The 115,343-nt window shown below is 58.4% G+C and carries 98 protein-coding genes and 1 pseudogene (1 of these 99 running past the window's edge); 46 read left to right on the top strand and 53 right to left on the bottom strand.

Annotation, left to right across the window (positions count from 1 at the left end):
* On the bottom strand, positions 1-671 hold the 5' portion of the coding sequence (locus PH562_RS26330) for an MFS transporter (protein WP_285176658.1). Its footprint begins 619 nt before the window's first position; 671 of the gene's 1,290 nt are visible here — the first part of the coding sequence; the start codon lies at positions 669-671; the stop codon falls past the left edge of the window.
* 726 nt (positions 672-1,397) lie between these two features.
* Between PH562_RS26330 and PH562_RS26325 the strand changes: the two genes are divergently transcribed.
* On the top strand, positions 1,398-2,957 hold the full coding sequence (locus tag PH562_RS26325) for a glycosyltransferase family 39 protein (RefSeq protein ID WP_285176657.1): 1,560 nt from the start codon (positions 1,398-1,400) through the stop codon (positions 2,955-2,957).
* Positions 2,958-3,029: 72 nt separating this feature from the next.
* On the opposite strand, the gene PH562_RS26320 is transcribed toward PH562_RS26325, so the two are convergent.
* The 10 genes from PH562_RS26320 to PH562_RS26275 form a co-directional block, all read right to left on the bottom strand.
* Positions 3,030-3,650, bottom strand: a complete 621-nt coding sequence (locus tag PH562_RS26320) for a YdeI/OmpD-associated family protein (protein WP_285176656.1) — start codon at positions 3,648-3,650, stop codon at positions 3,030-3,032.
* A gap of 114 nt (positions 3,651-3,764) precedes the next feature.
* Positions 3,765-4,196 carry an SRPBCC family protein gene (locus tag PH562_RS26315; RefSeq protein ID WP_285176655.1) on the bottom strand — a complete coding sequence of 144 codons (432 nt, stop codon included), beginning with the start codon at positions 4,194-4,196 and terminating at the stop codon, positions 3,765-3,767.
* Positions 4,193-4,516, bottom strand: coding sequence for an ArsR/SmtB family transcription factor (locus PH562_RS26310; RefSeq protein WP_113229016.1), 324 nt, complete (start codon positions 4,514-4,516; stop codon positions 4,193-4,195). The genes PH562_RS26315 and PH562_RS26310 overlap by 4 nt, the downstream gene beginning before the upstream one ends.
* Positions 4,517-4,600: 84 nt before the next feature.
* Positions 4,601-5,398, bottom strand: coding sequence for a glycerophosphodiester phosphodiesterase (locus PH562_RS26305; protein WP_285176654.1), 798 nt, complete (start codon positions 5,396-5,398; stop codon positions 4,601-4,603).
* A gap of 38 nt (positions 5,399-5,436) precedes the next feature.
* Entirely contained in the window at positions 5,437-6,327 is an 891-nt protein-coding gene (locus PH562_RS26300) for an ABC transporter permease (protein WP_483315382.1), read from the bottom strand.
* Between the two features lie 25 nt (positions 6,328-6,352).
* Positions 6,353-7,279: an ABC transporter permease gene (locus PH562_RS26295; protein WP_015343770.1), complete on the bottom strand. Its 927-nt coding sequence runs from the start codon at positions 7,277-7,279 to the stop codon at positions 6,353-6,355.
* An 11-nt stretch (positions 7,280-7,290) separates the two neighbouring features.
* Positions 7,291-8,160 carry an ABC transporter ATP-binding protein gene (locus tag PH562_RS26290; RefSeq protein ID WP_285176652.1) on the bottom strand — a complete coding sequence of 290 codons (870 nt, stop codon included), beginning with the start codon at positions 8,158-8,160 and terminating at the stop codon, positions 7,291-7,293.
* Positions 8,150-9,118 carry an ABC transporter ATP-binding protein gene (locus tag PH562_RS26285; RefSeq protein WP_285176651.1) on the bottom strand — a complete coding sequence of 323 codons (969 nt, stop codon included), beginning with the start codon at positions 9,116-9,118 and terminating at the stop codon, positions 8,150-8,152. The genes PH562_RS26290 and PH562_RS26285 overlap by 11 nt, the downstream gene beginning before the upstream one ends.
* 10 nt (positions 9,119-9,128) lie before the next feature.
* On the bottom strand, positions 9,129-10,736 hold the full coding sequence (locus tag PH562_RS26280) for an ABC transporter substrate-binding protein (protein ID WP_285176650.1): 1,608 nt from the start codon (positions 10,734-10,736) through the stop codon (positions 9,129-9,131).
* Positions 10,737-10,831: 95 nt separating this feature from the next.
* Positions 10,832-11,878: a LacI family DNA-binding transcriptional regulator gene (locus PH562_RS26275; protein ID WP_285176649.1), complete on the bottom strand. Its 1,047-nt coding sequence runs from the start codon at positions 11,876-11,878 to the stop codon at positions 10,832-10,834.
* Positions 11,879-12,239: 361 nt separating this feature from the next.
* Between PH562_RS26275 and PH562_RS26270 the strand changes: the two genes are divergently transcribed.
* Positions 12,240-13,979, top strand: coding sequence for a phospholipase D-like domain-containing protein (locus PH562_RS26270; protein WP_285176648.1), 1,740 nt, complete (start codon positions 12,240-12,242; stop codon positions 13,977-13,979).
* 709 nt (positions 13,980-14,688) lie between these two features.
* Here PH562_RS26270 and PH562_RS26265 read toward each other — a convergent pair.
* Positions 14,689-16,329, bottom strand: coding sequence for an FAD-binding dehydrogenase (locus tag PH562_RS26265; protein ID WP_285176647.1), 1,641 nt, complete (start codon positions 16,327-16,329; stop codon positions 14,689-14,691).
* Between the two features lie 294 nt (positions 16,330-16,623).
* Between PH562_RS26265 and PH562_RS26260 the strand changes: the two genes are divergently transcribed.
* The 4 genes from PH562_RS26260 to PH562_RS26245 all read left to right on the top strand — a co-directional run bounded on the left by PH562_RS26260 (position 16,624) and on the right by PH562_RS26245 (position 21,150).
* Positions 16,624-16,848, top strand: a complete 225-nt coding sequence (locus PH562_RS26260) for a hypothetical protein (protein ID WP_113229262.1) — start codon at positions 16,624-16,626, stop codon at positions 16,846-16,848.
* Positions 16,849-17,046: 198 nt separating this feature from the next.
* Positions 17,047-17,424, top strand: a complete 378-nt coding sequence (locus tag PH562_RS26255) for a hypothetical protein (protein ID WP_132720389.1) — start codon at positions 17,047-17,049, stop codon at positions 17,422-17,424.
* 158 nt (positions 17,425-17,582) lie between these two features.
* Positions 17,583-18,755: an acetate/propionate family kinase gene (locus tag PH562_RS26250; protein WP_285176644.1), complete on the top strand. Its 1,173-nt coding sequence runs from the start codon at positions 17,583-17,585 to the stop codon at positions 18,753-18,755.
* Between the two features lie 19 nt (positions 18,756-18,774).
* Positions 18,775-21,150 (top strand): phosphoketolase family protein, encoded by a 2,376-nt coding sequence (locus PH562_RS26245; RefSeq protein WP_285176643.1) that lies wholly within the window; start codon positions 18,775-18,777, stop codon positions 21,148-21,150.
* 54 nt (positions 21,151-21,204) lie between these two features.
* Here the strand turns inward: PH562_RS26245 and PH562_RS26240 are convergent, their stop codons facing one another.
* From PH562_RS26240 to PH562_RS26230, 3 genes are read right to left on the bottom strand one after another with little or no spacing between them, the layout of a single operon-like run.
* Positions 21,205-21,393 carry a DUF3008 family protein gene (locus PH562_RS26240; RefSeq protein WP_285176642.1) on the bottom strand — a complete coding sequence of 63 codons (189 nt, stop codon included), beginning with the start codon at positions 21,391-21,393 and terminating at the stop codon, positions 21,205-21,207.
* Between the two features lie 39 nt (positions 21,394-21,432).
* Positions 21,433-21,603, bottom strand: a complete 171-nt coding sequence (locus PH562_RS26235) for a hypothetical protein (protein WP_167078130.1) — start codon at positions 21,601-21,603, stop codon at positions 21,433-21,435.
* A 56-nt stretch (positions 21,604-21,659) separates the two neighbouring features.
* Entirely contained in the window at positions 21,660-22,121 is a 462-nt protein-coding gene (locus tag PH562_RS26230; RefSeq protein ID WP_069615147.1) for a YbhB/YbcL family Raf kinase inhibitor-like protein, read from the bottom strand.
* A gap of 142 nt (positions 22,122-22,263) precedes the next feature.
* Here PH562_RS26230 and PH562_RS26225 point away from each other — a divergent pair, with 142 nt between their 5' ends.
* Positions 22,264-22,521 carry a DUF2934 domain-containing protein gene (locus PH562_RS26225; protein WP_095438961.1) on the top strand — a complete coding sequence of 86 codons (258 nt, stop codon included), beginning with the start codon at positions 22,264-22,266 and terminating at the stop codon, positions 22,519-22,521.
* A 111-nt stretch (positions 22,522-22,632) separates the two neighbouring features.
* Here PH562_RS26225 and PH562_RS26220 read toward each other — a convergent pair whose 3' ends face one another.
* Positions 22,633-22,989 carry a hypothetical protein gene (locus tag PH562_RS26220; protein WP_285176641.1) on the bottom strand — a complete coding sequence of 119 codons (357 nt, stop codon included), beginning with the start codon at positions 22,987-22,989 and terminating at the stop codon, positions 22,633-22,635.
* Positions 22,990-23,486: 497 nt separating this feature from the next.
* Here PH562_RS26220 and PH562_RS30780 point away from each other — a divergent pair, with 497 nt between their 5' ends.
* The gene (locus PH562_RS30780; protein WP_350223787.1) at positions 23,487-23,927 is read left to right on the top strand and encodes a hypothetical protein; all 441 of its coding nucleotides are present in this window, start codon (positions 23,487-23,489) and stop codon (positions 23,925-23,927) included.
* A 174-nt stretch (positions 23,928-24,101) separates the two neighbouring features.
* Here PH562_RS30780 and PH562_RS26210 read toward each other — a convergent pair whose 3' ends face one another.
* Together PH562_RS26210 and PH562_RS26205 are read right to left on the bottom strand one after the other, a co-directional pair.
* Complete coding sequence (locus tag PH562_RS26210) at positions 24,102-24,653, bottom strand: BON domain-containing protein (RefSeq protein ID WP_285176640.1); 552 nt, start codon at positions 24,651-24,653, stop codon at positions 24,102-24,104.
* A gap of 65 nt (positions 24,654-24,718) precedes the next feature.
* Entirely contained in the window at positions 24,719-25,447 is a 729-nt protein-coding gene (locus PH562_RS26205; RefSeq protein ID WP_285176639.1) for an MgtC/SapB family protein, read from the bottom strand.
* Positions 25,448-25,691: 244 nt separating this feature from the next.
* On the opposite strand from PH562_RS26205, the gene PH562_RS26200 reads away from it, so the two are divergent.
* Positions 25,692-26,603, top strand: coding sequence for a DMT family transporter (locus tag PH562_RS26200; RefSeq protein WP_285176638.1), 912 nt, complete (start codon positions 25,692-25,694; stop codon positions 26,601-26,603).
* Positions 26,604-26,766: 163 nt separating this feature from the next.
* On the opposite strand, the gene PH562_RS26195 is transcribed toward PH562_RS26200, so the two are convergent.
* Positions 26,767-27,387 carry a hypothetical protein gene (locus PH562_RS26195; protein ID WP_285176637.1) on the bottom strand — a complete coding sequence of 207 codons (621 nt, stop codon included), beginning with the start codon at positions 27,385-27,387 and terminating at the stop codon, positions 26,767-26,769.
* A gap of 325 nt (positions 27,388-27,712) precedes the next feature.
* Here PH562_RS26195 and PH562_RS26190 point away from each other — a divergent pair, with 325 nt between their 5' ends.
* Positions 27,713-28,615 (top strand): alanine--tRNA ligase-related protein, encoded by a 903-nt coding sequence (locus PH562_RS26190; protein ID WP_285176635.1) that lies wholly within the window; start codon positions 27,713-27,715, stop codon positions 28,613-28,615.
* Positions 28,616-28,832: 217 nt separating this feature from the next.
* On the opposite strand, the gene PH562_RS26185 is transcribed toward PH562_RS26190, so the two are convergent.
* The gene (locus PH562_RS26185) at positions 28,833-29,429 is read right to left on the bottom strand and encodes an invasion associated locus B family protein (protein WP_285176633.1); all 597 of its coding nucleotides are present in this window, start codon (positions 29,427-29,429) and stop codon (positions 28,833-28,835) included.
* Between the two features lie 208 nt (positions 29,430-29,637).
* Between PH562_RS26185 and PH562_RS26180 the strand changes: the two genes are divergently transcribed.
* On the top strand, positions 29,638-29,973 hold the full coding sequence (locus PH562_RS26180; RefSeq protein ID WP_113228994.1) for a hypothetical protein: 336 nt from the start codon (positions 29,638-29,640) through the stop codon (positions 29,971-29,973).
* Between the two features lie 195 nt (positions 29,974-30,168).
* The gene (locus tag PH562_RS26175) at positions 30,169-30,459 is read left to right on the top strand and encodes a hypothetical protein (protein ID WP_285176632.1); all 291 of its coding nucleotides are present in this window, start codon (positions 30,169-30,171) and stop codon (positions 30,457-30,459) included.
* A gap of 17 nt (positions 30,460-30,476) precedes the next feature.
* Here the strand turns inward: PH562_RS26175 and PH562_RS26170 are convergent, their stop codons facing one another.
* The 5 genes from PH562_RS26170 to PH562_RS26150 all read right to left on the bottom strand — a co-directional run bounded on the left by PH562_RS26170 (position 30,477) and on the right by PH562_RS26150 (position 33,902).
* Positions 30,477-31,370 (bottom strand): CsgG/HfaB family protein, encoded by an 894-nt coding sequence (locus PH562_RS26170; protein ID WP_285176631.1) that lies wholly within the window; start codon positions 31,368-31,370, stop codon positions 30,477-30,479.
* A 143-nt stretch (positions 31,371-31,513) separates the two neighbouring features.
* Positions 31,514-31,822 carry a curli assembly protein CsgF gene (locus PH562_RS26165; protein WP_285176630.1) on the bottom strand — a complete coding sequence of 103 codons (309 nt, stop codon included), beginning with the start codon at positions 31,820-31,822 and terminating at the stop codon, positions 31,514-31,516.
* Positions 31,823-31,863: 41 nt separating this feature from the next.
* Complete coding sequence (locus tag PH562_RS26160; protein ID WP_285176629.1) at positions 31,864-32,376, bottom strand: hypothetical protein; 513 nt, start codon at positions 32,374-32,376, stop codon at positions 31,864-31,866.
* Positions 32,373-32,801 (bottom strand): curli-like amyloid fiber formation chaperone CsgH, encoded by a 429-nt coding sequence (csgH, locus tag PH562_RS26155; RefSeq protein ID WP_113228991.1) that lies wholly within the window; start codon positions 32,799-32,801, stop codon positions 32,373-32,375. Before csgH ends, PH562_RS26160 begins: the two co-directional genes overlap by 4 nt.
* A 27-nt stretch (positions 32,802-32,828) precedes the next feature.
* Complete coding sequence (locus PH562_RS26150; protein WP_285176628.1) at positions 32,829-33,902, bottom strand: hypothetical protein; 1,074 nt, start codon at positions 33,900-33,902, stop codon at positions 32,829-32,831.
* A gap of 347 nt (positions 33,903-34,249) precedes the next feature.
* Between PH562_RS26150 and PH562_RS26145 the strand changes: the two genes are divergently transcribed.
* The 3 genes from PH562_RS26145 to PH562_RS26135 are packed head-to-tail and all read left to right on the top strand — an operon-like array spanning position 34,250 to position 35,539.
* On the top strand, positions 34,250-34,714 hold the full coding sequence (locus PH562_RS26145; RefSeq protein ID WP_285176627.1) for a hypothetical protein: 465 nt from the start codon (positions 34,250-34,252) through the stop codon (positions 34,712-34,714).
* Complete coding sequence (locus tag PH562_RS26140) at positions 34,698-35,108, top strand: helix-turn-helix domain-containing protein (RefSeq protein WP_285176625.1); 411 nt, start codon at positions 34,698-34,700, stop codon at positions 35,106-35,108. The genes PH562_RS26145 and PH562_RS26140 overlap by 17 nt, the downstream gene beginning before the upstream one ends.
* A gap of 5 nt (positions 35,109-35,113) precedes the next feature.
* Entirely contained in the window at positions 35,114-35,539 is a 426-nt protein-coding gene (locus PH562_RS26135; protein WP_092714135.1) for a DUF6941 family protein, read from the top strand.
* 496 nt (positions 35,540-36,035) lie between these two features.
* On the opposite strand, the gene PH562_RS26130 is transcribed toward PH562_RS26135, so the two are convergent.
* From PH562_RS26130 to PH562_RS26115, 4 genes are all read right to left on the bottom strand, one after another.
* Positions 36,036-36,803, bottom strand: a complete 768-nt coding sequence (locus PH562_RS26130) for a response regulator transcription factor (RefSeq protein WP_069615132.1) — start codon at positions 36,801-36,803, stop codon at positions 36,036-36,038.
* 258 nt (positions 36,804-37,061) lie between these two features.
* Positions 37,062-37,733, bottom strand: a complete 672-nt coding sequence (locus PH562_RS26125; RefSeq protein ID WP_158225478.1) for a Crp/Fnr family transcriptional regulator — start codon at positions 37,731-37,733, stop codon at positions 37,062-37,064.
* 253 nt (positions 37,734-37,986) lie between these two features.
* A complete protein-coding gene (locus PH562_RS26120) occupies positions 37,987-39,207 on the bottom strand; it encodes a polysaccharide pyruvyl transferase family protein (RefSeq protein WP_285176624.1) in 1,221 nt (406 codons plus the stop codon).
* The gene (locus PH562_RS26115) at positions 39,204-40,628 is read right to left on the bottom strand and encodes a hypothetical protein (RefSeq protein ID WP_285176623.1); all 1,425 of its coding nucleotides are present in this window, start codon (positions 40,626-40,628) and stop codon (positions 39,204-39,206) included. Before PH562_RS26115 ends, PH562_RS26120 begins: the two co-directional genes overlap by 4 nt.
* Positions 40,629-40,700: 72 nt before the next feature.
* Here PH562_RS26115 and PH562_RS26110 point away from each other — a divergent pair, with 72 nt between their 5' ends.
* The 5 genes from PH562_RS26110 to PH562_RS26090 all read left to right on the top strand — a co-directional run bounded on the left by PH562_RS26110 (position 40,701) and on the right by PH562_RS26090 (position 56,162).
* A complete protein-coding gene (locus PH562_RS26110; protein WP_285176622.1) occupies positions 40,701-41,621 on the top strand; it encodes a glycoside hydrolase family 16 protein in 921 nt (306 codons plus the stop codon).
* A gap of 293 nt (positions 41,622-41,914) precedes the next feature.
* Positions 41,915-43,828 carry a non-ribosomal peptide synthetase gene (locus PH562_RS26105; protein WP_285176621.1) on the top strand — a complete coding sequence of 638 codons (1,914 nt, stop codon included), beginning with the start codon at positions 41,915-41,917 and terminating at the stop codon, positions 43,826-43,828.
* Positions 43,825-51,915 carry a non-ribosomal peptide synthetase/type I polyketide synthase gene (locus tag PH562_RS26100; protein ID WP_285176620.1) on the top strand — a complete coding sequence of 2,697 codons (8,091 nt, stop codon included), beginning with the start codon at positions 43,825-43,827 and terminating at the stop codon, positions 51,913-51,915. The genes PH562_RS26105 and PH562_RS26100 overlap by 4 nt, the downstream gene beginning before the upstream one ends.
* The gene (locus PH562_RS26095; RefSeq protein WP_285176619.1) at positions 51,912-54,398 is read left to right on the top strand and encodes a condensation domain-containing protein; all 2,487 of its coding nucleotides are present in this window, start codon (positions 51,912-51,914) and stop codon (positions 54,396-54,398) included. Before PH562_RS26100 ends, PH562_RS26095 begins: the two co-directional genes overlap by 4 nt.
* A 162-nt stretch (positions 54,399-54,560) precedes the next feature.
* Complete coding sequence (locus PH562_RS26090) at positions 54,561-56,162, top strand: glucosamine inositolphosphorylceramide transferase family protein (protein WP_285176618.1); 1,602 nt, start codon at positions 54,561-54,563, stop codon at positions 56,160-56,162.
* Here PH562_RS26090 and PH562_RS26085 read toward each other — a convergent pair.
* Both PH562_RS26085 and PH562_RS26080 read right to left on the bottom strand, forming a co-directional pair.
* Positions 56,132-56,869, bottom strand: coding sequence for a 4'-phosphopantetheinyl transferase family protein (locus PH562_RS26085; protein ID WP_285176617.1), 738 nt, complete (start codon positions 56,867-56,869; stop codon positions 56,132-56,134). The genes PH562_RS26090 and PH562_RS26085 overlap by 31 nt on opposite strands.
* Before the next feature lies 1 nt (position 56,870).
* Positions 56,871-58,055 carry a DegT/DnrJ/EryC1/StrS family aminotransferase gene (locus PH562_RS26080; protein ID WP_113229255.1) on the bottom strand — a complete coding sequence of 395 codons (1,185 nt, stop codon included), beginning with the start codon at positions 58,053-58,055 and terminating at the stop codon, positions 56,871-56,873.
* A 212-nt stretch (positions 58,056-58,267) separates the two neighbouring features.
* On the opposite strand from PH562_RS26080, the gene PH562_RS26075 reads away from it, so the two are divergent.
* Positions 58,268-59,986 carry a GMC oxidoreductase gene (locus PH562_RS26075; RefSeq protein ID WP_285176616.1) on the top strand — a complete coding sequence of 573 codons (1,719 nt, stop codon included), beginning with the start codon at positions 58,268-58,270 and terminating at the stop codon, positions 59,984-59,986.
* Positions 59,987-60,072: 86 nt separating this feature from the next.
* Here PH562_RS26075 and PH562_RS26070 read toward each other — a convergent pair whose 3' ends face one another.
* The 6 genes from PH562_RS26070 to PH562_RS26045 all read right to left on the bottom strand — a co-directional run bounded on the left by PH562_RS26070 (position 60,073) and on the right by PH562_RS26045 (position 69,605).
* A complete protein-coding gene (locus PH562_RS26070; RefSeq protein WP_285176615.1) occupies positions 60,073-60,909 on the bottom strand; it encodes a methyltransferase, TIGR04325 family in 837 nt (278 codons plus the stop codon).
* Between the two features lie 38 nt (positions 60,910-60,947).
* Complete coding sequence (locus tag PH562_RS26065; RefSeq protein WP_285176614.1) at positions 60,948-62,498, bottom strand: oligosaccharide flippase family protein; 1,551 nt, start codon at positions 62,496-62,498, stop codon at positions 60,948-60,950.
* 399 nt (positions 62,499-62,897) lie between these two features.
* Positions 62,898-63,590, bottom strand: coding sequence for a sugar transferase (locus tag PH562_RS26060; RefSeq protein WP_113228980.1), 693 nt, complete (start codon positions 63,588-63,590; stop codon positions 62,898-62,900).
* A gap of 132 nt (positions 63,591-63,722) precedes the next feature.
* Positions 63,723-65,030: a glycosyltransferase family 4 protein gene (locus tag PH562_RS26055; RefSeq protein WP_285176613.1), complete on the bottom strand. Its 1,308-nt coding sequence runs from the start codon at positions 65,028-65,030 to the stop codon at positions 63,723-63,725.
* A 4-nt stretch (positions 65,031-65,034) separates the two neighbouring features.
* Positions 65,035-68,292, bottom strand: a complete 3,258-nt coding sequence (locus tag PH562_RS26050; RefSeq protein WP_285176612.1) for a nucleotide-binding protein — start codon at positions 68,290-68,292, stop codon at positions 65,035-65,037.
* A gap of 29 nt (positions 68,293-68,321) precedes the next feature.
* Complete coding sequence (locus tag PH562_RS26045) at positions 68,322-69,605, bottom strand: polysaccharide biosynthesis/export family protein (protein WP_285176611.1); 1,284 nt, start codon at positions 69,603-69,605, stop codon at positions 68,322-68,324.
* A 365-nt stretch (positions 69,606-69,970) separates the two neighbouring features.
* Between PH562_RS26045 and PH562_RS26040 the strand changes: the two genes are divergently transcribed.
* From PH562_RS26040 to PH562_RS25975, 14 genes are all read left to right on the top strand, one after another.
* A complete protein-coding gene (locus PH562_RS26040) occupies positions 69,971-71,158 on the top strand; it encodes a glycosyltransferase (protein ID WP_285176610.1) in 1,188 nt (395 codons plus the stop codon).
* 392 nt (positions 71,159-71,550) lie between these two features.
* Positions 71,551-73,254 carry a putative bifunctional diguanylate cyclase/phosphodiesterase gene (locus PH562_RS26035; RefSeq protein WP_285176609.1) on the top strand — a complete coding sequence of 568 codons (1,704 nt, stop codon included), beginning with the start codon at positions 71,551-71,553 and terminating at the stop codon, positions 73,252-73,254.
* Positions 73,255-73,302: 48 nt separating this feature from the next.
* Positions 73,303-73,704, top strand: coding sequence for a ubiquinone biosynthesis methyltransferase UbiE (locus PH562_RS26030; RefSeq protein ID WP_483315381.1), 402 nt, complete (start codon positions 73,303-73,305; stop codon positions 73,702-73,704).
* Positions 73,701-74,876 (top strand): class I SAM-dependent methyltransferase, encoded by a 1,176-nt coding sequence (locus tag PH562_RS26025; RefSeq protein WP_113228975.1) that lies wholly within the window; start codon positions 73,701-73,703, stop codon positions 74,874-74,876. The genes PH562_RS26030 and PH562_RS26025 overlap by 4 nt, the downstream gene beginning before the upstream one ends.
* Entirely contained in the window at positions 74,873-77,233 is a 2,361-nt protein-coding gene (locus PH562_RS26020) for a SpoIIE family protein phosphatase (RefSeq protein ID WP_285176608.1), read from the top strand. The genes PH562_RS26025 and PH562_RS26020 overlap by 4 nt, the downstream gene beginning before the upstream one ends.
* Positions 77,234-77,237: 4 nt before the next feature.
* Entirely contained in the window at positions 77,238-77,792 is a 555-nt protein-coding gene (locus PH562_RS26015; RefSeq protein ID WP_285176607.1) for a slr1658 superfamily regulator, read from the top strand.
* A gap of 18 nt (positions 77,793-77,810) precedes the next feature.
* Positions 77,811-78,149, top strand: coding sequence for a slr1659 superfamily regulator (locus PH562_RS26010; RefSeq protein ID WP_075855018.1), 339 nt, complete (start codon positions 77,811-77,813; stop codon positions 78,147-78,149).
* Between the two features lie 584 nt (positions 78,150-78,733).
* Complete coding sequence (locus tag PH562_RS26005; RefSeq protein ID WP_113228972.1) at positions 78,734-79,747, top strand: UDP-glucuronic acid decarboxylase family protein; 1,014 nt, start codon at positions 78,734-78,736, stop codon at positions 79,745-79,747.
* Positions 79,747-80,733, top strand: coding sequence for a UDP-glucose 4-epimerase GalE (gene galE, locus PH562_RS26000; protein ID WP_285176606.1), 987 nt, complete (start codon positions 79,747-79,749; stop codon positions 80,731-80,733). The genes PH562_RS26005 and galE overlap by 1 nt, the downstream gene beginning before the upstream one ends.
* A 44-nt stretch (positions 80,734-80,777) precedes the next feature.
* Positions 80,778-82,559 carry a glycosyltransferase family 2 protein gene (locus PH562_RS25995; RefSeq protein ID WP_483315384.1) on the top strand — a complete coding sequence of 594 codons (1,782 nt, stop codon included), beginning with the start codon at positions 80,778-80,780 and terminating at the stop codon, positions 82,557-82,559.
* 38 nt (positions 82,560-82,597) lie between these two features.
* On the top strand, positions 82,598-84,016 hold the full coding sequence (locus PH562_RS25990; RefSeq protein ID WP_285176604.1) for a UDP-glucose dehydrogenase family protein: 1,419 nt from the start codon (positions 82,598-82,600) through the stop codon (positions 84,014-84,016).
* A complete protein-coding gene (locus tag PH562_RS25985) occupies positions 84,013-84,552 on the top strand; it encodes a DUF995 domain-containing protein (RefSeq protein WP_285176603.1) in 540 nt (179 codons plus the stop codon). The genes PH562_RS25990 and PH562_RS25985 overlap by 4 nt, the downstream gene beginning before the upstream one ends.
* 17 nt (positions 84,553-84,569) lie before the next feature.
* On the top strand, positions 84,570-85,517 hold the full coding sequence (locus tag PH562_RS25980; protein ID WP_113228968.1) for a glycoside hydrolase family 26 protein: 948 nt from the start codon (positions 84,570-84,572) through the stop codon (positions 85,515-85,517).
* A 30-nt stretch (positions 85,518-85,547) separates the two neighbouring features.
* Positions 85,548-86,045: a DUF995 domain-containing protein gene (locus PH562_RS25975; protein ID WP_113228967.1), complete on the top strand. Its 498-nt coding sequence runs from the start codon at positions 85,548-85,550 to the stop codon at positions 86,043-86,045.
* A 130-nt stretch (positions 86,046-86,175) separates the two neighbouring features.
* Here PH562_RS25975 and PH562_RS25970 read toward each other — a convergent pair whose 3' ends face one another.
* Positions 86,176-86,496: a hypothetical protein gene (locus PH562_RS25970; RefSeq protein ID WP_113228966.1), complete on the bottom strand. Its 321-nt coding sequence runs from the start codon at positions 86,494-86,496 to the stop codon at positions 86,176-86,178.
* A 510-nt stretch (positions 86,497-87,006) separates the two neighbouring features.
* Here PH562_RS25970 and PH562_RS25965 point away from each other — a divergent pair.
* The gene (locus tag PH562_RS25965; protein ID WP_285176602.1) at positions 87,007-88,137 is read left to right on the top strand and encodes a helix-turn-helix domain-containing protein; all 1,131 of its coding nucleotides are present in this window, start codon (positions 87,007-87,009) and stop codon (positions 88,135-88,137) included.
* A gap of 153 nt (positions 88,138-88,290) precedes the next feature.
* Here the strand turns inward: PH562_RS25965 and PH562_RS25960 are convergent, their stop codons facing one another.
* Positions 88,291-89,301, bottom strand: a complete 1,011-nt coding sequence (locus tag PH562_RS25960) for a LacI family DNA-binding transcriptional regulator (protein WP_285176601.1) — start codon at positions 89,299-89,301, stop codon at positions 88,291-88,293.
* Positions 89,302-89,625: 324 nt separating this feature from the next.
* Between PH562_RS25960 and PH562_RS25955 the strand changes: the two genes are divergently transcribed.
* The 3 genes from PH562_RS25955 (at position 89,626) to PH562_RS25945 (ending at position 93,306) form a co-directional block, all read left to right on the top strand.
* A complete protein-coding gene (locus PH562_RS25955) occupies positions 89,626-90,612 on the top strand; it encodes a sugar ABC transporter substrate-binding protein (protein ID WP_285176600.1) in 987 nt (328 codons plus the stop codon).
* 161 nt (positions 90,613-90,773) lie between these two features.
* Positions 90,774-92,300, top strand: a complete 1,527-nt coding sequence (locus tag PH562_RS25950) for a sugar ABC transporter ATP-binding protein (RefSeq protein WP_483315380.1) — start codon at positions 90,774-90,776, stop codon at positions 92,298-92,300.
* Positions 92,284-93,306, top strand: a complete 1,023-nt coding sequence (locus PH562_RS25945; protein WP_285176598.1) for an ABC transporter permease — start codon at positions 92,284-92,286, stop codon at positions 93,304-93,306. The genes PH562_RS25950 and PH562_RS25945 overlap by 17 nt, the downstream gene beginning before the upstream one ends.
* A 54-nt stretch (positions 93,307-93,360) precedes the next feature.
* Here PH562_RS25945 and PH562_RS25940 read toward each other — a convergent pair whose 3' ends face one another.
* Complete coding sequence (locus PH562_RS25940) at positions 93,361-96,387, bottom strand: alpha-mannosidase (protein WP_285176597.1); 3,027 nt, start codon at positions 96,385-96,387, stop codon at positions 93,361-93,363.
* A 204-nt stretch (positions 96,388-96,591) separates the two neighbouring features.
* On the opposite strand from PH562_RS25940, the pseudogene PH562_RS30775 reads away from it, so the two are divergent.
* Positions 96,592-96,788: pseudogene (locus tag PH562_RS30775) on the top strand (rhodanese-like domain-containing protein); the annotation flags it as partial.
* Between the two features lie 123 nt (positions 96,789-96,911).
* Here the strand turns inward: PH562_RS30775 and PH562_RS25930 are convergent.
* The 9 genes from PH562_RS25930 to PH562_RS25890 all read right to left on the bottom strand — a co-directional run bounded on the left by PH562_RS25930 (position 96,912) and on the right by PH562_RS25890 (position 106,495).
* Entirely contained in the window at positions 96,912-97,514 is a 603-nt protein-coding gene (locus PH562_RS25930) for an alkylhydroperoxidase domain protein (RefSeq protein WP_285176595.1), read from the bottom strand.
* Positions 97,515-97,537: 23 nt separating this feature from the next.
* A complete protein-coding gene (locus tag PH562_RS25925) occupies positions 97,538-98,167 on the bottom strand; it encodes a CMD domain protein (protein WP_285176594.1) in 630 nt (209 codons plus the stop codon).
* Positions 98,168-98,196: 29 nt separating this feature from the next.
* The gene (locus PH562_RS25920; protein WP_285176593.1) at positions 98,197-99,246 is read right to left on the bottom strand and encodes a putative FMN-dependent luciferase-like monooxygenase; all 1,050 of its coding nucleotides are present in this window, start codon (positions 99,244-99,246) and stop codon (positions 98,197-98,199) included.
* A 4-nt stretch (positions 99,247-99,250) separates the two neighbouring features.
* Positions 99,251-100,930 carry a dipeptide ABC transporter ATP-binding protein gene (locus tag PH562_RS25915; RefSeq protein WP_285176592.1) on the bottom strand — a complete coding sequence of 560 codons (1,680 nt, stop codon included), beginning with the start codon at positions 100,928-100,930 and terminating at the stop codon, positions 99,251-99,253.
* Positions 100,927-101,844, bottom strand: a complete 918-nt coding sequence (locus PH562_RS25910) for an ABC transporter permease (protein WP_285176591.1) — start codon at positions 101,842-101,844, stop codon at positions 100,927-100,929. The genes PH562_RS25915 and PH562_RS25910 overlap by 4 nt, the downstream gene beginning before the upstream one ends.
* Entirely contained in the window at positions 101,844-102,785 is a 942-nt protein-coding gene (locus PH562_RS25905; RefSeq protein ID WP_285176590.1) for an ABC transporter permease, read from the bottom strand. Before PH562_RS25905 ends, PH562_RS25910 begins: the two co-directional genes overlap by 1 nt.
* A 62-nt stretch (positions 102,786-102,847) precedes the next feature.
* The gene (locus tag PH562_RS25900; RefSeq protein WP_285176589.1) at positions 102,848-104,473 is read right to left on the bottom strand and encodes a TIGR04028 family ABC transporter substrate-binding protein; all 1,626 of its coding nucleotides are present in this window, start codon (positions 104,471-104,473) and stop codon (positions 102,848-102,850) included.
* A gap of 244 nt (positions 104,474-104,717) precedes the next feature.
* Entirely contained in the window at positions 104,718-105,920 is a 1,203-nt protein-coding gene (locus tag PH562_RS25895; protein ID WP_285176588.1) for a M20 aminoacylase family protein, read from the bottom strand.
* A gap of 44 nt (positions 105,921-105,964) precedes the next feature.
* Positions 105,965-106,495, bottom strand: a complete 531-nt coding sequence (locus tag PH562_RS25890) for an OsmC family protein (RefSeq protein ID WP_285176587.1) — start codon at positions 106,493-106,495, stop codon at positions 105,965-105,967.
* A gap of 418 nt (positions 106,496-106,913) precedes the next feature.
* Here PH562_RS25890 and PH562_RS25885 point away from each other — a divergent pair, with 418 nt between their 5' ends.
* The 5 genes from PH562_RS25885 to PH562_RS25865 all read left to right on the top strand — a co-directional run bounded on the left by PH562_RS25885 (position 106,914) and on the right by PH562_RS25865 (position 110,615).
* A complete protein-coding gene (locus PH562_RS25885) occupies positions 106,914-107,099 on the top strand; it encodes a hypothetical protein (protein ID WP_285176586.1) in 186 nt (61 codons plus the stop codon).
* Between the two features lie 12 nt (positions 107,100-107,111).
* Positions 107,112-107,303 (top strand): hypothetical protein, encoded by a 192-nt coding sequence (locus PH562_RS25880; protein ID WP_285176585.1) that lies wholly within the window; start codon positions 107,112-107,114, stop codon positions 107,301-107,303.
* Positions 107,304-107,762: 459 nt separating this feature from the next.
* Positions 107,763-108,476, top strand: a complete 714-nt coding sequence (locus tag PH562_RS25875; protein ID WP_483315383.1) for a hypothetical protein — start codon at positions 107,763-107,765, stop codon at positions 108,474-108,476.
* A 139-nt stretch (positions 108,477-108,615) separates the two neighbouring features.
* Entirely contained in the window at positions 108,616-109,461 is an 846-nt protein-coding gene (locus PH562_RS25870; protein ID WP_285176583.1) for a VOC family protein, read from the top strand.
* Between the two features lie 122 nt (positions 109,462-109,583).
* Positions 109,584-110,615 (top strand): NADP-dependent oxidoreductase, encoded by a 1,032-nt coding sequence (locus tag PH562_RS25865; RefSeq protein ID WP_285176582.1) that lies wholly within the window; start codon positions 109,584-109,586, stop codon positions 110,613-110,615.
* A gap of 39 nt (positions 110,616-110,654) precedes the next feature.
* On the opposite strand, the gene PH562_RS25860 is transcribed toward PH562_RS25865, so the two are convergent.
* The 4 genes from PH562_RS25860 to PH562_RS25845 all read right to left on the bottom strand — a co-directional run bounded on the left by PH562_RS25860 (position 110,655) and on the right by PH562_RS25845 (position 114,463).
* Positions 110,655-112,007: an FAD/NAD(P)-binding protein gene (locus tag PH562_RS25860; protein ID WP_095438438.1), complete on the bottom strand. Its 1,353-nt coding sequence runs from the start codon at positions 112,005-112,007 to the stop codon at positions 110,655-110,657.
* 128 nt (positions 112,008-112,135) lie between these two features.
* Positions 112,136-112,897, bottom strand: coding sequence for a gamma-glutamylcyclotransferase (locus tag PH562_RS25855; protein WP_285176581.1), 762 nt, complete (start codon positions 112,895-112,897; stop codon positions 112,136-112,138).
* 75 nt (positions 112,898-112,972) lie between these two features.
* Positions 112,973-114,163 carry a cystathionine beta-lyase gene (locus PH562_RS25850; protein WP_285176580.1) on the bottom strand — a complete coding sequence of 397 codons (1,191 nt, stop codon included), beginning with the start codon at positions 114,161-114,163 and terminating at the stop codon, positions 112,973-112,975.
* A 159-nt stretch (positions 114,164-114,322) separates the two neighbouring features.
* The gene (locus PH562_RS25845) at positions 114,323-114,463 is read right to left on the bottom strand and encodes a hypothetical protein (protein WP_285176579.1); all 141 of its coding nucleotides are present in this window, start codon (positions 114,461-114,463) and stop codon (positions 114,323-114,325) included.
* A gap of 390 nt (positions 114,464-114,853) precedes the next feature.
* Here PH562_RS25845 and PH562_RS25840 point away from each other — a divergent pair, with 390 nt between their 5' ends.
* Entirely contained in the window at positions 114,854-115,210 is a 357-nt protein-coding gene (locus tag PH562_RS25840; RefSeq protein ID WP_285176578.1) for a hypothetical protein, read from the top strand.
* Positions 115,211-115,343 lie beyond the last annotated feature (133 nt).

Genomic DNA, 115,343 nt, shown 5'->3' with positions numbered 1-115,343 from the left:
TTGAAGCCGCTCGGTTTCCTGTGTTTGGGAGACCCGGCCTCCCCCTGTGAGCCAACGGCGGCAAGGGTCGCACCACGCGCTTCGTCATCGTCGATCGCATCGGATGGGATCATCAGCACGGAAATGATGGTCAGCACGCCAAAGACGGCTGATAGCCAGAACACGGCGGTCAGCCCGAACATCCAGCCGAGCCATCCTGACAGCCCGGCGCCGGCCAGGTTGCCGGCATGATTGAGTGCCTGATTGTAACCATTCTGCCGATTGAAGCCCGCCTGCCGGACAATGCCAAGCGTAATGCCATTAAGCGCTGGCCCGATCGCGGCGCCGGCAATAGCGGTCGCAACCTGCGATAGCGCCACGACCCAGAAGAGCTGCGACAGCAATATGATCATGGAGGCGAGGACCGTGCAGACGCCAAGCACGATCACGCATGTGCGTTTGTGCGTCGTCTCATCGATGAAGGCTCCGGCAGGGGCCGTCATCACCATCCCGGCAATCCCACCGATCGTCATGACCGAGCCGATCGTTCCGCTTTGCCAGCCATGGGTGACGAGAAAAACCCCGAGGAAGGGTCCGATGCCCGCCTGAACATCGGCCATGAAGAAATTCAGAAATCCTAGAGGGATAAGAGCTCGGGCTTGCTGCTGGTCGGTGGGGGATGAGCGCGACAAATGACAACCACGTGGTTCCTGAAATCGTCAAATGAAAAGCGCTGGACGGAAAAAGGTTCCCTCTTTTAGATGAATGTGGCCCTACGTTCACGGCTCCAACTGCTCCGGCGAAATCGACCTTGCCGTCGGTGTTTGTCCGACATTGAAGCAACCGAGCCATCACGATCTCGATAGCACGCTGCTGTTCGAGGAGAGCTTCGCCTGCCGCGTCGACTCAAAAAAGAGAAGGATTCGGAGGGAAAGCCGAATCCTTCTCGTCTTGATCGGAGGTCAACCGATCGGGGTGGGCAGCCGCATCGGATTGGAACGATGGGCTGCTGCTACCGACACAATGTGTCGGATGGCGGTCGGACTCGGAGTTTGAAAATACCCCCTCGCCCAAACTTGAGTCCTTTATACATACATTCGGTATGTTTGACAACAAGTTCGATGCGGATTAAGGCAGCATCTGGAAAAAAATTCTTGTTGGCACGTGCCGCGGCATTCATATTCCTGCAGCCACAGGCAGTTATTTGACCAGGCGAATTCGCCCAACGTCATACGGGAGCGCTGAACGCGAGGAACGACGAGGATGCTTTGACGATCTGGCTACGCAAGGAATGATATCTGGTAAATCAGATCTGCCCTCGAGATGCCGCCCCTAAAATCTTACTGAAAACGATTGTGTCGTCGCGACATCTATGACATGGCGCCTGCGACGATAGTGGCAATCGCTGGGAGAACCGGATGAATCCTCTGGGAAAAGACAGTCTTGCGGGTACACGCCAGCGGACTGCATCAATCGACAGCAGGTCATCCTCCGAATATTGGTGGGTACCCGGGAGCCTGGCGATATATTTCATCGTCCAGGCAGCCATCCGCATCGCCATCTCCAGCTCGGTGCGGATCGACGAAGCACAGCAGTTCCTCGTCGGCCAATGGCTCGCCTGGGGCTATGACGCCCAACCGCCGCTCTACAACTGGATTCAATACGGCGTCTTCGAAATTTTCGGCACGAGTGTCGCATCGCTCGTCATCGTGAAGAACCTCCTGCTTTTCCTCGTCTATCTCGCCTATTACGAGCTTCTGAGGCTGCTCGTAGCCGACAAAAGGCTGGCGGCGGTCGGAACGCTATCGCTTCTGACGATGCCGCAGATGTTCTGGCAGGCGCAGAGAGACCTGACGCATACGGTCGGCACCCTGCTTGCGGTGCTCATGTTGATCTATTTCGTGGTGGTCACCATTCGTCGCCCGACGATTATCTCCTACGCGCTGATCGGCCTTTGGGGCGGGCTTGGCATGCTGACGAAGTACAATTTCGCTCTGGTGATTGGCAGCGTCCTCGTCGCGACCTTCTTTCATCCGATCGGGCGAAAAAGGCTCCTGGACTGGCGCCTCCTGCTGACGCTTGCAATCGCCGTTCTCGTGTTCCTGCCGCACGCGATATGGATGGTGTTCAACATGGATCGGGTCCTGACGACGACGGTCCAAACCATGTCGGAGCAAGGCGCCGGCGGAAAGCTTTCCGATATCGGTTTCGGACTTCTGGAGCTGATAAAGACGAGCGTCGCCATCATCGCTCCCACCAGCGTGATCTTTCTGTTGTTCTTCCGTAAATCATTCCTGCGTTCGCTGCGGGCCAGAAGCCAATGGAGCGATTTCGTCGGAAGGATACTTTTAAGCACGGTTGCGATCCTGCTGGTCTTGATACTGGTGATAACGCTCACGGAGTTTCGCGACCGCTGGCTGCTCCCCTTCCTGTTTCTGCTGCCGGCCTACTTCTGTCTGAAACTCGATGCCGCGGGACAGCAGAGCCAGGCCGATATAAAGAAATTCCTTTATGTACCCATCGTCATGATGATTGCGCTGCCTCTCATCATAGCCGGAGGTGTTCTTTTTGCGCGGTTTTTTCATTCTTATGAGCATCTGAACGCGCCTTATGCCACCTTCGTAGACAGAGTCGTTACCGCGCAAGGAAAACAACCCTCGGCGGTCGTGACGACGACCTGGCTGAAGGCCGGCAACCTCCGGGTAAACATGCCGCGCACATCGGTCATATCCACGGAATATCCTGCGTCGGATCTCAGCCGGCGGGTCATAGGAGATGGACCGGTCCTGTTGGTCTGGAACGAACGGGACGGGCATCAATCAACCATGCCGAACGCACTGAACCTATGGCTCACATCGAAATTCGGAACGGCGGCAGAACTGCCGCAGCAGCAGGACATTGCCCTTCCCTATTACTACGGGAAGGAGCCGGATCGTTATCACTTTGGTTATGCGTGGTATTATCCCAAACCGAACTGACGTGAGATTGCGCAGCTATTCGATCTCATCGGTGGATGAGACGATCGGGAAGCAGGAGACATCGACTGTGGGCTAGCGCTCCAGCGCACCCTTTCCGGCAAGAATATGATTGCGAAACTTCGCAATCCGTGCGGTCCGCGTTTCGGACTTCTTCACGGAGCCGAGGTTGATCACATAGCTTTTCTTTCGCCCCGGCGTCAGATCGTGGAAAGCCTCCGCCAGCTCGGGATCGGAATCCAGCGCCTCGACCAGCTCGTCGGGCAATTCGATTTCGCTCTGCTCTTTCAGCGGCTTGATGCCGGCCTCCGCATATCCCACCGCCTCCTTCAGATAGGCTCGGATGATGGGCTCCATCTTCACCACGGCATCATTGCTCACGAAACGGATCATATCGGGGTGCCGGGTATTCTGCCCTTGCTTTTCGAGAATGCCCTCAGGGTCCTTCATCAGTGCCGCGTTGAAGAAAGTGAGCCGAAAATCGCCACGAAAGGCGCCGATGATGACGATGTTGCGTCCCCCATGCATGTAACACGGATGCGCCCACTTCACCGTCTCGACGAGCCCCGCCTCCAGACAGATTCGACGCAGTTCGTTCAGACCGTCAATCCACAGCCTCGTCGAACAGTCCGGCGTCGCAAAGCGTTCGCAGCGTCCGCATCCCTTGATAAAGAAGTCCTCGATATCGGTAATCATGTCCTCATCCACTTCATATTCCGGCTATCTGCAGCATCCACACCGTCAGCTTGGTGAAAGCAAGCGGCCGGACATGCTCGCATGATTGTATTCCGAGCTTGCGAGCAATGGGTCTCACTTCACTTCCGCCAGCACCTGCTCCAGTCTTTCGAGGAACTGCCGCCATCCCGCCTTGGCACCTCCATAGGCCTGTTTCTGGTCCGGTCGGAAGCCGATCTGCTCCATGCGCAGATGGGTTCCCTTATCCGTCTGCGCGAGCGTGAAGGTCACAACGCTCCTCAGATCGAAAGCCGGATCATCATGTGCGAAATTCCATCGATAAGACAGCCTGGCGTTCGGCTCGACGACGAGCACTTCGCAATCCAGAACGCCGCCCCAATCGCTGCGAAAGCTAAACCGATGTCCCGGTATAGGAACGAAGTCGTTCTTCATCAGCCACTCTGCCATCAGATGCGGCTGTGTGAGTGCACGCCAGACCTTTGCCGGCGGATGCGCAATTTCGCGCTCGACCACGACAGCGCGCACCTCACCCGATGCCGCCTTCATTGATCCATCCGATCGAGCAGGTCTTCGAGATCGTCGAACTTGTCTTCCCAGAAACCGGCCATTTCGCTCGTCCAGTCACGCAACGGCGCAAGAGCGTTTCGTTGGGCGCTATAATGCGTCTGGCGGCCTTCGTGCCGGTCACGCACCAGCCCCGCCTGTTTCAGAACGGCGAGATGCTTTGAAACGCCCGGCTGGGAGACGCCGGCGTAGGCCGTAAGCGCAACGACGGTCTGATCGCCGTCACGGCACAATCGCTCGAATATCGCCCGCCGTGTAGGATCGGCGAGCGCTCGGAAAATAGGATCATGGGCGTTTGCCATAGCGATTCATAACTCTTTGACTATCGATTAGATCAATAGCTGACGGGCTATGAATAAGTCAAGCGCAGACCGGCCACGCTGTTCTCAGGCGCTCGTGCCCAGCATGCGGAGGAAATCCACATCGTCGCCGATAAGAGCATCGACCAGCCGGTCCTTGACGCAGCTGCGGATCATGGGAAGCAGGTCGCGGCCACCCTGCCAGAACATAGCAAGCTTTTCCGGCAGCGGCAGGCTGAGACGCACGGCAATGCCGGCCTGCTGCAGTGCCTCGGCGTCAGTGCGGTGAAAGCGGTTCAATTCCAGCGAGACGCCATCAATGCCGCCGACGCGCATCGAGGCGACGATGTCCACCGGACGATGGTGGAGGATCGCTTCCGTCTGCAGGCGTGGCTCGAGCTCCTTCACGCGCAACAGGTCAAGATGGTCGAAGGAGGATATGGCGACATACTCAAAAGCGTCGAGCTCTCGCAGCGTGCCGATCATGAGATCGATGAGGCGATTGGAACGTTCGGGCTCCTTCATCTCGATCGCAAGGCGCGTATCCGTTTGCTTGGCCCACAGCAGCGTATCGGCAAGCGTCGGCACATGGGTCCCAGCGAAGCGCGGGTCGAATTTCGCACCGGCATCGAGCGAAAGAATGTGCTGGAGATCGTGATCGGCAACAAAGCCGAAGCCGCTGGTCGTGCGATCAAGCGTTCTGTCATGGATCACGACGATCTGGTCGTCGCGCGTCAGCATGAGGTCAATTTCGCACTCGTTGGCACCTGCATTCACACCCTCCTGGAAGGCGAGAATAGTGTTTTCCGGGAAGCGTCGGCTGAAGCCGCGGTGAGCGGCAATGCGGAGCGAACCATGACGAGCAGCGTGAAGGGGCAAAGGCAATGCAAGTCTCCTTGGAAGTCGGTTCTTTACGGGGCAACCTAGTGAAGTGTCGGATCGAGAACGTCGCGCAGATAGTCGCCGATCAGGCTGATCGACAGCGACAGGATGAAGATCACGATGCCCGGCAGGATCGCGATCCACCACTCGGTCATCACATAGTCGCGGCCGGCACCGACCATGCTGCCGAGGCTGACGAGCGGTGGCTGGATGCCGAGGCCGAGAAAGCTCAGCGCCGATTCCTGCAAAAGGATCTCCGGCAGGACGATCGTCAGGTTGACGAGGACGACGGAGAGAATGTTGGGCAAGACGTGCAGGAAGGCGATGCGCCCGGTTCCTGCACCATTTCGTCTCAACGCCGCGACATAGCCACGCTCGAGTTCCAGCCCGGCCATGGTCCGAACCAATCGCGCGTAACGCTCCCAGCCGTAGAGGCCGAGCAACGCCATGAACAGCCAGAGATTGTCACCGAAGAAGGCGAGAACAGCGAGCGCAATGATCAGGAACGGCATTGATGCCTGAAAATCCACGGCAACGCGGATCAGCATATCGGCAAATCCGCGGCCGAAAGCGGCAACCAGCCCGAGCACAGTGCCGAGCGCAAGGCTGATCGCCGAAGCGCCGAGCGCGATCAATAGGCTGGTGCGCAGGCCATAGAAGATGCGGCTTAGAATGTCCCGCCCAAGCTCGTCGGTGCCGAGAATGTGCTTGAACGAGCCGCCGAACAGGATCGGCGGCGCCTTGCGGGCATGAAGATCGATCTGCGCAAAGCCGTGAGGCGCAAGCACATTGGCAAAGATCGCAACCGTGATGAAAGTCATGAGGATAGTGGCGCAAATGGCCGTCATCAGATCGAACCGAAGCCTGGGTCGAAAAGATCGCTCCGATCTGGTTTTGGGGGAGGCATCGGCGCCGGTCGCTGCATTCGCCATGGCTTTTACCTTTCGAGGCGGCCGATCAGGCCGATGCGCGATGCCGCAGACGCGGATCGGCGAGAATGTAGAGACAATCGATGAGGAGATTGGCAGTCACCATCGTCGCCGTGATGAGCAGCACGATGGTCTGCACGATGTTCAGATCGCGCTGCGCCACGGAGGAGACGAGAAAGCGGCCGACACCCGGCCAGGCGTAGACGCTCTCGACCACGGCCGCGCCGCCGATCATGCCGCCAACAAGGAAGCCGAGCATGGTCAGAAGCGGCAAGGCGGCATTCGGCATGATATGCCGCCACAGAAGAGCACTTTCGCCGATGCGCTTGGCGCGCGCCGCCAATATGAAACGCTGGCCCAGCACTTCCAGCACGCTCGAGCGGACGAAGCGGGCGATGATGCCGGCATTGTAAAGACCAATGACCAGAACGGGCATGACGAGATGCGCCATGGTCGATCCCCCGCCGCTCGGCAATATCCGCAAGGAGACGGCGAAAAGCTGAATGAGCAGGATGGCGATCAGAAAATTCGGCAGCGAATGCATCAGCACCGCAAGCGCCATGACGAAGCGATCGATCAGTCCGCCGCGGTTGCGCGCAGCCAGAATGCCGAAGGGCACGCCGGCGCCGAATGCCAATATCAGGGCGGCACCCATCAATTCCAGCGTTGCCGGGACTTTCGACAGAACCAGCGTCAGGGCATCCTGCCCATTCAGCAGCGATGTGCCGAAATCGCCGCGCAGAAGGTGGCCGAGATAGGCGAAATACTGGATGTAGAGCGGCTGATCGAGACCCCATTGCTGCCGCATCAGCGCCACGACTTCCGGCGGCGTCTCGATGGGCAACAGGGAATGCAGCGGGTCGCCGCTGACGCGCAGGATGACGAAGGTGAAGGTCATCGCCAGGAACAGCGTCACGAGTGCTCGCAGAAACGCCCGCAGGATGGATTGAAGCATTGCCTGTCCCTTCAGAGCGTTTCGAGTATCGCCGCTGCCTGCCGCACCCTGCCGCGCCGCCCGCGAGGAACGGCCGACAGAAGTTTTGCCGTATAGGGGTGGACCGGGTTGGCGAAGACTTCCTCCGTGGGGCCGGTTTCCACGATCTGCCCCGCCTCCATGATCGCGACGCGATGCGAGACATGCCGGACCACCCGCACGTCGTGGCTGATGAAGAGCAGCGACAGGCCGCGTGCCCGCTGCAATTCGAGCAGCAGGTTCAGCACCTGCGCCTGCACGGAAACGTCGAGCGCCGAGACCGGCTCGTCGCACAGCAGAATTTGCGGTTCGACCACGAGGGCACGGGCGATAGCGACGCGCTGGCGCTGGCCACCGGAGAGCTGATGGGGAAATTTCTGCAAGGCGGAGACAGGCAGGCTGACGGCCTTGAAAATTTCTGCAGCGCGATCGAGCCGGCTTGCCGGATAGCCTATGCCGTGGATGGTGAGCGTTTCCACCATCTGATGACCAACGCTCCGACGCGGATCGAGCGCGCCCATCGTATCCTGCGAAATAACCTGCAGGTATTTTGCCAGGCCACACCGGTTCGGCTTCATCAGGCTCTTGAAAGACTGGCCGAACAGCGTGATTTCGCCTGATGTCGGCATACGATCGCCGCAAAGCAACGAGGCAAGCGTAGATTTGCCGCAACCGGACTCACCGACGAGGCCCAGTGTTTCGCCGGGCTTCAATTCCAGGCTCACATCCTTGATGGCGTGAAATCCCCTGGCGCACCCCGGCCAAAGGGAAAAGCCCGGCGCATAGGAAAATTGCAGATCGCGGGCGGCAAGTGCCGCGTCAGCAATCCGCACATCGGATGGCATCTGCTTGTCAGGCATCATGGGCACTCCATGGATTGAAGCAGGCAAGTGCCGCCGCACCTGCAATCAACGGCGGAACCATCCTTCCGCAATTCGGCTCCGCACGCGGACAACGGGGTGCGAAGGCGCAGGCCTGCGGCAGGTCATCATGCAATTTCAGCTCGCCGGGAATGTCCGCAAGCCTCTCCAGCGGCCGACCGCGTCCGGGCATGGCCTCCAGCAGCAGCCGCGTGTAGGGATGACGTGGATTGTCGTAGAGATCGTCCGTGCGATTGATCTCGACCAGCGATCCCGCATACATGACCGCGATACGGTCGCAAACCTCCGAGACGAGATCGAGATCGTGGCTGATGAAGATCATGGGGATGCCGCGCTCTCGTACCGCCTTGACTAGGAGAGCGACGACCTGCGCCTGCACGGTGACATCAAGCGCCGTCGTCGGCTCGTCGGCGATGATCAATCGCGGCTGCATGGCAAGCGCCGTGGCAATCATCACGCGCTGGCACATGCCGCCGGAAAATTGCGCGGGATAGGCATTGTAGCGCGTCTCGGGTTGCGGAATGGCGACTTCCGCCAGAAGCCGGAGCGCTTCGTCCCTGGCTTCCTTTGCGGACAAGCCGGCGCTGACAGCTGCCTCGGCGATCTGGGAGCCGATCGTGCGCACCGGGTCGAGGCAGGAGACGGGCTCCTGAAAGATCAGCCCGATCGGCGGCAGCTTTACACGTGACCGCGGGCCGAGCTCGGCCGCGTCATACATGGCGTCCTGGAAGGAGATATAGCCCATGGCGCTGGCGCTCGGCCCCAGAAGACCCGCAAGCGCCAGGCAGGTGAGGCTCTTTCCCGATCCGCTCTCGCCGACAATGCCAAGGATCTCACCCTCGGCAAGGTCGAAGGAGACATTATTGACTGGATGAAACCGGCCGGCGCCCGTTCTGAACGAGACACTCAAATTGTCGACCGAAAGAACGGGCGTCGCCATTACCAGCCGCTCAGCTCTTCTGCTCTTCGAAGGAGAGGCTGCCGGCGCCGAGATCCATCTGGAAGGCCGGTAGAGGCTGCCACTTGATGCCCTTGCGGATGCCGAAGAACACGGCATTCTGATGCAGGACCGTCTCGCCCGGATCTTCCCACTCGATCAGATGCAACATGTCGCGGAAAATCTTGGCACGATCGGCCGGATCGACCGCCTGCTCCATCTTGGCGCCCAGTGCATCGAAATCGGCATTTTGCCAGATCTTGAACGAGTTCAAGTTGCCGGCCGAGCTGAACTGCGTGAAGAACGAGATATAGGGGTCGGGGACCTGGCCGGTGCTCGACCAGTTGCCCGTCGCGCGGGTCGGCGAATTGTCAAACAGCTTGCCGGATTCGACGAACTTCATCTTGGCATTGACGCCGACAGCCTGCCACATGGCGACAACGGCCTGCGTGACCGGGTTTTCCGCGGTGTAGTAATTGTTCTGCGAGCGGATCTCGATTTCCTCGCCATTGTAACCGGCATCCTTCAGGAGCTGCATCGCCCGATCGGGATCGTACTGATAGGCCGGGTAATCCTTGAGATAGACGGGGCCGTAGAGTTCGAACTGCAGCCCATTCGGCACCCTGGTGCGGCCATTCCAGATCGTGTCGACGATTGCCTGGCGATCGATGGCGAGGATGAGTGCCTGGCGAACGCGCGGATCCTTCAGCGCCGGATTGTTCTTGTCGAAGAACAGGATGCGGTTGTTCGGCACCGGGCCGCCGACGATCTCGTGATCGATGCTCGCAGTGACGACCGAAAGCTGATCCGGCGGCAGGTCGGTCGCAATGTCATAGTCGCCGGCCAGCAGACCGGCAATGCGCGAGGAAACCTCGGGCACGATGCGCAAGGTCACGCGCTTGGCGGCCGGCTTGCCGCGATAGGCCTGATCATGTGCGGCCAGCACGACGCTCTCATTAACCGTATAGCTTTCGACCTTGTAGGGGCCGGCGCCGACCGGCTTCTGCCGCCAGGTCGTCCAATTGCCGCCATTCTTCTGCCAGGCGTCCTTGCTGATGACAACGGCCGCATAGGATGCAAGGCGCTGCAGGAAGATCGGGTCCTGGAACTTGGTGACGAAGCGGACCGTCAGCGAATCCACGACTTCGACATGGTCGAGGCTGGTGAAATTGGTGCGGTAAGTGGGATAGCCCGGCGCATCCTTGTTCAAAAGCCGCTCAGGCCCGAAGGAGAAGGCGACATCCTCGGCGCTCATCTCGCGACCGTCATGGAAGATCACGCCGGGGCGTAGCTTCATTTCGAGCACGGTCGGCGAAATCCAGGTCCAGGACGTCGCAAGATTGGGCTTCACCGAGAAATCGCCGCGCATGTCGAGCGCAAGCACCGTCTCGTGAATGGAAAAGTTATTGCGGAAGGCGACGTTGCTGGCGGCATCGACGGGCTCCTGCGACACCGGATTCATCTGAACGGCGATGCGCAGTTCAGGCCTCTTGTCGGTGCTGTCATCGGCCAAGGCCGACAACGCTGGGACAAAAGCCGAGAGGCCGGCCGCGGCTCCCATCAGAAGCGTTGTGCGGCGAGTAACCGGGCTGTTGAAGCCGCTGGGCAGGTAATCGGACATCGGCACACTTTCCTGTTAAAGCAACTTATAACTCGCTTGCACAAACGTTTGCGCAAACGAAAAACGGCCACTTGCATTCAGAACTGTCGTTTCTTTTACGCAAGGGAGAATGGCCGCAAGCTAGGCGAGCTCGATGACGCACGTATGACAAGTTCTGGGGTAACGAACCGCATCGGACGCATTGCAACGCGCGCGTCCATAGGAAGGTTCGAAAGCTCAACCAGAAGATCGAGCGAGGCTTCGCACAGGGCATCCGTCGGCTGTGCGATCGTCGTCAGCGGCGGAGCCCAATAGGCTGTGTCGGGCACGTTGTCATAGCCGACGATGGAAATATCTGCAGGAATTTGCAGGCCGAGATCGCGCAGGAAGGCGACGACCTCGATGGCAAGACCGTCGCTGCCGCAAATCAGAGCCGTCGGGCGTTCCGGTGATGCCAGGAGATCGGCAAGGAGCTTGCCGTCGTGCTCGCCCTTCTCAAAGGAAATGATGTCACCGGCGATCAGGCCGGCACTGCCGGCAACCGCGTCCTGGAAAATCGACATCCGATCGCGAAGCGCGCTGCGGCTGACGCGGTAGACGAAGGAAATGCGGCGGTGTCCGAACTCCACAAGGTGATCGAACAGCAGTCTTATGCCCTGTCGATCGTCGGTGAGAACTGCGGGAAGCGGCCCTGTCAGCCCTGCGCCAAGCGTCACATGTGCTTTGCCCATGAGATCGAGATGATCGCAGAGCGCCTGCTGGCCCGGAAGGTCGCTGACCATGATGACGCCGTCGAAGAAATCCTGTTGGAACAGGCGCAACTGGCCTGCGATTTCGCCGGCCTCGCCCTTGGCCTGCGCGACCAGCAGCTCCACGCCCCGCCGCTGTGCCACAGCCTGAAGGCGGCTTGTCAAATGCGGCTGATAATGACCCGACAGGCTGTTCACGATCGCTCCGAACACACCGGTCCTGTGCGTCCTCAGCGATGTTGCCAGACGGTTGACAACGTAACCGAGGCTGCTTGCCGCTGCCCTGACACGATCCTGCGTCTCCAGGCTGATGCGGCTGTCGGCCTGGCCATTCAGGACGCGCGATACCGTCGTGGCAGACACGCCGGCCAGCCGGGCGACGTCCAGAATGCCGATTCTTTTGGGTGCTTTCATACGGTCTGCCGAATTTTTTCGCGCCGCGCCGCACCGGCGCCAGGAGGTCCGGAACTCTTGCCGCACTTGCCTCGATACGCAAGATCACATTTCGACTTCGAGAGAAATTTTCATAGGCTACTATGGATCACTCATTCCACGGCTGCTGCAAAGACTGCTAAATCAGGATGGCATCGCACCCATCCGTTGGATGCGCAGATCAATTCATGAGATCGTCACGGCCGTGACGCAAAGTAGGATGGAGCCACTCAACTGGCCAGACCACCAGACGCGCCCGTTTAAGGCTTCGCGGTCAGGTATCGGCGCAAATCCGATACGCCGCAGTGAGAGGAACAGAAGCAACCATCCAGGGAGAGGGATAATGAACATAAGTCTGATCGTGCATCCCGGTGTCGATAGTGCTCTTATCGCCTGGCGCAGCGACTTCATCGACCAGTGCCGTGGCTTTGCCCTGCGGCGGAAGATCAAGCGGGCGGCTGGAAGCCCTCAAAGCCCGAATACGGTTTCCGATGTCGATGCCGACGGCTTTCATGAGGAGATCGTCGCAAGCTGGGTCGGCTTCGCCGACGGGCCGGCGGTGGAGGAAGGCACGCGCAAGCCGACGACGGAATGGCCGATTCAGAAGTACCTCTGGTCCGATTTCGCCGTCAATCCGGGCGATGTCGTCGCCTACAAGGTCTCCGCCATGGTCGGACCCGAGACGGCATTGCAGGAATCGGCCGATCACGTATCGGACTGGAGCGATGCCAAGCAGATCGGAGCCGAAACCAGCGGCCATGTCAGCTGCTATTTCAACCGGGGCATCGTCGCCAGCCAGTGGCTTGCGCGCGTGTTGCCGGAAGAGGCTCCCACCACCAAACTCAAGAAGGCGATCGCCAACCCGGAAGACCCGATCCGCCGATTTCTAGCAGGGCCGATCCGCGACAAGTTGGTATCGCTCTTGAACGACGCGCGATCGAATGGCGGCCATATCTATGCCGCCCTGTTCGAACTGGACGATCCAGAGCTCATACCCCTGCTGCAGGGGTTCAAGAAACGTGCTCATATCGTGCTCGGCAATGGCAGCGTCAAGAAAAAGGGCGAAGACGAAAACGAGGATGCCCGGTCGAAACTGTCTTCCTGTGATGTCAGGGATCGCATGAGCGCGCCGCGGGCACTGGCGCACAATAAATTCCTCATCATCTGCGGCGCCGACAAATCGCCGCAGGCTGTATGGACCGGCAGCACGAACTGGACGATGACCGGCCTTTGCACCCAGGCCAACAATGCGCTCCTGGTCGACCACCCGGCCGTAGCGCAATTCTACCTCGACCAGTGGAAGACGCTTGCCGCCGACGGCAACGATTCCCCGCCTGCCCTCTACCAAAGCAATGCCGAGCCCAGAACAACGTCCAAGGCCAAGAATACGACGGTCTGGTTCACGCCCATGCGCGAAGGACTCGACCTCGAACAGGCGGGCGAGCTTATCCGCGGCGCCCAGCAGGGTATCCTGTTTGCCATGTTCAATCCGGGTCCTCGCGGTACGCTTCTCAACGACATCATCGAGCTTGCCTCTCCGTCGAGCCCTTCGTTCAAGCCCGATCTCTACATCCAGGGCGTGGTCAACCAGAACCCCGGCACGGCAAAGAACCCGGTCGTGCTGTTCAACAGAGGTGAACGGATCGATGCCAATGCCGATGTCGTCCTGCCCGCCGCTATCCCCGGCCGTTTTGCCTATTGGCAGAAGGAGGTTCTGAAGCTGCCGACGGCCCACGCCATGGTCCACAGCAAGGTGGTTATCGTCGATCCATATGGTCCCAATCCCGTCGTGATGACCGGCTCCCACAATATGGGTCCGAAGGCGAGCGGCGTGAACGACGAGAACCTGGTAATCATCACCGGCAATGGCGATCTTGCCAGCCAATATGCCGGCAAGATCATGGAAATCTATGCCCAGTATCGTTGGCGACAATCCGTTCAGAAACAGGGCGGCGCGCCGAAGTGGACCGGCCTTGCCGATGATGACAACTGGCAGATCAAATCGCCGGATCAGCCCTATGACAAGCGTCGCATACGCGAGCTCGACTTCTGGTTCGGCAAAATGACAACACCTGGCATCTGACGGGCATCAACCCTGGGTCGCGGCAAAGCCACTGCGATCCTGATTGCGGGCATGGCTCGGCTTACTCGTGCATGTGTAATGCCGACGCAATCTTCGGCTTCTAGTGGCTTGGCAACAATCTGGATTTCCGAATGTTGCCTCGCTACTCTCTTCCCAGGCTTCTCCTTATCGGCGCTTTGGCGCTTACGGCGTGGGCTTTCGTCGTCGTCAAATCCCATATGGACGGATCAAGCGAAATGGTTGGTCAATATCACCGGCCGCTCGCTGGCGTGCTTCGTCGCATACCCGAACGGCAGTTCATTGCAGGACATGAGATTGCCAGCAATGACGTGCCGCTCCGCTTCGGTCGCGGGTTCCGCCAGGCCTCCTCTCCACACGGCGATGGCAGCTCGCCCGCAACGCCTGGCTATTTCGAAAGAGCGCGGATCCTTCTATACCTTCTGCGTTCGCGCCACTGGCGAAAAGCGGCTCCTAACGAACCTTCGCAAGCCGACTGCCGAACATGAATAATCCCCGTTTGCCCTCCCTCGCCGCCAGGGCTTCCAGCCGTCCATTCGGGTAGGTTAAATAAACCTCTGGTAGATGCTATGACGTATTCTACCGGCTTGGATGCCACCCCCGAGCCGGCCATTGCAGCGTCCGACGAGACTGCATGCCCTCGCAGTGTCGTCGGACACCCTCCCTTGAAAGAGCGGTTAATTCGACCGGTTCATGCCGCCCGTCCCGCTTTACGGCCGGAGAAAATGCATCCTCCCAGGAACGTGCCCTCCAGCGCATTGTAGCCGTGATATCCACCGCCGCCGAAGCCTGCGGCCTCGCCGCAGGCATACAGCCCCGGGATGAGTGCACCATTCCGCCCGAGCGCCTGGCTATTCAGATCGGTTTCGATGCCGCCCAGAGATTTTCGCGTGAGGATGTTGAGGCGCACGGCAATCAGTGGGCCGGCCTTTGCATCCAATATGCGATGGGGTGGGGCAGTGCGCATGAAGCGATCGCCGAGATAGCCGCGCGCCTGTCTTAACGCGACGATCTGGGCATCTTTGGCAAAGGGATTGTCCAACTCGCGATCACGGGCTTCGATCTGGGTGCGCAGATGGGCAAGATCGAGCGGGTGGTCGCCGATACGGTTCATGCCGGCGACCAGCTCTTCCAACGTTTCGGCAACGATGAAATCCTTACCCTTCGCCTTGAATGCTTCCACCGGCGGCGGAGCCGACCGGCCAAGACGGCTGCGCAGAAGGAGCCCGATATCGCGTCCCGTAAGATCCGGATTCTGTTCGGAGCCCGAAAGGGCAAACTCCTTCTTGACGATCTTCTGCGTGGTGACGAACCAGCTGTAGCTATGGCCAAGCCTGCAGATGTGCTGCAGCGTCGCAAGACTGTCGAATCCCGGCAGGCAAGGTGCGGGCATGCGATTGCCATTGGCGTCGAACCAGAGCGAGGAAGGCCCCGGGAGGATGCGGATGCCGTGGTTCGGCCAGATCGGGTCCCAGTTGGCAATGCCTTCGGTATAGTGCCACATCCTGTCGCCGTTGATCGGTCGCGCACCAGCTGCCTCGGCATGGCCGATCATCAAGCCATCCACGTGATGGGGCACGCCGCTCAGCATCCGCTCCGGGGGTGCGCCAAGACGTTCGACGGGCCAGGCGCGGCGAACCAGTTCCGGATTGCCGCCGATGCCGCCGCTCGCCACGATCACGGCGCCGTCGATGCGGAAGTCGCCGACGACATCACGGCTCGACTGCTGACCGCGCAGGATGTTGTCCTCGGCGAGGATCTCGCCCTCCACGCCGAAAATGCCGTCTTCATCACCGACCAATCGCGTCACGCGCCGCCGGAACAAGAGCTCGATCTTGCCGTCCTTCTCCGCTGCCAGCACTCGCTTCACGAAAGGATCGAGTACGCCGGGACCCGTGCCCCAGGTGACATGGAAGCGCGGCACGGAATTGCCGTGCCCGTCGGCGAGGCCTCCGCCGCGTTCTGCCCAGCCGACAACGGGAAACCAGCGCATGCCGAGCCCATGCAGCCAGCTGCGCATCTCGCCGGCGGCAAAATTGAGGTAGGCCTCCGCCCAGGCACGAGGCCAGAAGTCCTCCGGTCGGTCGAAGGCTGCAGCGCCCAACCAATCCTGGCGGGCGAGATCGAGACTGTCGCGAATGCGCATCCGCCGTTGTTCCGGCGTATCGATCATGAACAGCCCGCCAAGCGACCAGAAGGCTTGTCCGCCGAGACTTGCCCGAGGCTCCTGATCGATAAGGATCACCCGTTTCCCGCGCTCTAGCAGCTCACAAGCCGCAACAAGGCCTGACAAGCCTGTTCCAACGATCACCACATCAGCATGACTGCTCATCCGTCCCTCCCTCAGCGAATAGCATATTCAATTGGAGAGCTTAGTGAAGCTTACGTAAAAGTAAAACGAATACCAGAGCTGACGACCATCCAGAATCGATCCACCAAGCCTGCATTTCGTCTCCACGAAACCTGCACGATGTTCATGTTGTCTTCCGACACTGATAGCGATCAATCGCTCTTTTTGTTGATGCCGTTGCCGCTGTCGACACGAAAGGAACCCTCAGCAGGGACGGGCTTTCGAGCGAACGGAGATAGCGACGAGCGACATCGGCAGCCTCTCAAGGGAAACATCATGTACAAACAGAAGTCGCCCACGCTTATCGATTGGCTTTTCATTTTGGCGCGTCTGGCACCGATCATCATGGTCTACCTGTGGCCGACATTCCTTCGTTTCATTCTAGGCACTGTCTTTTTTGTCGCGCTCGCCGCGCTGATGTATCATTTGGTTGACGTGGAACCGAACTTTTCGGCGCACGACTCTTCTCAACAAGTGGCTCCACTTACTCGCGAGCGGTAATCTTTACGTTCGGAGCAGAGAACTCTCCCCGTTGTCGAGCCAGGATGCGTCCCTTCGGACAACGAAAGCCTGGTCTTACAATTGACTGGGAGAAGGAAATCACGACAGAGTGCATCTCCACCGCCTTCTCCATCGCATCGGCTTGCCTGACATCGGAAAAGGCGCACCCGATTGCTTAACAGGAGAGGAGCAGCAGCCATGGGCAAGCTTCCCGACATGACGAAACACCGCGGCTTTCCTTCCGGCATGCCGGGTACAGGCGTGCAATTCACCATTCGCCGCGCAAACCCCAAAGGCGTGACACCGATCAAGAAACTGCCGCGCCGCGCGCGGCCGGGAACGCAGGAACACCGGATCGACGCCGCATTCCTGCATGCGCTCTGGCACTATTTCGGTGCAGAACCTTTCGAGCGCGGCAATCTCGACGCTGCACGGCTCAACCTGCTCTTCGAGCGCGAGGTGCTGCCCGCAGACAAGGATTTCGATCCGCTCTCCTATGAAGCCATGCTCGTCATCAACGAGAAAGTGGCGCGCGAAAGCTTCCCCGAAGCATTCGAAGATGTGATGGAGGTCTGACGCCACGCGGAAGCGCACAGCCCTCCTGAACGGGCGGTAACGGAAGTGCTGCGCCGCAAAGCCCTGTCGCTAAGGATGGCATGCGGCCCTATGCCCGGTTGCCTCCGGGCTGGAGCGCGCTAACTTACGGTAGTCGACACTCTTCATTTGAGGCTGACATGCCCGACGATGTCTTGCTGACATTCAATGCCGGCTCCTCGACCTTGAAAATCGGGGTCTTCGAGCTGGCGACCGATGGGCCAAGGAATGTCGGCCGCGGCAAGATCGATTTCGATCAAAGCCCATTGATGCTCAGCTATTCCATAGGCAAAGATCGATACGAGAAGGCGATCCGGGGCGATAATAGCGGGCAGTTCGTCTCCGTCATATCCGAAACGCTGGATCATTTGCTGGCCCACCTTACCGGCAGACTCCGGGCAGTTGCCCATCGTGTCGTCCACGGCGGCATGGTGTTTCAAGAGGCTATCCTCTTGGATGACGCTGCGATCGAGCGGATCGAGAAGCTAGTACCCCTAGCACCCCTGCACCAGCCCCAGGCCCTGCGCGCCATTCGGTCGATGAAAACGCTGCGTCCGGACGTTCTTCAGACCGCCTCCTTCGACACGGCCTTTCATTCGTCGCAAGCCGACGTCGTGCGACGGCTGGCGATACCGCGCGCCATGCATGACGACGGAGTGCGCCGCTACGGCTTTCACGGGCTCTCTTACAAATACATCGCCGCGAAGCTTCGAGAGATCGATCGGCAAGCAGCGAAGGGCAAGGTCGTCGCCTGTCATCTCGGCAGCGGCGCCAGCCTCTGCGCGATGGAAAACGGCATCAGCCGCGATACGAGCATGGGGTTTTCGGCGCTCGACGGCATCCCGATGGCGACGCGTCCCGGCTGGCTGGATCCAGGCGCCCTGCTCTACCTCATGAGGACGGGAATGCCGCAACCCGAACGGATCGAGGATTTCCTCTACCATCAATGCGGCCTGCTCGGCGTCTCGGGCATCAGCGGCGATACACGGGTTCTGCTCGATGACGAGAGCCCCGAAGCGGCGGAGGCCATAGATCTGTTCTGCCTGCGCATTTCAGGCGAGATCGGGCGGCTATGCGCGACGATCGGCGGTCTCGATGCCATCGTTTTCACCGCAGGCATCGGCGAGAACCAGCCGCAGATCAGGACGCGCGTCGCACAAAGGTTGCAATGGCTTGGTATCGAGATTGATGAGAATGCAAATGACAGCAATTTGATCTCGATCAACGCGGCATCCAGCCGCGTGAAGCTGTTCGTGATCCCGACCGACGAGGAGCGTGTGATCGCCGAGGAGGCCGTTGCCCTGATCGCTTGACGAAAACGAGGAGACTCAGATGAATGCCGTTGCCACACCGCTTTCGCCCGAAGAACTCTCCCTGATCGACCGCTACTGGAAAGCGGCCAATTATCTGTCGGTGGGCCAGATCTATCTGATGGCCAATCCGCTGCTGCGCGAACCGCTGAAGCCTGAGCATATCAAGCCGAGACTGCTCGGCCATTGGGGCACGACGCCCGGATTGAACTTCATCTATGCGCATCTCAACCGCATCATCAAGGCGCGCGATCTCGACGTCATCTACATATGCGGCCCCGGACATGGCGGCCCTGGCATGGTCGCCAATACCTATCTCGAGGGCACTTACAGCGAAATCTATCCGGACATTTCCGAGACGGCGGAAGGGATGCAAAGGCTGTTCAAGCAGTTTTCCTTCCCCGGCGGCATTCCGAGCCACGCCGCACCGGAAACGCCCGGTTCCATCCATGAGGGCGGCGAGCTCGGCTATGCGCTCGTGCATGCCTATGGCGCCGCCTTCGACAATCCCGATCTGATTGTTGCCTGCGTCGTCGGCGATGGCGAGGCCGAGACCGGACCTCTGGCGGCAAGCTGGCATTCCAACAAGTTCCTCAATCCGGCACGCGATGGCGCGGTACTGCCGATCCTCCACCTCAACGGCTACAAGATCGCCAATCCGACGATCCTCGGCCGGGAAAGCGACGACGATCTGCGCAAGCTGTTCTCGGGCTATGGCTACGAACCCTTCTTCGTCGAGGGACATGAACCTCCCACCATGCATCAGGCGATGGCCAGCACGTTTGACCAGGTGTTCGACCGCATCCGCGACATACAAAAAAACGCGCGCGAAAAGACGTCGTCCGAAGCCATGCCGCGCTGGCCTATGATCGTGCTGCGGAGCCCGAAAGGCTGGACCGGCCCCAGGCAAGTCGATGGCAAGAAGGTCGAAGGTTTCTGGCGGGCACATCAGGTGCCGGTCGCCAATTGCCGAGGGGACGAGGATCATCGCAAGATCCTGGAAGACTGGATGCGCAGCTATGATCCCGATGACCTTTTCGATCATAGCGGGGGGCTGAAGGAGGAGCTGCGAGCGCTTGCGCCTGGTGGCCAAAAGCGCATGGGGGCCAATCCGCATGCCAATGGCGGCCTGCTGCGCAAGGAGCTTCTGGTTCCCCCTATCGAGGACTATGCCATTGAGATCGGCGAGCGCGGCAGCAAGCAGGTGCAATCCACCGAAATCCTGGGGCACTACTTGCGCGATACGCTAAAGCTCAATGCTGCCAAGCAGAATTTCCGCATCTTCGGTCCCGACGAGACGGAATCGAACCGGCTCGGCAGCGTCTTCGAAGCCACGGATCGGGTCTGGATGGAGGCGATCGAGGATTATGACGTCCATCTGTCCCGCGACGGGCGGGTGATGGAGGTGCTCAGCGAACATCTATGTCAGGGCTGGCTGGAAGGATATCTGCTCACGGGTCGGCATGGGCTTTTTTCGTGCTATGAAGCCTTCATCCATATCGTCGATTCCATGTTCAACCAGCATGCCAAATGGCTGAAGGTTTCGCGCGAATTGCCGTGGCGCAAACCGATTTCGTCGCTGAACTATCTGTTGACCTCGCATGTCTGGCGGCAGGACCATAACGGCTTTTCCCACCAGGATCCGGGCTTTGTCGATCTCGTCGCCAATAAGAAGGCAGACATCGTGCGCATCTATCTGCCGCCGGATGCCAATACGCTGCTGTGGGTCGGCGATCACTGCCTCAGGACCTACGACCGGATCAACGTCATCGTTGCCGGCAAGCAGCCGGAATCGCAATGGCTCAGCATCGACGAAGCGGCCACCCATTGTAAGGCCGGCGTCGGTATCTGGGATTGGGCGAGCTACGAGGACAACACGATCGCCCCCGATGTCGTGATGGCCTGCGCAGGTGATGTCCCCACCATGGAGACGCTCGCCGCCGTCATGCTGTTGCACGAGGCGATCCCCGATCTCAAGATCCGCACGGTCAACGTCGTCGATCTCCTGGCTCTGCAGGACCCGCAACAGCATCCGCACGGCCTTGATCATCAGGCATTCGACCAGATCTTCACCACCGACAAGCCGGTGATCTTCGCCTATCATGGCTATCCCTACCTGATCCACCGGCTAACCTATCGACGGACAAACCACGACAACATCCATGTTCGCGGCTTTATCGAGGAGGGTACGACAACCACGCCATTCGACATGACCGTGCTGAACGAGCTAGACCGCTATCATCTCGCATTGGAGGCGATCAACCGCATTCCCGGCCTGTCGGAAAAAGTGCCGGAGGTCGTGGATAGCCTGAAGGCAAAGCTCGGCAAACACCACGATTATGTCCGCCGGCACGGCGAGGATATGCCGGAAGTTCGCGACTGGCGGTGGAAACGATAGAACTGGACTGACGTCGACAACAAGCCGGAAATACCGCCCTGCAACGGCCAACCGTCAGGATTTGGACGCGTGCTGCGGCTTTCCCTTTTGCTTGGTCGAGGCCATGTCGTGAAGCTCCTTCTCGCTCATGGAGTCGACCATGCTTTTCGACGCACCCTTCAGTCCGCTCTTCTTTCTTTCGCCGCGTTTGGCGGCGAGCGCCGCACCGGCGGCCATTTGCTGTGATTTCGACTTTGCTGGCATGATGACGTCTCCTTCGGATTAGGTTGAAATTCTGCCGGCTTACCCGGCGAAACGCACCAGCAGGATCACGAGGACTACGGCGGCAAGCCCGCCGATAAACACCAGACGCTGCCAACGTCGCTTCAGGATGATTTCGCCTTGGCGTGCATCTTCCGCAGAAAACGTGCGCGATTCCTGTTTGTGCGGGCTGTCTTGGTCTCTTCTGCTCATTGCAACCATCCCTCGACGGCAGGAACCGCCGATCGTGTCTGCTTGCAAAGCGCGGCTTACGATTGGTAGCTGCCAGTAAGGCTTGCCTCTGCAAGCATGTGTTTCTTCACTTTCTGCCACATGGCTTCCGCCCCGGCGGCTTCGGGAAGCGTCATCCGCGGTACATCGAGCGCGGCAAGCCGGAAAACGTACCGATGCGGCGGATCTCCTGCCGGAGGACGCGGACCGTCGTAACGGGCATTGCCGAAATCATTCTTATAGAAGCGCAACGCCTGCTCCTGCATCGCATCCACGTTCTCGACCAAGCCACTCCATTCCGCCGGAATATTGGCGATGCCGCAATGGCGGAATGTTCCCGCCGGCGCATCCGGATCCTCGATGATCAAGGCGAAGCTTTGGGTCCCTTTGGGAGCGCCGCCCCAGGCAAGCGGCGGGAATATGTTTTCCCCATCCAACGCGTATTTGCTCGGTATCGGCGCATTCTCAGCAAAGGCCTTGCTGATCAACGTCAAAGCCATTCGATCCTCCTCTTGCTGTCATGGATTCATGAGCCTGTGAAGTTCTGAACTTAAGGTGGAACACATCAGAATCATTATTGTTCCCCATAGGGAACATTCGCACTCATCCGCAGTTGTGGGAGCGTCCATGAAGGAGGAAAAAATGACGGACGAACGGTTCGAATGGATCAGCAAGAGGGCCTACGCCATCTGGGAAGCAGCCGGCCGCCCCTGGGGCTGCAGCCACCATCACTGGGAACAGGCGGCCAAGGAGCGCGAGATCATGGAGAGAACGCGAGCCTCCGCCGACGGCGAAGAGGTGCTCGCGAGATTTCGACGGACGACTGTAATACGTCCATCCGCGAACGATGCTCAGGAGAGCGGGGAAGATACGCTCTCCGACGACAGACGTGTCGGATAACTTCCAGTCATCGGCAGTTGCAGAGCCGTTCCGTTCCCATATCCGGTCCCCTCAAAGAGGAGCGGACATCCGCAACGCACATTCATCCCCCAAATCTCGGAAGCCTGTGTGCTAATTCTGCGTTCCGTCGCGATTTGGTTGGGCCGGTGTGCTCTTCGTTCCCTGCTGATTGTTCTCCGTCCGATCGGTTGGAGCGGGTTGTGTGGATTGCCCTGCTGGCGGCGTATTGTCTATCGTGCCTGTCTGCGGCTGCCCGCTGGAGGAACTTATGGTCGGCGCCGGATTCTGCGATTTGCCTGGTTCGATATAACGACCCCAGACTTCAACGCCGACCCATACGATTGCCGCGAGAACCAATGCCGTGATCAAGATGGTAGATAGATGGGTGCCACGCACGCCTTGGCGGGCCTCGGTCGCGGACAGGGGCTTCTTCGGGTCCTGGGGCTTTTTCGGTTCCTCGAATGCCATTGCAAGCCTCCATGTTTGCAAATTCCATATGGACCTAACCGGCACTTCGAAAGATGGTTCCATCGAGGAGCATCCGCGCTCAATCGGCATAAACGGAACAATGCGCAAATCCCGGCGTTAGCCTAATGAGGTTGCAGATCGTGCCAAGCGGACGCGATGGTGCTGAAGAATATGGAGATTTTTCCGCTTTCTCTCCATAGCCAACGAAATGGCAGTCGAGCTTCCTATCCATCCGATCTGCGGCCTTTCCAACCTTGGAGGAGATGGAAGGCGGATCAGCCTTTGACGCTTTACCGTCTGATCTTCATCGCGGCCTGGCTGGATGCAAAATCGCATAGCCCGCTCTGGTTGGCGCCTGCGCCGTGGACGACGCTCGATCCTGGCAACCGAAAGGGAGCTGGATTTCATGAATATCGATGCCGCCCCGCGGAACACAAAATGACCAGGAGGGCAGCGTCTTTCCCAACGGAAAACTCCATCCGTCATGGAGGTGAACAATGGCAAGAATTATCGTCAGTGCGGCGCCGCCGAAGGAACTATCGGCGTCGACACCATCATTTCCACCGAGGCCTGAGTGGTCACGCCTTTCGAACAGCCGGAGCTTGGTGACCAAATGCGGGCGCTTCCTGCTGATAACGGCGGTAACGGCTGCCATGTCATCGAATTTCGTGTTCGCACAACAGCAACCGAACGACGATCGATGCAAGGCAGAGGATACCAACCGGCAGACCGATAACAAGCATGCGGAAAGCGGACAGACGTCGACGCCGGACGGCAACCCCAGCCAGAAGCTGTCCGACTGCGGCGGCGTGCTGAAACCACCGCCTGTTGGCGACAGCAAAATGGAAAAGCCCGCACCGCAGGTCGGCAACACGCCTGTCATCAAGCCCGGTGATCAGCCGAAAGAACAGCAGAACGGCCAACAGCCAGAGAAATAGTGCCGATCTTTCTTATGGCTTTGGCTCGGGTTGCTCTATGGGACCGTGCGTAACGGCCCCAGAGTCTCGATTATCGCTCGACGTAAACGGCTTGATGACGAGAATCGCCAGAATGGACGCGATCATGAAGCCGAAAATGAGGAGCAGCAGCATTCGCATGTCGAAGTCCTGATCCTATGAGGATTTGCGCACGGTAAGATTGCTGTCATGCCCGACTATGCCGCTGGCTTGCCGGGAGATCGCCTCGGCGCGCTGCTTGGCCTCGTGATTTTCGACGGATCCTTCGACAATGACGCGCCCGCGGCTGACGGTGACGAAGATGCTCGCTGTGTCGAGCAATCGATCAGCCCTCAGCCTGTCTTCGATCTCGGTACGAATTTCCCCATCGGTCCTTTCCTGTGCCAGCGCAGAGGACTTCGCTGACAGGTCTTCGGAGACTCTGCCATCGCCGACCTTCCTTGAGCCGGAGAGCGGTCTGATATCGGAAATCCTGACGGAAATTTCATCGGCCGTTTGCTTACGCTGAAGGTCGTATTCGGCTGAATCCTCGCAGCGCGCGTCATCGGTACCAGGCTCAGGCGGGATTTCCTCTGACGAATATTGCTTCGTTTCCTCGTCCGCAATATCCCCCGAGCCACCGGCTGCCTGATCAAGCGCCTGAAGGGTGCGCATATCGCCGCGATCCGGAGAAGCCTTTGCCATCGTCTGTTGTTTGGTTTCGGTCATGGTTTTCTCCCTTTCGATAAGGGACAAACTTTTACCCTTCCGGAATGTTCCGATCGGGCCCTCTATCAAGTTCCAGTGGTCAGCATCTCGAAAGATACGACCTTGTGATGCTCTTGAAGCGATGTCAGCAGTTGAGCGCCGCCGCCATCCGGTCCTGCGTGCCGCCATCGCACCTCGTAGGAAATATGCGCAATGGCCTCGGTCGGACCCGTCGCCTTGCCGACGAAGGCGCAGCCATACCCGAGCGGTTCAAGCACTGCTTGCATATCGGTGACCCCAACGCCGGCATCACGCGGCAGCTCTATCACTAGACGCGCCTTCTGCCTGCGCGGGATCAGCCTGTCGAACTGTTTAAGCGGCGATAGCACAACAAAGGCAATGAGAGCGCCGGCCGAACCGACAATAAGCTGACCGCCGCCGATGCACAGGCCGATGGCCGTCATGATCCACAAGGTCGCAGCCGTCGTGACGCCGGTCACGAGATCTCCGCGCTTGAGAATGGCACCGCCACCGATGAAGCCGACGCCGGTCAACACGCCGAGTGGAAAGCGCAGCACATCCATCGATGCAAAGGACTGGGACGTCTTGCCCACTGTGGACAGCAGGAGATTGGCCTGGATCATCGACAGGCACGCGGCAAGCCCGACGAGGATCGTCGTGCGAAACCCGGCCGCATGCCCCCCCATCTCTCGATTGATGCCGATCAGCCCCCCAGCTACGACCACCAGCACCAGACGGACGACAATATCCAACCAGTCCGCATCCACCCGCATGATATCGCTAAGGTCAGGCACGATGTCCTCCCAGGAAGTCTCACCACCGGGGGTTTCCAGTTGGGGAACATCGCAGACGGCGTTTCGTTCCATCCTCGATCGGAGCGCTCACGAAAAGCACAATAGAAGCAGCGTGATGACTTCCGGCTCTCTTGTCAGTTCGAGGGAAAGCGCTTAGCCAGAAGGTCGCGCGCGCCATCGCGCCTGGAACCGCTTCCTGCAATGGGAAGCAACCATATCGATTCGACACACCCTGTGAGGCCATATGATTTCCGGAAGCCGTGAAAAGGGACCCATTGCCGGGATCGCACTCGCCTGCGCGGGATATGCCTGCTTTTCACTTCAGGACGCGATGGTGAAGTGGCTCGTCGCCAGCTATGAAGTGCCCGAGATCCTCTTCATGCGCAGTCTGGTCATCGTGCTGGTTGCAGGCGTGCTCGTCCGTTACCGGCGCCATCCGTCAATTTTCAAGAGCCCCTATCGCGGCACGGTCGTCCTGCGCGCCGGGCTGATGCTGCTTGCCTGGCTGCTGTTTTACAACGCGGCCCGCTATCTAGGTCTGGCAGAACTGACGACACTGTACTTCTCGGCGCCGATTATCGTCATGGCTCTTTCGATCTTCGTTCTCGGGGAGAAGGTCCATGCGGGCCGCTGGATCGCCTGTATAGGAGGCTTCATCGGCGTGGCGATCGCGGCAAATCCAAGCCATTCGCCCAACCTCCTGCCCGCCGCCATGTGCCTCGTCGCGGGTTTTTGCTGGGCTTGGAGCACGATCCTGATCCGGCTCGTCAGCCGAAGCGAGACCACGCTCACCCAGATGTATGCCACGAGCCTGATATTCGGCATTGCCTGCGCCCTGTCATTTCCATGGACATGGAAGACCCCTGACGCGAGCGGCTGGGCACTGATGCTGACCCTCGGCGTGATCTCTACGATCGGGCAGTTTCTGCTCTATGAAGGCTTTCGATACGCGCCCGCTTCTACGCTGGCGCCCATCGAATATAGCGGTCTCGTTTGGGCTTTCGTGTACGGCTATGTGATCTGGGCCGAGATTCCGGCGACGAACGTCTTTGCCGGCGCCCTCCTCATCATCGCCTCAAGCTTCCTGCTCATCCTATGGGAGCGCCGCGTGGCGCGCCCACAAAAAGAACGTGAAATACTGAGACGCCACCGATAGATGGCTCGGCTGCTCTCGAAACCGCGAGCCAGCTGCGCGAAAGCAAGTGGGCTTTACGGCAACGATACCGAAGATCGGGCCATTAAGCGGCTGAAGCCGATCTGCCTGATCGCGCCGCACTCCGGGTCTTCGACCTGGGACATACCGTTGTCCCGAAAAGCCATCACATTGCTTTGCCGCCCGCCAGCCGGGCTGCGCGCTGCTTGCGGTTCGCCTCCAAAGCCTGCTGAAAATCCAGGTCGGTTTGCGCGTGATAACGGAGATCCTCGAGAAACTGAGAGACGCCATCAAGCGTATCGACGAGGACATATCGCAGACCGCCGCCAGCATCGATCAGGTCATGGCTGACGCTCACGCCGAAACCACCGGCAACCTTGCGAAACCACGCCGAGCGCCAGCGCTTGAAACCGTCTGGATCCGACTGAAACTCGGCAAGCAGCATCTTCTGCTGGTCAAGCCGCGCGAGGAACGTCTCAACCACGCCCTGCGAGCCGGCCTTCGGCTTCTCAGCCTTCTTTGCAATCCACTTTTCAAGAAACTGAAACCCGGGCTGCGGAGCCGTCGCTTTATCCTGATCGATAACCGCCTCGGAATCAGGTGTCGGCCGCAGGACGCAATCCGCATGCGCAGACGCGCTTGCCTGCGTTTCCCGCTCCATTGCCAGGGTCTGCTTGAGATCGGCAGCAAGCTCTCCCCAGATCGATCTTGCCGATTCGACTGGCTTTGCTTTTGTTCGGCGGGAGGATTTGATTTCGATAATGAAAGGTTTTGTCTGTTTAACCATGATATTTCAGTGTGTGCTCGACGACGGAGCGCAGTTGATGGGCAATCAGCATTGATGAAAGGCTGGCATTCTCTGAGGGCAACGACCGTCGCGCGGCGATCGCTTGCGATCATTATGGGCCAAGGCCGTACACCAAACCGATCGATGAAGCAATCTCGCCGCTCCCGTCCAAAATAGCCGTCAGCACACTGGGACCAGATCTACAGCACAAACAAGACAAGCATGTAGCAAAGGTGAAGAAGATCCACCACTTGAAGGAGCATGCCCTTCTGTCCGGCAAGGGGAAACTCGCATCTGCGCATTGCAGATCCTGCATCGTGTCGCTATGTTTAAAGAAGGCGCACGAACAGCAAAGGAGGTTGCCTATGTCATCGCGGGACGCCTGATCCAGCAATACCAAGACTTCTGCCTTTCCAAAGGCATCAAATTCACACGTATAGACTCCGTACAGCCGCACGATAATACCACGCTCTTCTGCAGCGCTGGGATGCAGCAGTACAAGCCCCTCTTCTCCGATCCTTCCCATATTGGTACGGTTGCCAACGCTCAGGCCTGCCTGCGAATGGGCGATCTCGACGAGATCGGGGACGGAACGCATTTCCTTCATTTCACGATGCTGGGGCTTTTCTCGTTCAGGGAAATGGCTGTCGGCGACGCGATCGATTTCTGGCTCGAGTTTCTCGGAACCCTTGGCCTCGTGCCCGATCATGTCACGATTCATCCAGATCGCCTCGAAGAATGGGCGCCGTTCTATCGTGGCCGCATTCCCATCATCCCGGATAACGAATGCACGTGGAGCGACGGCAGCATCAATGGATACTGCACCGAATTCTATAAGGACGGCATCGAGATCGGAAATATCGTCAATCCGCTCGGAACCTGCATTGACGTCGGCTTCGGTGCCGAACGTCTCGACATGATCGTGAACGGCACTCCGCCGGCCGATGCACTTGACACGCTGCGCGACACGGTCACGACGATCGTGGAGAGCGGCTACAAACCTGGAAACAAGGAGCAGGGATACGTCTTGCGAAAGCTCCTTCGCCGCATCCATGTGATGGGCGGAGCACTGGACCATCCATATTTCGAACAGGAAGTCGTGCGTCAGGAACGATTGCGCTCCAAATATTTGCGCCTTCGCGAAAAATATCCCGACATGCCACCGGCATGGTGGTTCGACACGCACGGCATCGATGTTGCCGACCTGCAGGTGATGAATGGAAAGTAGCTTCCACTGATGATGAAAGCGGCGAAGGAGATCGTGCGAGCGGCCCCTTCGCCGCCTTGCCAGAAACACGCGGGCGCTTAGAGCCAACCAATTCATAGGAAGTCGGGAGGACCTGAACTTACGGAAATCGTCAAGCCCTTCTTGGCAGTAATATCGGAAGCCTTCTCTTTGTAGTCGTAAATAGGGGACATGCGACCGGACGGAAGCGCTTCAATCATTATCCGCTATCTGCCTGCATTGCCTGGAAGGCCGCGCCAAAGCCAGTCAGGGAGATCGGAAGCTCCGCCATGTTTCCCTGCATCATCCGGATCGAGACTTTTCCCGACTTTTCCTTCATCAAGGCGGCAAGCATCTCGGGTGGGCACAACCCCTCCACCAGGCATCCTTGCGTGGTGCAGCGCGATACCTTCGCCATTGTCGAATATTTGCTGCCGAAGCCAATTTTTACACCACCCTGAATAGCAAAACCGAGCGGAAGAGCCATTTGCATGCCGACCTTCTTGTCCGCGGAACGCGCCATGCTGATGACCATGAATACCTGCTTTTGATCCGGTGACGTCAATCGGTAGACGATCTGGCAGCGCGGCTTCATCGTTTTGTCGGCCGAGCATTGCAATGTCCACGCATCGAACTTCTGTTCGGTAATCTGCGGACCGGCCGGTGCGGATGTAGCCGGAGCTGGCGCCACGGCATTGGATGGATTGGTCTTGCCGGCATCCGGTGTCACATCTTGAGGCCCCGATTGCGGCGCCCCTGGGCTACTATCGGCTCCTAGCGTGGAGGAAACACCCGCTCCCCAAAGCAGGAAAACCATACAACATATGGACGCCCTCAAATATAAATTCATGCCTCCCTCCCCGTTTAGTTTGCAACTTTACAATACACTTGCAATAATGTCGAATATATGCCAATCTAAATCGCCTTTAAAGCAGATAAAAAATCCGATGATTTTTCAATTAATTTATTTAACGCAGGAAATATAGACGATTATTATTTAGTGAGACGCGAGGGAATCGATTCAGATGACATCAAGACTCGTTGCCGGTTACTCCCTGATCGCCATACTCGCGCTGACCGATGGCGCCGTATGCGACGAAAGCTATCTGCAACAGGCTCCCTCCGCGGAAGCAAATCCTGCCTTCGTCGAACAGCTACCGGAAACATCCGTCATGCCCGTGTCTCCGGCTAACCGCCGGGTGATGCCGCAGAAGCCGAGGCGGGCATCACGGACACAGGCGAACGTCCGATTGGCAAGCAGCATTTTTCCGAATGTTGGCGAGGGCGTGACCGAGCGGGCCGCACCCGCACCGACCGATGGCCATTTGCCGACGGTTGGGTCAGGCACAGTGTCACGCTGACTGCATTTCGATGGCAGGCGATGATGAAAGCACCAGGCGCCCGCCTCGTGCGCGCGGCTAGAGCAAGACCGCCGATAAGAGCGGCAGCAAACATGGAACTGAGAGGCCTTCGGGCAGTTGAAACTTCGAGAGCGGCATATTCGGAGCCGATAACTCGATATCGGCTCGAGATTGCGATTCAGGAGCGGTATCAACATGATGCATCCCAGTAAAATCATTGCTGTTACAACCATCTTGCTTCTTGCCGGCACGCTTGGCTCAGCCGATGTCCTAGCAAGCAGCCAACCCATTATCCGACGTTCCGGATTTTCTGAGACCCAAATTCCCCAAGTGAAAGGACGTATTCTGCCGAGGACGAACGGTAACCTGGAGAAAGGACCTGCCGCCAAGGCTCCGGTCAAACCAAATCCGAATGCCAGCATCCAGAATGGAGCGGCGACCTGCGGACCTGACAACGCACAATCTGAGATCTGCCGGAAAAAATGATCTGGCGCTGGCAACGATCATGAGCTCTTCGGCTTATCCTTGACCACAATGGGCTGGGACGCAGCCTCCACGGCCGGCTGCGCTGCGCTGGCGATGGGAACGGCGACTGCCGGGCCGATCGGCCGACCGTTGGCATCGAGCTTATAGGTCATGGCTCTTTGATGCTCGTCCAGATATCGCATGAAGGCTGCGCCGGCGGCCGCATCCCTGAATTGCCACAGCCCGTTCCTGACGCCTTCGAAAATCAGCGAATAGACTGCGAGCTGAATACCCTCCTGGACGCCCAACGTCGTGGGCGCATTTCGTGTAATGCCGCCCTCGATCTGGAGCAGCTGGTCGACGCCGACGAAGCGGAATGCCGATCCCTGCAGTTGGACGGAATAGATCGTCTTGGTGGTGCTGACCGAGGCCAGCACACGCCCCGTACTGACGCTGACGGCCCGCAGGGATACGGTCACGATGTCCTTGCGATACTGCGTGTTTCCGCCGATCCCGAGATAATTGGCACCGATACCGCCCGTCGTTTCATTGGAATCATAACCGATAATGCCGCCATCGAGCAGCACGCCGGCAAACCGAAGCGGCGGGATGCCGCCGGCCTTGGCGCCGTAGACCGCCGACCTGGTGTTCTGGATGATCTGCCGTTCCTGCAGCAGCGATTGCAGATCCGTACGCTCGACGACATTGAACCAGTTGCCGTTACCAGCCTTGGTCAGCACGTCAGTCAACAGCTGCGCGCCGCCCTGCGTCAGGGCGCGGGAATATTCGGCAAAGTTTTCATTGGGTTTGTTCTGTCCCGTCAGATCGGGGAACGAATAGACTGCCACATCGAGCTTTTGTATGGGTGGCGGCAGACTCTCCAATGCCACACCCGACTTCGTGGCGGGCATAAGCGTCGCTGGGGTACTCATCGGATCGAGGCTGCTGCCCGCGGCGGCGCAGCCACCAAGACCCAACCCGCATAGAATGGCTGCGACAGAAAAACCAACATGTGACATGGACGCTCGAATAAATCGCTCCCAACAACACCGAACGATGACGCAATCAATTTGGCTCAAGGATTGGCCGGCACCTGGCCGCTCTGGATCACGATGACCGGAGATGTTCCAGTCGAACCCGTACCCTGATTAACGTTCCCAAGATTACTCAAGGCCTTATCGAGACCGGAGAGATCCGGCGTCTGCTGCTGCCCCGACTTGACGCCGGCACCCTGCGTCTGTGCCGTCGAAAGCAGGAATGAACCATTTAACGGATTTCCCCCAAATGTCGGATTGGTCGGCTGATAGACCAATTGCCCCGCCATAGCCGGCGCAGTCATCAAGGCTAATAAACCAACTGTAATCATTGCCGCATCTATTCTCATTACTATTCCCCTCCCTTGTTTTCAAAGGCTGCTGCGCCCACTCAACGTTTGATAAGCAAGCCGCCACCCGGCAAACGCGCGATCAGCACATTGACAGGTGCCGAACCAGCAGGCTGAAGAACACTTACGTTCAGGCCTGCGCCATTCAGCAGTACGACATTCGACTTCAGATTATTGCCGGATTGCAGGACGTTGATATTGCCGTAGTTCCCTATGATACCGGCAGTCGAGCTGTTACCCGTTCCTGACTGAAGGTGATACACGTTGTTGCGCGTTCCTATTTCTAGCGTCCTTGCAAGGTTATTGCCTCGTGGCACTATGATTGCTTCCGGCGTACTGGCCATACCTGCTGAAAGGTAGGACGACGAAGGATGATATTGTTGCTGCTGCTGTTGAGGTGGCAGATTTCCGAGTTGCACCGTCGTCGTGACATTCACCGGGATCTGGGCAACATAGGCCGTCTCGGCTCGGCATTCCGTTGCAATCTGGCAGAACGAGGCAGCCAGGACGAGAGCGGCGCTGAGCGCGGATTTCGTATCGTTCAGGCGTTTCATTCTGATAATCTGCATTGTGATGTACCTCGATCGGTTTCGATCAATAGTCTTGCACTCAGCTCTACCTCGTTTCCTGCATCGACCATTGTCGTGGCAAGAAGGTTCTCTGCTCCTGGCTTTAATGCGAAGCTACCTTGCTGAATGCTCTGGCTTGAACCTGCTGCGCTATGTTTGAAAAGAACCAGCCTGTATGTTCCGGATACTGCTACTACAGACTTTGCAATCGCCCGCACCATAAGAAACTCATCCCTCCTGTCTGCTCTGATCAGGCACTCAAACTCGGCCTGAGACGAGGCAGGAGCGGCGTACGCGAACAACAAGGCCGCGGACAAGAAGGATTTCAGAAGCAAGATGAATGTTGATCGCCCGACATTGATTCCGGCATACATGGCTGGTTCAGCTGCATTAAAGGAGGAGGCGGACATTTGCTTTCGCCTCCTCCATCGGCTCACTCAGTGCTGGACCGTAACGGCCGTGTTGCGATAACCGAACTGGGCCGTAACCGACGTGTTTGTCAGGCCGCTCGAGCTGGTCTGAGAGGTAACGGCATAGTTTCCCGAACCGATCTGGATGGTTCCCTGAAGGTTCGAACCGCTGACGGGGAACACGGTTTGCAGTCCCGATTGCGAGGCGATCGCGGTGTTGCGATAGCCGGCCTGCACGATCATCGAATTGTTGGAGCCGAGCGGATTGGCGATCTGGGATGTCAGAGCGGTGTTGCCCACACCGAATTGCGCCGTGGTCGCCTTATTCGTACCGAAGAACGACGACTGGCCGGTCATGGCGAAGTTATGCGCGCCCGCCTGGAACGTGTCTTGCGAGTTGTTGCCGCCCGCCTGATCGGCAAAGGATATGTTGCCCCAACCGAACTGGGTCGTCGACGACGAATTGCCGTCGAAGCCGATGACACCGAACTGAGAGGTGACGGCAAAGTTGCCGGCGCCGACCTGCAGCGTCGTCTGGTCGTTGCCGCCGCCGTCCTGGCCGACGATGGCGCCGTTACCCCAGCCGAACTGCATGGTACTGGAGTCGTTTCCGCCATGCTTGCCGTCGGTCTGGTTCGTCGAGGCGAAGTTCAAGCCACCGACCTGCAACGTGTCTTGGGAGTTATCTCCCTTGGACTGATCCGCGAAGGCGGAATTGCCGAAGCCGAACTGGGCGATCGTCGAGTTGTTGTCCGCGCCGTCCCGCTGCAGGGTCGAAGCGAAATTCATGACGCCGGCCTGGAACGTGCTCTGATCGTTGGTCTTGCCTTTCTGGTCGGCGAAGGCGACGTTGCCGTCACCGAATTGCAGGATGGCTGATGTGTTGGACTTGGCCTTGTCCTGATTGGTGGCGGCGAAGTTGCCGACGCCATTCTGGAATGTCAGAGCATCATTGTTGCCAGTATTCTGACTGACGAAAGCACCGTTGAACGCACCCACCTGGCCGATAAACGATTCATTTTCGGCTGGCGGCGACGGTGGTCCGGCAAGTGTCAAAGACGTGCTTGCCAGCAAGATGGCGAGAGCTCCAATCGTCCTCATGTGATCCTCCCTGTTCTCCATGACGGGGCAAGCGACCATTCGCCGCCCTCGAGCTTTTTAATAGGCCGCGGAAGGAGAACCGAACAAGAGAACCGTTCGGACTAAGACAGCAACGCAGATCTATGTGAAATAGAAATAGCCTACCTCGAAATGAGTAACGGATTAGATGTGTATCGCTATGACGTATGAGCTATACTCTTCTTTGATTAGGCGTTCTAACCCATATGAAAGCTAGATAAATACAATCCAAGTGTGCAGCAATTCATGCTACCCATAGATAGCTTCGATGAAAGGCTTGCCACATGATAATGGATTAGTTGACAGCTATGGCTACGTTTGACAGTCTCGTGGCATCCGAAGCAATCGTTAAAGTTGAGATTCAGCTTGGTCGAAAGCAGTCACCCAAGCGGCTGCTTTTCGCGACGCCAAGCTTTGTGAACTGGTTGAGCGAACGCGTAAGCAAAGACGAACCATCGTCGCTCGGAGCGGTCCTCAGGCCTGTCGAGCAGCTGGATTTTCTTTTCTATACTTTCGTTTCGGGGAAACCGCTCATTCATTGCAGACAATTCCGGGCAATCCGGGTCGAACGAAATGCGGTTTGGGAACTGAAGACTGTCGATTTCCGCATATTCGGCTGGTTCGCCATGCGCGACTGTTTTGTCGCCGTCTTTGGAGACTGGGCCGACCATGTGAAGGACCATGATCTTTACCGCGGCTATCGGCTGGAGGTGCGCCGATTACGCCGCACGCTTGGTGTGGATGATGCGTTGTGCGTAGAGGGAGTAAATCCGGAAGATGTCATTTCGGTTTGAGATAGGGGCGCGGGCGCGGGCGGCCAGCCGTTTCATCGCAGATGTTCGTAGCGACCTGGCCGCCGCCGTCCTCGAAAGGCGGTCGCAGAAAGGGTTTACTCAGCAGCGACTTGCGGAGTTGGTCGGCGTCAGCCGAAAGGATCTGAACCGTTATCTCTGCGGGCAGACAGAGCTTCCGCTTCGTTCGATTGCGGATCTCGCCTGGGCGCTCGACAAGGAAATTCACATTGAGCTGTGCGATCCCAAGGGGTCGGCAGCAGACGGCAGTTACCTCTCCGAAGCGGAGACGCGGGCGGCTATTCATCCCGCTCGTTCCGGCGGAGCGGTTTCCTGGAGCTCTTCAAGGGCCATCCGCACGATAATTGCTCGTGGCAACAACGATCGGGACGATTGAAACACATGCGCTATGGATATTGCATCTTTTGCGACGACGTTCGCACCGAAATCGGCGAAAAGCTCAGCTTCATCGGCGTCTATAGCGGCGTACTGATGCTGCCGGAATTTCCCTTTTCACTGCCGAAATTCTGCGTGCATGTGAATCTGATCACCTTGGCGACGGAACCTTACCGATCGATCGTTTTGCGCTGCACTGCGCCTGGCGACCGTCAGCCGCTTCTTGAAGAGCGATTGGACGCCGCCCAGCTCAGCGAGCAGAAGGATGTCGTGGAGGATGCGGAGACGAGCGATATTCCGATCAACGTTGTTGTCGGCGCCAGCCTTGTCTTTTCACCGCTAAGATTACGTCAGCCAGGTCTCCTGACCGTCAGCGCGATCATCGACGACAAGCCCGCGGAGATTGCTTCCCTGCGCGTCGCCCAACGCTGATCGAGAGCATTTCTGCTTTGGGCGCAGCGTGGGAAATGCTTCATCCCAATTGCTTTCACGCAATTGCGCACGCCAGACCGCTTCCTCTTTTTGCTGGAATTACCGGAGCCTGCGTGTACTTCGGTTGCCAGACAATGTCGGCATTTGCCGGATGCGGTCCTTCTTCGATATACCGTCGCAGCGGTGCGGATATTGCGCCCGCTCGTCGCGCCAACGACGCAAAGCTCAAACACCGGAAAACATACCTGCGGCCGGTCCCTCAAGGCCTCAACAAGGCTGTTCGAATGTTCGGGACCCGGCCTATGCCTGTGATCTTGCGGCGGCAATGAGCCGCCGGCACTTTTCCGTCAACTGACTGCAGCTTCAAGAGCCGGGGCTTTGCGAGCCTGCCTTGCAGGGCACTTGCTGCACCGGCGCCGGGGCCGATCGCTTCTAGCTGGAGCGACACGGCGCTTCCCGGCATCATTTACCATGATCGATGCCGTGGCCCGCCTTATTATCGAACAAGTTCCCGGATCTTGTAGGCAACTTCCGTTCGGTTCGTCGCGTTCAGTTTCTTCATGATATTGCGAATGTGCACTTTGACCGTGCTCTCGCAAAGATCCATCTCATAGGCGATGATCTTGTTTGCCTTGCCTCGCCTCAGAGCTTCCGCGACGACGACTTCGCGTGGCGTAAACAGGCTATCGAGGCAGCAGTTGCGGCTGGCCACCGGTGCGATCGCCTCCTTGGCAGCCAACAGGCTGCTTGCCGGCACGAAGACACCGCCTGCCCGCGCGAGAGCCACCGCTTCGGCGGCGACCTTGATTCCGACGCTGGTCGGGATGTAGCCGCGGGCGCCGCACTCCAGCGCATGCAGCAACTGTGCAAGCTCGTCACCATCAGCGCCCACGATCACCGGGCTCGTCTGGAATCTTTCCACCAGAGCGCAGATCTTGGCACTCACATCCGCGTCGGAAACCTTGCGGCCGCCGATCATGAAGAGAACTGCGGACGGTAATACTTGCATATTGCGCATCTGCCATTCGTCGAGCGAACCCACGGTGACGATATGCATGGCGCTATCGCATTCGGTAAGACTTTTCGACAGGCACTCGCGATCGAGAGCACGAGAATCTATGAGAAGAATATAGTCTTCCCATTCATCGATCCCGGGCGTGCCGGATGCGATGAATGGCCTCAACGTGTCGGATGTCCGAACTGAAATGATGCGTGCGCCCGTGTCTGACGTGAATTTTTCACTTGTGAGCGATTGTCCAATCATGGCCGTTACCCCCAACTTTTAAAATGGCCTTTGTATTTCTTGCAACCATTAGAGTATTTACTCGATTTAAAGAGAATAACATCCGTTTAAGCCGAGGCTTTTCTTGAGTTCCCATATTTCTCCCCTCTTTTTAGGTTTATGTTACCGTAGTAATTGCTTATTTTGTTTTTCCGCGCATTAACATATGTTAATAATGAATTTAAATATTGGATAAAATAATTCTTTCTTGCTCCATTAGTAATGGAGACAAAGTATTGCTCAAACCATAGTTGTATCGAAACAGGATTCGTCGAAGTCGACGAGATCGGCTAAACGCGGCCGATCGAGAAAGGCGACAATGCCGTTGCGAAAGGACAGCAGGCCCGCTTCACGCATGTCCCTGAGGACGCGGTTGATGTGCACGGTCGACAGGCCGACCGCGTCGCCAATATCCGCCTGGGTCAAAGGACAATCGAAGTATTCTGCGTTTGCATAGTCTCGCGAGGTGCCGATGCGTGCCCCGAGCTCAAGCAGCAGGTAGCCGGTTTTCTCCAGAGCATCGCGCCGTCCTATGTTAGCGAGCCGCTCCGACATACGCGCCTGATGTCGCACCAGTTCAGCAATGACGATACGATAAAAAAACGTTGGCGCTTCGATCTTCGGCAGAGAGGTAAAGTCCGGGAACACCATCACCGTAACATTGGTGATCGCCCGCACGGTCTCGCGCGAAAGCGCCGTCAGGGATGTCGAAATCATATCGCCACGCAACACGAATTCCGTCATGAAGCGTGTGCCGTTCGGCAGCATCTTACTGCGCGAGGCCCACCCGTCGAGCACAAAGAGAAGGCGTGGCGTATCGCTGTCGTAGTCGCAGATCGCACTACCTGCAACAAAAGTCCGCGCTACACCACCGAGGCTGCGAATATGCTCAATTGAAAGCTGCGCTGCCATGCCGTCATCCCCTCGGACGAAAAGCATATTTCGAACGCTCTATGGGCCTTTCGAAAATATATTTTTCGTGAGTTCCAAGTATTTATTACCATAGAAAATTCACGATGTCTTTATTGCAAATCGATATCCGTTGTTCCTCGAATGTTTACCGCCATAGCGCGACAAAATTGGCCGTTTTTATGTATATTTTTTAGTATTGCCGCCAGTGTCATAAATTCTATACTGAGAGCCTCTTGTATCGCTTTGCGTGCAGCTATATTCGCGACATAGCGCATTGGTCGCGCTCGACCAGATGCCGCCGCATGTTGGAGATTCCGGCGCGGGCTTCCGAAATCGTGTCGCGATGGCGGCGCGCCTCTATGCCCTCCTGCTGTGCTGCTTTCAGCAGCAGGGCGACGTGCTTCGGCGGCGGCGATGTACCCTTTATGAAATAGGTTTCGCGCCCGACGGAATTGAAGAAGCCTTCGACCTTCCTGTCCCAAGCTAAGCCGACATGCGGAATTCCGAGCGCATAGGCGGCAATGCAGGCGTGCAATCTGTGAGCTAGAACCACATCCATCGACTGGATGATCTGGATGAGATCGATCGGAAGCCGCGGCCGTCTGGAAATATCAAGGGTGCCGGACCTGACGATACGATGCTTGGCGACCGAAGCACCGATACGCTCCGCAAAGGCTTGATCCTCTTTGGCTCCGTTGCAGAACAAGACCACATGCTGGCCGTCATCCAGGAGAAGCTCGATCAGATTCCGGTAGGCTTCAACATCGGCAAAGGGGATACCATCGGTCTGAACGGCACCGTGCCGATGCAGGACGATGGGATCTGTCACGCACAGACCTATGGTCAAAGGGCCTTTGAACGGAACGCGCACACCCTCATGCCCCGGCGAGGCTTGGATCAGCAGTCCGGGATCACGAACGATCTTCGCACCAGGCCCATCGGGAAAGTGCTCGCGCCAGGTATCCTGCGCAAAACCGTCCCGCACCGAAAGATGAACAAGGCGCGCTTGCTTCAATCGGGCAAAGAGATGATATGCGGGCTCCGACCAGTGGCCGCCGACCCCAACCGCATAGATCGCAAGCGGCCGATCGTACCGTACGACGCAATCGAGCACAGCACCGATCTTCAACGGGAAATTGAGATCGTCGTCCTGAAACAGATTCCCGCCGCCGATCACGACGGCATCGGCAACCGCAACCTTCTCTTCCCATTGTCCGCGAAGCGCGCGCAGCCTGCGTTCCAGGACTGCGCGAACAAGCCGCCGACGGGCGCCTGCGGGCAGTCGATGGAGCAATCCCAGCATGAGCCGTCTGCGGCCGCCATGGCCTGTCGCGAAGGCCTGACGTCCGGCAAGATCGATCGTCTCCACTTCGATCTCATCCCTGCTGTTCGCCAAGGCGGATTCGATACATTCAGCAAGCAGCCCGTCGCCAAGGTTTTCGCTGTATTTGACGTTGAAGACGACAATCTTCATTGCAGCTCCCCGATGGTACGCAACTGCGGGCTGTAGTCGCTCCGGATCTGCCGTGCTCCGACACTCAGCGCGGAAATGCTGCCAGCGAGGATGTAGAACATCAGTCCGAGGTCATACACCGTACCGGACGTGGCCGCTGAAATGAGAACCGTGATGATCCCGGCCTTGGCGGCGCGCAGAACGGCAGTGGTTTCCCGCGATGATGGATGCGAGACGCGCAAGTCGGCCATGAGCAGCCGAGCGACGAACATCGCAAACAGCAGCGCGCCGAAGATGCCGATATTGGACAGCAGCACCAGCCCGAAGCTCGACGCCCGCGCGCTTCCAAGGCCGGCGCCAAAGCCGCTCGTGTCCAGAAAGGCCTGGTAAGCCATGGCGTTCCACATGAAGCGCTCGCGCCCTGATTGACTATCGGCCTTCGAAAAGAGCATCTCGTCCAGAAAATCGTGCAGATTATGCGCGAGCTCCGGCATGACGATGAGAACGAAGAAGATGACGAGCGGCATGCTCGCCAGAATGGACACGATCAGAACGGGCCGGCCGGCGCCGGGTTCGCGACGGGAGGCCAGAAATGACTGCAGGCTGAGGATCGGCAGAATGGCGGCGAGCCCGACAAGTGCGGTCGCCGACGTCGACAGGATCAGCGCGACCAGCAGCAGACCTGCGCAAGTGCCGGTGACCTTCGAACGGATGCCTCCAAGCCAAAGGCTGGTGACGATGGCAAAGAGCACGAGCGTGAAATCGGCGAAGGCCGATGCTTCGGGAAACGTTCCTGAAATGCGCTTCAGCCCGCCCTTTTCGGCATTGGTCAGGAGCGCGTAATTGGCTGTCCGCACGAAACTCAGCAGAAAGTCCGTATGGGTGAAATGGGTCACTATATCGGCGAGCGCGAAGCCGAGATTGACACCGACGACAACCAGCATGCCGTTGATAAAGGCCGAAGGGGTGCCCTGACGCCGAAAGAAGGCAAAGGTTGTTATGAAGCAGATGAGGCCGCCCACCGCGTAGACCGATTGAGTGATATTGTTTGAAGAGAAACGTAGCGGCACCAGCGCAATCAGGTTACGTGCCCCGATCGATCGTTCAACCGTCATCGTCTGCGTCATGCCTTGGAACATGCGCGGGAAGAAAATCGCCGAGAAGACGCCGAAGGCCGTCAGAAGCAGCAGGAAGAAACCTGGACGCCAGGGAGCCAGGGAGCCGAGGAACGGCCCCTCCCCACAGGCTGCGAACAACCGTGCGGCGAAGAATATCAGAAACAGACTCGGAACGAGGACGGATGCACCGCCGAGGCCGGGTATGCTGAAGGCCGCTGCCGCACCGAATACCGTCGACAAAACCATGATGATGAACGACCATCGCACAGGCGCGGTCAGCGCAACAACTCCGACAATCAGTGTTACGAGCCCCATGGCATTCATGTCTGGCAATCCGGTTGTTCTGCCTCAATTTCGCCGCAAGCTACCACGGCATCATGCAGCTGTATTTCCGCCGTGCCTAAGCCTTTTGGTGGACGTGCTGGCCGAAATACGTTCTATACCGCAGAAATTGTACCGTTCATGCTTACATGTATGGATCAGTTCTCGCCGATATCTAATGTTCGATGCATGGGTAACCGCCGCGTATTTCTTCGCGCGGCAATTGCAGCTGCATTAGTTTCGATCATGGATGTAGGAATTGTTCGCGCCGGTGATACCGGCGATACGCTCGATGTCAGCAGCATGACACTCACCTTTGAGGATGCCTTCAACGATCTCAGCATCTCCGCCTGGGGTCCTGGTACCCGCTGGATTTCCCACACACCATGGAATGGCGACTTCGGCGGTGCTCGCTTCTCGGATCCGAGCGGCGACTTTCCCTTCGCAATACAGGACGGTATGTTGCGCATTACCGCTGCACGCGACAGCAAAGGTCTATGGCGCTCCGGCTTGATTGCCTCGGTCGACGAGCATGGAAATGGCTTTTCTCAGCAATATGGTTACTTCGAGATGCGGGCGCGATTGCCGGATGGGCCAGGTGTCTGGCCAGCCTTCTGGCTTATCGGCAAGGATCGCTCGAAGGCTACCGCCGAGATAGATGTCATCGAATATTACGGCGATAAGCCCGGCGCCTACTCTTCGACGGTGCATGTCTGGCATCGGGATGGGCGGCACGATTCTGCCTTTTCCCGCGTCAACGTATTCGCCACCGCAAATCCTGCTGACTTGCACACCTATGGCGTGAAGATCGATTCCGATTTCATACGCATGTATTTCGACGGTAATCTCGTCTGGAAAACCAAAATTCCGCCAGAACATCGCCAGCCGATGTATATGCTCATCGACCTCGGTATCGTCGACGGCATATCCAAGATGGCCGCGGCCGACCCATCCTTCATGTTTGTCGATTACGTCAGAGCCTATCAGTTCAAATAGCCTCTGCACTATCGGACTCTCCAGCAATTCTTCCCGAACCGCAGCGACTACATGACCTTCGCCCGATGGTCAGGACTGGCGCCGCGCATAATGCTTTCGGCCGGGTTGCGGCCGCCATGGCGGACCTTTCCGACAAAATGGCTACGCGCCCTTATGACTTACGACTTTCGGTGGTGCGGACAATCATCCCAATGACCAGCTGGTGCTTTTGCTCCAGCGTGAAATTCTGCGATCGACGACGAAGCATTTCGCAACATGCCGTCATCCATCGCAGGACAACTCGGAGAGCGATAATGATTGACCGCGAGGCGCAGGCAGACGCAATTGGCGCAGCAAGCATGCATTACGATCGCAATCTTTGCCTTCATCAGATGCTGCGCGAACAGGCCAGAGCAGTACCGGAGGCAACAGCTCTTGTTTCCGGCGATATCCGCATCACCTATCGTGACCTGGATCGCATATCCGATGCGCTGGCATTGCATTTGATGAAGGCAGGCGTCCACAAGGCCGATATTGTCGGCCTCTTCCTGCCGCGCAGCGTCAATGCAATCATTTGTACGCTGGCTATACTGAAAGCCGGCGGTGCCTATCTCCCGCTCGACCCAGCCTTTCCCGTGGAGCATCTCGACTTCGTCATCGCGGAATGTGCTCCCAAGGTCATTTTCGTCGACTCCGCCCATGGCGAGAAGCTGGCCGCCGTGCCGAGCATGAACGGCAGGGTCATCGAAGCGGATGCCATTATCACGGAAATGGCGCGCCGGCCCGGCGCGACTATGCCGTCCATCGAGATAACGGGCGGCGATCTTGCCTATATCATGTACACATCCGGCTCGACCGGGCGGCCCAAGGGAACGATGATCTGCCATCGCAGTATTTCCAGGGTCGTTCTCGATCAGAACTATATCGATTTCCACCGTAATGACGTCGTCTTGCATACTGCCACCATCTCCTTCGACGCATCGACACTCGAAATCTGGGGTGCGCTCCTCAACGGCAGCGCCTTGGCAGTCATGCCCGATACCGATTTCTCGATTTCACGGCTGTCCGATTTCATGCGGGAGACAGGCGTCACTATCGCCTTCCTGACGACGGGGCTGTTCAATCTCTTTGCCGATCATGCCCGCGCAACCCTGCCAAAGCTTCGCCATATCCTCTTTGGAGGCGATGTCGGCTCGGCCGTTCACGCCCGCCGCTTTCTGGAGCGCTATCCCGGCTGCAGGCTCACCAATGCCTATGGGCCGACCGAAACGACGGTCTTTGCCACCGCTTTTCAGGTTCTGCCGAGTTTTTCGGGCACCGAGCTGCCGATCGGCAAGGCAATCGCTCATACCGGAATCGCGATATTGGACGAGGAATTGCGGGTCGTTCCTTCCGGCATTGAAGGCCAATTGGCGATATCGGGCGACGGCCTGGCCATCGGCTATTTCAAGCGGCCGGAACTGACGGAACAGAAATTCGTCCCCATCGAAACCAAGGATGGCGTGACACGCTTCTATCTGACGGGCGACGTGGCCTGCCTGAAACCGGACGGCACCGTCGCCTTCAAGGGACGCCGCGACCGGCAGATCAAAATCAACGGCAAGCGCATCGAGCTTGATGAGATCGAGGCCGCGCTCCGCCGCGATCCACGCCTTGCCGACGGCATCGTGCTTTGCCACGTACAGGGCGAGAACCTCAAGCGCATCGTTGCCTATCTATGCCCGAAGGAAAGCCATGTGGGCGCTGGCGCCGATCTGGCGCAAGGCGTCATGGCGACACTGCGCGCGGCTCTTCCCGCCTATATGATCCCGAATGCCACGGTCATCGTGGACGCCTTGCCGCTGACGCCGGCCGGTAAAGTCGATCGTTCGAAACTGCTGCCTCCTCCGGTCGAAGCCCAAACAAGGCCCGCAGATATCAGGAGCCGGACGGAGGAACTGCTGACGACGCTATGGCAGGAGGCATTGGCGCTCGAAGGTGTCGATCTCGACCGGAACTTCTTCGATCTCGGCGGCACGTCCCTTCAGCTGATGGAGATTCATGCCGGTCTCGAAGAGGCGCTCGGTCACGCGATCGACGTGGTTGCGTTGCTGCGTCATCCGACCATTCGCGAACTGGCGCTTCACCTGGACGGCCGCACATCCGGCCCAACCCGTCTTGCCGCCGCGGCTCAGCGCGCCGCGCTGCAGAAAAAGGCGATCTCTCATATCCGCAGGAGCTCCTTATGAAAGGGAATCACCAGGACAATGGCAATCAGCGTGATTTCGAAGACGATGAGGACCTGAGCGAGCAAATTTCCGGGCATATCGCCATTATCGGCATGTCCGGCCGCTTTCCCGGCGCCCCTTCGGTGCAGGCGCTCTGGCACCTTGTGCTCGAAGGAAAGAACGCCTTTTCGCTTTTCTCGCCGGATGAGATCGATGACGCGTTTACCGACGAGGAGCGGGCACAGCCGAATTATGTCGCCGCAAGGCCTCATCTCGACGGTGCCGATATGTTCGATGCCGAGTTCTTCGGCATGTTTCCGCGCGAAGCCGCCGTTACCGATCCGCAGCACCGGATTTTCCTCGAAATATGCTGGGAAGCCCTTGAGGACGGCGGTTACGATCCGCAGCGTTATGACGGCCTGATCGGGGTTTTCGCCGGCTCTTCGATGCCGACTTACCTGATCAACAATGTTCTGCGCGATCGCGCCAAAGCGGAAGAGTTCACATCGAACTACCAGATCGGCTGCTTTCATGAGCTTGTCGGCGCACTCAACGACACGCTGGCGACCCGCATCGCCTATAAATTCAACCTGCGCGGTCCGGCTTTCACGGTGCAATCCGCCTGCTCAACCTCGCTCCTCGCGGTTTCTCAAGCATGCCAGAACCTGCTGACCTATAGCTGCGACATGGCTCTGGCCGGCGGCATCTCCGTGACCATTCCGCAAAAGCGAGGCTACATCTACCAGGAAGGCGGCATGGCCTCACCCGACGGAACCTGCCGGCCCTTCGATGCCAACGCCGCCGGAACGGTTTTTGCCAGCGGGGCGGGCGTCGTCCTCCTGAAACGGTATGAGGACGCGCTCAAGGACGGCGATCACATCTATGCGGTCATTCGCGGCTATGGCATCAACAATGACGGCAGCGACAAGGTCGGCTTTACGGCGCCGAGTGTGGAGGGGCAGGCCGAAGCGATTGCCACGGCTCTCGCCAATGCAGCCGTCAATCCCTCGAGCATCGGCTATATCGAATGCCATGGCACGGCGACGCCGCTCGGCGACCCCATCGAATTCAACGGATTGACGCGCGCCTTCGCGCAGGATGCGTCAGAGCCAGCCCGCTGTGCGCTCGGATCGGTCAAGGGCACCATCGGTCATACCGACGCGGCTGCCGGCGTGACAGGCCTCATCAAGACGGCCTTGGCTCTGCGCAGCGGGAAAATCCCGCCGATGCCCAATTATCAGCAGCCCAATCCGCGCATCGATCTTGAGAAAAGCCCCTTCTACATTCCGGCAACGGCAACCGATTGGCCACGGGAACAAGCGCCACGAAGAGCGGGTGTCAGCGCTTTCGGCGTAGGCGGAACAAATGTTCACGTCGTTTTGGAGGAGCCTCCCTACCCGCCGGCTCAGTCGAAAGAGGTAGAGGGACCCCACATTCTCCCCCTTTCGGCTCGCAACAAGCAGGCGCTTGCCGAGATGCGCACCAATCTGAGCGACCATCTCGCCGAAAACCCGAAGCTTTCGATGGCGCAACTGGCACACACGCTTCAAACCGGACGACGTGAGTTCGGTCACCGGCTGGCCATTGCTGCCGAAAATATCGAGGAAGCGATCCTCAAGCTGACGACGGAGAGCTACCAGCCCCTCGTCGCCGCCGATCAGCCGTCCGTCGCGTTCATGTTTCCCGGCCAAGGCGCGCAATATGTCGGCATGGGTGCCGGACTTTACCGCTCAGAACCGGAGTTTGCCCGCTGGATCGACCGCGGTTCCGAGCTTTTGAAGATGACGCTCGGGCTCGATCTGCGCGACTACATCTGCCACACCGGCTCAGCGACGCAGGCCATCACCGACGAGCAGCGCGAAACCCGCATTGCGCAGCCCTGCCTCTATCTCGTTGAATATGCGCTTGCCCGGTTGTGGCTCAGCCGCGGCGTCAAGCCCTACGCTATGATCGGTCACAGCGTTGGCGAGTTCGTTGCCGCTACGCTCGCCAATGTCATTTCGTTCGAGGATGGCCTGCGTCTCGTGGCCAATCGCGGCCGGTTGATGCAGCATCAGCCGCAAGGCGCGATGGTATCCGTTCGTGCCGATGCAGCAACGACGGCCTCCTACCTGCACGGCGCGGTGGAGATCGCCGCGATCAACGCCCCGAAACTTTGCGTCATCTCCGGTCCGTTTGCTGATATCGAGACGGTTTGCGCAGCACTTTCGGAAGCTGAAATCGCCTTCAGCAGGCTGCACACATCGCACGCCTTCCATTCCGCGATGATGAATGACGCAGCGCTGGCGCTACGCCAGGAGACCGAGAAGGTCACCTACGGCACGGCCACCATCCCCTTCATCTCCGGGGTCACGGGCGATTGGCAGACGGCCGAATTGGCAACCTCGCCTGATTACTGGGCCATGCATTGCCGTGACACCGTTCGCTTTGCCGACGGGCTTGCCACGCTCTGCCGCGACCGCAAGCCGGTTCTTCTCGAAGTGGGGCCGGGGCGTACGCTGTCGGTTTTTGCCGCACAGACGATCGCACGCGACAATCTTGCCGCGGTCGTACAAAGCCTGCCCGAACATGATCGGGCATCCGCCGCTGCGGCAACTCTTGCCGAAGCTCATGGCAAGCTATGGATGGCCGGCTGCCGTCTCAACTGGCCAACCTATCCTTCCGCCGCACGGCAGCGGCTGTCCCTGCCAACCTATCCCTTCCAGCGGCAGCGCCACTGGATCGATGCCCCGCCACCCAGCCGTCGCGCATCGACTCAGCGCCCGAATGCCGAAACAGACAGTCGGCCAATCGCCGAACCCTTTGTCTCTGACGTCAACCTCACTGAGGAGAATCGAGCAATGAATGTTGCAGCACCCATTCCCACCTCCAACCGTCTGCCGCAATTGGAAACAGCGCTTCTGACCTTGCTCAGCGACATGTCGGGCGAAACGCTTGGGCCGGACGAGCGGGCAGCGACATTCCTGGAGCTCGGCTTCGACTCGCTTTTCGTCGGCCAGTTCGCGCAGCGCATCGAGAAAGACTTCAAGGTCAAAATATCGTTCCGGGAATTGCTGAGCGATATTCCTTCCGTCGCCGACCTGGCCGTTCATCTCGATCAGCAAATGCCTCCTGAGCCGGTGAAGACGGCTGATCCGTTGCCGGCGGCCTCTCCCATCGCCGCCGCGGCGATGCCGATCATGCCGGTATCGGCATCCGCGCCAATGACGGCGCCCGTTCCGCAAGTCGCATCGATGCCAGCTGCGGCCTCAGATCTCGCCACGGTACTGCAATCGCAGATCCAGATGGCACAAACACTGTTTTCCCAACAGCTGTTGATGTTGCAAGCCATGCAGGGCGGTGCTCCGGCCACCGTCGTACCAAGCGGGCTTCCCGCATCGGCCGTTTTACCCGCAGCGCCCGTCTTGCCGGCGCCGCAAGCTGCAGCAAGCCAGCCCTCGTCCGCTCCCGTCGAAAGCGATTTCGGCACCGAGCGCATCAAGCTCTATCGTCCAAGTGCCAAAAGCGTGACATCGGAGATTTCCGTCGCCAAGCAGGAGTTCATCACTGATCTCACCAAGGCCTATGAAACCAAGAATGCCAAATCCAAGGCATTCACGCAGGAGCATCGCGGATACCTGGCCGACCCCCGATCCGCATCGGGCTTCCGCGCCGATTGGAAGGAAATGGTATTTCCGATCGTTTGCGATCATTCCAAGGGCGCCCATATCTGGGATATCGACGGCAACCAATATGTCGACCTGGTCAACGGCTTCGGGCAGACGGCCTTCGGCCATGCACCTGATTTCGTAATCGACGCCGTCAAGGCTCAAGCCGATCGCGGATTTGCCATCGGTCCGCAGACGCCACTTGCCGGCGATGTCGCCAAGATGATTGCCGATGTGACCGGCCACGAGCGGGTGACCTTCTGCAACACCGGCTCGGAAGCGGTCATGGCCGCGATGCGGCTTGCACGCGCCGTCACCGGACGCGATCGGGTCGTGGTCTTTGCCAATGACTATCACGGCCAATTCGACGAGGTTCTGGTCAAGGGCCGCAATCGCGCCGACAAGCCAATTGCCCTGCCGGTTGCCTCCGGCATTCCATTGGCCTCGGTGTCGAACATGACGGTGCTGCGCTATGGCGCGCCGGAGAGCCTCGATTTCATCCGCGCCAATGCAACCGATATAGCAGCCGTCATCATCGAGCCGATCCAGAGCCGTCATCCGGAACTGCAACCGCGCGAATTCGTTCGAGAATTGCGCGATATCGCCACTCAATCCGAGTTCGCCCTCATCTTCGATGAGGTCGTCACCGGCTTCCGCGTCGATCCCGGCGGGATGCAGGCGATCTGGGGCATCAAAGGCGACATGGCGACCTATGGCAAGGTCGTCGGCGGCGGTATGCCGATCGGCGTGCTGGTCGGCAGCCCGCGTTTCATGGATGCCCTCGACGGCGGCCATTGGACTTACGGCGACAACTCCGTTCCCATGACGGCACCGACATTCTTTGCCGGCACCTTCGTCCGTCATCCGCTGGTGCTTGCCGCTGCCGAAGCCGTGTTGCATCACATTCAGGGAGAGGGTTCGGCCCTCTACGGCCGCGTCGCCGAGCGAACAGAGGCACTGGTTGCCGAGATCAGGGCCGATCTCGCCAGACGCGGCATCGCCGATGTTGTTCACGGCTACAAGAGCTGGTTTGCCACCGACTTCTCCAGTCAGGACCCGCTCGGCGCACTGTTTTATGCGCAGATGCGATTGAATGGCGTCCATATACAGGATGGTTACCCCTGCTTCCTGACAACAGCCCACAGCGAGGACGACTTCCGCTTCATCGCAAAGGCCTTCCGCGACAGTCTCGATGCCATGCAGGCGGTCGGCATATTCACCGCGATTAAGGAGCCAACCCTATCCCCAATGCCGGTAGAGGCATCTGTCGCAAGGCCGCAATCCGCACCGCTGACGGAAGCGCAGACGGAAATATGGCTTGCAGCCCAGGCGGGCGACGAAGCCTCCTGCTCGTTCAACGAGTCCTTCTCGCTGACGCTGGAGGGAACCCTGGACGAGACGGCCATCCGGCAAGCGTTCGATACGGTCATTGCGCGTCACGACGCCTTCCATATTCGCTTCGACCGCAGCGGCGAGTCTTTCCGCTTCATTCCGGATTTCAGGCTCGAACTGCCACTCCTTGAAGACATCGATGAGCAAGGCCTCGCCATTCTCATCGACGATGATGCTCACACGCCCTTTGACCTGATCAACGGCCCCCTTGTCCGCGCCAGCATCATCAGCTTGGCACCCGAAAAGCATGTGCTGGTCTTCACGGCTCATCACATCATCTGCGACGGCTGGTCTATCAACACTTTCATCGAAGAGCTGGCGACTGCCTATGAGGCCTACAAGGCCGGCAATGTTCCGGAATTCCAGCCAGCACTTTCCTTTGCGACCTATTCGACCGACCTTTCGCCCAGACCGGAGAAATCGCGGGCGACCGAGCAATTCTGGCTCGATCAATTCAAGACGGTCCCCGATCTTCCCGATCTACCGCTGGATCGCCCGCGGCCGGAATATCGCAGCTTTGCCGGCGGAAGCTGCACCGGCTATATCGGCGCCGACGTCTACAAGGCGCTGAAGAAAAGGGGGGCGAAGTCGGGCGCCACACTATTTTCAACGCTGCTGGCGACCCTCCAGGTGATGGTATCACGGCTATCGGGCCAGGATGACATCGTCATCGCCATTCCCTCGGCCGGTCAAAGCCTGCTTAACGGCCAGATCCTCGTCGGCCATTGCGTCAATCTGCTGCCGTTGCGTCAAGCTGTATCGCTGACGGAGCCGTTTGCGGCGCATCTGAAAGCAACGCAGCAGCTCGTCTTCCAGGCTTTTGAACATCAGGATTACACCTACGGCACGCTGGTGCGCAAACTGGATACCAAGCGTGATCCACGCCGCCTGCCGCTCACGGAGATCCAGTTCAACCTCGAGCGCATGGCCGGCGGATCGTCCTTTGGCGATCTAACGCCGACCATCGAGCCGAATGCGAAGGCCTTCTCCAACTTCGACCTGTTCTTCAACATGATCGAGGCAAGCGACCACATCCGCATCGATGTCGACTACAACGCCGATGTCTTCGACCGCACGACCGTGGAACGATGGATCGGCCATTTCTCGACACTGGCGGCAGCCTTGGCCAAGGATATGGATCACAGGATCGGCGAGCTGCCTCTGCTTTCCGCGGCTGAGAAGTCCTGGCTGGTCGACGATCTCAATCGGACGGCTGCGCCTTACGATCACGATCAATTCGTCTTTTCGCTCTTTTCCAAACAGGCAGCCGAACAGCCGAATGCCGTTGCCGCTCAACATGACGGCCAGTCGATCACGTACGGTGAGCTGGAAACCCGATCGAACCAGCTGGCCCTCTACCTCCAGATGGCGCTTCCCGACCACGGCCAGCGGATTGCAATATTGGTCGAGCGTTCGCTGAATATGATCGTCGCCCTCCTTGCCGTGATGAAGGCAGGGCACACCTACGTGCCGATGGATCCGGCACATCCGGAACCGCGCCTGCGGCAGACGCTGGAAATCGCCCGTATCCGCGGCCTGATCTGCGATAGCGACGATATGGCTCGGCTCGCAGCGACGGATATCCCTGTTATCCGGCTCGATCAGGATGCCAAGGCGATCAACTCGATGACCGGCCTTGCCCTGAAGACCCTGCCTGTCGACACGACCGCATCCGCCTACATCATCTTCACCTCCGGCTCGACCGGCATGCCGAAGGGTGTCGAAGTTTCGCATCGCTCCCTGACGAACTTCCTTCTCTCTATGGTGAAGGAGCCCGGCTTCGGTGCGGATGACACGCTTGTCGCAGTCACCACAATCTCATTCGACATAGCCGGCCTTGAACTCTACCTGCCGTTGATATCGGGCGGAAAGGTCGTCATCGCCAGCCGCAGCCAGGTCCAGGATGGCTTTGCACTGGTTAAGCTCATCGACGAACATGATGCCACGGTGCTGCAGGCCACGCCAACGCTTTGGCAGATGCTGGTCGAAGCTGGCCTAAAGGAGAGACGGACACTGAAAATGCTCTGCGGCGGCGAGCCCCTGCCCAAGGAATTGGCACGCTCCCTGCTTCAGATCGGCGGCGAGCTCTGGAACATGTACGGCCCGACGGAAACGACGATCTGGTCGTCGCTGCAGCGCATCACAGATGCGGATCAACCGATCACGATCGGCCATCCGATCGCCAACACCCAGCTCTTCATCCTCGACCAGAGCGAGAATATCGCGCCGGTCGGCGTCATCGGCGAACTGCACATCGGAGGCGACGGGCTTGCCGAGGGCTACTTCGATCGCCTCGATCTCACCGAGAAGGCTTTCGTCCCGCATTGCTTCGCCATCGGCAGGCCGATGCGGCTTTATAAGACCGGCGATGTCGGACGGCGGCTTGCCGACGGCTCGCTGCAGCTGCTCGGACGGCGTGACCAGCAGATTAAGCTGCGCGGCTTCCGCATCGAGCTTGGCGACATCGAGGCCGTCATCTCCAAGGTGGAAGGGGTGCGCCAATGTGCGACCGTCGTCGCCGAAAACGCCAGGGGCGATCGTTCATTGGTCTGCTACATCGTGCCGACTGCGGAGGGCGGCGATGCACTTGCAGCCGATATCGCGGCACATGCCAAAGGCAATCTACCGGCGCATATGGTGCCAAGCTTCTGGGTGATGGAAAGCGAGCTGCCGCAGACCGGCAACGGGAAGCTCGACCGCAAGACCTTGCAACAGCGCGGCGTGCCGCAGCGTGGTGCCGCGCCAACCAAGGTCCAGCCGAAAACCGAAATGGAACAACGGCTGCTGGCGATCTGGCAGGACGTGCTGAACCTTGGCGACATCGGCATCGACGACAATCTCTACGCGCTGGGTGCCGATTCACTTGCCATATTCCGCATCGCTGCCCGCATGCGCGACAATGGGCTGTCGCTCGAGGCAAAACATCTATTGCGCCATCCGACGATTGCCGCGCTGGCAGCCTTTGCCGACAGCCAGGCGGAAGCTCTGTCCGATCCTGTTCAGCTTCACATTCCATCACTGCGAGATTTTCGTAACGGCGCACGCCGCGGCCTGGGGGCATCTCTATGAGTACAGTCGACAATAGTCCAAGCGGTTCCCTTGCCGAACCGCAGATCATCGGCGAATTTCCCTGTACGCAGACTCAACTGCGCTGCTGGATCCTCGATCAGCTCAATCCCGGCAACCCCGCGCTCAATGTCGCGGTCCGGTGGGAAATCCGGGGTTCATTCAAGGTTGCGACCCTCGAAGCTGCATTTCGCAAGATCATTCAGCGTCATGAAATATTGAGAACCCGCTTCATCGAAAAAAGTGGTCAGCCCTTCCAGCAGGCCGTCAGCGACGTCAATTTCAAGATGTCGGTGATCGATCTGCGCGGCATGCCGCCGGAGCAGCGCCAGGCACGGATCTTGTCGATCGGCGAGGAGACGGCGCAGGCGCCCTTCGATCTCAGCATGCCGGGCCTATTCCGCGTCACGCTGCTGATGGCAGAAAACGAGCGCGGCTTCCTGCTGATTACGGCCCATCAGAGCTGCTTCGACGGCTGGTCGATCCGTGTCCTCGGGCGGGAGGTCGGCGAAATAGCCGCCGCAATCGATGCGGGGCGCGCACCTGTCCTGCCCGAGCTGCCCTTGCAGTATGGTGACTATGCCCTCTGGCAGCAGGAATATCTGCAGAGCTACGGCTTCGAAACGGAAAAAACCTTCTGGCGCGAAACTTTGCTCGGTGCTCCTTATTTTGAAGTCACTTCCGACCGGCCTCGCGGTCAGGTCAAAACCAATCACGGCGATATTCTCTCCATTGTCCAGCCACCCGCCTTCACCGATCGCATGGATGCAGCCGCGCGCGCGCATTGCGTGTCGCAATATAGTTTCGGCGCGGCCGTCCTCAGCGCAGCCCTTCATCGCTTGACCGAGGCACCGACCGTGCTCTTCGGCTCGCAGATCGCCGGCCGCGAACATAGCGATCTGGAGGATATGATCGGCGTCTTCATCAACAATCTGGTGCTGCGTTTCGATTTCGGCTCCGATGTCAGCTTTGCCGAACATATTCGCTCCGTCAGCGCGACGATCGAAGGGGCGCTGAACCATCAGCGCATGCCGTTCAACAAGCTCGTGGAACTGGTCAATCCGGTGCGCGATCCGGCGCGCAATCCGCTGATCTCGGTCAACTTCAATCTGCAGAAGGCCTTTCTCGAAGATCGTCGCTACGGCGGCTTCGAGCTGATCAGCTCGCCCTCGCAGTCGCCCGGCGTCATCTACGACCTCAGCTTCATCATGATCGGACGGCCGACCGGCTGGCGCATGTCGATCGAATACAATGCCGATCTGTTCGAAGCCAGCACCATCGAAAGCCTCCTGCAACTATGGAGGAACGCTTATGAAATTGCTCTCGATCGCCCTGAGGCGCCGCTTTCTTCGCTCGTTGCGCCGGAACGGCGGCACCTGGCAGCTTCCGCCAAGATTGCGTCGGTGGATGGCGCCGTCACAGGCAAATCGCCACCGAATACGCGAATGGAAGCGCTTGCTGAAATCTGGAAGGAAGTCCTACAGGTTCCGCAAATACGCCCGGATGATGATTTCTTCGCGCTTGGTGGCCACTCGCTCCTCGCGCTCCGGCTACTATCGGAAACACGCGCAAGATTCGATGCAAGCCCGACATTGCAGCTTCTATTCAAACAGCCGACGTTTGCGGGCTTTGCAGCTGCGATCTTCAACAGCGAGGAGATCGAGAAACCGCGGGAAAAAGCAGTAAACCCATGGGAGCTGATTACCTGCAAACATGGGGTGGGGACCGGGACGGTCTATACCCTCAACCATCCGTTCCTGTACTACCGTCTTGCCAACGAATTGCCGGACGAGATCTCGGTCTACAACGTCAACATGTTCCATGCGGATCTGACGGGCGGCCTGGACCGCCTCAGCATCGAGGATATCGCCGGCCACGCGATCGATGCCATGCAGATCGACAAGGCCGCGGGCCGCATTGCCATCGTCGGACTCTGCGTCAATGGCGTCCTTGCGATGGAAATCAGCCGGCAGCTGCGCGAAAAAGGCATGAATGTCGGCGTCACGGCCATCATCGATGCCTGGGCTCCAGGCTATTTCGCTTCTTTGCCCAAGCGGGAGCAAGCCCGATGGCACCGGGAGCGGCGGCGCAAGCGTCTTGCCTATTTCACCCGGAAACTGCTGTCCCGCCGTATCCGGCTGATCGATTATCTCAAGGAGTTCGAAGTCTCCCTGGCGCTTCTGAGGATCTTCGGCGTCAAGGCCGGTCAATACTCGCCCGAAGAGGAGGCGAACGAGGCTGTTACGAAATTGCTGGTGACGGCAGCGCGTCGCTATAAGCCGCCGCAGACAAAGGATGAGAGCGTCGTTCTGCTTCGAAGCAGTGCGACGCATCCTCGGGCGCGCAAAATGCGATTTGGATGGGGTGAGGCGGTCGGAGAGGACTGCATGGTGGTCGATATCGACGGCTGGCACGAGGATTCGCTGACCAGCAACGGTATCCGCGACCTGGCGTCGACGCTCTCGGGAAAACTCACCGACGACTAGAGCGGTTCAGCTTTTCACGAAATATCTGAATCGCTCTATCTCTTTGTTTTCACGCAATTCTGGATGGAAAACCGCTGCGCACTTTTCCTGGAATTGCCTTAGGTAGCCGCCGATGCCCCGCAATCACGCCCGGCAAATGGTCGAGCCATAGAGGAAACAGTCATGAACGAGACCAAGCCATTGAAGGTCGGCATTCTCGTCGCGCGCGGACATGCGTTCGAAAACTGGGAGCTGATGATCCTGGACCGAATTCTGGCCGCCCCGGGTCTGGAGCTTGCAGCCGTGCTGACCCATCCTCATCCGTTCGGCGACGGCAAGGCATCGAAGCTGTTGTCCTGGAGTGCGCGACTGGAGACTCAGGCTCTTGCACGTCAACCCACTTATTTGCCAAAACATTTCAATAGCCGGCGTCATTTTATCGACTGCTACGAATCCGATGGAGACAAGGCAGGCACTCCCGACAACATCACGGCGGCATCGCTGCGCCGTCTGAAGCTGGACCTCGTCATCCGCATGGTTCCAATGAGCATGGCCGACGACGCGATCGCGGCTCTCCCGTTCGGAGAATGGGCCTTCAATCTCTCCGACCGGCGATCGGCGGATGTGGATTGGTACGGCTATGCCGAGGTCCTTGCCCGTGCGCCGACTGCCGATCTGGTCCTCTATGCCAAGTGCGGTGGCAAAGCTGGCAGATTCGAGATTGCGCGGGCGTCATTCAACATCAAGCCCAGTGCAGCGCGATTGAGTGCTTTCGTGCGGGAGCGAAGCGTTACCCTTCTGCTGCGGGAACTGACGCGGCTCGCCGACACCAGGCGGTTCAACCCATCCGCCTTCTCCAGCTCGACCGTCGATCAGGCACCATCGCTGGGCGACCTCTTTCGCTACGGCTGCATCGTCGCGGGATCGGTCTCGGTCAAAGCATTCAAATCGATCAGGGCGAGGCTCCGCGCCGAGTCGGCCATATGGACGCTTTATACGGGACACGGTCACATCGATGATTTCGATCCAAGCAAGGCGGTCGAAATCCCACCTTCCGATAACAGCATCAAGGCCGATCCATTCCTGTTTCAGGAGGATGACAAATGCTATTTGTTCTATGAGGCCTATTCCCACGGCGACCGCAAGGCGCATATCGCGGTCGGCCGTTTCGACGGCGATGCGCTCACACAGGTCGGGGTAGCGCTGGAGCGCCCCTACCATCTCTCCTATCCATTCATATTCCGCGATGGCGATCAGATCTTCATGATACCGGAAACGCATCAGGCACGGCGGCTGGAGGTCTGGCGCTGCCGCGAGTTTCCGCTGAAATGGGAGCTGCATGCCACGGCTTTCGAGGGTCAATCGCCGGCCGATAGCGTCTTGATCCGCCATGGCGGCAAATGGTGGCTATTCACCAACCTGTCGGATTTCCATACCTATGAAGACCATTGCAGCGAGCTCTATCTGTTCGAGGTCGACGGCCCAGCGCTCACAGGCATAAGACCCCACAAGCGAAATCCGGTCGTCATAGGCAGCACCGAGGCACGAGGCGCGGGGCGCATCTTCGAACGTGGCGGCAGGCTCTTGCGGCCCTCGCAGCACAATGCATACGGCATTTATGGCTATGCTCTCAACATCATGGAGATCGAGAAACTCACGCTCGACGACTATTGCGAACGCCGCATCCGCACCGTTACCCCGGCTTTCAAGGCCGGGCTCCATGGTTGCCATCACTTCGATGCCGCCGACGGGCGCTACATTCTCGATGCGCGGCTGACCATCTGACTGATATTTCCATTGCGATAGCGCAGGCATACCTGGTGCCCGCCGGTCGAGGCGACAACGGCGCCAGCGAAGTTGGCCGGTGTCGCAAGCTCCAGAATGGCCCAGTTTTGCGGTGCATCCTCATCCCCCTCCAGCCGTTCCAATCGCGATTGTTTCGTTCTGTCGAAGGCGACATCGAAACTATCGAGCGGCAGCGACAAGCCGGCACCATGGGCTTTGATGAACGCTTCCTTGCGCGTCCAGCAGCGATAGAAACCATCCAGGTAGCCATCAGCCGGCAGAGATCGAAGCGTCTGATACTCCTTGCGGGAGAAGAACCATTTCGCAATGTCTTCCTTCAGGAACCGAATTTCCTCGATATCGATGCCGAGTTCATAACGATCGGAAACAGCAAGCACGGCCAGGTTGGCGCTGTGGCTGAGATTGAAATGGATGGGACGAGCGCCGCCGATCGCGACGTAAGGCTTGCCGTTGTCACCATAGTCGAAGCCTATCGACCGCGGCGGAATGCCGAGATAGCGCCCGAGGATCACCCGCATCCCGGTCCTAGCGGCGACGAAACGATGCCTGTCGCGATCATGGACGAAGCGAATGGTCCGAACGCATTCGTCGAGCGACAGCAAAGTGATGTACATGCCGAGATCAGGCAACGGCATGTCCAGCTTCCAGTGCCAGACATCGATTGTGTCAGGCCCGATATTCTCCATGTCAGATCGTTGCGTATAGGAGATTGGCGTTCTTCGATTTGGCCTGCCGCGACATCCGCCTCGCCATATAGGCGACCAACGCAACGGGATAGTTTTCTCCAAGGCTGATGCGGCAGCTGCGCTTCAGGATATCGAGTGTCTGCGCGCAAAGTTCCGGCGTGTATTCGATCTTCCGATCGGTCCAGTGGAAGGGGTTCATCGCCGGATGGCCGGTGCGTTGCTGCAAAACAGGTTGCCAGTTGGTATAGACATGGCGGCTGGAATCGAAGAGCCGATAGACACCGCGCTTATTTTCCTCGGCAAATCGCTTGGCCTCGTCCGACGTCTCGAAGATGACGTGGAGGCCTGCCGCATTGCCTATGTCGTTGTGAGGCCCCACCATGATCTGCGCACTCTTGGCGAAGATTTCGCTCATCACATCGTAGCGCTCTCGCATGCGGGCAATCATCGGATCAAGCTTTTTCAGCTGCACGTTCAACATGGCGCCTTGAATCTGGCTCGCCTTGAAATTCACCCCCAGCATGGGCGGCTCGTTGGCATTGTCGAGATGGCCGCGAAACATGGAGCCGATGTCGTGATACATCCGGGCGCGCGCAAAGAGCCGCGCGTCGTTGGTGACAACGGCCCCACCCTCCCCGCAATTGATGTTCTTGAACTGATTGAAGCTGAACGCTCCGAAATCACCGATCGTACCGACCCGCTTGGTCTTGTAATGCAATCCGACAGCCTGGCAGGCATCCTCGATGACTACGAGATTGTTCTCGCGGGCAATGCGCATGATGCTGTCCATATCGCACACCATGTTCGACATGTGGACGGGGATGATTGCCCTCGTCTGCGGCGTGATCTTACGCAGGATGTCCTGCGGATCCATGGTGAGCGTGTGATCGATATCGACCAGGACCGGCACCGCGCCGGCGGCCAGTGGAGCGGCAGCGGTTGCAATCCAGGTATAGGCCGGCACGAGCACTTCATCTCCGGGACCGACACCGGCGGCAACCAGCGCCGAGATCAGGGCGCCGGTTCCGCTGCTCGTCGCCAACGTATGGCGCACACCGAACTTGGTGGAAAAATCGGACTCGAAGCGCCCGAGCGGGCCGCCGGTCTCGTCGCTGTAGCGTGCCAATTTGCCCGAGGCAAATACCGGCGCGAGCGCCAACCACTCCCGTAATCCCACCTTGGCCATGATTTTTGCTCCCAGGAAACTCGGCATTTGCTGGAGAGCCTAGCCTGTGATTGACGCATTTTCAGCATGGACTTCCGACTGAAAAAGCCGCCGGAACCGATCAGATCACCTATCCGAAATCGGTAGATATCGCGCGTACCTATGCCAATCGAACAATTATCCGCACGCTCGCGATGCTGGTAAAAAATGGGAAAACGAGCGGGAAAACGATCATGATAACCAGTGACTTGAGATCTATGCCGGAAGGGATTGAAATACATGCCGATATTGCGATTATCGGTGGCGGACCTGCCGGAATAGCGATCGCCCGCGAGTTTGCCGATACCCGCATTCGTGTCCTCGTCATCGAGAGCGGCGGCCAGGATTACGAGGCGGAAATCCAGGCACTGAATTCCGTCGAGAACATTGGCGAGCCATTCGTTTCGGCGAATGCCGTGCCCGAAGGGCGGGGCTATACCGGCAAGCTGGCGTGGCTGAACGATGTTCCCGCATTCGAGCTTCGAAATCGCCTGCTTGGCGGCAGCAGCCACACCTGGATCGGCAAATGCGCCGCCTTCGATGACATCGATTTCCTGAACCGGCCCTGGCTGCCGCTCTCCGGCTGGCCGATCGATCGCGAGCAACTGCTGCCCGCTCTCGATCGCGCCGGCAAACTGCTCAACCTCGGGCCGAACCTCTACGATGAACGCCTTTTTGCTTTGCTCCATTCACGCCCGGACGATCTCGGTCTGGACAAGCGGCTCCTCAAGCCTTTCTTCTGGCAATTCAGCCACATGCGCCATCCGCGTGCCGAGCCGACACGCTTTGCCCGCCTTGCTGGCGATATCACGTCCGCGAACATAAGTTTTCTGACGCATGCCACGGTGACCGAGATCAATGTCGACAGCGAAGGCCGCAGGGTGACCTCCCTCAATCTCCGGAGCGCCATCGGACGCAGCGCAACGGTCCGTGCAAACACGATCGTTCTTTGCGGCGGGGGCGTCGAGAATGCACGCCTGCTGCTCGCATCCAATTCCCGGCTGCCGGCGGGCATAGGCAACAGGCATGATGTTGTCGGCCGCTATCTCTGTGATCACCCCCGCACATCGCTCTGCCGCTTCGCAGGACGCGACATCGACGCGATCGCGCGGCATTTCAATTTCTATGGCCTCAGTCATGGCGGGCGCACGCATTTCTATCTCAGGGGCCTGTCTTTAAGCCCCGAAATTCAGGCACACGAAGGCCTTACCAACTGCGCCGCCTATCCGGTACAGCTTCATGCTCGGGATGATCCCTGGGCGGCGCTGAGGCGCTTGACGAAGGGCGCAGGTAAGACCGTCATGGGAGACCTTGCGACGGTCGCGAGATCGGCTGATATGATCACCTCCGGACTCTACGAACGCCTCGTGCGCAAGCGCGGCCTGCCGCATCGCTCGACGGAATTGCGCTTCGACGTCATGGTCGAGCAACAGCTCAATCCCGAAAGCCGTATCATGCTCGCGCAGCAGCGCGATCGCTTCGGTCAGCCATTGCCGCGGGTCAACTGGAAAATCGGTCACCGCGAAATAGCCAGCGTCAAACGACTTGCAGGATTGATCTCGAACGAATTCGTTCGCGTTGGGTTACCAAAGCCAGTGCTGCCGGATTGGATTGCGGCAAGGGAGAACACCCTGCCCGTCTTCATGGATATGGCTCACCCTTCCTGCACCACCCGCATGGGAACCGATCCGCGAACGAGCGTCGTCAATACCGACGCCATGGTTCACGGCATCGACGGCTTGTTCATTGCCGGCAGCTCCGTATTTCCGACGCCGGGCCACGCCAATCCGACGCTGATGCTGCTCGCCCTGTCTATCCGACTTGCCGATCACCTCAAGCAACGACACGTGTCCAAGCAATTGCACAGACCGCATCATCAAAGCGAAGCGGACCTATCGCTCCATCACGGCTAAGACCTTCCGCTCGAATCGCGAAAATGCTCAGTCCTTTTTTCGTAATTCCCGACGAAAAATTGCCACGCACTTTTCCTGGAATTATCCTAGCCCAGCCGAAAATAGAAGCCGGCGCTCTCGCTGCGACCGAGTTCCGGGTGCGTGTCTATGGCGTGCGACAGGGAGGGGATGGACCAGCGGTCGACCTGCTTGTAGCCGAGCCTTGCGATATCGTCGATGAAGTCCGCCTCGTTACGCATATGATAGGGGACATAGGACCTGCCGATGCGCTCAAGCGTGACGACGGTGCTGCCCTTGCGGAGCGCAACCTTGTTGAGGATCAGGTGCTGCGGCCGGGAGGGCATTTGCGATAGCAGTCCGGATAGCGGCATATCGAGATATTGCATCAGCCCCGATCCAAGCAATAATGGCATCTCGCCGGTGTCTGCGATCCGATCGACAAAGGACAGGCTTGTCAGGCCTTCCTTCTCGGCAAGGCTCCGCCCGGCGCGGACGATGGCCGGCAGATCATGGACGACCCAGCGAAAAGCGCCGTCGAACGGCAGCAGAGGACGGAAGGCACGATATTTCGTGCCCATGTGACCACCCGCATCGACGAGGCCATCGATCTCGTGCAGCAAATTGCGGATCCAGAACAGCACCGGATAGTCCCAGGGCGCCACCTCGCACATTTTGGCGAAGGCGACGGTTGCGATCTCATCATGATCGTAACCGGCCATCGTCTGCCTGCGGGCGGCAGCCATGGCAGCCTGATAGGTGTCATAGGCGCCCGTAAACCGCCGTGGAAAGGGCAAGAGATAGTTGAGCCGCCCTCTGGCCAGACGCAGTGGCGAAAGCCCTTGAGCGGCCGTCTGTGCAGCGCTCTTCAAGGCCGAGCGCGCATGCGCCGACCATGACAAATTGGATTGCAACGAAGCCGTCATCCCGCATCCCCTATCTCTACCTATCCTTTGGTTGTGGATTATCGCCTGCCCGATAGAATCGAAACCGCACCTCCGCTCATCTTCTCCAGAGCAAGTAGCGTGCAGACATAGATTGCCCCACCCGAGATCACCTGCAGCAATACGGTAAGCACGCGCTGCATGCTGAGCGATCCGGCGAAATAGCCGAGCCCGTAAACCGCTGACGCCATCAACGCGACGGCAACGGCAAGATAACCGCTCTTGCGCAGCACACGCCCCCACCGAAGGCCGCCATAATTCTTTTGCAGATGCATCGATGTCAAAAAGGAGATCAGCGACGCCAAGCACTGTCCCCAGGCGGCAGCGACCACGCCGAAAGGCGCAAGAAGCAGGATCAGGGAGACGGAGACCACGGCATTCAACAGCAGGGTGGGAGGCATGCGCCTGATATTGTCCGACAGGGATAGCAGGGCTTCGGTGACGTAGCCCGGCATCAACAGGATCTGTTTCAGCGACAGGATCGCGACCAGAATCGCCGCTGGCGCCCATTTTTCGCCGAGTACGATGTCGATCAATTCGGACGATATCAACGAAAGGCCGAGATAGATCGGCGTGGAGATTGCCATGAGAACCGTCATGAAGATCGTTGCAGAAGGTCCGGCGTCGCGAACCTGTCTTCCGTCCACCCCGATCACGATCGCTGCGCGGCGAAACAAGGTCCAGGCCAGCATTCGCGCGGGTTCGCCGATGAGTTCGGAAAATGCCGCGACGATGCGTTCCGCGACCCGATAATAGCCTGCCTCCGCAAGGCCCAGAAAGCTGCCGATCGCAAGCGTTCCGGAATAGGATCGCAGAAAGAGGATCAGCCGATTCGACAGGATATGGCTCGAAAACTCGAGAACCTCGCGCGCGAAAGGCCAGGTGAGATGCAGCTTGGGACGCCAGGCAAGCACGGCTGCCGAGCCGGCAAGACAAACGAGCTGCGAAATGAGCCGGCCGGCCGCGAGCGAAAACACATTCCAGCCGAGCCACAGCCCCAGCATTGTAACGCAGAGCCCGGCAATTTCGCTTGCTATCCGGATGGCGGCCTGCTTGCGCAACAAGCCACGTGCGACCAGCAGCCCATCGTAAACCGCGTAAAGAGACGATGGCAGAAACCAGCAGCTGAAAAGAACGAGGAGAAGCGCTTCATGCGGCCTGCCGAAAAGGAGCCAGGCAATGGCGGCAGCAAGCAGGCCGACGATGGTCACGAGCACGCCGGCGACGATCGAAAGCGTGCCGATCTGGTCGAGCTCGAGATCCGTACACTCGGCCTTCATGACGAACTCACCCCATCCGCCCTCTGAGATCACGACGAGCATGACGACAATGGCGGAACTGAACGCATAGAGACCGAATTCGGCCGATTCCAGCACGCGGGCAGCGACGAGAAATATGAGAAGCTGGACGAGCTGAGATACGACTTTCGAAACGAGCGTCGAGGCTCCGTCGCCGATGATCGCGGGCATGCGGGCGCGCAGCCAGTAACGCAGGCTCGTCCAGACGGCACGCTTGGGGCGAAGCGGAAAGTTATCCATCAGCGCACCGTCGCGGCAAGTAAATTCGAGCAAAGGCGGCCTTCGCATCGCCCGGTTGCGAAATCCCATTGAAATGTAACATAATAATCCACAATTGTTTCCAGCTTTGCACCAGATAAAGTCTATAGTGTTCCCATTCAGGACATGATTCCGTGCAATGAAGCGCTGCCTGCAAGCGGGGTGCGCCGGAATTATTCGATTTTGTATCAGAGAAATTATTACCCTGAACGTCAGGGTCCGATCGAAATTCTCGGTAATAGAAGAGGGGCTTGCCGGCAATCGTCATGAAACACCACGCAGAGCCGCTTATGAAAGACGAAAACCATGATCGCATCGCCTCGGGACAGCCAGGTGGATTGCGCCAGAAACTTTTGCTTCGTTGGATTCTGGTGATCTTCTGCCTTCTCGTCTGGATTGCCGTAGCCGCTTTTTTCATTTGGTGAGACGTTCTTTCTCGTTGCGTGCGAGCAGCACGACGCCGACCGTTTTTACGAGAATTGCAAAATCGGTGCGCAAGGAACGGCTGTGGAAGTAATCCAGATCGAACTGGATACGCTCCTCGTAAGTGGTGTCGGCATGACGGTTGACCTGCCAGAGGCCCGTGATCCCCGGCCGCAGCCCCAGATAACAATAGAGATTGGCTCCATAGCGATCGAGCTCCGTGGCAACGACAGGTCGAGGTCCGACCATGCTCATGTCACCCCGCTGAACGTTCACCAATTGTGGTAGTTCGTCGGCGCTGCTCATGCGCAGGTATTTCCCGAGCCAGTGCACGCGAGGGTCGTTCGTCAGCTTCTGTGTCGATAGCCACTCCTGCTTTCGCGTCTCGTCGCGGGCCAGCAGCTCCGCCAGCTGCCGATCGGCATCCTTGCGCATCGTCCGGAATTTCAGACAGTCGAACGGGCGTCCATCGCGGCCGACGCGCGTGTGGCGATAGATGACGGGCCGGCCGTCGACCAGAAGCAATGCAATCGCGATGACAAGCAGCGCCGGCGCCAGAAACAACAGCCCGAGCCCAGAAAGAACAAGGTCGACAATACGCTTGGCGCGTCCCCGCCGTTCCGCCCGTTTCGCCTCGCGGCGAGATCGCTCGCGATGGGCAATGCTGTCAAAAGTCGATAACATCTTCCGGACCCCTCACCACTATCATGCTTCCTTCAAAGGCTGCCAGCTGCCCCAATCCTTGACAATTGACCCTGCGGACATTGGGTTAGTCCCATTGGCGTAGGACGCCGGGCACAAAGCTACCCACAAGCCTCAGCTTGCTTCGTCGATCAGTCGATGGGCGGCTGAAAAGTCGTCGTTCAAGGTCGATCGCAAATCCATCCTGGCGGCGTTTGCACGGTCGAGAACACGATCGTACAGGTTAAGCAATGCGTCGCACCATGAAACCGGTGTGTGCGCCAGCTCGCCTGACCGGCGGAGGCAATTCACGCTCATCAGTCGAAGCAGTATGTCATCGCTGGCAAGCCGGCGCATTCCGCTTGCAAGCGTTTCCACCTTGCCCCCCTGAAAGGTCAGCCCGCATCCGAGCGTCGCAAGTTCGTCGCCGAGAAGCGCAGTATCCGGTAAGATCACCGGGATGCCGCTCGTCACGGCCTCGAGCGCCGCCAGTCCGAAAGGCTCCGGCACCCGGGAGGAAACGACGAGCGCGCGCGCGTCGCAAAGGATGTTCCGCATCTCACTCTTGGACTTCCAGCCATGAATGACGACTTCCGGAAAGTCCCGCTCCAGGCGAAGGCGGCCGGCACCATCGCCTATGATCTGCAGCTTTCCACCGGCAAGCCGCGCCGCGATCGCAGCATCTTCAAATCCCTTTTCCGGCTCCAGCCGACCAACAAAGAAGAAGTCGCGCTTCTTCCAGGGCTCGGCAGGATGATCAAGGAAAGGCTCGACCGGATTGCGAATTGTTTCGATGTTGCCCATATCCATCTGCCCGCGGGCGAAATATTCGCGCATACGTTGATGCACGACGATGATATTGGCGGCAAATTTCTGGATGGGATAATAATGCTCCCTCATCATATGGCGGGCCGATCTCCAGATCTTCTCATGATAGCCGCGCTTGTCGCAGTTTGTCGCCAGACAGCCGAGCGACATCGGCGTCAGAGGGCAAACCTGGCTTCTGCGGTAATTGGCAAATCCTCCATTTGGACAGGAGAGGAAATAGTCATGAGCGTGCAGGACGACTCGATCCCGAACCGGCCATAGGGCACGGAAAATCGACGGCGATAGGATCTTCGACCAGCCGTGGACATGATAGATGGTGCCCCTGGTATCGACGCGCGATATGAGAGCACTCAGGCCGTCATAGGCCTGACGGCTGTAAAGGCCGCTGGCAAGTGCGCTCAGACGCGGCTGCTGCATTAGCGGCTTTGCTGCTAGGTTGACGGTATCGGCCGCCGGCCGTTCGGAGCCGGCGCTATCGCCGGCGAAGTAGGTCACGGCGACCCCGGCTTCCTGCAGCAAAGTGGCTGAGAGTATCGCCAGATTCGACGCTCCTCCTATCTTGGCGGAGCGGTCGTTGATGACGACAATACGATCGAGGCCGGATGAGCGCACCACGGGACTATTCCAGCGCTTCGATGTTCTGCGGCGCCAGCCTGCCCTTGAGCAGATCACGAAGCGCGATGACATTGCCCTTGAGGCGGCCCTTGCGGTCGACCCAGGGCTCAGGCCGCCAGACCTTGACGAGGTTGGCTGCAAGATTGCGGCCGACCTGCAAGGTTGCCTGCGGCACGCTCATCGTGCGCTTGCGCATGAGATACAGCGGGTTGGCTATTTGCGAATAGCCGAGACGCACACCGCCCGATCGACCACCTTTCGTGCCGAGATGAACGCCTTCGAGCTGCTTGACGCTGACGACCTGGCCATAATGGGCCACGAGCCTGCTGAAATCGACATCCTCGAGCCAACCATAGAAGGGCAGGTTCTCGTCGAAACGCAGGGCCGCCGCTTTGACGATGGCCATGCGGATCGCCATGTTGCAGCCATAGGCATTGTAAACAGATCGGATTTGCATCGAGGGCTCGGAGCGGCGCCTGCGGCTCGCACCGACCAATCGTAAGCCATCACGAACGGATATGCCCGGCCCGGTAATGCCATCGGCCAAGACGGTGCCGGTGCACAGGGCAACATCCGGCTGCAGCTGAAACAGCCGTTCCGTTTCCTCGATATAGGCAGGCGTCATCAGAAAATCATCATCGAGGAAAAGGACGATATCCGCGTCCTGAACGCTGTCGAGGATGCGATTGCGCTGACGGCAGAGCCCGCGCTCGCTGATAAGCACCCGCACCGGAATGTCGAGATTTCTGAGGCAACTCGGATCGATGTCTTCCGGCGAGGAAAGGCAGACGACGATCTCGTCCGGCTTCCGGGTTTGGCTGGCAACATGGGGGAGGATGGACGACAGGATATCGCGGCGGCCGGAACTTGCGATACCAAGCGTAATCTTCAAGGGGCGACCCGTTACGCTGCCGGTCAGCCGCCTTGCGGATGCACGCACGTGGCGACGATCCTGCCTGCGGCGCCAAAGGCGATTATTCTGGTGGTGGCGCCTCTCATGGCTGCGATTGGCGATGATGCCGAGGATATTGATCGTTGTCGTGCCGAAGCTTGCCAGCGCGTCCGACAGTCTCTCCACCGTCATCTTGTTCGTCTGCCCGACGACGACGACAATGCCCTCGAGATAGGTGCAGATGACGCGGGTGTCGGCAGAATCCTCGAAGGCAGACATATCGACGATGACGACCTTGTATCGCCGGCGCAACAAGTCGATCTCGGCCTTCAGCGCGGGCAGGTGCCCATAGCGCTGAAAAGCGGTCACGGATTTTTCGGTCTCGTCGACGGTGACGACCGGGACACCGCCATGGGCCTGCATGACCTCCGCCTCGGGCTCATGCTCGGCCTTCGCGACAAGTAGGCCGCCTTCATGGGCGACAGCATAGCGGCGCGGCACATCGGTGATGCTCAATGCCTCCATGCCGAAATCCGTGCCGGCTTCGGTCACCACGCAGCTCAGTCTCGCATTGAGAAAATCGGCGTCGACGAGCACAACGGATGCACCTTCATGCTGGTAGAGCTGTGCAAGATTGGTTGCAATCGTGGTCTTGCCTTCGCCAGTACCGACCGAGGTGATGCCGATCACCATGGGTGCGTTCGGCGGAAAAGCGGAATCGATCGAGTGCTTGACGCCACGCAAGGCTTCGGAAAATTGCGAATAGGGCGTATCGAGCACGGATCTCAACGGCAGCATCGTTCGTCGCCAGCCGGCGTTGGCGGCGGCCATGCTTCCCGGCAGGAAGGACGGGCTCATGTAGACGGGCACGTGGCCGAGAGAACTGATTCCCAATTCCCGCCGCAGCTTTTCACTGGAGCTGACGCGGCGATCCAGGCCATCCCGTAAAAGTGCTGCCATGACACCGGCTGCAAGGCCGAGCATGGCCGTGAACGGCAGGACGAAGGAAGACTTCGGCCAGGTCTTTGCCAGCGGCACGGCGGCGGCCGTCACAACACGAACATTGCCAAGCGGAAACGATTCCTTTTGCAGTGCACCAATCAGCTGCTGCAGGATGCTTTCATACATCCGCCGGTATGTGGTGGCGCGGCTTTCCATCTCCGACAGCTCGACCCTTGCCAGATTCTTGTCCGTTCCGGCGTCTTTGAGCGACGCCAATTCGTCGCTGAGCAGCTTTTCGCGGGTTTGGGCGACTTCGAGATTTACCTTGTAGACTGCCTGGATACGTTCGAATTCCTTGCGCATATCCCCCTTTATTCGAGCGATTTCCTGTTGCGCGGCAATGATGGCTGGATTATCGGCATCATATCTGCCGGTAAGATTGTTCAATTTGATTGTCGCAGCTCCGAGATCCTCCTGCAATTTCTGTATGCGCGGATTGTTCATCGTCTCGTCGACGTCGCCTTCGACCTTACCCCCTGACATCAGTTGGTTGAGCGTCGCAAGCTTGGCCGATTCTGCCGCCGTTTGTGCCTTGGCTGCAACCGCCTGACTGCTGATCTCCGATAGTTGCTGCTGATCGAGGGAGGACGACGTGCTGATCTCCATGATGCCGTTTTTGGCACGGAACTCCTCGACATTCATCGCTGCCTCGCGAGCCTGCCGTCCGACTTCGATCAAACGTGTCTCCAGCCATCTGGCACCACTTTGCGCTGCGGAAGCCCTTTCCGACAGGCCGGTGCTGATATAGGCCTCTGCGATCGCATTCGCCGCCAGAGCCGCCTTTTGCGGGTCGACGGAACTATATCCGATCTCAAGGATGTAGGACTGGCCAACGCGCGTAACCTCGACCCTGGAGAGGAAGGAGGCCATGGTGCGGCGCATGAGGTCATCTTCTGTGGTTTCCGCTTTCGCGCTGCCATCATCGCCATGCTTGAAAAAACTGAAGATTGCACGCAGCTTGTCATGCAGCGTAGCCTGCCAGGACATGCCGCCTACAATCTCCGGATCTTCTGTGAGATTGAGTTTCTGCACGACCGCGCGCGCAATCGCCTCGGATTTGACGATCTCGACCTGGCTCGCAATTTCCGCCGCCTCGATGATGACCGTTCCGGTGAAGGCATCCTGCGAGACGATGCGCCCCTGGTCGGGATCCATGACGAGCCGCGTGGTCGCCAAATAGACCGGCTGGGTCGTCGCCATATAGAAGCCGCCGATGCCGAGACCTGCCCCCGTAAACAGTGCGAAGATCATCCAGTGGCGCTGCAGGAAACGCCACACGTCACGAAAGGAGATATATTCGCTGCCCCCTGTACCTTTGGCGCTCGAAGGAATGCTGCGCAAGCCCTTACGGATCTCGTGAATTGCCATGATTATCGCCCCACATTGCTCACTTATCACTATTGAGACTGGCCGGTATCGGCAGACGAAAGCGCTGTGCCGTCCAGGCTTCCGGAAATGTTGTAGCGCACATCCAGAACATCCCCCGGCTGCAGCGCAGTCGCTTCCGATGCCTTGATCGCATTGGCCTCGTCGCCGTTGCGGGTGATCCAGTATTCCATCGGCTGAAGATCGAGCGCCTTCATGCTCTGACTTCTCGAAAGCGAAGCACCTGAAAGCTGCAGCAGTTGCAGCGTCGTGTTTCGTTTTAATTTCGTATCCTCGATTTCGGTCTCGGTAGTCTGCAGCAGTTGGCCGGCATCGGTCTTGCGTTGACCCTTGAGATTGAGCGCGTCGCGCTCGGTCTCGCTCAGCTTCTGCTTTGCCTGCATCGAAGCAACGACAAGATCCAGCTTGCCTGCCTGCATCTCGGCGACGATCCGCTCCAGCGAGGTCTTTCGCGAGGTGGTCAGGATTTTCGTGTCGACCAGCTTGGAAATATCGCTCAACTCGTCCTGCGCGATCTTCACCTGCTCGTCCTGCGACGACATTTTCTCATCGAGGATGTTGATTTCGTTGCGCAACAGCACTTCCAGATCCGCCGCCGCGGCGAGTTGCTGACGCAAGGCATCCGCCCTGGCATTGAACAGATCGACTTCGCTCGTCATGATCTGCCAGACGGCTGATCCTTCGGGAGCGGCCTTTATCTCCGGCGGAAATGCGATCGCCGGCTGATCGTTGAGTTCGGCCGTAAGTCGAGCCCGTCGGGCGCCGAGCTGTTTCAGCTGCAGCTCCATCCGGCTGATCTCGCCGGCATAGCTGACCTGCTGCGCCTCCGAGTAGTCGCCGGTCTGACTGGACCGGCGCTCGCGCCCGCCCGCCATAGCAATCGCCTGCTTCACCGTCAGGCCAGGCCTGAATTCCAGCTCGCTCGGCTTTTCGACAGCGCCGGACACGTAGATCATCGGATATTTGACGACCTCGACCGAAGCAGTCGGTGCAAGCGCCAGACCGGTGATCTGCTTCAGCTTCTCGCCGATATCGGCGCTGATGTCTTCGACGGTCTTGTCGCCGACCTGCATTTCTCCGATCATCGGAATTGAGATCGAACCCGATTGCGATATGACATACTCGCCGTTCAGCGCCGTCCATTCCTTGTATTCGCCGGTTGCAGCGATCCATTCGACGATGGCGACCTTGATCCGCGCCTGAGGCCCGACGCGATAGACACCATTGCTCGCGGCATTCGCTATGCCGGGCATAACCGCGCCGGAAAGAAGCAACGCCAACAACCAGGGTGCCATGAGCCGAGACGGCCTGGAGATGGAATGGTAAGCTGAAGCGCACACTCTGGACATGAGCTGAAATCTCGCTTTCTTGATCGCTTGCGCCATCACGTGGAAAGACGCCATACAGCGAGATCAGCAGCTGAACGCATAACGTGTAAATCCCCTACCGAAGCAACAGGGCTTATCATTTCTGGCAGGGAGGTAGCCGAAGCTGTCGTCTCTTGGTCGGGTGGGCACATCCTTGTGTGCAGGCACACGCCGGCGGCTAAATCTTTTGGTTACTCCCTTCGGCCATTTGTATGCCGTAGTGAACCGATGTAGGCCCTGTCGCAAAAGTTGCCGGCTGCCCAATGTTGTTTCGGCCCATGGAGGGAAGAGCAATGCGGGTAGCAATCGTGCATTATTGGCTGGTGTCGATGCGGGGCGGAGAAAAAGTGGTCGAGGCTCTCTGCGACATGTATCCGGACGCCGATATCTTCACTCTCGTCTATGATGAAAGCCGTGTCTCCGAAAAGATCCGCAGACACAAGATTTTCACCTCCTTCCTCCAGCGGATTCCGGGTGCCGCCAAGACCTACCAATCGCTCTTGCCGCTGATGCCCTTCGCATTGGAGAGCTTCGACCTTACCGGCTACGATCTGATCATTTCCAGCGAATCAGGCCCGGCCAAAGGCATCATCCCGCCGCCGGGGGCAACGCATGTCTGCTATTGCCATTCTCCCATGCGCTATCTTTGGGATCACTATCATTTCTATCGATCCCATGCGGGCCTCGCATCCCGCCTCCTATTGCCCATGCTGGCGCCGATGCTACGCTCCTGGGACGTCAATACGAGCATGCGGGTCGATCGCTTCGTCGCCAACTCGCATCATGTCTGCGACCGCATCGGCAAATATTATCGACGGCCCGCGACCGTGGTCTATCCCCCCGTCAATGTCGATGATTTCATGCCGGCGCCATCGACCGAGGATTTTTATCTCTGCGCCGGCCAGCTGGTTCCCTACAAGCGGATCGATCTGGCGGTGAAGGCTTTTACCCGGATGAATCGCCAGCTGGTCGTCATCGGGGAAGGCAGCGAAGCGGAGGGGCTCAAACGCATCGCCGGTCCCTCGATCACTTTTCTCGGCCGTGCCCCGTTTCCAATATTGAAGGAAAAGCTTGCGCGCTGCCGTGCGCTTATCTTTCCCGGCGAGGAAGATTTTGGCATGGTTCCGGTGGAAGCGATGGCCAGCGGGCGGCCCGTTATCGCTTACGGAAGTGGCGGCGCGCTGGAAACGGTCGCGCCGGGAGTGACCGGCATCCTCTTCGACCAGCAGTCCGTCGATGCTCTGATCAAAGCCGTGATCGATTTCGAGGCCATGCAGCACCGCTTTCACCCGGAAACACTACAAGCACATGCTGAACAGTTCAGTCCGCGTAAATTCACTGCGAGCATGCAAGCGATCATCAATGAGGAGCTGCTGATCCGCAAGGCCGCAAGGCTTCGCAGCCACCCTGCCGTTCAAGGAGGTCGCGAAGCACAATTGCCGGTCCTTGCGATGGAACCGCAAAGCAGGACACTTCAGTAGAAGCTGCGCGCAGCGACCTCCGATCAGAAAAGAAGCACGAAGGGCGGGCATGCTCCACGAATCAACCATGGAGCAATCGAAACCGCCCTGTGGAAGCACTACAACCGTCACACGGCCTCCACTCCGAGAATACAATCTTCTAGCGCCCGGAATGCAACAGACAATGTCGCCGCCGTCGATTTAATCTGCATATCTCTTAGCAATCATTGCTAAATATGAAGATCTCGTAATATATTCACTTAAAGCGGCTGTCGCGTTCTGGTAAGTTATGACTTGCGCCCACGCGCGATGAGACTGCGGTTGTTGACGCGCAATGCTCCGATGCGAACGGACCAGCTCAAACTGGACAATGGCCGGATTTTGTGTGGCCGGCTTGGGGAGGACGAGGCCATATGCCTGAGAACCGAGTGGATCGGTCGCAGCAAATTCCATATGAGTCCGAATCCGACAGCGGTTTAGAGGCGGTGGTTTCGCTTTGGGATCTCGATCTTAAGCTGCTCGATTCCTCCAAGAGATTCAAAGAGCATATCGGTCTTGCGCCTCAGAACGAGGTGACATTGTGGGAGGCCTATCCGGCACTTGCAAAACCGGCGCTTGCCGAGCTCATTCGTCAGGTAATCGATACGGGTGAACCTCGCACGATCCCGCTCGACGATCCGAGGCGAGGAAAACGCAACGTTCTCGTCTCATGTATTCGAGTAGGCCTTCTGATTGTCGAAACCAGCGGGGCAAGACAGCATGGGAACCTGTCATCCGAAGACAGTGAAAAAGCAAGGCTCATCCATCAGGCAACACATGATGCATTGACCGGATTGCCCAATCGCCGCCAATTCAGTGCGGCGCTCGCGCAACTGCTTCCGGCGAGCGGCAAGATTGGGCCGGCGCTGATGCAGCTCGATCTTGATGACTTCAAGCCCGTCAACGACACGCTCGGCCACGGTGCCGGCGACATCGTGCTGAAACTCGCTGCCGAGAGAATCAAGGAAGCGCTCGGCCAGGGCGGAACGGTCTACCGTCTCGCTGGCGATGAATTCGCCATCATCCAGGTCGGGCCGCAGCGTGCCTTCGAGGCGGAACGGCTGGCAGACGCGCTGGTTACCGAATTCAAGAAGCCGTTCACCGTCAACGGTATCTCTCTTTTCGTCGGCGTGAGCGTCGGCATTGCAATTGCGCCACGCGACGGCAACGAGGGGGAACAGCTGATGAAGGCTGCCGATGTCGCCCTGTATGCCGCCAAGAAAGAGGGACGGCGGCGGGCACGGACGTTCGATCCGGCCATGCTGATCGTGGTCGAACAAAGGGAACTGCTGCGGCGCAGCCTGCGCGTTGCGCTGCAGCGCGACGAGTTCTTCATCGAATATCAGCCGCTGGTGGAACCTCCGTCCAATGTGGTCGGTTTCGAGGCGCTGCTGCGCTGGCGGCATCCGACCCTCGGGATCATTCCGCCGGCCGCTTTCATTCCCATGGCCGAAGCCGACGGTCTCATGCGCGAAATCGGCCAATGGATGCTGGAAGAAGCTTGCCGCGAGGCCTTAGCGTGGCCGGAGCACTATACGCTTGCAGTCAACCTTTCTCCGGCAGAGTTCCTGACGCCGGGCCTGACCGATCGCGTCTCTCAAACGCTCGATATCGTCGGATTTCCGGCAGATCGCCTGGAGCTGGAAATCACCGAAGGCGTGCTTCTGGAGCGGACGATCAACAATCTCGACACGCTGAACACGCTGAACGTGCTCGGCATCCAGATTTCCCTCGATGACTTCGGCACGGAATATTCCTCGCTCAGCTATCTCAAGAATTTTCCCTTCGATACGATCAAGATCGATCGCTACTTCATCAGAGATCTTTTACAGGACGGCAAAAGCCAAGCCATCGTGCGCTCCGTGATCGGCCTCGCCCACGGCCTTGATATGCGGGTGACCGCAGAAGGCGTCGAAACGCAGCAGCAGGCGGCCTGGCTCCGGGAAGAAGGCTGCGATCGACTGCAGGGCTACAGCATCAGCCCTCCGCTCAGCGCCGACAAGCTTGATGATTTCATAAGGCAGGGTGCACGCACTCAGCCGGCCACGACATTCGACGAATATCACGCCAGCCCGTGAGTTTCCGAAGCGCATTTCATTCGGGAATTTCTCGAGGGGTCCACTTATGTGGCCCGCATGGTCAGCCACGATCGCCACGATCCCATCCGCCATGCCAACCTGCTTTCGTCAGCCCTGAATGAACTCTTCGAGATGTCATTCCATACCAGAGAAAGCGACGGCACTCTTACCTGCCGCCTCTATCGAAATGGCTTGATCGAGCGGATCGAATTGACCTTTCCCTGCTCGGCCGAACAACGCAATTCATATGAGGCGATCGTCGAACGCATCGGAGACGGCCAGGCGCTTGCAAACTATCTCCATGTTATCACCGATGACGCCGCACGTGCCGAACATGCGATCCTTCTTGGTCTTGCCGTCAATTATGATGCCGATATCGAGCTGTCCGATCAGGATGGAGGAAGGATGACTTTCGTAGTGGATATCGCACTCGAAAGGCTACTCAATTGAACACACGCTCCTCTAGCCGTTTCACGGCGCAATTCGATGCCAATAATCAGGAATTCTCCCTGTCAGGAGTCCTCAGACCGCATTCGGTTGCCGAGCTTGCCGACGATCTCGCACTACTGCGCAACGGCATCGAGACGGTGAATGGCGTCTGCTACATCAATCTGAAGCGCGTCATCCACATGAACAATACGGCGTTCCGCGCCCTGACGCATGCGCTCCTCGATGCCACTCGGTCGAGGCCGGATCTCAAGCTGACGGTCGTCGCTTCGAGCGTCGTTGCATGGGCATCGCGACTGTTTCGCCATTTGAGCGATCTGTCGCCCAACATCATCGTCGAGATCTACGATTCCGCCTTCTATCCCGGGCAGACATTCGTGGAGAAGCAGAGCTTCATCCCGATCCTGCGGACCCAGACGAAAATGACCTGGCGGCACGAGCGCGAGATATTGCCGCGGCACGGCCTTCGCGAGGGTTTGCATATCGCCGACATCTGCTGCGGCATCGGTGATTTCGCCATGCTGCTGCGAAAGGATTTCAAGCCGGCGCGGATCGTTGCCCTCGATCACTCCGTGCCGAGCCTGGAATATGCCCGCAAGGTCGCTGATGATTTCGACGTCCAGGACATCGAATATACCTATGGCGATGCATCCCAAATGCTGTTCGAGAGCGACCAGTTCGATTTCGTGACGTGCAGGCATTCTCTGCAGATCTTCGACCGTCCGGATGTTCTGCTGCGCGAACTCTATCGCATATGCAAGCCGGGCGGCAGGGTCTACATCACCAACGAGAAGAACTCCCATTGCCTAGGCGAGCCTAGAGCGGACAGTATCCAATGGACCTATAACGAGGTCGCGAAACTATTCGCGCATTTCGACATGGATGTCGAAATGGGTCCCAAGGGCCGCCGCATGCTGCTGGATGCCGGCTTCAAGGATGTGCGGATGGAAAGCTTCATGGTCACCAATCTCGACGGCGATCCCCAGGATTTCGCCGACATCATCACGGCATGGCAGAATGTCTATGCGGATGAAATGGCTGTTAGAAGAGGGGATTCGGCCGCATTCATCGAGCGATTCAAGCAAGGTTTCGCCGATCATATTTTTGCCGCGCTCCATCCAAGAGGCTATGCCGGCTGGCCGATCTGGGCTTCTTCGGGACAGAAACCGCTATGACAGACGCGCCAATCGCCAAGCAACGGCTCGGACTGCGCTCGTTTCGCGCCAAATTTCTACTCGTCGTCGGGGGAGCCGTTCTTTTCGACCTGCTCGTCAGCGGCGGGCTTGCGCTATGGAACGTCCAGCGTCTTTCGCGCAACGCCACAACGGAAGTGGGACAAGGCCTGGAGAAGGCGAGCCAGGATTACATTCGCTCCTATGCGGATTCGACCGCCGCAGAGGTCGGTCTGCTGATCGACCAGGTCCATTCCGATGTGAAGGCGCTGGCCGGCGTCCTGCAGGGGCAGATCGACAATCCGGCCAGGAGCGTCGATGTCGGTGCTGCCATGAGCAGAGCGTCACCAGGCGCCGTAACGGTGACCTACGACCCGGCTGGCCAGTGGTCACAGAACCTGCCCGGCACGCCCTCGGTCATCAGCGTCTGGGGTTACCTGCTGGACAAGGATCACCATCCCCTGCCGCAAGTACAAGCCGACATAGAATGGAGCGCCGTGCTTGATCTGGTCGCCCCTTCATTGCTGCACAATGGCGCGTCGAAGCTGCAGATGTATTATATCGGGCCTAGGGAGCGTCCGATTTTTCGGACTGCGCCCTATACGACACAGGCCCAGACCTTCGACCGGCTCTATCCCGGACACAACAGCTCCGATTTTTGGACATTCTTCTTTCCCGGCCTATACGAATCCTGGCAGCAATGGGCCTCCAACCCGTCATCCCGCCCCGTTGCCGATTACATCACCCAGACCGCGCCCTATACCGATGCTATCACCGGCAAGTTGATCGTCAGCTTTTTTCATCCGCTCTGGACGCCGGATCGGCATCAAGTAGCCGGTGCGGCAGGTGCCGATATCACGCTCACACAACTTGCCGAAATCGTCGAACATGTGAAAGTCGCCCAGACCGGCTTCGGCTTCCTCGCCATGTCGAATGGAAATGTCGTCGCAATCAATCCCGTCGGCGAGAAGGTCATCGGCTTGCGTGCCGCCAACGATGCTGCCGCCAAGGGCGTCACCGGCGTCGATCGATCCTTGCGCAACAGCACGCAAGCGGCAATCACCAAGCTGCCGCTCGATGCCGACGGGGTAATCCAGCATATCACCCTCAGCCAACAGGGAGAGGATGTTCCCTACCTCGCGGTCGTCAAGCAATTGCACCCGACCAATCTCTGGGTGGACGGACCGGTCAAGAGCGAGGTCATGTCGCTCGGGATCGTGGTGCCCGAACGCGAGATCTACGCCTCGCTCATCGCAGCCAAGGATGAGATATCGCGGGCAACCAACCGCATCCTGCTCTATCAGATCATGGCGGTCCTTGTGTCCCTGATGATCGTCACCGCGGCGGTCTTTGCGGCCTCGAAGCGCGTCACCAGCGGCATCAGCGCGCTGGCGAGCGCCGCCAAGCGCATACAGGCGAAGGATTATTCGGTCAGGGTCGACATCTCGACCAGGGACGAGGTGGCGGAGGCCGGTATCGCATTCAACCGGATGGCGGAGGATATCAGCTTCCACACCGAAAACCTCGAAAAGCTCGTTTCGGATCGGACCCAGGAGATCGAGGCGGCAAAGGAAGAGATTTCAACCCTCAACAGCCAATTGAAGAACGAAAACCTGCGACTGGGTGCGGAGCTCAACGTCGCCAAGCAAATCCAGCTCATGGTCCTGCCGCGGGCCAAGGAGCTGACGGCGATCAAGCATCTGGAGATCGCCGCCTATATGCGCCCGGCTGACGAAGTCGGCGGCGATTACTATGATGTTCTCCAGAACGGAAACAACCTGAAGATCGGCATCGGCGACGTTACCGGCCACGGGCTGGAGAGCGGCGTGCTGATGCTGATGGTGCAATCGATCGCCCGCGCCCTGCAGGAAGCAGGCGAGATGGACCCGGCAAAATTCCTGACCGATCTCAACCGCGCAATCTTCAAGAACATCGAACGGACCCGGACGGACAAGCATCTGACCTTGTCATTCCTCGACTATGACGGCGAGAGATTGACCATATCCGGTCAGCACGAAGATATGATCATCATTCGCCAGGACGGAAAGGTGGAGCGGATAGACACAGGCGATCTCGGTCTTCCTGTTGGTCTCGAGCCTGACATAGCTCCCTTTATCGACACGCGGCAGGTATCCTTCGAGAAGGGGGACATGGTGGTCCTGCATACCGACGGCGTCACCGAGGCGGAGAATTCTAAGGGTGAACTATTCGGCTTCGACAGGCTTCTGGAGGATGCCCGCCGCCTGCATGGTGGGACTGCGGAACAAGTCGTCGAGGGCATACTCGACGATTTGATGACCTATATCGGGACCCATAAGATCCATGACGATATTACCCTTGTGGTGATGCGGCACAGGTGAGGAGATGACAACAGCAATTTTCGGCGAGGAACATCTGGTTTCGTTCGACGGCACCAATGCCCTTCGCATTCGCCTGTTCGACGGGCCGCTTCATCTGGCATGGCGCCATTCGGCCATGACATCTGACTTTATCGCGGAAACGTTGGCGCTCGATTTCCGCGCTTCCGAGCGCCAATACAAGACGGTGCGGCACGACATCGGTTATCTGACCAATGAGCTCATCGAAAACTCTATCAAGTTCCGCGCCTCTGGCGAGATTCTTATCGAGGCGCTGAGGGATGCCCATCATTTCAGGATGCGGATCATGAATCTGATCGACCGAGAAGCGACTGACCGTTTCCAACAATTATTGCTTAGGGTTACGGCCGGCGATCCCGGCGATCTCCTGATAGAACAGATCGAGGCAAGCGTTCTTGCCGGCGACGATGCATCCGGGTTAGGACTGTTGACATTGATGAGCGACTACCAGGTTCAATTGGCCTGGCATTTCGATGAGGATGGTCCGCACAAGCGGATTAGACTGCAAACATATGCCGCGATGGCGATTTCATCGGCGTGAACCCGCGAGAGGCCTTTTATGGAAATCAAAGAAGAAGCATTCCGCGTCTGGTCCGAAGGCAGTACTTTATATTTCGACGGAACCATGCGTCTGGCGGGTCCCGATGCCTATGCGCCGGTCTATGATCTGGCCCGGACGATCCTTCATGGGGGTGGAGGCAAAGCGACTTTCGATCTCACCGGTCTGCAATTCTTGAACTCTTCGGGCATCAACCTGCTTGCCAAACTGACGATAGAGGCGCGCAAGCATCCAGATATCCATCTTACCGTCTGCGGCTCCTCGCAAATTCCCTGGCAGATGAAATCCTTGCCAAACCTGAAAAAATTGCATCCGCGCCTGGATTTGCGCCTGACTTAGCCATCAAACGCTTAACGCCCTTTATCCCGGGCGCCCCCATGGGGCGTCCGAAAGCTCATCCGCTCGGATATTCAGCTTTATGGGGATGTCCGCTTACAAAATCTCGCATAAGCCACGATGCTTTATCACTGTTGCGCCGCGCGCGGACACGAAAACTTGCTGGAGAAGAGGCGCATCGGGACACAACATATTGCGCGAATTTATTTGAAGCAGAATTTCGGTTAGCTCTCTCTTACGCCGGTCGGCTTCGCCATCTGAGGTGGATATAAATAACAATACTCTATGATATCTCGCATATATCTTGTGATACTAAAGTATATGTAAATTCTATAATAAAAACGTCAGTTTAAATCGTACGTTCAATGTAATTTATTTTTGAACGAACGCACCCGTGCTGATAGCTGCAAAAATGGACAGAATGTAAAACTTCTGCATTCCCTGATAACGACAGCATAGTTAAACATTAGTAAACTATAGCTGTAAATTGCAGAAATAATTCCCAGTTGTAAAAGCCTAGAACAAGGGCAGAAGTATTACTTCGCCCTGAATACTCGGCTGCGTGTCTATAGTACCGGGAGGGTTTGATGGGCATAGCGTTCAAATCTGCAGGCATAGCTCCAAAAAATACCAAGAGACGTACAATACTTGTTGCGGGAGGCGCGGGGTTCCTCGGCTCGCATCTTTGCGACCGACTTCTGCAGGATGGGCATGAAGTTATCTGCGTGGATGATTTTTCAACCGGGCGGATGGACAATCTATGGCATCTGCTTCGCTACGACACGTTCAGTTTTATCCGCCATGACGTCATAGCGTCACTCGATCTGCCGGTCAGCGAGATCTACAATCTGGCCTGCCCGGCATCTCCGCCGCATTATCAGGCCGATCCGATCCACACGATGAAAACATGCGTTTTCGGCTCGCTCAATCTGCTGGAGCTAGCGACGCATCACCAGGCGCGCATCTTTCAGGCCTCGACCTCGGAGATCTATGGAGATCCCCAGGTGCACCCACAGCCCGAGAACTATTGGGGCAACGTCAATTCCTTCGGCCCACGCTCGTGCTACGACGAAGGCAAGCGTTCCGCCGAAACGCTTTTCCGTGACTTTCACGCCCAGCACGGCGTCGACATCAGGATTGCCCGCATCTTCAACACCTATGGGCCGCGCATGCGCCCCGACGACGGCCGCGTCGTTTCCAATTTCATCGTCCAGGCACTCAGGGGCCAGGACATTACGGTCTACGGCGATGGCTCCCAGACGCGCTCGTTCTGCTATGTCGCCGACCTGATCGATGGTTTCCTCCGCCTGATGGCCGACCAAACGGTCATCCATACACCTGTCAATCTCGGCAATCCGGCGGAATTTACCGTGCGTGATCTTGCCGAACAGGTCATCGCAATCACCGGCTCCAACTCAAAGATCGTCCATAAGTCCCTACCGATCGACGATCCGCGTCAGCGCCGGCCCGATATCAGTGTCGCGAAACGCGAATTGGGATGGGAACCGTCGGTCGCCCTGGCGGATGGGCTGAAATCCACCATCGCCTACTTCGAACGTCAGTTGGTTCGTCCGAGCAGCGAGCTTTTCGAGGTTGCGTGATGGCCAGGCAAAAAATACTCGTCGTGGGTGGCGCCGGCTTCATCGGCAGCCACACCGCGAAACTCCTCCATCGCCAGGGCTTCGAGCCCGTCGTCTACGACAATCTCTCGACGGGCCACCTGACGTCAGTGCGCTGGGGGCCTTTCGTGGAAGGCGATATTCTCGACACGCCCCGTCTGGCGGAGGCGATCGAGAGCCACAGGCCTGCGGCAATCATCCATTTCGCCGCCTCGGCCTATGTCGGCGAGTCCGTTGAAAATCCTGCGAAATACTACGCCAACAATGTCAACGGCACGCTGTCGGTTCTGGAGGCATGCCGCCGCACGCAAGCCGATAAGCTGATCTTTTCATCGAGCTGCGCGATCTACGGAATTCCGGCCCATCTGCCGATCCGTGAATGCGAGATGCCTCAGCCGATCAATCCCTACGGCAGAACGAAGCTCATTGCCGAACATATGGTTGCCGACTATTCCGCCGCCTACAGACTTTCCTATGTGGCGTTGCGCTACTTCAACGCCTCGGGCGCCGATCCGGAACGGGAGCTCGGCGAATGGCATGATCCCGAAACCCACCTCATTCCCCGCGCGTTGCTGGCGACGGCCGGCGCGATCGAAACCTTGGAAGTCTATGGAGACGATTACGACACGCCGGATGGCACCTGTGTGCGCGACTATATCCACGTGCTGGATCTCGCCAGAGCGCATGTCCTAGCAGTCGAGTATCTATTGGCCGGCGGTGACAATCTTGCCGTCAATCTGGGGACAGGGCACGGCACGTCGATCAAGGAGATCGTCGGCGCGATCGAGCGCGTTTGTGGGCGCAAGGTTCCCGTCGCCATGCATAGGCGGCGGCCGGGCGATCCGCCTGCCCTGTATGCCGCTTCGGACCTTGCTGCCGAAAAACTTGGTTTCCGCGCCCTGCATTCGGACATCGAAACGATCATCCGGACCGCCGCTCCCTTCTTCGGGTTGGAGATGCGAGGATGACATCGATCCGGACACGAGCTGAAGCAATGAAGGACAGGGCGTTGATGACGCCCATCCTGCAAGGCCGCCAACGCGCGGAATATGTCGTTTGCGCCACGCTGTGGCTTGCGGCACTTGTCTATTTCTGGAGCTGGTGGTTTACACCCGCACACCATGTCGACCCTATTGGATCGGTCTTGCTGACCCTGGTGCTTGCCTGGGTGACGATCATTCCAGCCTATTTCATCATCGTCTTCTTCCGCGCCGAAAAGCCGACTGGACAATTGCGCATTCCCGTCGGCAGCCGCATCGCCATGGTGGTCACCAAGGCACCATCGGAGCCCTTTGCCGTGGTGGCCCGGACGTTGGATGCCATGCTGGCACAGGCGGTGCCGCACGACACCTGGCTCGCGGATGAGGATCCTTCACCCTCGACGCTGGAGTGGTGCAGCAAACATGGCGTCCAGGTTTCCACGCGCAAGGGCCGCGAAGACTATCACCGCCAGACCTGGCCGCGGCGCACCCGTTGCAAGGAAGGCAATCTTGCCTTCTTCTACGATCACTATGGCTACGACGGCTATGATTTCGTCGCGCAGCTCGATGCCGATCATGTGCCCGAGCAAGGCTATCTTTTCCAGATGCTTCGCCCCTTCGCCGATCCGGCGGTCGGCTATGTATCCGCGCCGAGCATCTGCGATCAGAATGCGGGTGAAAGCTGGTCGGCACGCGGCCGTCTCTATGCGGAAGCCAGCATGCACGGATCGCTTCAGGCGGGGTTCAATCACGGGCTGTCGCCGCTTTGCATCGGCTCGCACTATGCCGTTCGCACCAAGGCCCTCAGGAGCATTGGCGGACTGGGCCCAGAGCTTGCGGAAGACCACTCCACCACGCTGATGATGAATGCACATGGCTGGCGTGGCATTCATGCGCTCGATGCCATTGCGCATGGCGACGGTCCACGTACTTTCGCCGACCTCATCACCCAGGAGTTTCAGTGGTCGCGCAGCCTGATGATGATCCTGCTGCAATATACACCGAGCTTGATCAAACGGCTGCCGCTACGTCTCAAGATCCAGTTCCTGTTTTCGCAGCTGTGGTATTCTCTCTTCTCGCTCTTCATGGCGCTGATGTTCATCATGCCGACCATCGCACTTGTTAGAGGCAAGACCTTCGTCGATGTCTCCTATCCCGACTTCCTGTTGCACTTCGTGCCGCAATCCCTTCTGCTGATCCTGTTCGCTTATCGCTGGCGCAGTACGCACACGTTCAGACCGCTCGATGCCAGGATCCTGAGCTGGGAGATGACGATGTTCCTGTTTGCTCGCTGGCCGTGGGCACTCGTGGGCGCTCTGGCTGCCATTCGCGATTGGGCGACTGGATCGTTCGTGGATTTCCGTGTCACGCCGAAAGGCACATCGGAGGTCGATCCGCTGCCGTTCCGGGTCCTTGCACCCTATGCCCTTCTCTCTCTCGCCTCCGTCTTGCCGGTGCTGTCCATCAGTGCCGAAGAGAGCAGTGGCTTTTATATCTTCGCAACGATCAATGCCGCCATCTACACTTTGCTGCTGCTGGTCATCATTGTCCAGCATGCGCGTGAAAACACGCTCCGCACGAACAAGCGCTTTTATCGGCCGGCTCTCGCCAGCGCTTTGCTTGCTCTGACTGCCCTGCCATTTGCCGGCATCATGGAGCACGGCCGTGCCGGAGTACAATCACTGATTTGGGACACCGACGGCTACGTATTGTTCGACAACCGCTTTTCGGTGGCAGGCGCAGGAATTGGCGGTCGCGGGTTGCACAGAATGGTGCTCAATCCGCACTGGCACGTGGGTGACACGGACAACTGAGGTTCATGACGGGAAGGACGCTATTGGCGGGAACGCACATGAAGATAGCTGTTATTGGAACCGGATATGTGGGCTTGGTCAGCGGCACATGCTTTGCCGAATGGGGCAATCGTGTCGTCTGTGTGGACAAGAATGCCGATAAGATCGCTGCTCTCCGTCAGGGCAGGATGCCGATCTACGAACCGGATCTCGACGAGCTCGTGGAACGAAACTATGCCGCAGGACGACTGGATTTTAGCTGCGACATCGCAAAGGCAGTCGAAGGCGCAGCTATCGTCTTCATCGCGCTCGCCGCTCTGCCGCAGCCAGGACAAGCTGACGCCGACCTTTCCTTCATTTACCACGCAGCGCGCGAGCTTGCCGCGCTTATCTCGGCGGATAGCATTGTGGTGATAAGATCGACGGTGCCGGTCGGAACCGGCGACGCCGTGCACAGGATCATCGGCTCGGCCCGAACGCCGGGCACCTTCGCCGTCGCCTCCAATCCCGAATTCCTGCGCGAAGGCGTTGCGGTGCGCGATTTTCTCGCTCCGGACCGTATCGTCCTGGGCGTAGAGGAAGAGTGGGCCTGCAAACGGCTTGTCGAGCTCTATGATGTCCCGATCGAGCGCCAGAATACGCCCGTCATCATCACCATGCGTCGGACGGCTGAGCTGATCAAGCATGCAGCCAATGCCTTTCTCGCGACGAAGATCACCTTCATCAATGAGCTTGCCGATCTTTGCGAGGAGATGGGCAGCGATGTCGGAGAGTTGGCTCTCGGCATGGGACTCGACAAGCGTATCGGGGCAAGCCTCCTTGCCGCCGGCCCCGGCTATGGCGGCTCATGCTTCCCCAAAAGCGCGCTTGCACTGTTGCAGGCGGCGCAGGACCATGGCGTGGCGCTGCGTATCGTCGAGGAAACCCTTGCCGTCAACGAGATGCGCAAGCGGCGCATGGCACGTAAGGTCACCAAGGCACTCGGCGGCGATATTGACGGCCGGACCATCGCCGTTCTCGGCCTGACCTTCAGGCCCGATACCGACGACATGCGCGATGCGCCCTCCGTGCCGCTCATCGAAACCCTGCAGCGCCTGGGTGCACGCATCCGGGCATATGACCCCGCCGGCATCGAGAATGCAGCGAAGGTCCTCAACAGTGTCGACTTCTGCGAAGATCCTTACGAATGTGCAAGAAATGCGGATGCCGTCGTCGTAATGACGGAATGGGACGCCATCCGAAAGATCGACCTGGCCCAGCTCAAGCAGAACCTGCGCCAGCCTGTTCTCATAGACCTGCGAAATGCGCTGGATACGGAAGCCGCCCGTCGGATTGGCTTTCACGTCTGCGCCATAGGTAAGTCGGCAAGCACACATAGCAGCCTGCGTGACATTGCCAAGCGACGAAACCGGCAGCGAGCCGTGAAAGCTGCAACCCCAAAGCTCGTTCCAATCCACGATACGGGAGAAACAATATGAAGCCATCAAGGAAGAAAACCTCCCTGGTCCCTGCAGCATCGCTGGCATGTGCGATCGTGCTTGGACTTGCAGCGGGGAGCAATGCGGCCGTAGCCGCGACGACCACCAAGGTGCCGGATGGAGCAAGACCCATGACGGCAGCTGAACTTTACATGCTCTATCACGACAAGAGTTGGCGCTGGCCCGATGGCGCAGGCCGAATGCAGAATACCGACCGTCGGTTTTCGGCTTGGGTCGACGGAACCGGTGGACAATCCTGGGCCGAAGGCCGCTGGGCTGTGACAGACACCGGCCGTCTGTGTCTCGAGGCAACCTGGCACGCCGCAAACGGCCAGTTTCCCGCCAAGACATGCTTCATCCATCGCATTCTCGATGGAACGATCTATCAGAAACGCGAGACTGGCGGAGCATGGTTCGTGTTTCGCCATCCCGTCACCAAGAAAACCGACGAGGCGACAAACTTGATCGCCGATGATCTGGTCTCACAACGACTGGAGGCCTTGAAGACCTCTTTGACAGTCCGCAAGACCGAATAGAGGAAGGAGGCAATGCTATGAAAACCCTATCAAAACTAACGACGGCCCTGCTTGCGGCCGGCGCCCTGTGCGGGGGCGTATATGTCGCCAGCAACGGCCTGGACGCAAGGGCCGAGACCCGGCCGCTCTTCAACGACAAGAGGCCGATCATCACACCCCAATCGCTGCCGGGGGGTGCCTATGATCCCAATGGGGACTTTTCCAATGACCCTAGTCCGAAGATCGAGCACCTCTTCCTGCCCTGGGAAGATGTCGATCTGTCGACGCTGGGCACGGCAGACGATTATGCCCGCAAGCGCGGGCGCTCGCTGCTGATCACGATCGAGCCCTGGTCATGGGCCCGGAACTGGCGGGTCACGCCAACCGATCTCCTTAGTGGAATTCTGGCGGGTCACTACGATTCCAACATGACGGCGATCTGCTCCGCGGCCGCCAAGCTCAAAGCGCCCGTCACCATTCGCTGGGCTCATGAAATGGACGAGAAGAACGGGCAGTTCACTTGGGCCTACTGGAAGGCGGACGACTATGTAAAAGCCTATAGGCACGCGATCAACGTCTGCCGCAAGAGCCTTCCCACGGCAAAGTACATGTGGTCGCCGATGGGTAAGGAGGGGCTCGAAGCGTACTATCCCGGCGACTCATTCGTCGACGTCGTCGGATTGTCGGTCTTTGGTTACCAGCCGTTCGATCTGCGTAAGCTCGGGCGGGATTCGACCTTCGTGGAAGCGACCAAACCCGGTTATGACCGAGTGAAACGCTTCAAGAAGCCGATCGTGATTGCGGAATTGGGCTACCAAGGCAACGAAGCCTATGTTCACGCATGGGCCGAGGAAGCCAACAAGCCGCATTCCGAATTCCCGGACCTGCAAGCGGTGGTCTACTTCAACGACCGTGAAGTCTACCCCTGGCCGGACGGGCTGGGCAGGCCGGATTGGCGCGTTGCCACGCCGCCCCTCTTGAATTGACCGCGATGATGAAAGGTTGAGGAGAAACACATGTCTTGGTTCCGTTTCATCATCCTGAGTGCCATGTTCGCGATGCTGCTGACCGGCACCGCGAACGCGGCGACACAGCATCAAATCGATCGAATGACGGCGCGTGCGGCACATCAAGCCATGCCGATGAGCGCCAGGGAGCTGAAAAAACTCTACGCGGGACGCTCCTGGATATGGAAGGACGGGGCCGGCTTCTTCTCGCGTCATCACCGTCGTTTTACGGCTTGGTCGCATACGGGCGCTCAAAAATCCTACGCAAGGGGCATGTGGTATGCGACCGATCGCGGGCGCCTCTGCATGAGCGCCGTCTGGTACAGCAAGAAAAGTGCCGCACCCAACGTGTCCTGCTTCCTGCATCGCAAGAAGGCCGGGATCATCTATCAGAAACGAGCATCAGGCGGAAAATGGTATGTGTTCCGTCATAATCCGATCAAACATGATGACGAAGTTCTGAAACTGCGGCCGGGCGACTATGTTCGCAGACATCTGCCCGGTTGAAGTTGAATACTCACATAGGGGCTTTTACTTGGATAGCGGGCGGCATGCGTCTCACCTGTTCGTCCAACCGCCATCCGGGAAATGCCCCTATTCTTTGCCGCGCATACTGCGCGACATCGGTCGGCTCAACTCAAAATGCGCTGCGATTGTAGCAATGCGACGTTCTTCCAAATCCACTTGGTGTGCAGATATAGGGAGAACCCTTGAAGTAATCCTCGGCGGAAACCGAAGTCGTCTTGGCGAGAGAGCTTCCACTGTAGAAGACGACATTGTTCTTTTGATACTTCTTCATGTACAATTGCACAGTCTTAGTTTTCATATGCGCATTTTCGGCAGCATTTGCATTTTCATGCATGATTGCCGAAGATGCAATTGCAAGCACTACCGATAAAGAGACACCAATTTTTCGATTACCGTCGGATAGATTGCAAGAGTTCTTCCAAAAACCCATAAGTTTACTCTCCTTGACAAGTTTGCTACGTGTATTTCAGCGGAAAATATTTAAGCGACTTCTATAAATATCTTGAAAATATTAATGAAATCTGCTTAATTTCCCCTTACAGCCTTCGGGCGGGGGACCTGCAACAATGCTGCCTGCGATAGTGATAATTTGGCGCGACATTCGGTTAATGCACAGAGCCTTGGCTCAGACATCCACAGACTTCTTTGGTTTGCCGGCCAAGGCGCACCGCGGGGCAGAACTCTTTGCTCAAGACATGAAACGATCTCTCTCTTTACGTCCGTCCGCCAACCGGCGGACGCCCGGATGGACTGAAATTCAGGCTGTTTTGCGACGATTGGGAAAGATCGTAGCCGGACGAAGCCCGTACTACCCGCGCACGGCCCGTTTTGGACGCACATCACTCGCCACCATAGGCGCCTGCCCCCTTCATCCGCCTGCGGCAAGGATACCGCGACGACTACCAGCCGATTTGGCATGTTTTGTCGAAAGTTCACCACGATGATGTGGAACAAGACCGAGATTGCCGCCGGACAGCCGGCTTTTGTCGAAAGGCGGCGGTGGCCCCGCATTTCCGAAGCTCCGATTTGCGGCAAGACCACAGATCTGCCAGAGCTGGTGTCACTGCCGTTTTCCACATTCAATGAGGCTCCCAACCAGCAATTCCCGGCTTGGCAGAAGCACATGGCGCCGCTGATAGACGCTTATCTTCCCGAAAGCGGCCTGGCTGGAGATGGCTTCGCGGCAACTCAAACCATCTGGAATCTCGAAGGCGCGCTTCTCATCCAGCAACAAACACCAGCCTTCAGCTATGAACGCTCACCGGAGAAGGTACGCTTCAGCGCCATAGATCATTGGCAAATCACCTTCCTGCGCACGGGCAAAACATGGACCAGCGTCAATGGGCATGTGGTCGAAAACGAACCCGGCATGATGGAAATCCGGGCACTTGGCTGCCCGTTTTACGGCCGCACCATAAGCGCGCAATCCGTTGCCCTCATTCTGCCTTGCGATTTGTTTGCCGATCACGGCGGACTACCTGGAGCAAGCAACAACATCGTCCTGGGGGGAGCACGCGTCAAGCTGCTGGCTGACTACATCGCTTTTCTCGAAGCGAACCTCAATCGTTTGACAAGGGACGATCTGCACAGCGTACGCAACCAGCTGCAAGAGATGATATTTCATAGCGTCACGCCGCTGTTGGACGGCCATACGGCCGGCGATCGCAGTTCTGAGATCGGACTGATGACGAAAGCTCGCCGCTTTATCCAGAGCAATCTCGGATCAGCGGAGCTGACTCCGGAAGCGTTGAGCCGTGAATTGGCAATTTCCCGAACCAGGCTGTACGAATTGTTCCAGGCATCGGGTGGCGTGTTGAACTACGTACGCAGAAGACGACTTCTTGCCGCACGCGCAGCACTTGCCGACCTGAGCAATGGTCAGAAAATTGCAGATATTGCTAGCAATCTCGGCTTCGAATCGGCAGCTAACTTCAGCCGGGCCTTCACACATGAATTCGGCTATAGCCCAAGCGAGGTCCGCAGACATACCGGAGAATGCAAAGTAGAGCATATTCCGCGGGCTTCGAAGACATCCAGCTTCAGCGACTGGCTTAATACGCTCGGCATTTGACGGGTACAAACAATGCGGCGGCGGGGCAATTCCGATACAGTTCAGAGACTGCTGAAGATATATCTCATGGGTAATACATGCGGATAAAGACATGCATGTAGTTCTTCAATATTCAGATGTGATGCCATCTAAAGTCACCGACATCACCACCTTTTAATCCGGCTGCGGTGAAGACGTTGTTTCTCCCTCAGAAATCTCGCACGCCAGCAGGAGTGGCTTGCCGAGAGCTGGGGCATCCTGCTTGCTCAACAAAACAGCAACCGCCGCTGCTGCTATTTCCTGAATCGGCTGCTTTACGGTGGTCAGGCGTGGCGTTGTCATGCTTGCGAGCGGAATACCATCAAAGCCAACGATGGAAAGGGCAGCCGGGATTGGGATCCCCAAATCATGTGCTGCACGCATGCAGCCGATCGCCTGCTGATCGGAACTTGCGAATATGGCGGTTGGGCGCTCGTGGCGGGCACGCGCGAGAAGATAGTTTCCGGCAGATCGTCCGCTTTCATAATCGAACGCCGCTTCTGCGATCAGCGGCGGCGCTGAATTCTGCCTGCCGTCGCCGACCAGCTCCATTGCATCCAGATAACCCTTGAGTCGATCGTTGGCAGGAACGGAGTCCTTGGGACCCGAAATGAAACCGATGCGACGATGGCCAAGCTTCACGAGATGCTCGACACCGAGACACACGCCGCTGCGATGATCGGCAGCGATGCCGGAATATCCCGGCAGGAGGCGGTCGACGATGACGATTGGCAGGCCCTTCGGCAGCTTGAGCGCATGGAAATCGTTGCTCGGAACAAGGATGATGCCATCCACCTTCCGACTTGTCAGTTGGCCGATCCGATCCGCCTCCTTGGCCGCATGGTCGAAAGAGGTCATGACGATGATGTTATAGCCATGTCTCGCCGCCGCTTGTTCCGCGGATTGGACGAGTTCCGAGAAGAAGGGATTGGTGAGATCGGGAATGATGATGCCGATGAGACGGCTGACCTTGCTGCGCATGCTTCTGGCAGAAGGATCGGGCGTATAACCGAGCTCTTCGATGATGCTTCTGACCCGTGCCCTCAATTCATCCGTCACGGAAGGGTGGTCATTCAAAACCCTTGAGACGGTCCCGGTGGAAACCCCCGCCAGCTTGGCAACGTCTCGAATTCCAACCTTCGCCATAACGGAACCAATATCCCTTCATCTCACCTTCCGAGACACCTTGGAGGCGCCTGATCCGAGCTCTCAGCTAATGGTCTCTCCCGCCTCAGTCAAAGGCTTCATGTCAAGCCGATCCTCCATTACGAGAACAACGCCGCCCCTGATGGAAACGGTTCATCATACCTATCTTCCGGAACTGGTAAAGTTACAATTTTCGCTGCTTTTCAGCGCAAACTCGGCGCCTTGACAATTCTTGATGACATGCTACCCAATATACGTGGAAACGGTTCATTGTCGCAGACAACTCAGGTGGAGCTGAGCCCAGGACCGTTCGGGAGGAAAGAAATGACCAATTCTACAAAGCGTGAATCCGTCTTGATCAACGCGAAGCGGCGTGCGGCGCTGAAACTGGGGCTTGCCGGCACCCTGGTGCTCGCGCTGTCCTGCGGCATATCGCCTGCCTTTGCCGCGAGCAAGCCGAAGGTCGGGCTGATCATGAAGTCTCTGTCCAATGAGTTCTTCAAACAGATGAAGGCCGGCGCCGACAAATATGCGGCCGAAAACAAGGACAAGTTCGACTTCAAGGCCGTCGGCATGAAGGACGAACGCGACTTCGCAGCCCAGGTCGATGCCGTCGAGAACTTCGTGACGCAGAAATACGACATCATCGTCGTCGCGCCGGCCGATTCCAAGGCCATGGCCACGCCGCTCGCAAAGGCGGTGAAGGCTGGCGTGAAAGTCATCAACATCGACGTGCCGCTCGATGCCGACGCCAAGAAGGCCGCCGGTATCGATCTCGCCTTCTTCGGGCCGGACAACACGGCCGGCGCCAAGCTTGCCGGCGATGCGCTCGCCAAGGATCTGGGTCCCGGCGCAAAGGTCGTGATCCTGGAAGGCAATCCCGAGGCCGACAACGCCAAGGAGCGCAAGGCGGGCTTCATGGACTCCATCAAGAACGGCAAGCTGGAGCTTCTCGACAGCAAAACCGCGCATTGGGAGACGGAAGAAGCCAACACCGTGATGACGAATTTCCTGACCAAGTACAAGGATATTCAGGGCGTCATGGCCGCCAACGACTCCATGGCGCTCGGCGTGGTCAAGGCGCTTGATGCATCCGGCCAGGCAGGCAAGATCAAGGTTGTCGGCTTCGACAATATTCCGTCCGTCAAGCCGTTGCTCAAGGATGGCAAGATGCTGGCAACCGTCGAACAGTACGGCGCGGAAATGGCCGCCATGGGCATCAAGTATGGCCTTCGCGAATATGCCGGCGAGAAATTCACCGGCTGGGTCAAGACGGACGTGACGCTCGTCACCGCTAAGGACCTCAAATAGTCGATAAACCCGCGCTGCGGGCAAAGGATGCGTCGGCATTTGCCGGCGCATCCGCTTTTCGATCGATCTTCTGGTCGGCATTCAGCGTGAGGCGTTAGACCCAGCGGAAGGCGACGCAAGGAAGATCATCATCTCCAATTCAAAATGGAAACGCTGATGAGGTGGACGTGCCAGAGACTTTAGATGACGCCATCCTGAAGCTGGAAGGAATAGGCAAACGCTTCCCGGGCGTCGTGGCTTTAAAGGATGTCTCGATAGAGATCGGCCGCGGCAAGGGGCACATTCTTCTTGGTGAAAACGGTGCCGGCAAATCGACCCTGATCAATCTGCTTGGCGGCGTCTTCAAGCCTGATGATGGTCGCATCCTGTTTGACGGCAAAGCCTATCATCCATCCTCTCCGCTCGAGGCGTTCAAGGCGGGCATCCGCGTCATTCACCAGGAACTGCACCCACTTTCCAATCTCACCGTTGCCGAAAACCTGCTTTTTGAGCATCTGCCGCGCCGATACGGCCTGGTGAACTACAAGCAAATGAACACCAGAGCGGCGGAACTACTAGCCGAGGTCGGCCTCCACGTGGCGCCGACGACGCTTGCCAGCAGCTTGAGCGTCGCCCAGCTTCAACTGCTAGAGATCGCCAAGGCGCTGTCCAACGAAAGCAAGCTTCTGGTCCTCGATGAACCGACGGCGACTTTGACCTCCAAGGAGGTTGATCGCCTCTTTGAGATTCTGAAGCGGCTGAAGGCGCGGGGCGTCACCACGCTTTACATATCGCACAGGCTCGAAGAGATCTTCGAAGTGGGCGATGACGTGACCATCCTGCGCGATGGGCAGCATGTGATTACGCGGCCGCTCGAAGGGCTCGGAATTCCGAAAATCGTCGAACTCATGGTCGGGCGCGAACTTGCGCAGCACGACGCCTTCCGGGGCGACAGCACCATCTCCGGCGAGGCGCTTGGTGTCTCCGGCCTCAAAGTGACGAGCCACAGCCCGGAGCTGTCATTTTCCGTCGCCAAGGGAGAGATCGTCGGCATTGCCGGCCTTGTGGGCAGCGGCCGCACCGAGGCTGTTCGGGCCATATTCGGCGCCGATGCCAAGGCTGCAGGCGAAATCCGCATAGATGGCGAACCGATCGAGATTGCTTCGCCCAAGGATGCGGTTACCGCCGGGCTGTGTCTGGCGACCGAAGACCGCAAGATTCAAGGTCTCATGCTCGATATGAGCTGTGCGCAAAACACCACCATCACCAATCTCGCCAAGGTCTCCCGCAACGGATTGATCTTACGCCAGGCGGAGGACGATTCCTCGCAGCGTCTCGTGCGTGAATTGCGGATAAAGACACCATCCATCCATCAAGCTGTCAGGACATTTTCGGGCGGCAATCAGCAGAAAGTCGTCATTGCCAAATGGCTGTTTCGCGGCCCCAAGGTGCTGATCTTCGACGAGCCGACCCGCGGCATCGATGTTGGTGCCAAGGCGGAAATCTACGAGCTTCTGTGGAAATTTGCCGCCGAGGGAAAAGGCGTTCTGGTCGTGTCTTCGGACCTGCCGGAGCTCATGAGCATTTGCCACCGCATCATCGTTTTCTCGGACGGCAAGATAGCCGGGGAAATAGCCCGGGAGCACTTTGACGAGAGCAGGATCCTCTCACTCGCTTACAAGGAGTACAGTCGTGTCCGGCAACATTGAAAAGACGGCCGAGGCGAAGGAGCCCAGCGTCTGGGACAAGCTCATCCGGATCTCGATGAAAGAGGCCGGTGTCGCCATTGCCCTCGTCCTGATTTTGATCTTCTTCTCGCTGACGGCGCCCTATTTCGCGACGCCGGAGAATTTCCTGAAGATCTTCGTGCAGATCGCCATCAACACCGTGCTTGCCGCCGGCATGACCTTCGTCATCCTCACGGGCGGCATCGATCTTTCCGTCGGATCGCTGCTGGCGCTTTGCACCGTCATCGGCGCGACGATCATGATCGACCCGCGGTTTTCTCCCTGGCAGGCGATCGCCCTTGCATCGCTCGCCTCGATGGGGGCCGGCGCGATCCTGGGTGCCATCAACGGATGGATCTGCGAGAAGTGGAAACTTCCATCCTTCATCGTCACGCTCGGCATGCTCAACGTCGCAAGCGGCCTTGCCCGCGTCGTCAGTGACAACTCCACCATCACTGGCCTGCCGCAGCCTTTCGTCGATTTCGGCAATCTGATTTTCTGGGGCGTCCTTCCATCGATCTTCCTGATCGCGATTGTCGTCGTCCTCATCGGCTGGTTCGTGCTGCGCTATACGGTGTTCGGACGTTTCGTCTTTGCGATCGGGACGAATGAAGAGGCCGTCCGCCTATCGGGCCATGAGCCGAAGCGATACAAGATCGCGGTCTTCACTATTTCCGGACTGACTGCCGGCATTGCCGCCATGGTCTACCTGCTCCGCCTCAATGTCGGCAGCCCGGTTGCCGGCATCGGCTATGAATTGAATGCGATCGCGGCCGTCATCATCGGCGGAACCAGCCTTTCAGGCGGCAAGGGATCGATCATCGGAACGCTGGTCGGCGCCTGCATTCTACAGGTGCTGTCCACGGGGCTGCAGCTGCTGGGCGCCGACGACAACATCAAGCCGATCGTTATCGGCGCCGTCATCGTGCTGGCCGTCATTCTCGACAGCTATCGCGGCCGGCTGATGCGGATATTGGAGAGCCGCTGACGAAGCGGCTCTTCGGAGCAAGGCTGTGCAGTCCATCAAAACCGAACTCTGCCGTCAGGCGCGGTGCAACTTCCAGGTCCGGATCTCAAACGGCATGATGTCGGCGGGTCCGCTGCGCTCGATCGGTTCTTCGAGGATGTTCAGCGGCCCCGATACCTGCCATCCCGACGGCAGGGTCAGCGACAGACGGCCGCGCCGGCCGGCCGGTTCGTAAAGCCGCAGGATGAGCCCCTCGCCCTCTTCGGCCGGCTTCAAACCCGAGAAGGCGACTGGTGTGCCTTCGACGCCAAGCGGCGATAAGGTGCCGGCCGCAAGACCGCTTGCCTCCATGCTGACCAGCGGCTGATTGAGATCGATCGCCTCCGATAAAACGCCGCCGTCATACCAGGCATCCTCATGCGGCATCAGCGCATAGGTAAAGCTCTGCTCGCCTTCATCGGCCAGCGGATCGGGATAGATCGGCGAGCGCACGAGGCTCATGCCGATGACATTGCCGCGGGCGCTGTGGCCGTATTTGGCATTGTTGAGCAGCGCGACACCGAAGCCGGGTTCGCTGAGATCCACGAACCGATGCGCCGCCGCCTCGAACATCGCCTGCTCCCAGGAGGTGTTGGTATGCGTCTGCCGCTCAACAATGCCGAAAGCGCATTCGAAAGTCGCTGTGCGCGACCGCACGGCGACCGGATTGAGGGTTCTGAGCAGCGTTCGCCGATCATGCCAGTCGATGGTCGTTTCGATATCAAGCCTGCGGGCATTGGCGGTCAGAACATAGAGCTGGGTCACGGTCGAGTTGCGGTATCGATTGATGACACGGATCGCGGCGCGATGCGGTCCCTCCTCGACCAAAGTGATGCTCTCGGGCTGATCCAGGTGAATGCCTTTCTCGGCATAATCAGCATCCACGTCCCAGGCATCCCAGTTGCGCGGCTTGTCGGCAGGATAGACCCAGAGCTGGTTGGCACTTCCTTCAATCGCTTCTCGTCCGGTCGCCTTGTGAACAAGGCTTGATACAGCTCCATCCTTGCCGATGACGACAGACAAATGCTCGTTCTCGAGATGATGGGTATCGGCCTTGAGCCCACCGGCGGGCTTCAGTGATTTACGATCGAAAACCGCGACGGAAAGAGGCGCGACGGAATCGGCCGAAGCGAGGACGGTTCCATCCGACAGGGTTGCGGTGAGCGGGCGCGGCGAAAGTGAGGGGTTGACGATAACAAGCGCATCCACGACCGCGCCTGCCGGAAGATGGGCCCATAACGTCTTCAGAGCACTTGCCTGCTCCGCCCTGGCATTGCCGATCACGCCGTCAAGTTCCCGTTCGGCATCGGCGTAGACCTCGCGGATACTCGATCCCGGCAGGATATCGTGAAACTCGTTCTTCAGGACGACGCGCCAATCCGCCTCGAGACTTTGAGGTTTGTCAGCGCCCAGCATATGGGCGAGCGAGGCAAGTGTCTCCGCCGTTATCAGGGCGCGTTCGGCCTGGCGGTGCTTGCGCTTGACCCCGCTTTGCGACGTCAGCGTCGCACGGTGTAGTTCGAGGTAGATTTCGCCATCCCAGACCGGCAGCTCCTTTTGCGCCGCGGTGCGGTGCGCCTTTTCGTAAAAGCCTTTTACGGTACCCCAGCGCGCCTTCGGGATAGCCGGAAAGTCGCGTAATTGCACTTCGCGCTCGACCATTTCCGGCGTGACGCCGCCGCCGCCGTCGCCATAGCCGACGGCCAGCAGCGAAGTGTCATGCTGCGTCTTTCCGCGAAAATTCTTCCAGGTCGGCACGAAGCAATCCGGCTGCACGAAGCCGTTGTAACCTTGCATGGGGTTGTCGAACGTATGGGTCAACACCTTGCTGCCATCGAGCCCCTTCCACCAGAACAGGTCGGACGGAATGTGATTGCTTTCGCTCCAGTTCACCTTGATCGTGAAGAAGCTGTCGATGCCTCCAAGCTGCAGGATCTGCGGCAGGGCACCTGAAAAGCCGAAGCAGTCGGGCAGCCAGCAGACGCTATGACGCAGGCCGAAATGCTTTTCGAAATAGCGCTGGCCATAGAGAACCTGACGCGCGAGGCTCTCGCCTGTCGGCATGTTTGTATCAGGCTCGACCCACATGCCGCCGACGGTTTCCCATTTTCCTTCGGCAACCTTCTTCTTGATCCGCTCGAGCAGTTCCGGATCGTCTTCCTCAATCTGCGCATAGTATTGGGCGGTCGATTGGTTGAAGCGGAAATCGTCGGAGCGTTCCATCAGCGAAAGCGCGGTGTTGAAGGTGCGGCGCATCTTACGGCGCGTCTCGCCATATGGCCAAAGCCAGGCCAGGTCGATATGGGCATGGCCGGTCAGCAGCAGTTCACCATTTTGTGGGAAGCGCTTTTGAAGCTCTTTCAGTTGTGCAAGCAATTCATCATAGGCAGCAGCCGCCGAGGCACTCTGTGCTTCGCTGAGACCGGCCGGACTGTCCTGAAGCTCCGGCAGTTCCCAGATCTTCTGCTGCATCGCCGCGCTGGCCGTGCGCGAAATATAGGCTGATGTGTCCGATGGCCAATCGAGGCTGCGCAGCGCCCGTTCGGCCGCATCGATCAGATGCGGCACGGCTTCATGGCCGTCGAGAATATCGGCCGCTTCGCCGATCTGCTGCAGCAGGAGATGCAGCCGGTGGACTGGCTCATCCAGCCAGATCAAGCGCGCCCTGTTCAGCTTCGGTGCCCTATTGGGCTCGCCGAAGGGAAAACGCGCAACACTCTCGGTCGCAATCTGGAAGTCGCGACCCTTAGTTGGAAATTCCTGGTGATAGGGGTCGAGACCGAAGGTCTCCGTTTCACCATCAGGATAACGCAGCGTCAGAAGACTCTCGCCACCAAGGTCGAGTTGAAGGCGGATTTGCTCGAGCGGCCAGTCCTGCGGCGCCGTTGCCTTGGCAGCGAAGCGAACCGTCCCATTACGATGCGGCCAATCCTGATGATGCGCTATTGGCTCTCCATCGAAGGTCCAGCCGTCGATCGCGAGACTTTGCCTGTCGCGCCAATGCGCAAGCTCCGTAGTGCGGACTTTCAGGCGATCAAGGCGTTGGGCAATAGTGAGAGACATAGCGGGTCCTATCGGAAAATCGGCAACTGACGGCGGAGGAGAGAACATATCAGCGCAAGTTGGTCGCCGGCCCCGCGCCCCTCTCCTCCCAGCGGATCGCATAGCCCAGATTTAGATTAAGTAACTTTGTTTTGGCGTCAAGGCGTACAGAAATAAGTTGCGAGAGTTTTTGTGTCGATGTCCCAATCAATCTTCCCCAACAGCACGCTGTCATCGGAAGGCGGCCAGTTGCCCGGCTGGCTCATCGAACCATTGCCGTACGCGGAGCGCGGGTTGTGCTGATCGACTACCGGCTCGGCGTGCGCGCCCGCACGGTCGCCCATTGCCTGCCGCGGCGTGGCTATGAAATCGCCGTCCTGTTCGTCGATTTTCAAAATGGCCAGTTGAGCGACGTGGCTTGATCGCGGCAGCAAGCGAATGCCTGGGCGGAGTTATCTTCCTGATGGCTTCGCCCGGCTACCGCTGATCCTCAATCAGACATCCAGCAGGATTTACCCAATCACTCGAGGTCGACAGCGTCGACTTTAGGCCGCTGGCGTTGGCTCGCCAAGCGAGAGCATCAACCGGTTTGCCCAGTTGAAAAAGGCAGCCCCATGGATCACGTCGGCGATTTCCAGATCATTCAGGCCCTCCTCGCGCAACCTACTGATTTCGCCGGCTCCGAATTGCGATGGTGTGGCTGTCAGCGCGGCTGAAGCTTCGACAATAGCATCCCAGCGGCTGCCAAGATCCGCCTGAAGCCCATCATCCAGCAGACGCTGCACGTCATCCGTCCGCTTGGAATGATGGGAGGCGAAGCGAGAATGGACCGATGCGCAAAAAATACAGCCATTCGCCCGAGATGCCGCCGTGGCGGCAAGCTCTCGTTCGGCACGAGGAAGGCCGGCCGAGACATTGTAGAAGATATCCTTGTCCGTCTTGGTGCGGGCCTGGAGAATGTCGGGATCGCGTACCAGCAACATGAAGTATGGCGACTTCGCGCGGGATGCATCCACAAGGCCCGCCCGGTGACGCTCGGCCAGATCGGCTTCGTCAACTGGTTGCAGCCACGGCGTCCAGCCGATTTCAGCTTGGGTAAAGACACTTGGCCGGTCTGCGATTTCTGGGTGAATGACGGTTTCGGTCATGAAAGGATTCCTTGTTCGTGCGATTAGGCTTGCGCGACCTGTCCGATATTGGGCGAGCTCTTCGCGAGCGCCCTCAGCCCAACGATGACCCTGATCTGAAACGCGAGAAATGCGACCAGCTGCGACAAGGTAACGATGCCTGTGGTCGTCCAGCCGGCGTCTAGCAGCTTCTGCAGCGCCGCAGCGCTTGCCTCCCTCGGCCGGAAGACCAGAAGATGGCTGTGTTCGAGCGCCGCACTGAGCTTCAGATCCAGAAGTTTCCGGCTTTCGCCCGAAACCTGATAGACGAGGCCCGGCCGGTCCTCGCGGGAAAGCGGGCCAGCCGGATAATGGCCGTAAGGGCCGGTTGTATCGCCGGCCTCCAGCTCCGCGCCAATGACGGCAACGAGCTCGGGACCATGCGCCTCATCCCGCAACTTGGAAGAATAGAAATTCGCGATCTCCGGCGCCTTGTGGAGGCCGGCAACAAAGGCGGCGACGGCAAAACGCTCTGCCGGGGTCACGCTTCCCCAATGCGCGGGCTCGAAAAGAGCTTCATAGCTCTTCTGAGCATTGAGGCGCGTCTCGGGCCGTTGCGCCCGAAGGCCGTCAAGATCGGAACCAGGATCTATTCCTGCAAGGAAATCGATGACGTCTCTGGTCTGCAAAGTCATGGTCGATGCCTTCTCTTCGGATGCTGCTATTAGACTTGCGCCGCCAAGCGGCGTTCATTTCCGGTGGGGCGCTGTTGCACCCAACCAAGCGCTGGGGCGACATGAGCAGCCGTCAGTTCCAGCGAGCGCAGGATATATTCATGCGGCGGATCGACGGAATGCACTTGAAAGACCAGGTCCGTGACCCGCGCCAATGCCGTGTCTGCCTGAAGCGACGCGATAACGTCGTCGGGGGTGCCGACGTGAACATCGAAAGCTCCAATCAAATCAGCCGTGGTTTCGCCTGGAATCACAAAGCCCGCCGCCTTGAAGTGTTCGGCGATCCGCCTCAGGCCAATGTCGGCAAAATGAAGGGCTTCTTTTCTGCTGTCGGCGACAAAGAGGCTCCGCGAACCCAATATTCGCGGCTGCCGTCCGGCCGGCAGCGCTGACAGATAGGCATCGATGATCGGGTTCTGCAGGTCCCAAAGCCTGGCGTCCGGCGTCTCGACCGGCCGAGGCTGTGTGCGCGACAACATCAACCCATCGCCATCGCGGCCGGCACGCAAGCCGCCGCCAACGGAAAATGTCGCCTGCCACACATGGTCGCGCAAATGCGGCGCTGCCGGATAGAGGCGGTTGCCGCCTGCAAGCTCTCCGCCCGCCCAAGCATCGCGCACGAGAGCAAGATGATTGCCATAGACCTCCGTGCGCTGGCTGCTTTCCAGGCCGAAGGGAAGGAAGGCCTGCGGAGTGCCGCCCGTTCCGAAGCCGACCTCCAGCCGCCCATCAAGCAGGCTGTCGAGCACGGCTGTATCTTCAGCGACCCGCACCGCGTCCTCCATCGGCAACGTGATGACACCCGTCCCCAAACGGATACGAGAGGTCTGTGGGGCCAGAGCGGCGAGAAACACCAATGGCGCAGGCAAGCCGCCTTCGTCTCCATTGAAGTGATGCTGCGCCACCCAGGCCGTGTCGAAGCCATGTTTTTCGGCATGAATGATCTGCTCGGCAACAAGCCTGTAACGGGTTCCGGCATCCACCTGATCCAGGACCCGACTGAAGAAGCCCAGTCGCTTCGGTAATGTTGGCGTACTCATGGGATCATCCTGCACTGATAAGGGCGGGCGCTGTCGCTCGCGGAAACTTCTTGCCTGGCACCGCGTCAATCAGTTCGCGCGTGTACGGGCTCTTGGGATTGGAAAAGACGTCTTCGACGCGCCCGGTCTCGACCAGCTGCCCGGCGTTCAGCACCGAGACAGTGTCCGCGATCTGTCGCACGACGGCGAGATCGTGGGAGACGAACAGATAAGTCAGCCCAAGCTCACGCTGCAACTCGCCCAAGAGATCGAGGATCTGCGCCTGTACCGTTACGTCAAGTGCGGAGACAGCCTCATCGAGCACCAGGATCTGCGGGTCGAGCACCAGCGCGCGTGCAATCGCGACGCGCTGGCGCTGCCCTCCCGAAAGAGCATGCGGCCGACGTTGCGACAGGTCGGCTGGCAGCCTGACCTTGTCGAGAGTGGCCGCCACCTTCGCCAATCGCTCACGCCGGGGCAGCCGTTCGAAATTCAGCAACGGCTCCTCCACGATCCCCGTAATCGTCTGGCGCGGATCGAGCGAAGCATAGGGGTTTTGATAGACGAGCTGGATCTTCTTGCGCAGCAGCCTCAATGCTTCGCCGCGCAACGAAGCCAGGTCGAGCCCGTCAATCAGCACCTGACCCGAAGTCGGCTTCTGAAACGCGGAAACGATCCTGATCGTCGTCGTCTTGCCGGAGCCGGATTCACCGACGATTGCGTGGGTGCTGCCGCGGCGAACACGAAAAGAGACATCGTCGACCGCCCGAAAACTGCCGCTGCTACCGGCACCGAAATCCTGCACCAGCCTATCGACCACAACGATGTCGTCGGCGGGCGCGACGGATGCAACCGGGTGTGCCAGCGAGGCCTTAGGCCGCGCATTCAACGATGGCGCGTCGGCAAGCAGACGGCGCGTATAGTTGCTTTGCGGGTTTGCGAGGATATCGGCCGTGCGTCCCTGCTCTTGGATGCGGCCGTGCTGCAGGACGATCAGCCTGTCGGATCGATCGGCAGCGACCCCGAGGTCGTGGGTCACCAGAAGGACCGCCGTGCCATATTCCCGTCTCAGATCGTCGATCAGATCGAGAATGTGCCTCTGTACCGTGACATCCAGGGCACTGGTGGGTTCGTCGGCGATGATCAGCGAAGGTTTCAGCCCAATGGCGATGGCTATCAACACGCGCTGGCGCATGCCGCCGGAGAGCTCATGCGGATATTGTCCGGCGCGCAATTGAGGCTGACTGAGGCCGACACGTTCCAGCAATTCGATCGCTTGAGCGCGGGCAGCCGCTCCAGAGGCCCTGCCATGCACCGTCAGGATTTCGGCGACCTGTTCGCCGATCGTCCTCACCGGATTGAGCGAATTGCCCGGATCCTGCGGCACGAGGCTGATGATGGACCCGCGAATGCCATCCAGCCGCTTTTGTGGCCAGCCGGCAATATCCTGGCCGTTCAGGCGGATGGCTCCCTGCTGGAGAATGCCACCTTCGGGCAGAAGGCCGATCAGCGCCTGTGCGGTGGAGCTCTTGCCGGAACCGGATTCGCCGACGAGGGCGACCACTTCGCCGGCGCGAACCTGAAAATCGATATCGTGAACAACCGTGCGCTGGCCGCTCCTGTCGCGATAGGCAACCCTGAGGCCCACCACATCGAGGATCGGCGCACCCTTTTCCGCAATTGTTTCAATGATTGGAGCCGTCATTTCCCGATGCTCCCGATTGCCCGGCTGATGCGATTGATGGAAATAACCACTAGGACGACGACAAGACCGGGTGCGGCCGTCAGCCACCAGGCAGTTGCGATATAATTGCGTCCCTCGGCAATCAGCAGGCCCCATTCCGGTGTCGGCGGCGGCGCACCGTAGCCGAGAAAGCCGAGCGTCGCGAGCTGCAGGATCGCCCAGCCGGCCTGAAGTGCCGCAAAGGCGATCACCGAGGTCAGTGAATTCGGCAGGATATGACGCCAGAGCACTTTGAGGAACGTCCCGCCGCTGCCGAAGGCGGCCTCGACATATTCGCTTCGGCGCACGGTGACGACTTCGGAGCGGACCAATCGGGCAAACTTGGCGATCAGCGTGCAGCCGACCGCGATGGCGGCATTGACGGTGCCGAAACCAAGCAGAACGATGATGCTGAGCGACAAGAGAAGATCCGGTATCGACAGCATGACATCGACCAGCCTCATGATGACCGTCTCGATCCTGCCGCCGAATGATCCGGCAAGCACGCCGAGCGCCGTGCCGGCCACAAGCGCGATGCCAACGGCCGCGAGCGCGCCCGATAGCGAGTGGATAGCACCATGGACGATGCGCGCATAGAGATCCCGCCCGAGCGAATCCGTGCCCAGGAGATGGGTGGCACTGGGCGGTCGTAGATGTTGCCCGGGCAGGCCCTGGACAGGGTCATAGATCGTAAAGAGGCTTGGGAAGAGTGCCCAAAGGACAGCCAGTGCCAGGATGAGGCACGCAAGGAAGAGACCAGGCTGCATGCGCGGAAAGCGCCCGCCAGCTCCGGCGTTCTCGTGAAAATCAGCCTCAAGCGTCACGGGCGATACACTGACTTGCCGCTCGGACGCATCGAGGTCTGCATCATGCCGGGCGGTTTCGATCGTTGCCATCATGCGGCTCCCAGCTTGGTCTTCAGACGCGGATCGAGCACGGGATAGAGAAGATCGACCACGAGGTTGATGACGACGAAAGCGGTCGCGGCAATGACGACGATCGCTTGAAGAACGGCAACATCCTGGCTGTCGACGGCCTGTTTCGTTAGCCCGCCAATACCATTGAGACCAAAGACCGTTTCGGTGATGACCGCGCTGGCGATCAGCTCCCCGAATAGCAATCCGGCAACGGTTAAAACCGGCAGCAGCGTGTTCTTGGCGACGTGCCGCCAAAGGACCTTGGCATGAGAGAGGCCTTTGGCTCGCGCCACGGGCACGAATGGCCTCGTCAGGACCTCATCTATGTTCTTCAGCAAGATTTGCGCCAGCGGCGCGGAAATCGGCACCGCGACGGTCAGGATGGGCAAGAAAAGACCTTCCCAGGGCCCCGGATTGATGACCGGCACGAGACGGAGCCGAAAGGAAAATATCTGAATGAACATGATGCCGAGCCAGAAGGTCGGCACCGATATGAAGAGCGACGGAATGGATTGGATCAGGCCACGCAGCCAGGCAAGACCGGAGAGGTTGCAGGCAATTGCGATCAGAACGGCGAGAAGCGCCGCCACCGCAAATCCCGATGCCGCAAGCAGAAGGGACGGTGGCAGGTTGGTGGCAAGCAACGAGCTCACCGGAACGCCAGCCTGTAGGGAATAGCCGAAATCACCCGTCAGGAAATTCCAGACGGCATGGAGATATTGATGCAGGAACGATCCGTCGGCACCATAAGCCGCCCTAATGTCGGCAAGCTGCTCGGGGCTCAATCCGTAATCCGGGTTCTGGAATTTGATCAGCACCGCGTCGCCCGGCAACGACTGCAGCAAAACGAACGAAACGGTGAAAGCCGCCCATAGGACGAACAGCGCCTGCCCGAACTTCGATAATATGTATCTTGCCATGCCAATACCATGTCTTCGCGCCAGGAAGGCCCGGCGCCATGCCGGGCCAGCCCCATTGTTTATCAGTGTTCAGCGAGCCAGGTGCTGTAGAAGGACGGGCGTCCCACGGCCTCGAATGCAATTCCCTTCACGTAAGGCGCGCCGGCAAAGACCTGCGGCTCCTCGAAGAAGGGGATGACATAGGCCTGATCGAGCAGATATTCCTGTGCCGCCTTGGCCGCCGCCAGTCGCTTGTCGCGATCCGTTTCGGAGGCGACGGCTTCCAGGATGCCGTTCAGCTTGTCATCCGAGAAGGTCGCCTTGGGATTGAGGCCGCCCTTTTGCAGGAGAGCATCGCGATTCTTGGGGTAGAACTGGCTCTTGATGACGTCGGGATCGGCACGACCGACTTCGGCGACGACCAGCGGAGTCTTCGCCGGATCGACATTGTCGGTCACCAGATTTCCCGAGGTGCCGGCAAGAACCTGCAGCTTGACGCCGAGCTTGGCCCATTGCTGCGCGACGAGCTGCAGCACGGCCTTGTTCTGGGGCTGAGGCAAGGATTCGTAGACGGCAAGCGAAAGCGGCTTGCCATCCTTCTCACGAACGCCGCTCGCGCCCTTCTTCCAGCCTGCCTCGTCCAGAAGCTTTTCAGCAAGAGCCGGATCGTAGGTCAGCTTCGACGACAGATCCGTGTAGCCGGCCGCAGCCGACGAAATGACCGATTTCGCCTGCGGATAATTTGCCGAAAATAGCGTGTCTACGATTTCCTTGTTGTTGGTCGCGTGAAGGAGCGCCTGACGAACCTTCAGATCGGCAACGAGCGGATTGTCCGGCCGGAAGGCGACGCTGTCGTTCACGCCGCGGGTCGGCGCCGCATAGATTGCGAAACTTTGATCGGACACCTGCTTCTCGTCATAGGCCTGCAGCTGACGGATGAAATCTGCCTGGCCGGAAAGCAACGCGCCGATGCGCACGCTATCCTCGCCGGTGATGATGTATTTGATGCCATCCAGATAGGCCCGGCCCTGATGCGCCAGCTTGCTCGGACCCCAGTTGTAGTCTGTCCGCGCCTTCAGCGAGAGCTGCTTGCCGAGCGTCTCGCTCTCGACGACAAAGGGACCGGACCCGATGATCTTGGTCGCATCGCCGAGCTGGTCGAAGGACAGCGCCAGCGTCTTCAACGAGACCAGGCCGGACCCGATGACGGACGTTCCCTGCAGAAAACCCGGAGATGATTTCTTGAAGTAGAACTTGACCGTATAGGGATCGACGACTTCGCTGTGATCGTAGTTGTTGATGACCTCGGAAACCGGCTGCTTCAGCTCCTTGTTGCCAAGGCCGAACGTATCATAATTCTTGGCGACGGCATTGGCATCGAGCGGAGTACCGTCGGAAAAGGTCACGCCTTTACGGATCTTGAACGTATATTCCGTCGCCGCATCGTTGACCGTCCACGATTCGGCAATCCACGGCTCGATATCGAGCGTCTTCGGGTTCTGATAGGTCAGCTTGTCGGTGATCTGGTTGAGAATGCCGCCGTTCGGATAGAAACCACCGGCCGGCGGGTAGAGGTTCGTATGCGCCTGCTGCTCGAGATAAATCAGCGTGCCGCCTTTGACTGGCTGGTCATCGGCGAATGCCACCGGCGCCGCCAGTAGCCACACGGTCAGTAAACTTGCCGCCTTGAATTTGGCTTTGATGCCCATTGTGTAAGCCTCTGTAGGATAATGCGCATCAACCTACGGCAAACCCCTATCTATCTATAGAATTAATATTCTAATTTGGGCCTAAGTCAGGAAACGAACGCGTTGCCGTTTCAAACTGGCGATCGTTGGCAATGACCGATTGGCAAGTGGATTGCCCAGCTCCTCCACACATGTTTTACCGGCGCCGATTCTTTACGGAAGTCGTGCATACCAGTCGGTTGCATGTGCGCGAAGATCGAATTGCTCACACCGCCTTCAGTCTGCTTTCGACAAGACGGGCAAACAATGTCGCGCCGACGGTGAGAATGTCATCGTCTACGATGAAACCGGGATTGTGAGCGGGAACATTGCCGGCATGCCCGAGCGTGAAGAATGCGCCCGGCGCATGGAGTAGCATATCGGCAAAGTCCTCGCTTCCCATCGTGCGCTTGGGCACTGTCGAAACCCGATCCTTGCCAAGAACCTCGCGGCCAATAGCAGCGACGATATCGACCTGATCCGGATGGTTGGTCAGAACCGAGAAAATGTCGCGTATATCGACATTGGTTTCGATATCATGAGCGGCAGCAATATTGCGTGAGATCGTCGTCAGGCGCTCGCGGATCAAACGCCTGATGTCATCGGAGAACGCTCGTATCGTGCCGCCGACACTCGCGGTTTCCGGTATGACATTATAGACCGACCCTGCGAATATCTTGGTCACGGACAGCACGGCTGGTTCCGTCGGCGGGACATTGCGGCTGACGATGGTCTGCAGCGCCTGCACTAGTTCGGCGATTGCCGGAACAGGATCGCGTGCGACATCCGGATGGGCGCCATGCGCGCCCTTGCCTTTGAAGGTCACATCGAAAAAATCAGCGCCCGCCAACACTGCTCCGGCCGAGACGTGCAGATGATTTGGCAGCAATTGCGTTGCGTTGTGCAGCCCATAGATTTCGTCCACCGGAAACCGCTCGAAGAGGCCGTCGGCGATCATCGCCCGCGCCCCACCAAGACCCTCCTCGGCCGGCTGGAAGATGAAGGTTACAGTCCCCGCGAAATCCCTCGTTTCGGCAAGATAGCGTGCAGCACCAAGCAAGATCGTCGTGTGGGCATCATGGCCGCAACCGTGAAACCGGCCGGGATGGATCGAGGCATAGGCAAGACCGGTTTCCTCCGGCATCGGCAAGGCATCCATATCGGCGCGCAGGCCCACCGACCTGTTGCCGGGATGGCGTCCCTTAAGAAGGCCGACAACACCCGTCTTGCCGATACCGCGGTGAACTTCGATCCCCCAGGACGACAGCTTTTCGGCAACGATCGCCGAGGTGCGCACTTCCTCGAAGCCGATTTCGGGATGGGCATGGAGATCGTGTCGGATCGCGACAAGCTCCGGATGATAACCTTCGATCCGATCGATGATATTCGAAACAGGCTGTCCTGTGATCGATGCAACGGGTTTATTCATGGCGCGGATACCCTTGGATGGAGAAAGACAAGCGAGGGTTCACCTCACGCCGGGCACTGGTGATCGACACGCCCATGCACCTCGTTTCCTCGCTTAAGAAGGTTGAGGATTGGGCAAAGCTTCTCCACTGTGGCCTGCAGCCTTGCTATTTCTTCCGCACTTGCAGACGACACCAGCGTTACGACGTAATTGATGTCGTGGGGATAGACGGGAATATCGTCATGGCCCTCGGCACCTCCGCGCGGATCGATCGAGGCGGAGACTTCCGCGTGCAACGATTCCAACGGCACGCCCTGGTCTGATGCGTGAATGAGGTATGTATGCGTCAGGCAGCTGGAGAGTGCGCCGAGCAAAAGTTCGGGAGACGATGGCCCCAAATTGTAGCCGGCAAAATCCGGCGGGCTGTCGGAAATGACCTGAAAGTCCCTAATTCTGATGCGGCGCACCCCGCTGCGGCCTTCGGCACTCGCACTCGCGTTCAACGTAACCGCGCCAAGCTCCCCGGATTTTACCCGCTTACGCCGATTGAGCAGGGCTTCCCGCTTCTGCCCGAGATATTCGTTCAAATTTGTCACTGCCGATTTCCTTCACGTCGACGGCTGGCGCCTCAGGCGTCAGTTCAGAGCCACAATGATGATGGCACCACTTATAGCCGGACGCCATCATAATAGTCCATGAAAATTATAGACTATTATGATGGCGTCCACGGGCCTTGCATGTTGGACGAGATAGGCTTCCGCCGAAAATCGGCGGCGCGCTCCCGGTTCATTCAGGACAACCTTCGCGACTCCGGGGCGCCTTTGCTCTTTAAGAGTCCGCTCTCATATTAGAATTGTTTTTCACTGTGGCACGACTATTTGGCATCATCGAGAATGGTCTTCCGCATCACTCATGCATATAATCTATTAAATTAATAGACTAAGCGAACCTGGAATGCCCCGATCGTTCGTCCGGAAGAATCAATTCAACAGGTGGTGATAATGACCAGACAAGGTGATTGAATATGCCGGCATTCCGGTGGGCATCGTCGTTCCGGACAAGGGCGCACTGAAGTTCATCGCGGTCAAGTTTCATGTCTATGATCTCGACGGCCAATATTTTGCTGCCGCCTCGGACGTGCTGCGAGCAATCCAAAAGTTGGCGTCCACAACGCCTGGCAACCTCAACCGTGCCGCGTAAGGGAGGCGTATCATGAGTAGGCTGCGTCGATTCTTTCGCCTCTCGGCGCAACGAGACGAGATAGAGACAAGGCTGCTCGCTCAGGAATATCGGGCGCTCATTCTCGATGATCTTGTCGATGACGGTACCAGGCACGAGCTGCAATCGAAATGCGTCGAACTATCTCATGAGATCGGTTCGCATCGACACCGGCGTTACCGTTGACAAGAAAAACATGCCCAATACACATTCATGAGCAGCCATGGATACTTTTCCTCCTATCGACATAGTCGCTGCGCAACCGGCCCAACGTCGGTTTGCGAACGCGTTGCTGATGTGATCGCTAAAATGACGATCTTCCAGATGCGACAATCGTCGACCAGCTCAGCAATCAAAAGGGATCAAGCGAGCCATTAAGGGCTTCATAAGGCGGTAGCGGTACCTACCGGCGTATCTTCATTGGCAGCGAAAGCACAAGATCAACAGCAATTGAAATGCAGCAATCGATGGGGAGCATGGCAGATGCCTTATAGAATTTATATCAAGAACACTTTCTCCATAGCTCTTAGGCTCGGAGCAGCAATCGCTCTGAGCGCCGCCATGGCGATGGTATTTCACGATGCGACGGCAGCAGGCGAGAAGGTGCTGTTATCCTATGAGGCGACACCTTCCTCCGGCTTCAACCTGCCAGGGCTCGCTCGTGCAAGCTACGACGATCGTGCGGCATTCTCGGCGCAAGTGCTAAAGCAGATCGTACCGCAAATCATATCGGCAAACGGCATCGATCCGGCGACCTTGGAGACGGAGGTCACGCCCGGCGGTTATCTGCTGAAAACCAATGCGTCGCTTCAAACGGAGGGAGAGCTCGACGATATCACCGCCGATCGGCTGGCCAGCTCGCTTGGCTATGTCTTTCGTCAATACAGCGTGCTTGTCTCTCGCCTCGACGATACGTCGGGCAAGACCGGCTTTGTCATTGTCCAGTTTCCCGAAAACACGCTCAACGCCGCCGTCGCACAGAAATTCTTCGAGGCAGCCGACGCGACGAAGAAAGGACTTGGTGGCGGCTACACCGCATTCGGAGATGAGCAGATATATCTCAACGTCACGAATTCCGAAGGCAAGCCCTATAGCGGCCTCGATGACGACGCGTTCCTGGATGGCCTGAAACAGACGGCTGCGTCGTTTCACGCTCCAAAGCCCGAAATCGCCGCATCGGGCATGGCGATCGCCCGCTTCATCGGCAATGATTGGGACAAATCCGGGGGCGGCGAAGACTATATAGGCCAGCTCGGCGGCCCCCATTCCGTCTTGGTGGAAAAACTCGAGACGATTGGCAAGGACTACGCAACCCTTGTCGCGACAACAGCCGAGAAAAATGGCTGGAACCACGATTGATAAGACACCTGGCGTCGACGCTGCATCGCAATGCCGGTCTTTGCAACCATAGCAATTCAACCGGGGCCAGACGCCGCGACAGGACCACGATTTGACCTATCCCATGCGTTAACCTATCTCCAGACCGGGAGCCCCACACATGGCCGTTACTGCCCAACCCCTCATCCTTGATCACGCCGTCGTCGGCGTTCTTGACCGGCTGGACGAGGCCGCTGCAATTTACCGCAAACTCGGCTTCGCGCTGACGCAACGCGGCTATCATACGCTGGGCTCCATCAATCATCTTGCCGTGTTCGGCGAGAACTATCTGGAGCTGCTCGGATTTCCGCCTGACAGTGACGGGAAACGCGCCGATCTCTGGTCTTATCCGATCGGTTTGAACGGGCTTGCTTTTCGAACCACCGACGCCGCCAGCCTGCAACGCGAATTGGGCGACGCCGGCAAACCCGTCACCGAATGGCGTGATTTCTCACGTCCCGTCGACGTGGGAGGCATAGAGAAGTCCGCCAGTTTCCGCACCTTCCAGCTCGGCAAGGAGGCGATTTCCAACGGCCGCTTCTTCTTTTGCCAGCACAATACGCCGGACCTCGTGTGGCAGCCGAAGGATCAGAGCCACCCCAACGGTGCGCTCGATATCGTCGACGTCTTCATCGTCAGCCGCGCTCCCCAAACGCTAACCGAGCTGCTTGGCGGATTTGTCAATACCGCTGCGCCTGACATCAATAGAGACGGCATTGCAATTCACACCGGCATTGTCACACTTCATATCCTATCCGAGGCTGCGGCCGCCTCCCGGTTCGGCTCGGCCATTCCGACAGGCTTCGACGGCAACGAAAGAAAAGTAGCGCTAGGGCTGAAGGTACGATCGCTTGAAGCAACCGCAGACGTGCTGGTGCAAGGAGGCTTTTCGCCTCGCGCCTTCGAAAGCGGCCTGCTCATTGATGCCGATGCCGCAAATGGAGTCGCGCTGTGGTTCAAGGAATGAGGTGGAACGGCCGAAGCTCACACGCGATGATATGGCGTGAACGCTCGGATGACTGCGAGTGAGAGCACGAGATCCGGCATTGCGATTGCGTCGCGCTCGGAAGTAGAAACAAGGAATTCCACATGGCCAATCAGCCCGTTACCACCCGCATCGTGCTTGCCTCGCGTCCCGCTGGAAAACCGGGTGCGGCGAACTTCCGGCTTGAACGGAAAACCTTGCGGGATCTCGACGAAGGCGAGGTTCTTCTGCAAATCCTTTATCTTTCCCTCGACCCCTATATGCGGGGCCGCATGGACGACGCGAAATCCTATGCCGCGCCGGTCGAAATTGGCGGCGTGATGGAAGGAGGAACCGTCGCGCGCGTGGTCAAATCACGCAATACGGAATTCACGCCGGGGGACATCGTCCTCTCCCATTCCGGCTGGCAGAGTCATGCGATCTCAAACGGCGCGGGATTGCGCAAGCTCGACCCGAGTGCGGCGCCGATATCGACGGCACTCGGCATTCTGGGAATGCCGGGCTTCACCGCCTATGCGGGATTGCGTAATATCGCACGACCCAAGGCGGGAGAGACATTGGTCGTTGCCGCCGCAAGCGGCGCGGTCGGCTCTGCCGTCGGCCAGATCGGCAAGATCTTTGGTGCAAGGGTGGTCGGCATCGCAGGCGGCCCGGACAAGTGTAGCTATATCCGCGACGAGCTCGGTTTCGATGCCGCGATCGATCACCGTGCGGACGATTTTCAAGCCCGGCTTGCGTCGGCTTGTCCGAACGGCATCGACATATACTTCGAAAATGTCGGCGGACACGTCTGGAACGCCGTATTTCCATTGCTGAACGATTTCGCGCGCGTTCCGGTCTGCGGCCTTATCGCGCATTATAACGAAGACCCGTCCACTTCGCGCGGAACAGACCAGGTGCCTGTGGTGATGCGCGCCATCCTGAGAAAGAGCCTGACCATTCGGGGTTTCATACAACGCGAATTCGCCGATCAGCGCCCCGATTTCTATCGTGAAGCCGCAAAATGGATTTCCGAAGGGCGCCTCAAATATAAGGAAGACATCGTGGATGGGCTCGAAAACGCTCCGGAAGCCTTCCTCGGGCTGCTGGAAGGGCGGAATTTCGGTAAGCTGATCGTGCGTGTCGCACAGGGCTGATCGCGGCAGGCAGCCGTCAAGTCGGCGGGTATCGGTCCTTCACCGCAATCTATCCGCAATGGCCTCGGCGACCTTTTTCGCCTGGACGCGAATATCCGGCACGGCAGTAATTTCCCAGAATTGGCCAGCGGTCAGCGCACCAACGGCATAAATAACCGCATCATTGCCGATCGAACCAGGAACGCGCGACTGGGCATCGACCGTCAAGCCAAGACGAAGCGGATCCGCTTCGATCAGGCCCTTGCGCTGCATTTCCTGCAGCAATGGGGAATGGGCGATGCCTGCCCGCTCCATGCCGGTGCAATTCACGATCCAATCCGCCTCAGCTGATGCGATAAAGCGCTCGCCGCGAGGCCGGTAATGCACGGTCAAAGCGTTGGTTTTCTCAACATTCTGCAGGTAGCCGGCTCGGACCGAAACCTGGCCGTTTTGCAGCATCCTCTCAAACCTCCGAAACACATCCGGAGCAACACGATGACGATGAATGTTCCACCACGGCAAGGCATGGCGTAAAAAGCGGCGGCGCTCAGCCTCCGGCAATCTCGACCAGAGAGCTTGCGTCTTCGGGCGTAAGCCATCCATGACCCTGCGCCAGTCTCCCGCATCTTTGCTTTCGCGACGGAGAATATGCAGGAGTTCACTCATCCGCGTGGGCAGGGCTTCGACGTCGATGTCGACCGCCGGCTTCGGATGGCTGACATGATCGTGCGGAACGAGGCCGCGCCGTGACAGCACGACTATCTTTCCTTTAAAGCCATGGGCAGACAGTGCCAGAGCCTGATCGATCATCGTCAATCCCGAACCCAGGATGCAGGCCGTATCGGTCTTACCAACGCGCCTCAGCCATGACAGCCGCCATGGATTTTCGATGATGTGGGAGCGCGCGTCCGCGGATAGTCGGGAAACATCAAACGGCAGTTGTGCATTGCCGACGCCGAGACAGAGCACGATGCTTCGGCCGGCAATCTCATTGCCATTGTCCAATAAAAAGCCGAGCGCGGAGCCGTAGCGTTCGATACATCCTGTCGCCTTCGCCTTGATGAAGTCGACCCTGCAGCGGCCCTTCCTGTTGCGCAACAGAGCGGCTAGGCTATCTCGAATGTACAGACCATAATCCTGCCTGGAGGCGAAATCTCCCGCATCCAGTGGCCGCCTGCGTTCCCGCAGCCATTCAACAAAGGCATTCGGGCGGTCCGGAAAAAGGCTCATGCGGCCCGCCGGCACATTCAGACGATGCAGATAGAGCTCCGTTCGATAGGCGGTCCCGCGACCAAATCCGGGATCGTCGCCGACAATAGCGATCGATGCCGTTTCGGGTAGCAACTCCACCAGATTGCAGACGGTAGAAATGGCGGAAAAACCAGAACCCACGACAATGGCATCATAGATCATCGCAAGCCTTCTCCGCTTTCGAACGAGGCGAGGGAATTACCGATATCTCCCTTTCAGCTGATCTAGGGCAGATGGATTGCCGAGCCAACATGCGATGGCGGCGTTGTCGGGAAATATTGGCGCCGCCCCTACGCGCTCCGGCTCATGACCTCAGTCCGGCTTGCCACGCTTTCCAACGCGTGGATCGCTTTAAGCTCGCCTGCAACGAGCTTTTGGAGCCTCCACAGATTGAGATCCCGAATCCCCCAAGCCTCGAGATGCTTCACCGTCAAATAGAGATATTCCGCACACGACCCTCTGGCGCCGCAAGCCCGCGCCAAGATGCCCGCGACAGCCTCCAATGGCAGCTTGGAAGTGACGTAGCTTCCCTTCGGATCCGCCCAGAAGACCAATGCCCGCACCGGACCTTGATCGGTCTGTACCCGCACCCATCGAATAGTGGCCGCGTCTTCAAGGGTTCCGATTTCCCGGCGAAGGATGCGCCCGATCTGGCCAAGGCGATCGCCGTCATCCAATCTGAAGGCGACGGCCTTGCAGTACCCGCCTCGCTTTAATGCCAGCATCAGGCCTGGTTGCGTCTGCGACCCCCGCCACCGTGTCATCCGGAGACAGAACGAGCGATGCCACCCCTTGATGGCTCCCACCCGCGCTTCCACGGCATCGAAATCAGGCTTCCAGATTAAGGAGCCGTAGGCGAAAATCCAGAGCGCATCCCCTTGCGACTCCCGATAGAGCCGCTCCGCCAGCGCATTCAGTTCGGTCTCGGTGATCGGTATGCGCAGCGGGTCCGGTCCCGGATCGATCTCGTTTCGCAAGCTTAGAGCGACTAATTCATCCGTCAGATCCATCTCGGAATGACCGATTGCGGCTTTGACGCTGCCGTGAACCATCTCTCATCTACCTCCGTATACGTCTGACCTAACGCTCGCCTTTCCAAGGCCTGCCTCCTGAGAAAGATGTGCTGCTCAAACCGTCGAGGAGGCAGCGAAGGCACGTTCAAGATCAGCGATAAGGTCCTCGATATCCTCGAGCCCGATCTGAAGACGGATGAGCGGTCCTTCCACCGGCACTTTCGCGATACGCCGATCGCTGAGATCGACGTGCAGGGCGAGGCTTTGATATCCACCCCAGGAGTAGCCAAGGCCGAACAACGAGAGCCCATCGAGAAATTTCTGTGCCTTCAGCTTGAAATCCTTTGTTTGACCGACTGCCAATACGAAGGAAAACACCCCGCCTGCCCCCTTGAAGTCACGTTGCCAGAGATCGTGGCCCGGAAAGCTTTCCAGAACCGGGTTAAGGACGCGGACGACATCGCTCCGTCCCTCCAGCCATTTCGCGACAGCGAGGCTGCTCGCTTGATGGCGTTCCAACCGAACGCCCATGGTGCGCAGTCCACGAAGAACCTGATAGGCGTCATCAGGCGTGCCGCAAAAGCCAAGCGCTCCGTTGGCGCGTTTCAGTGCCCGCCAATGCTTGGCATTGGCCGAAATCGTGCCCATCAGTACATCGGCATGACCGGCCGGATATTTGGTCGATGCCTGGATCGATACGTCGACGCCCGCATCGAGGGGCCTGAAGAAAAGCGGCGTTGCCCAGGTATTGTCCATGGTGACGATGACATCATGCCGATGTGCGGCCTCGACGATGGCAGGGATATCCTGCATCTCGAAGGTATTCGATCCGGGCGCTTCGGTGTGAACCAGCTTCGTGTTGGCCTTGAACAGCATCTCGATGTCCCGGCCGATTGACGGATCGTAATACTCAACATCGATGCCGAATCGCGAAAGCATGGTGTCGCAAAACTGCCGGACATTGCCATAAACGGAATCGACGATCAGAGCATGGTCTCCAGGCGACAGATAGGCCAGCAGGGCGGTCGTAACGGCGGCTAAGCCGGACGGGACGAGAATAGTACCGGCCGCCCCCTCAAGTTCATTGATCGCATCGCAGAGCGCGTCCGTCGTCGGCGTGCCGCGCGTCGCATAGGTGTATTTCTGCCCGCTGCGATCCATCGTTTGCGCATCCGGAAACAGAACCGTCGATGCGTGAACCTTCGGTGGGTTGATGAAGCCATGATAGTCGAAGGGATCATGGCCCGCGCGCACCAGCACGGTATTCGGGCCTAGCGGATCGGCAGGGCGATTGTTCCTGGTCATTGTGCCTGTTCCCGTCTGCGATGGTTGTGAAGTTCCAGCAGTGGCGTGTTGCCGATCAGCTCCGAAAAGCTTTGGGATATTTTCGTCACGCGATACGTCTCCGATGTCTGGCGGAAAGGGCAAAGGCCGAGAGGGCATGACCATCGCACCCCGGAATTTTTAAGTGATGCGCAGCAACAGGAACAACGACATGAGGACCGCGAGGCTCACCAGGGCAAACCGGGTAATCGCCAGAGGTCCGAAATCCACTGAGCGACGGTGCTGCGTTGTGAGCGAGGCAAGGTAAAGGACAGTATCCATACGAGCTCCTGGTTCCGACGTCCGACCCGGCACCAACGAGCGGCATCGATGCGGCGAACGCTTATCCGATGCGGAGACAATATCTATAAATCTAGTAGATTAAAGGAATAGGTTTCGCTGTGCCGGCTTGAATCGGCAAAATGAATTTCTTCGTGCTTCGCCTCGGCCGCGATGATCACGTCGCGGAACCGCCGACGACGACGAATGGCCGCGTCTGCTATAGCGGATATAACTCTGCAATAACAACGATACCGATCAAATCAACAGAGATGCATCTATTCTATTGGAGGAAAGAATATTAAAATTATTTTTTGCATTGAACGTGAAAATTAGTTGGCATAACTCAACTTTCATCGAAGGTCAGAACACGGCCGATTTCGGGAGATGACGATGATGAACCCTGCAATGAACATGATGCCGATGATGAACCCCATGATGAGCAGCATGCCGATGATGGGCGGGATGCCAATGATGAATCCTATGATGAACCCGATGATGGGTTCCATGATGGGCGGCATGCCCATGATGAATCCGATGATGATGCCCATGATGCAGATGATGATGGGCAAGATGACGTGCAAGATGACGCCGAAGGGCATGGTCTGCGAGATGATGCCGATGGAAGGCATGGACAAGGACATGTTCATGGAGTGCTGCAAGCGCATGATGTCCATGATGTCGTCTGGCATGCCTGTCATGATGATGTGCGGCAACATGATGATGTGCTGCACCATGGAAGCCGCCTGATATCATCAGGCAGGTGCGCGCATACAAACGCGCACTAGAGCGTTTCATGTTTTGTTTGAAGCGTATCCTGCATTGACAAGATAATTGGTGCACTCGTCTGGACTGATTGTCTGGACGAGTGAGCCGAGATATC

The sequence above is a fragment of the Rhizobium centroccidentale genome (assembly GCF_030182565.1).
Taxonomy (GTDB): domain Bacteria; phylum Pseudomonadota; class Alphaproteobacteria; order Rhizobiales; family Rhizobiaceae; genus Rhizobium.
The sequence above is the reverse complement of the archived record's forward strand: the minus strand, read 5'-3'. Positions and strand labels throughout refer to the sequence as shown.

Excerpts from the sequence above, each read along its gene's own strand:
- PH562_RS26180 (WP_113228994.1), top strand. The coding sequence starts at position 29,638 with ATGACATCAAGACTCGTTGCCGGTTACTCCCTGATCGCCATACTCGCG.
- PH562_RS25850 (WP_285176580.1), bottom strand. The coding sequence starts at position 114,163 with ATGACCAGGAACAATCGCCCTGCCGATCCGCTAGGCCCGAATACCGTG.
- PH562_RS26095 (WP_285176619.1), top strand. The coding sequence starts at position 51,912 with ATGAGTACAGTCGACAATAGTCCAAGCGGTTCCCTTGCCGAACCGCAG.
- PH562_RS26050 (WP_285176612.1), bottom strand. The coding sequence starts at position 68,292 with ATGGCAATTCACGAGATCCGTAAGGGCTTGCGCAGCATTCCTTCGAGC.
- PH562_RS26035 (WP_285176609.1), top strand. The coding sequence starts at position 71,551 with ATGCCTGAGAACCGAGTGGATCGGTCGCAGCAAATTCCATATGAGTCC.
- PH562_RS26135 (WP_092714135.1), top strand. The coding sequence starts at position 35,114 with ATGCGCTATGGATATTGCATCTTTTGCGACGACGTTCGCACCGAAATC.
- PH562_RS25845 (WP_285176579.1), bottom strand. The coding sequence starts at position 114,463 with ATGGATACTGTCCTTTACCTTGCCTCGCTCACAACGCAGCACCGTCGC.
- PH562_RS26140 (WP_285176625.1), top strand. The coding sequence starts at position 34,698 with ATGTCATTTCGGTTTGAGATAGGGGCGCGGGCGCGGGCGGCCAGCCGT.
- PH562_RS26225 (WP_095438961.1), top strand. The coding sequence starts at position 22,264 with ATGACGGACGAACGGTTCGAATGGATCAGCAAGAGGGCCTACGCCATC.
- PH562_RS26150 (WP_285176628.1), bottom strand. The coding sequence starts at position 33,902 with ATGAGGACGATTGGAGCTCTCGCCATCTTGCTGGCAAGCACGTCTTTG.
- PH562_RS25970 (WP_113228966.1), bottom strand. The coding sequence starts at position 86,496 with ATGGGTTTTTGGAAGAACTCTTGCAATCTATCCGACGGTAATCGAAAA.
- csgH (WP_113228991.1), bottom strand. The coding sequence starts at position 32,801 with ATGTCCGCCTCCTCCTTTAATGCAGCTGAACCAGCCATGTATGCCGGA.
- PH562_RS25860 (WP_095438438.1), bottom strand. The coding sequence starts at position 112,007 with ATGATCTATGATGCCATTGTCGTGGGTTCTGGTTTTTCCGCCATTTCT.
- PH562_RS26200 (WP_285176638.1), top strand. The coding sequence starts at position 25,692 with ATGATTTCCGGAAGCCGTGAAAAGGGACCCATTGCCGGGATCGCACTC.
- PH562_RS26220 (WP_285176641.1), bottom strand. The coding sequence starts at position 22,989 with ATGGCATTCGAGGAACCGAAAAAGCCCCAGGACCCGAAGAAGCCCCTG.
- PH562_RS25880 (WP_285176585.1), top strand. The coding sequence starts at position 107,112 with ATGAGTAGGCTGCGTCGATTCTTTCGCCTCTCGGCGCAACGAGACGAG.
- PH562_RS26295 (WP_015343770.1), bottom strand. The coding sequence starts at position 7,279 with ATGCTTCAATCCATCCTGCGGGCGTTTCTGCGAGCACTCGTGACGCTG.
- PH562_RS25910 (WP_285176591.1), bottom strand. The coding sequence starts at position 101,844 with ATGGCAACGATCGAAACCGCCCGGCATGATGCAGACCTCGATGCGTCC.
- PH562_RS26230 (WP_069615147.1), bottom strand. The coding sequence starts at position 22,121 with ATGGCTTTGACGTTGATCAGCAAGGCCTTTGCTGAGAATGCGCCGATA.
- PH562_RS26085 (WP_285176617.1), bottom strand. The coding sequence starts at position 56,869 with ATGGAGAATATCGGGCCTGACACAATCGATGTCTGGCACTGGAAGCTG.
- PH562_RS26045 (WP_285176611.1), bottom strand. The coding sequence starts at position 69,605 with ATGGCACCCTGGTTGTTGGCGTTGCTTCTTTCCGGCGCGGTTATGCCC.
- PH562_RS25940 (WP_285176597.1), bottom strand. The coding sequence starts at position 96,387 with ATGTCTCTCACTATTGCCCAACGCCTTGATCGCCTGAAAGTCCGCACT.
- PH562_RS26115 (WP_285176623.1), bottom strand. The coding sequence starts at position 40,628 with ATGAATGCCATGGGGCTCGTAACACTGATTGTCGGAGTTGTTGCGCTG.
- PH562_RS26020 (WP_285176608.1), top strand. The coding sequence starts at position 74,873 with ATGACAGACGCGCCAATCGCCAAGCAACGGCTCGGACTGCGCTCGTTT.
- PH562_RS26125 (WP_158225478.1), bottom strand. The coding sequence starts at position 37,733 with ATGGCAGCGCAGCTTTCAATTGAGCATATTCGCAGCCTCGGTGGTGTA.
- PH562_RS25975 (WP_113228967.1), top strand. The coding sequence starts at position 85,548 with ATGTCTTGGTTCCGTTTCATCATCCTGAGTGCCATGTTCGCGATGCTG.
- PH562_RS26280 (WP_285176650.1), bottom strand. The coding sequence starts at position 10,736 with ATGTCCGATTACCTGCCCAGCGGCTTCAACAGCCCGGTTACTCGCCGC.
- PH562_RS26245 (WP_285176643.1), top strand. The coding sequence starts at position 18,775 with ATGAATGCCGTTGCCACACCGCTTTCGCCCGAAGAACTCTCCCTGATC.
- PH562_RS26120 (WP_285176624.1), bottom strand. The coding sequence starts at position 39,207 with ATGAAGATTGTCGTCTTCAACGTCAAATACAGCGAAAACCTTGGCGAC.
- PH562_RS26300 (WP_483315382.1), bottom strand. The coding sequence starts at position 6,327 with ATGGCGAATGCAGCGACCGGCGCCGATGCCTCCCCCAAAACCAGATCG.
- PH562_RS25980 (WP_113228968.1), top strand. The coding sequence starts at position 84,570 with ATGAAAACCCTATCAAAACTAACGACGGCCCTGCTTGCGGCCGGCGCC.
- PH562_RS26080 (WP_113229255.1), bottom strand. The coding sequence starts at position 58,055 with ATGGCCAAGGTGGGATTACGGGAGTGGTTGGCGCTCGCGCCGGTATTT.
- PH562_RS26130 (WP_069615132.1), bottom strand. The coding sequence starts at position 36,803 with ATGATTGGACAATCGCTCACAAGTGAAAAATTCACGTCAGACACGGGC.
- PH562_RS25990 (WP_285176604.1), top strand. The coding sequence starts at position 82,598 with ATGAAGATAGCTGTTATTGGAACCGGATATGTGGGCTTGGTCAGCGGC.
- PH562_RS25865 (WP_285176582.1), top strand. The coding sequence starts at position 109,584 with ATGGCCAATCAGCCCGTTACCACCCGCATCGTGCTTGCCTCGCGTCCC.
- PH562_RS26260 (WP_113229262.1), top strand. The coding sequence starts at position 16,624 with ATGTACAAACAGAAGTCGCCCACGCTTATCGATTGGCTTTTCATTTTG.
- PH562_RS26185 (WP_285176633.1), bottom strand. The coding sequence starts at position 29,429 with ATGGTTTTCCTGCTTTGGGGAGCGGGTGTTTCCTCCACGCTAGGAGCC.
- PH562_RS26285 (WP_285176651.1), bottom strand. The coding sequence starts at position 9,118 with ATGGCGACGCCCGTTCTTTCGGTCGACAATTTGAGTGTCTCGTTCAGA.
- PH562_RS25985 (WP_285176603.1), top strand. The coding sequence starts at position 84,013 with ATGAAGCCATCAAGGAAGAAAACCTCCCTGGTCCCTGCAGCATCGCTG.
- PH562_RS25995 (WP_483315384.1), top strand. The coding sequence starts at position 80,778 with ATGACGCCCATCCTGCAAGGCCGCCAACGCGCGGAATATGTCGTTTGC.
- PH562_RS25870 (WP_285176583.1), top strand. The coding sequence starts at position 108,616 with ATGGCCGTTACTGCCCAACCCCTCATCCTTGATCACGCCGTCGTCGGC.
- PH562_RS26270 (WP_285176648.1), top strand. The coding sequence starts at position 12,240 with ATGAACATAAGTCTGATCGTGCATCCCGGTGTCGATAGTGCTCTTATC.
- PH562_RS25955 (WP_285176600.1), top strand. The coding sequence starts at position 89,626 with ATGACCAATTCTACAAAGCGTGAATCCGTCTTGATCAACGCGAAGCGG.
- PH562_RS25925 (WP_285176594.1), bottom strand. The coding sequence starts at position 98,167 with ATGACTTTGCAGACCAGAGACGTCATCGATTTCCTTGCAGGAATAGAT.
- PH562_RS26290 (WP_285176652.1), bottom strand. The coding sequence starts at position 8,160 with ATGATGCCTGACAAGCAGATGCCATCCGATGTGCGGATTGCTGACGCG.
- PH562_RS26315 (WP_285176655.1), bottom strand. The coding sequence starts at position 4,196 with ATGAAGGCGGCATCGGGTGAGGTGCGCGCTGTCGTGGTCGAGCGCGAA.
- PH562_RS26160 (WP_285176629.1), bottom strand. The coding sequence starts at position 32,376 with ATGAAACGCCTGAACGATACGAAATCCGCGCTCAGCGCCGCTCTCGTC.
- PH562_RS26170 (WP_285176631.1), bottom strand. The coding sequence starts at position 31,370 with ATGAGTACCCCAGCGACGCTTATGCCCGCCACGAAGTCGGGTGTGGCA.
- PH562_RS26255 (WP_132720389.1), top strand. The coding sequence starts at position 17,047 with ATGGGCAAGCTTCCCGACATGACGAAACACCGCGGCTTTCCTTCCGGC.
- PH562_RS26175 (WP_285176632.1), top strand. The coding sequence starts at position 30,169 with ATGATGCATCCCAGTAAAATCATTGCTGTTACAACCATCTTGCTTCTT.
- PH562_RS26060 (WP_113228980.1), bottom strand. The coding sequence starts at position 63,590 with ATGTTATCGACTTTTGACAGCATTGCCCATCGCGAGCGATCTCGCCGC.
- PH562_RS25920 (WP_285176593.1), bottom strand. The coding sequence starts at position 99,246 with ATGAGTACGCCAACATTACCGAAGCGACTGGGCTTCTTCAGTCGGGTC.
- PH562_RS26040 (WP_285176610.1), top strand. The coding sequence starts at position 69,971 with ATGCGGGTAGCAATCGTGCATTATTGGCTGGTGTCGATGCGGGGCGGA.
- PH562_RS25895 (WP_285176588.1), bottom strand. The coding sequence starts at position 105,920 with ATGAATAAACCCGTTGCATCGATCACAGGACAGCCTGTTTCGAATATC.
- PH562_RS26195 (WP_285176637.1), bottom strand. The coding sequence starts at position 27,387 with ATGGTTAAACAGACAAAACCTTTCATTATCGAAATCAAATCCTCCCGC.
- PH562_RS25855 (WP_285176581.1), bottom strand. The coding sequence starts at position 112,897 with ATGGTTCACGGCAGCGTCAAAGCCGCAATCGGTCATTCCGAGATGGAT.
- galE (WP_285176606.1), top strand. The coding sequence starts at position 79,747 with ATGGCCAGGCAAAAAATACTCGTCGTGGGTGGCGCCGGCTTCATCGGC.
- PH562_RS25965 (WP_285176602.1), top strand. The coding sequence starts at position 87,007 with ATGATGTGGAACAAGACCGAGATTGCCGCCGGACAGCCGGCTTTTGTC.
- PH562_RS26265 (WP_285176647.1), bottom strand. The coding sequence starts at position 16,329 with ATGAGCAGTCATGCTGATGTGGTGATCGTTGGAACAGGCTTGTCAGGC.
- PH562_RS25960 (WP_285176601.1), bottom strand. The coding sequence starts at position 89,301 with ATGGCGAAGGTTGGAATTCGAGACGTTGCCAAGCTGGCGGGGGTTTCC.
- PH562_RS26105 (WP_285176621.1), top strand. The coding sequence starts at position 41,915 with ATGATTGACCGCGAGGCGCAGGCAGACGCAATTGGCGCAGCAAGCATG.
- PH562_RS26010 (WP_075855018.1), top strand. The coding sequence starts at position 77,811 with ATGGAAATCAAAGAAGAAGCATTCCGCGTCTGGTCCGAAGGCAGTACT.
- PH562_RS26075 (WP_285176616.1), top strand. The coding sequence starts at position 58,268 with ATGATAACCAGTGACTTGAGATCTATGCCGGAAGGGATTGAAATACAT.
- PH562_RS26275 (WP_285176649.1), bottom strand. The coding sequence starts at position 11,878 with ATGAAAGCACCCAAAAGAATCGGCATTCTGGACGTCGCCCGGCTGGCC.
- PH562_RS26210 (WP_285176640.1), bottom strand. The coding sequence starts at position 24,653 with ATGACCGAAACCAAACAACAGACGATGGCAAAGGCTTCTCCGGATCGC.
- PH562_RS25900 (WP_285176589.1), bottom strand. The coding sequence starts at position 104,473 with ATGGGCATCAAAGCCAAATTCAAGGCGGCAAGTTTACTGACCGTGTGG.
- PH562_RS26250 (WP_285176644.1), top strand. The coding sequence starts at position 17,583 with ATGCCCGACGATGTCTTGCTGACATTCAATGCCGGCTCCTCGACCTTG.
- PH562_RS26320 (WP_285176656.1), bottom strand. The coding sequence starts at position 3,650 with ATGATTACCGATATCGAGGACTTCTTTATCAAGGGATGCGGACGCTGC.
- PH562_RS26005 (WP_113228972.1), top strand. The coding sequence starts at position 78,734 with ATGGGCATAGCGTTCAAATCTGCAGGCATAGCTCCAAAAAATACCAAG.
- PH562_RS26165 (WP_285176630.1), bottom strand. The coding sequence starts at position 31,822 with ATGAGAATAGATGCGGCAATGATTACAGTTGGTTTATTAGCCTTGATG.
- PH562_RS26015 (WP_285176607.1), top strand. The coding sequence starts at position 77,238 with ATGACAACAGCAATTTTCGGCGAGGAACATCTGGTTTCGTTCGACGGC.
- PH562_RS26100 (WP_285176620.1), top strand. The coding sequence starts at position 43,825 with ATGAAAGGGAATCACCAGGACAATGGCAATCAGCGTGATTTCGAAGAC.
- PH562_RS26325 (WP_285176657.1), top strand. The coding sequence starts at position 1,398 with ATGAATCCTCTGGGAAAAGACAGTCTTGCGGGTACACGCCAGCGGACT.
- PH562_RS25930 (WP_285176595.1), bottom strand. The coding sequence starts at position 97,514 with ATGACCGAAACCGTCATTCACCCAGAAATCGCAGACCGGCCAAGTGTC.
- PH562_RS26090 (WP_285176618.1), top strand. The coding sequence starts at position 54,561 with ATGAACGAGACCAAGCCATTGAAGGTCGGCATTCTCGTCGCGCGCGGA.
- PH562_RS26240 (WP_285176642.1), bottom strand. The coding sequence starts at position 21,393 with ATGCCAGCAAAGTCGAAATCACAGCAAATGGCCGCCGGTGCGGCGCTC.
- PH562_RS26235 (WP_167078130.1), bottom strand. The coding sequence starts at position 21,603 with ATGAGCAGAAGAGACCAAGACAGCCCGCACAAACAGGAATCGCGCACG.
- PH562_RS26310 (WP_113229016.1), bottom strand. The coding sequence starts at position 4,516 with ATGGCAAACGCCCATGATCCTATTTTCCGAGCGCTCGCCGATCCTACA.
- PH562_RS25840 (WP_285176578.1), top strand. The coding sequence starts at position 114,854 with ATGATGAACCCTGCAATGAACATGATGCCGATGATGAACCCCATGATG.
- PH562_RS25915 (WP_285176592.1), bottom strand. The coding sequence starts at position 100,930 with ATGACGGCTCCAATCATTGAAACAATTGCGGAAAAGGGTGCGCCGATC.
- PH562_RS25905 (WP_285176590.1), bottom strand. The coding sequence starts at position 102,785 with ATGGCAAGATACATATTATCGAAGTTCGGGCAGGCGCTGTTCGTCCTA.
- PH562_RS26190 (WP_285176635.1), top strand. The coding sequence starts at position 27,713 with ATGTTTAAAGAAGGCGCACGAACAGCAAAGGAGGTTGCCTATGTCATC.
- PH562_RS30780 (WP_350223787.1), top strand. The coding sequence starts at position 23,487 with ATGGCAAGAATTATCGTCAGTGCGGCGCCGCCGAAGGAACTATCGGCG.
- PH562_RS26070 (WP_285176615.1), bottom strand. The coding sequence starts at position 60,909 with ATGACGGCTTCGTTGCAATCCAATTTGTCATGGTCGGCGCATGCGCGC.